Origin of the sequence: Sulfurospirillum tamanense, assembly GCF_016937535.1 — a bacterium.
Taxonomy (GTDB): domain Bacteria; phylum Campylobacterota; class Campylobacteria; order Campylobacterales; family Campylobacteraceae; genus Sulfurospirillum_B; species Sulfurospirillum_B tamanense.
In genome coordinates, this window is the sequence record NZ_JAFHKK010000005.1 from 1 (window position 1) to 103,935 (window position 103,935).

Sequence of the window (103,935 nt, forward strand, 5' to 3'; positions counted from 1 at the left end):
GCATTGTTGTTTGGTTTTTGGGGTCCACCTCTTAAATCATGCAAAAAAATCGCATTTCCAAACATCTCTTTAATTAATAGGGCATTTTCACTATCAATTTGCTCAATAATGGCATCAATCAATGGTGCAAGGTTCTTGCATGTAACAATCTTTTGATAATAGTTACATGTAAGACTAAGATGCTCTGATAGCGTCTCTTTATCGCTTCCTCGTGTGTGTGCGAAAAATCTCTCATCTATGCCAAAATCAGATAAAAGCATAATTGTTGCCCTCGCAAGATAAAACATCTTCGACATTTTCAATTTCAATTTTATGATTTGTAAATACCAAGTTTGCATACTCATAAAAATGATGTTGTTCGTTAAGGCGAATAGGTGAGATTTCTTTAAAATAGTACGATAACTCTCCACGTGGTGGAGATTTTACTATTTGTAGTTTATCTTCTTCAAAAAGTGAAGATACTTTTTGCTCTTTGATAAAGGGGAAAAGCTCAACTAGCTTCACTTCATCTATCTTTGCAGGATGGTCGTTTTTACCAAGATAAGGGATAAAAACTGACTTGCCGCCCAAGAAGTACTCACTGATTTTCTGAAAGACTTCGCTTTCATCATCAAGTATCAATATCTGCCAAGAAGGATTTTCAAGCCACTGCTCACGAACAATAAGATTACCACCTTGCTCAAGGCTGGCATAACCAACACTATTGTTAAACGTTTGAATCTTCTTGCTGAAATAGCCATTTGGCGCAAGCGGCGTTATAGCCACTTTGAGCTCTTTTAGTTTTTCATAAAACTCGGGATAGCCCTCGTCATAGCCCAACTGGCCTTTTTTTAAAGTGCGATTCTTTTCAAAAAGTTGCGTATAGCCACCAAGCCCAATGACAGAACCCAAAAGCCCAAGAAGTGCTGGCTTATGAATGTTATTGTAAGTAAAATACGCATAAGCATTCACATCAGGCTTCCTAAAACAAGCGGTTTTACCGCTTAGTTCAAACCTAAGCGCACGCATGATTTACAATTTCTCTTGGGTAAAAATATTAAATTTATCCAAAGATGTTTTCAAGCTAAGTTTGAAAGGATTAAAATAAACTTCAACACTTGCAAACTTGCCTTCGATAAGTTTTTCAAGCTCGCCAAGGTCAATCTCTCTTTTTTGACTATCAAACTTCACATAGTCACTCAAGTCTGGCAAGTAACATTTATCGTCTTTACATGTAAGAAACAAAGCGAACTCATTTTCGCATCCAAATTTTGAGTTAGTGCTGTAGGCGGTAGCACTGACCAATGCAACTTTTTTAAACTCTGCATAATCTGCTTCAGTATAGCCTTGAAACTCTGCACCTAAAAGGGTTTTGTATTCGTCATAATTTTTAGGGTTAATAGAGAAACCATAAAAATAATGTGTTTCATCAACGGTGATTTTTGTACCAAGTGTTGATTGTTTTGCTTCTTTGCCTTTTTCTTCTGCTTTAGAGTCTGTAAAAGGGGATAATATGTCCTGAATTTCAATATTGGTATCGTCAAATTTGTTAAATCCTTGCCCAAATTGCACAGCACCAGTGATAGAAATATTTTGCCCTTCTACTGCAAATGTTGCACCAAAATTCTTAACGTCTACTGCCTTAAAAAGGTTGTTCATCACCTCTTTAGTTTCAGTTTTTTTATCAATATCACTAAAAAGAAGCTTATATCTTTCTCCTAATTGATTTGGAACAATTGAACCCTTTTCCTCTTTCCAACTCTTAATAAAAAGTACTTTTTTACCCTCATTTTCCCACATTTTTTTCATAGGATACTTAAGTGCTTTATCGCTTCCAAAAATATCACCATTACTGGTTGATTTTGGTCTTCCCGTAAAATCCGCATTCCAATTTGCCATTTTTGCTTTGATTCCGATTACTCCGTAAACTCTTGTCATCTTAATTCTCCTCTTTTTTCATGTAAAATAAATTTTGAGATAAAACTCCAACTAAAAAACTATCCCCATTAAATATTTCATCTTTTTCATAAGCCGTTATGAGCGCAAGCGCATTGTTAAACTTTGTTTGATTGAGTCCAATTTCATGTTTGTATTTAAAAAATGTAAATTTGATTTCATCTTTTAATTTTTTAACTGACTTTGCTCTCAAAAAAGGTTCTAGCATATCAGCATCTTTTTTACCTGATTTACTTTTTGTGAGTAAATATTTTGCCACTTGCCCACAAAGATAGAAAAACTCCTCACTACTCAAATCACTATAATCTGACGTTTCAAGTTTGGCAATTACCTTTTTTTGTATTCCCGAAATATCCATGACAACTTCTCCTTTATGTTGTAGTAATGAAAATTTTAAATTTAAACTCTCTTTTGCCCTATATTCTCTATTTTGCCTTAAATGTTCAATGACAAAATCAGTTCCATATTTTTTAATGACCTGATAAAACTCTTTTTCATCGTATTTTTTAAAGTAATTTACCATGGCGTATTTTGTCTCAAATATAAGCTGTTGAAGCTTCTTGGAAACAAAATCAGAAACCTTTAAATCATCTCGAAAATAGTTGCTTTTTAGTTGCCTACTATAAAAAACTTCATCAACCATAGTTTCAAGCTGCCAAAGTTCTGTTAATCTTGCATCTTCTTTATCCTTAATATGAAGATGATTTTTCACCACTATTTCATCGTCCAACTCTTCTATCTTGACAGGCAAATAGTCAAAATCGTTAATGATTGCCTTCCCATTATCTGAGAATTTGTTGACAAACATTTTTTCTAACAAATCGGTCTTATATGGTTGCAAGGCAAGCCAATCAAAAAACAATTTGACTTCCAAGGCCATTTCAGGCGAAATCATAAAAGGAGTTGATAGCTTGCGTGTTTTTTGTTCTAAAAATGGTTTTTTGCTATTGAGACCCATATTGTAGTTAGATAGCCCAAAAACTTTTTTATCTATCTCTATAGAATATTTATTATCATTGTAAATTTTTAGGGCGAAGTAGACAGCACTCTCGCTCTTGTATATTTCTTCACTTTTTTCAAAGTAGATTCTTATGTACTCTTTTGGATTATAACTTTTTGCAAACTCCTTAATTTGAGGCAAAAAGCACTCAAGTTGCTTCATTTTTTTTACGATGTCTTTTTTTCGACTTAAAGGTTGTATGTAATAACAAAAACTTTCAAGAATTTTTTTCTCATTTTTTGAATCAAACTCTTTAAAGCTTAAAACTTTTTTGAAAAGCTTTGCTCTAAGATGAGAAAATTCAACTTCTAAAAAGCTTTCTATTTTCATAAAAAGCGTTAAATAATTATTGTTATGAATAGTCTTCTTGGGAGCATCATAGGATTTTGAGGTATCGATGACATTACTGTAATAATCTCTCACTTTGAGCCATTCATAGATTTTTGGCTGGCTTATTCCTGATACATCTTTAAAATCATGCTCCGTAATAGATTTGCCTTCCACTTTTACCTTGCGACTCGATTTTATAAAATACTCAATACTTTCATCATTATTTATTTTGATATATAGCCCATCTTTAAGTTGATAACTATCCAAAATAAGCTTATCGCCTTTTGCTTCATACTCTTTTCTAAAAACATTCACAATGTCATAAATCATCGCATCCCTCCCGCAAGCATAAACCCACCCCCATAACTATTCTTCTCTCCCAGCCCGCACATCAACGCCACGAAGGCTAGCTTTTGGCTTCCTTCGTCTTCGTTGGGGACGATGCGGAATTTATTGCCGAAAAAGCGGATGGGTTTGCCTGTTTTGGTGATGGCGATATTTTGAGGTTTTTGGTTTTTGAGTTCGATGAGTTGGATGAAATTATCCTTTACATGTAAAGGTTCGCCGTAGAAGCTTTGGTATTTTTTCTCTAGGTTGTCGTGGAGTTGGCGTTGGAGCCCTACGATGTCGCCGCTTTCGTTGAGTGTCCAGTATTTGCCATTGCCCACCGAGACGATGACGGGCGTGGCACTGTAGAGTTCGCTGATGAAAAAGGGCGTGAGCCTCTTTTTGTGGGTTTCAACTGCTAAAAAATACTCATTGCCCGTGTTTTGCCTCAAAGCGACACTTAGCTTGTCAATGAACCCCTCGTCCAAAGAGCGCACTGTGAAGGTATAGAGGTTTCCTTGGATGTAGACTTTTGCGGGTTCGATGGGCAGTAGGCCGCCAAAAACATAGTGTTTGTAGCCCTCTTGTGCATGTTTTTCCCCAAGTTCTCCTTGGTGCATGCTAAAACTCACGTACTTTGAAAGTGCTTCAAAACTCTGGGCAAACGCCACCTCTTTCTTCAAATATGCCTTGCATTTCAGTTCAAATCCTTGCATTTTCACACTCCTGTTGGTTTGTCATAATGATAACACAACTCAGATAGAATGCATACTCTTGGGCTAACTCACTCCATCTGGCACATTACTCCTTACTTTATTTCGTCCCGCTTCTTTGGCTTCGTAAAGCAAATCGTCAGCTTCTTTATAAAGAGCGTCGAGGCTTGAAATTTCATTGGCTTTTTTGATCACAGCACCAAAAGACGCTGTGATGTAGGGGCTTGCTTTATTGCCTTCATGTTTGATGCGGAGTTCTTCGATTGCCATTCTCATTTTCTCCAAAAAGTCTTTAGATTGAGAAATATCCAAACCACGGTAAAAAACACCAAACTCCTCGCCACCCAAGCGGTACAAGGTATCATCAGAGCGCCCCAAGCACCCAGCAACCGCCTCGACAATCTTCTTTAAAGCTTTGTCGCCCGCTTGGTGCCCGTACGTGTCGTTATAGGGCTTGAAATAATCCACATCAAAAATCGCAAACGTAACAACCGTTTTGTCACGCTTCGCGCTGTTGATCATTCTTGGGACGCTTTCATTGAAAAAGCGTCGGTTAAAGGCGCCTGTCAACTCATCTTTAATAGACATCTCTTCGAGCAATTTTTCACTGGTGATGTTTTGACGAATGGCCGTGTAGCCTATCTTGTTGCCCTGCAAATCAAAAATAGACGAAATAGACGCGCGCACCCAATAATAAGTGCCATTTTTTGATCTATTGTGTACCTCACCCGACCAGTAATCCTTCTCGATCAAGTCTCTCCACATCTGCTCGTAAAATTCTTTTGGGGTGTTTGGGTCTTTGATGAGATTGTGTTTTTTACCTATCAACTCTTCTTTGCTGTAGCCTGAAATTTCACAAAATTTGGTCGAAGCTTCTGTGATTACTCCCCTTAAATCTGTGCTAGAAACGATAATATGCTTATCTACCAAATCAATGTAGCGTGTAAGTTTTTGTTCGACAATTTTTCGCCCCTCAATCTCACTGTTGAGCGCCCTGTTGGATTTTACGACAAGAAACACAACCACACCAAAAACACTCGAAAGCCCAATCGCCCACCACAACACTAGCGCATAATCACTCCCACGTTCATAGCTGACTGAAACCCAACGGTTAAAAATCTCCTGATGCTCATTTGATGATGTCATCGCAATAGCTTTATCTAAAATCGCCGCCAAAATCGGCTCATCGTCGCGCACACCCACGCTCAAAGACAAAAACTCATCCAATTTTGTACCAATCTTAAGCTGCCCAAAATACTTTTGCTGAATCTGATACCCCGCCACTGGAAGCGAGTTTACAAAGCCAAACAGCTCTCCTTTACGCACAAGTTCAAATCCTCTATCAAGACTCTCTACCTCTATAAATTTAATCTTTGGGTAGTTTGCTTTTAACATTTCATTGATAGCATACCCGCCAACAATCCCGACTTTTTTGCCTGAAACTTGATGCAGTGCGTCCACAAAAATTTCATTAATGCTCGTCACAAGCACCAATGGCGCACTCAGGTAAGGCTGGGTAAAACGCAGAAAATCCCGACGCTCTGGCGTGTCAACAATAAAAGGAATGATGTCGCATTTTTTCTCTCTAGCAAACGCCAGTGTCTCAGCCCAGCTTGATGTTTCTACAAGCCTAGAAGAGATATCAAGCTGTCGCCCAAACACTGCCATGTAATCAGCACTCATACCCACGTGCTTGCCCTGTTCATTTTTTTCAAAAGGCATCCAATCAGGCTGAATACACACGTTGAGTGTTCGTTTTTTTGCCAAATAAGCAAGCTCTTCTTGGGTAAGGATTGGTGCATTTGACTCCACCATTTCCTTAAACGTAGTAAACACATACTCATCCACAGGCACATTGTTGTCAATCAATCCATGCTCAGCATAGGTTTTGAGAGTATATTCCAACCGTCCTTTATCGAGGGTGCCAAGAGGCGTAATCTTTTGTCCAATCATTTGCTCCGTAGCATCTGCTTCAAAACGCAAGTGTTCTAGAGATTTATGCGGGGCATATTTTTTATGGATAAGACGAACAATCTCTTCTTTATGCTTAAGCGCGTATTCCCAACCTTTTAAAGAAGCACGCCTAAAGCGCTCCACGCGATCAGGGTGGTTCTTTGCCTCAAAAGCATTTGTAAAAAGCATATCACCATACATCGCAAACCCATAATTAGAGGGATTTAAGATGTTGACATCTACACCTTCTTCTAAAAAATAAAACGGCTCATTAGTAGCGTATGCACTAAGCGCGTCCACCTTGCCTTCTTTTAAAAGCGCAACACTATTTAGAGATTTTTCACGGATGAGTTGTGGCCTGACATCCAAATGCTTTAGCATCGCCAAAACTCCAAACCCGTCTGTATCTCTAGGGTAAAAAACAAGTTTTTTGTTTTCAAGCTTATAAGGCGAGTCGATGCCACTGCTTTTTAGCGTTAGCACTACACTGGGAGAGTGTTGAAAAATAGGAGAGACAATAACCACAGGCTCGCCCTTAGCCCGGTAAAGGAACAAAATAGAGTCCGACACACCGTATTGGGCTTCACCTGCGATGACTTGGTCGATGTTGTTAGACAAAGTATCGCGCGCCCGAATCGTTACATGTAAACCTTCTTCCTCGTAAAACCCTTTTTCAAGAGCGGCATAGTAGCCCGCAAATTGAAATTGATGAAGCCATTTAAGCTGAAGCGTAACAGCTTCTTGGGCGCTTAACCACGAAACAATAACCAAGAAAAAAGCAGTAATTCGTACCATAGGAATCCATATAAATCATTTGGCCTATTGTATAGTTTTTAGAATAAAAGTTGCAACAAAAAAGAACAGCGGAGTGTTTGTTTATACTTTACGAGGGGAAAAAGAAGATGGTGGCGAGAGGGGGACTCGAACCCCCGACCTCCGGCTTATGAGATTTAAAATCGGGGCTTTTATTATCTTTGATATTTCTTTACTAAAAGCTACAAAATGCCTATTTTAAGGGACTTTAGCAAAGAGTTTTATTTAAAAACTTTGAGTCTATTATATCTTTTTCTACCAAATACTGATAAAATAGTGCGGTAAATAGTGCGGTAAAGGATGGCTACAGTAAATGAGAAATGATTTAATCAAAACAAAATTCCCAGGCGTATACTACATAATAGATCCGACTTCAAAAGTTAAAACTTACTTTGCGAGAATAAAAATCATTGGTCTTGTAAACACTGATCAAATTGTGGGCTATTCAAACGATGAAATCAGAACCAACCCTTCTATTGCCTACCAAAAACGTAACGAACTTATTGCTTCGCTCAAGTCAGGCAAACCTCTTAATAAAAAAATAACCCTGCAGGCACTGTTTGATGAGTATATTAAACATGCTACACTAACACAGAGAAAATCAACCCTAGATACGAAAGTTTACTATTTTAAAAAACATTTTTTAAAACTTTCAAAAAAAAATATTACCGATATTAAAACGAGTGATTTACAAAATCTTATCAGCAGTTTGCTACAAAAAGGATATGCTCCGCAAACTGCAAAACACCAACGGAACCTAATTAAAGCAATCTTGAATTATGCTATTAAAAAAAGGTATATCGAGATTAACCCAGCCCAAAATATTGAAATTCCAAAATTCAACAACGAACGAAAATTTTTCATTGAGGACGAAAAAGCCAAAATGTTATACGAAGAGATTTTAGATATTCCTAATAATTCTTATCGACTAATGTTTTTGTTTCTTCTGCGCGGAAGACGGAAGGGTGAAATATTGAGTCTCGAATGGCAAGACATTGATTTTTACCAAAAAAGCTATACGATAAGAGACGAAAATAATAAAATATCAGAGTCTCAAAAATACCTTTTAGATGATGAACTGTTGGAGCATTTCACTTTTTTGGAGAGAGGTCAAAAAGGCCTTGTTTTTCCCTCCCCCATTACTGGAAAAAAAATGACCGATTTTCCCCGTTCGGTTTGGAGAGAAATGAAAAACAAGCTCGGGCTCAAAATGCGACTACATGACTTTAGGCACTTACTTGGCTTTACGCTTGTGAACAACAATATTCCACTTGAAATTATCTCCAAAACACTCGGGCACAAAAGCATAAAAACCACACAACGGTATAGCAACATGAAAGAAGAAATGGCAAAACTTGGGAGTGATACTTTCTTGGATTTGTTGAAAAAATAGGTAATTTAATGATTTTATGTTATCATTAGCTGATAACCAAAGGAAGTGTGTGTTATGCATAGTCTAGAAAACCTTCTCAGCTTAGACGGCGAAATTTTTCCGATGGATAATGGCTATTGGGTAAAGTTTGAAGCAAAAGAAGTCAAGCCTTCTGAAGCCATACCTCATGGCGTTAGATATTCATTAACGTTGCATGATAAAACAAATCAGCGCATTCTGGGTTATGACAATGCTCACAGCTACAAACCAAGAAATGCAAAATATGGCGCAAAGAAAGAAACATGGGATCACATTCATAAAAGAATGGATACTTTTCCTTATGAGTTTGATTCTGCCGGTCAGCTTATGGAGGATTTTTGGAAGGCAGTAGAGTACTGCATGTATCGGTAAAACAAGGAGTTTGAGATGAAAGCAAAGATTTTACGTGTCGGAATTATGTCTAAAGAGGAGTACAAAAAGCGCACCATTGCTATTGCAAAAGGGGAATATACCCTCAAAAAGAATGAGCCAAAAGTATGGTTCGAGTCCGTCAAGAGCATGGGACAGATACTGAGTTTTGAAAATCAAGAGCTTTTAAAATTAATCATAGCCAACAAACCTCAATCCTTAACAGAGCTTGAACAAATGAGTGGGCGTAAAAAATCAAATCTTTCAAGAACACTCAAAACACTTGAAAGATACGGCATTGTAGAGCTTGAGAAAGAGAACAAAGGCATTGTTCCTAAAGTCAAAGCAACGGATTTTCATGTTGAGTTTGGCATAAGAAGCGTGGCATAGTAAACCAAACAAGCCTTTAGTAATTTTCACATATATATAGCAAAATCAAGGACTTTCAATGAAAAGCATAGATAAGCAGAGCATAGAAAACGCCTATCGTTTGTTTGATTGTGGTGATATTGAAAAGATGGAAGTGGGGACACTCAAAGGGCTTCAACAAATCCATCTTTATCTTTTTGATGGACTTTATGATTTTGCAGGTCAGATTAGAGAGCTTAACATCTCCAAGGGGAACTTTCGGTTTGCAAACAGCCTATACCTCAAAGAGGTTTTAGCCAAAATCGAAACAATGAGTGAAAACAGTTTTAATGAAATCATCGCCAAATACGTGGAGGTGAATATTGCCCATCCTTTCTTAGAGGGCAATGGCAGAAGCATGAGAATATGGCTTGATATGCTCTTAAAAAAGCGACTGCAAAAAGTTGTGAATTGGCAGTTTGTAGGCAAAGAAATTTACCTCCAAGCCATGGAGAGAAGCCCTATTAATGACCTAGAACTTAGAACACTCCTTGGCGACAACCTAACAGACGATATTCACAATAGAGAAATCATCTTCAAAGGAATAGAGCAGTCATACTATTATGAAGGGTATGAGGTTTATTAAAAAATACGCTTTACATGTAAAGCGTATCTGTGGCAATATGCGCCGTGAAAGAAGAAAGAAAATTGATGCAGAAGAATGTGATGGGCAATAAACATATTGGCGGTGATTTTAAAGAGTTTTTAAAAGAAGACGGTATCTTTGAAGAGACAAACGATATAGCCATAAAAAGAGTTATTGCCTATCAACTGGAGCAAGAGATGAAGGCTCAAAAAATAACAAAAACAAAAATGGCACAAATAAAGACTGAGGCCAGTTTATTAAAAAATACTTAATTTATACAAAAATAATGAATTGTTGTAAACTTCTGTATAAATTAAGAATTAAAAAAGGTTTCTAAAGTGTTATCAAACCTATTCGCCAACCTTGATGCCAAAAAGTCGATTATTGCACAGGCAAGACCAATGCCCATCGAAACGGTGCAAAGCTTGGCAAAAGACTTTCATCTTAGATACACGTATCACTCCAATGCCATAGAGGGCAATACCTTAACGCTCAATGAAACAAAGGTGGTTTTAGAGGGTATCACGATTGGTGGCAAGACCGTGGTTGAACATCTTGAAGCCATTAACCACCAAGAAGCAATACACTTCATCGAGAGCTTGGCCAATGAAAACCAAGTATTGTGTGAGAAAGATATTAAACTCATCCATGGTTTGATTCTAAAAGGAATTGATGCCAAAAATGCAGGACAATACAGAACAGTCAATGTTAAAATATCAGGCGCATCCCATACGCCTCCTTCGTTCTTTTCATTGGACAACCTAATGACTGAACTGGTTGAAAACTACCACAAAGCTCATGCCATGCACCCTATTGAAAAGATTGCAAGATTACATGTTGGTTTTGCCTATATTCATCCTTTTGTGGACGGCAATGGAAGAACAGCACGGCTATTGATGAATCTTGAACTAATGAAGTCTGGGTATTTGCCCATCATCATTGAAGCAACACAAAGAGCAACGTATTATGATGCACTTGATGCAATCGCCGCCAAGCAAAGCTATGAGTCTTTTATCAAACTCATAGCCGAACTTGAAATGAAGACCCTTGATGAGAGAATTGAGTTTTTGAAAAACACAAAAAAAGACAAAAGGAGTAAAAATGTACGACAATGACTTGCGAACTGGAACTGACTACGAATATGAACATGCTCTTGATGCGCTCCTCCAAAAAGGTTATGGCAAGAAAACAATCAAGGTGAAATACGCCCCCGACACGGAAGAGCTTGCCGACATGGGAACGGTCTATATTGTTACCGATGATGTAGCTTTTATTCATGCACTAGATAGAATGAAAGATTACAAAAATATGGTTAGGTTCCTTGATGACCACAAGGACATGTATGTTGAGCTAGTAAAAACCCCTGACACATTCGACATGGAGTTTGATGTTTCTCACACGATGGTCGAAGCGGTACAAAACAGTGAAATGGTGAAGAAAAGTTGATTGGCAAGGCATTGTCCAGTTAGCAAAAACTAACTGGACAAATCAAGACGAAGGTGCAGATAAACTGCTGATATCATTATAGTTAAAATAAAGGGGAGATGCTAATGTACGCAGTAACTTTTGATTTAAATACCGCCTACCCTGCAAGCCCAACAAATGCCTACGATGATATTAAAAAGTTTATGAGTGTCAATGGTTTTTCATGGCAACAAGGAAGTGTGTATTTTGGAGACAATTCCATTAATGCAGTGACATGCGTTTTAGTTATTCAAAAACTTGCAAAAACACATCCGTGGTTTGCCTCCTGCGTCAAAGATGTACGTATGCTAAAAATTGAAGAGTTAAACGATTTACTCCCCGCTATTTCCTAGCCTTCCTTTTTACAAATTTAACATATATATAGCAAAAATACGCCCAATACACCATCGAGTGGTACGAAAATATACCACTCAAGAAGCACTCCAATGTTGTTGAATGGTAGGAAAATATACCATTCGAACCAAAAAAGCAAAGAGCGGGGCTTCTAGGGGAGGATTCAGAATCTGGCCTTGACGTTCTTTACATGTAAAGGGTTACAAACCTCCCAATGGGGCACGACCGTTGAACTTTGAGCCGTGGAGGTCTTCGACTCCCGCACCCTATCGCTACGGTGCATTGCCCCCAAGGGGGCGCACCTAAACCCTGCGGGGCTATCTTTTCCTCCCTGCTCCTTTTTTGATTTTTGAGGATGGCGACGTATCATTCGCCAAACTCGTCGAATGATAGGCTTGAGATTCGGACAATACGTTTTCCGTCTCTCGCTTGATGAACGCCATGCGTTCTTCGTGCGCCGTAAGTTGGGTTTTTTCCTCTTCTCGCAAGTTCAGATTCGAAAACGAATCTCGCCAACTGGGACGGCGTATGATTCGACTTTCTGCTTTCACCTCCATTCTATCATTCGCCTCGCGCTCAACCTGAAGTCGTATGATTCGCTCCTGATACGCTCGATACGCCTTTTTCCACGCCAAAGATACGGCTGTTTTCAGTCTTGAGCCAACATGGCCAAGGCTGTGATTTGCCCGTCGCACTCCATGATGATTTCCATTTCGGGCGCCCAAGTGAGCGTCCGCGCCACTGTGCAAAAGCATCTCAGGCCGCTTCTTTGCGCTGGATTTGCCAAAGCGAACCACATCGAGGAAGGGCATTCGCTGCAAGCTCCGCCCTCCACCGTATAATCCATCTGCGCCGTGAGCGCTTTGAATATAGGACTCACGTATTCTAGTTGCGTTTTTTCGGTGTTCATTGATTGCCTCCTTTTTTTGCAAATAATTGATTGTCGAACGTTTGATTTTTCGTTGCCCCACATTTGCAAGCAACTCTTCTTTGTTGGACGTGAAAAGTTGAAAATTGTGGGTAGCTCGACTCGTTTGTACGTACAAACTATTGAGATTCGCCATCTGCGAATCCGCCAAGACAAGCACATTCCGCGCAGTCATGCCCTGGCTCTTGAAATCCGTCACTGCATAGCCTCTTTCAAAAAAATTGTGCTTCCCAATATCAAAACTCTTTTCATTGCCACTGTCGCTCCGCACAGTCACCATGCCATTCTCAATTTTCAAGATGGTGGCCACTTCGCCGTTTTCCACCTTGAAGCCGTCTTTCCGACTGTCCACATTTTTTGAAAAAATGATTCTATCATTCGCCGCATAGTCCCGTTGCACCTCCTTGAATGTTTGAATTTCATTGTGTCTTTGATAGACATTGATATCCAAAACGGCGCGTCCAGAACGTACACGTATGGTTCTGTCATCCACCTGCCCCACCACCTCGTACAATGTGCCGCGCTTTGCGCCCTCAATTTGCAAGAGCATTCCCATTTCGTACGAACGCGCATATTGCGAGGCTGTGCCGTTGAGATTCACGCTCTCCTTTGTGGTGATTGTGTACCCTTGGCCAAGGTGCGTATTTTTGTCGCGAATCGCCTCGTTGAGCTTTTGCCTTTGGTCATTTTTGGAGGAAATGACAAGAGGCTCTCTGTCTCGCGCCTTTTTCTCGTTTTTGTGGGTCTCTTTGAGCCGCCAGTACTCTTTTGAAATAGCTTCTATGGATTCCTCCGCGCCAAGCTCGTGCAACGCATCGGCTTGCTCGAGTATGTGCAACGCCTCCTTCGCTTGCGCAACCGTGAGGTGGCGCACAGCATCTTTCATGTGCGTGGTTTCCTGCCGCATGATTTGTGACATGGTGACGGTCTGAACGTCGGTATTTTCCAGAACGCCCTGAAACGCACCACCCGCCGCCACAGATTGAAATTGGGTATCATCGCCGATGAAAACAATGCGTGAATTCGTCTTTTCAGCATGTTCTTGCAGCTGATGCCATTGCGCCGACCCTACCATTCCTGCCTCATCGAGGATGAGAATACGCAAGGGACTCTCGGGCGTTCTTGGATTTTTCCCTTCCTCGATGAGGAATTTTTTTATGGTGGAAGATTGAACCCCACTATCTGCCTCCAACCCTTCTGCAGCCTTCGCCATGAAGGCAATGCCACGAAATTCGACGTTCAAGTTTTCCGCTTCGGCGATTTTTCGGATGTTTTCCACCGAAAAAGTTTTTCCCGACCCAGCAAGGCCGCGAATGGCAATGAAGCGGTCTTGCGTCGTCAAAACAGCTTCGATGAACTCTTTCTGACCTTCCGTCATGCGGAAGCCCTTTTGCGCCTCGGTGAGACGGATGTGTTTTTGCACCACCTCCGCATCAAGCAGTGGTTTTTGGGTTCCGATTCCGTTTTCCACTTGGCCCAAAATTTCCGCTTCCTTGCGGATCATCTCGTGCGTCGAATATATTCCAGTTTCAAGGGGGCAAATAGTGGTATTTTCCGACAAGACACCACGGTAGTTTTCCATGGTCAAGCCGTGATGCAAGCCGTGTTTCATACACTCCAGCAATAGTTTTTTTTCGCTGAAAACGGACTCATTTGCACTGATGGACGACGCCGCCCTGCTGATGTGCTCTTGAAGCAAATGTGGGGCAACTTCGGAATCTTTCGCTTTTTGAGCACGATTTTCAAAAAATGCGCCATCAAGCCCCGCTTGCACCATGCGCTCTTTCGTCTCTTCCTGCCATTTTTCAAGATCAAGTTTCGTTTTCGCGTTTTTCGTTTTCGCGTTGATGACATCAAGAGCTTTTGAATGATTCGAAATTTCTCGCCCGATTTCTTTTTCATATTCCGCGAGCTTCGCGCGCAATTCGAGGCTACGGCCACTGAATTCTTCAATCTGTTCACGAGAGTATCCTGCCAGTTCAAAAAATCCTGTTTTCGCATTCACTTCAAGGTCATATCCAAGCCCCCGCACCTCCTTTGCGAGCTCGTTTCGAAACATCTGGCCCAAGAGCATTTTTGCCCGATAGATTTCGGCGTTCTGCATCGTCCCAGTGCGAATTTTCCCGCTTTCATCGCGATAGGAAACGGTGTTGAGCAGGAAATTGTGACAGTGTTCCAAGGGGTCAACAATGCCCGTATCCGTTGCCCTCGTGTTGTCGTGGGCAAACGTGGCCCACGCAACACCCAGAGGCTCCACCTCTATGATACGTTCCCCATCCCACACTTTTGCCTTTGCAAATTCCTTTTCTACGAGCTCCATGGCCCGCTGATTCGCCCGCAGGTGGGCCTCTCGAAGCTCTTGGGCTTTTTCCGCATGGCCGTAGTGCAACAAGCCTTGCACTTCAAGGGAAAAGGACTTCGGCGGGAAGGTGGAAATGTCGATTCCCGCCCTTCTTTCGGGGTCTCCCGCATTGCGCACAAGTGGTTGGCCGCTTTGCGCGTGAAAGCCATTCAGGGCGGCCTCAAAGGTCTCTTTCGTGACCTCCTGACCCGACGCAAGCCCATGAGCTTCGAGGCCTTTTCCATGAAAATGGCCTACTTCGGAATTCTGCTGATAGTAGTTTTCTTTTCGGTAGTAGCCTAGTGCTTTGGAGGCAGATAGGGGTACGCTCATGGTCACCATTTCGTGTCCTTTCTTCGGTTGGGCCACACCCGACCGAAGCAAACCAGTGACAACTGGGTCGGGTGTGAGAGTGAAATTCAAAAAAGCAAAAAAAGGTGGGTGAGACATGCATCCCAAGCTTCTGTGGCTTTGGGGGTGCATATCCATACCCACAGCTATGCGCCTACGTGTCTCAGATTGCGATGGGTATGCCCATGTGCTTGCGCCAAAATAGAGTCAAGCAGGGGCTTGGGTTGCCCTGCATGGAAAAACCCAAGAAACAGCCCCTGCTCTTGCGAGAGGTCCATACGCCACGCGTCACGCAAGGCTTCCACATATTGAAATTCCACGTCGTGTCCATCGCAGAGGGACAGGGCTTCGAGCATGTGCGAGTCATCTACGTGTAGAAAAAACTCGCTTCCATCCACATAGACGCACTGCAAGCCATTTTCCATTTCCGCAAGCACTGTCACGTTGTGCATTCGGCGCACGAATTCATTTTTCACGACACACCTCCACAAGCAACTCTCTCAAGCTCAAATTTCCGAACGGTTGAGCCTTCGTCAAATGCTCATTGAACTCACTTTTTCCGAGAATTTGAGACTCGATATTTCCGAGGCGCAAATTCAACTTTTCCAACTCCGCTGACCCCTCGGCGGATAATCCGCCGAGGGCAAAACCCAACATAAAACCCAAGATACCTATGATAGAACTTTTCATTTTTTCTCCTTTTTTCAATTCGACATCGGCCGACTGTACTGCCCGCCGCGATTGTCGATTTCTCGACCTATGATGCCCTGCGCATCGCCTCCTGATTCTTCGCCTACACCTAGCATTTTCAGCAGGATTTCAGCCCCATTGAAGGTGATATAGAAGCTCAAAACAACCCCTATGATGGCGATGGCTACACTGAAAAAACCTTTCACGAAAAAGAGCCCAAAGTCCGCAAAATTGTATGTCGCACTTGCGACTCCCTGCGACATCGTGATATTGAAAAAATTCGCAAACTGCTCATCGACGAGCAGGTCGGTGATAGCACCGAAGAGGTCGAGAAAGACAACACAGAGCACTACGGAAATGGCGAGGGTCAATGGACGGCTCCAAATCACAAGGCCCTTCACAAGGAACTTCCGAATCGCGTCTTCCTCGGAGTTCGACAACATCCAAACGACCATGTATGGGGAAATGAAGAGGTACACCACCATCGAAAGCAACCAATACGTCAAAACGAGGAACGTGGCCACGACAAGCGTGATGAGCGGGAGGTATTTCACGAGGTATGAGTAGAGAAATATTGTGACGCCATGCGCCACGGCTTGTTTTGCGCCCGCGACCAAGTTCCCGAAAAATGGTATTTTTTCAAGCGTCGAAGTGGCGGAGCCGACGGTGGCGGAAATTGTGGAAGACACAGTACCCGCTGCGGGTAGCATCAAGTAGGGCAAGGTCTCGATGACACCGGCAATCACAGAATCTGCAACGACTCCTTTTTCCATGCCCTCGTTTTTGCGGATTTCTTCGCGAGTTTTTTCTATTTGTGATTGAGATTTCACATTGCGGTCGTATAGCCCTATATTTTCGGAAAACATATTCCCTGCGGCAATGAGTGGGAGCGAGAAAAACCCGAAACTTTCTATATTTCGAATTTGCGAATCCGCAAGACTCGAGAGTTGCGTCTGCACTCTCCTGTCGTTCGCCGCCTCGCCGTAGTTCCCAAGAATTCGGTCGTTTTCCTCTTTTTGAGCCGTGAGGGTCTTCGACGTGGTTTCCGAGAAATCGCACAATTCGAGACTCAGGAGTGCTCGACGATATTCAGGGCGCAAGGGAGAAATGGTGCTCATTCCCTGCTGAACTCGGTATTTCCCACCCTCTTCTCGAAAAAAAATGTCTCCCACTGCCTTTTCGCAGGTTGCAAGGAGGCTCCCATATGCCTTGATTTTTTTCTCGGTTGCGAGTTGTTCGATGGCTATTTTTTCGACCTCCTCCTTGGAGAGCATGCCACTGTTTTTTCGCTGAACATTCACATATGTTTGCCCGAAAGCTTCCGTGATGGCAGTGGCGAATTCAACGGATTTTCGGATGGCGGCGCCGTATAGGGCCTGAAAATTTGTCCTCGAAATTTGGGCCTCGCCCACCGAGATAGTGCCCGAAATCACGTAGAAGGAATAGATGATAGCCATGGAATATACCCCCTTTCCCCAATAGTCTGCGGGGTCATGCTTCCCGCTGATGGTGGTGGTGATTTTTCGATTGAGCATGAAAAAAACAGCGAACGGAAGCACAAGAAAGAGAACCCATGAGTTGATTTCGTTGAGTTTTTCATCGACATTTGCGAACATTGAAATATAAAAGAGTAATATTTTATCATCGAAGGTTTCGACTGAGAAAGCGGGGGTATATGCCCCTTTGAGCCGAACGCGATTTTCGAGAATGGACCTCGAAAAATCCACCACCTCGTCATCGAAAGTGAGCACCGCAACGAGGAACTGGGCGAAATCCACATCGCGGTCAGTTCGATATATTTTTCGATATTCCGAGGCGCGGTCTTTTTGCGTGGGAAGGCTCGCAAGAGCGGTTTGTATTTCCTCGGCCGTGGGCGTGGTTTGCGCCTTGACCGCATGGTGAATATATTTGTACTCACCGACCTGCTCCATGGTGTCACGAATGTAGAAATTCAATGCTATTTCGCCCGATGAATAGTCCATTTTTGCGACCTTTGCGACGTATCCATCCTTCGTGTCGAAGCTCAAGGGAAGCTTTTGCGGGTCGGGGGCTGAGCGCAGGAATTTGAGGACTCCTTCTTCTTCTTCATCCTTCTCTATTTGCGTGCTTTGAGTCTGTTCTTGTATTGGTTGCGCCTGTTTTGTGACGACAGTTTGTGTGGGCATGGTGAATGCATGCGTAGAGGTGCTTAGAAGGGCCCAGAAGGCCCAAAGAAGGAAAATGAATACCTTTGGGCACATGATGCTGTTTTTCGCTGTTTTGCCCGCTCTTTCAGTGGAGCACAAAGCAGAGTCCGCAGGAAAGCTTTGTGCCCGCAAACGAAGTGCGAGAGGGGATTCGTTCACAGAACTACCTCCCGCAAAAGCTCGACGGTCCGAAAATCAGCCCAGTTTTGCCCAAAAAACACACGGTATCCCTTTCCCTCACCCTCGGGAATCCGCTGTACTTCAGTGATGATGAGAATTCCATTTGCGGTTGGAACTTCTTTTCCTGAGAACTCCTCATTGAGCTTGGCTTTTTCTTCCGAGAGCGCCTCATGTTCGAGGAAGTCCTGAAAATTTTCCATGGTCATGGGCTGATTGTGGAGCAGATTTGCAAAAATTCGCTTTCGGTGGAGCCTTTCGGATTTTCGTGGAAAAAGGCCATCCTTTCGAAGCCATTGATAGAATGTCTCGAACTTCTCTTCTTTTGTTTTTTCCGATATGTTGTTCATTTCTTCTTCCTCTTCTTCTTCTTTATCGTATTGTTATGTTTATCTTTATTGTGTCAACTTTCTTTACAGGGTGTGTCAACTTTCTTTACACCCTGCGACACTTATCTTTACGGGGTGTCAACTTTCTTTACACCGCGTCGCATCAACTCGAAATTGACAAATTCGTCGTACCATTTTTGTGTGGTGCGCAGGAATTGAGTTTCCGAATTGACCTCCACTAGGTTTTTCGAAATCAGGTTTTGAATGATTTTGATGGTTGTCTGCCGAGAGAGCCCGAAAAATGCACCTATTTTTTGTCGCGAAGCGTAGCACCACCCTATGGCGATGGACGACGGATTGTGCGAGAGGTGATATATTGCGTCGGCGACGCAATACTCATTATTTGTGAGCTTGAATTTGAGCCGAGGATCATGCTGTATGGTCGTGAAACCTAGTTGTATTTTGCTTTTTTCGGACATACGTATCCCTTTGTATATTTTCATTTTTTGATTTTGGAGGGATTTTTTTTGGTACAATTGCAGACCAACACCCTCAACGGTGTTCTCTCGCTCCTCTCATGCAGTTCAAGCCTCGGAAACTTTCTCTGCTGAGGGGAGTTCTATCGCATCGCCCTGACTTCGACTTTTTGTCCTTCCGCCCACGTTACGAGTTCGCTTTGTTGATACCATACCCGACCGCCTATCTTTGAATATGGCAGAACCCTTTTTGAGCGAAGCCCCGCTTGGGTGCTTTGTCGGAGAGGTGGAATGATTTCCCTGTCCCCGACGGTCAACCCCCTTTCCTCTAGCTCGATTGAAGATATTTTTCTGTCTTTTTCCGAAAAGCTCATCTTTTCTCCTTTTTTTGTTTGGATGCCGAAATCATGACATGTTTTTCGATTTTTAACCTGAAAGAAGTGGCGTGGAACCCCTTGATTTAGGGCTTTTCGTTATATATTTCTTATATAAAAGTTATATAACAGTTATATAATCTGAAGTTATGATTTCCCAAAATTTAGGGCTTTTGATTTTTTGGAAAAAAGCGTTTTGATTGATTTTTTTGAGGAAAAATTATTGAAAAAAGAGTGTTTTTTGGGAGAAATACAGATGTTTTTTGAGTGATTTTGGTTATTTTGGAGAACAAAACTTAAGAAATTAAATTAGTTTTGTTGGATTTTAAGGGAAAAAAGTGAGATTTGAAAAAAGAAATATTCAAAGTGGAACTTAGGCTGTTGTGATTTAATAAGTGCGGTAAATAGTGCGGTAAGGCTTTTTTGAGAAATTTTTTTATCTTCAAAAAAGTGGTTTAAACGTCGATTTGAAGGGGTTTTGAAGATGGTGGCGAGGGGGGGACTCGAACCCCCGACCTCCGGCTTATGAGACCAGCGCTCTAACCAGCTGAGCTACCTAGCCACCTAAAAAGAGGTGGCATTATATACCGCCACCCCTTACATTTTGATTAAAAAAGCTTTAACAAGTCCCGAACAATCCCTTTTGCTTCGTCTGGGACATGTTTTTCAATCTCTTTGTCTAGTTTCTTCTGAATATACTGGGATGCTTTGATGCTCACACGTGGGTTTTGCATCTTTCCTTCGATGACGCCACTGAGGTCTTTCTTTTGCACCAAGATGTCAAAGGGCACGCGCAGTTGGTCATTTTCTCGCCCAAGGGTTCCTTGCGAGACGCTCAACTGGCTTTGCTCTGCCCTCATGAGTAGGTCAAAAACAATGCTCTTGGGAGAAATTTTTCCCACAAGCGTCGTGTTTTCATACAACTCTCGCGTCAGGTTAAACCCCGTAGCCACTTGCACCAAGCGCGTTAACTCACTCTCCACCAAACGCCCCTGGGGAAACGCGACTTGAAACGCTCCTGTATCGCTAGTAACATTGTACGCAAGGGTTGCATCGCCCACGGACTCAAACACGTAAGGCACGTCAAGCAAAATACTCAAGCGCTCAAATACCATCCCCGCTAACGCCGCATCTAGCTGGTTGTTCTCAAACACAAAGCTACTTTTGCCTCCTAACACTTCTGTCACACCCGTGGCACGCGGACCATTTTCACTCACACCCGCTTCTCCTTGCATCGCAAAAGGACCGTGTAGGGCTTGTTTTGTGAGGGGCTTTAGGGCAAGTAATTCTTTTACATGTAATTGATACGCCGTGTTTAGCACTCCCGTTTTAAGATCGGCTTTGCCTTGCGTGGTCTGCAAAGTCGCCACAGAACTGACAATCTCACTCACAAAATCCACGTTTTCTCCCGCTAAAGTAGCGTCCATTGTGACTGCATAGGTCATCTTAGGAGGGAGCTCCATGCCCAAAAGCTCCAAAATCTCGGCATGGTTTGGAACGCCCTTGTCGAGCCTGAGCGCCACGGTTCCCTTTCGGGTTGCTTGGGCCACTTCTGTCAATTTCGCCTTTACATGTAAAGCCCCTTGGCTATAACGCGGCTTTGCTAAGCGCGCCAAGATTTCTTCCAAGGACACATTCTCCATACTCACATCCAAAGCATCATTCTCATAAAACGCACTTGTTAATCCGCCCAAAGAGGCCGTTGAAACCTCAGCACGCAACGCTTCTTTGGTGCCTTGCAGCGTGGCTTTTAGTGCAAAATCTCCTGCCAAAGGCATTCCCGCAAGAGGTTCTAACACCGCTAAATTTGGCGTGATTACTTCCACTAATGCACTCCATGCTTGCGTTTTTGTATTGGCCAAAATCTTAGGAAACCGCACCTCAGAAAGAGAGCTTAAAATCGCGCCTTTAGCTTCAAAGGCTTCACCCTTAAGCACTCCATGAAGCTCACCCACATAGGTCACTTTTGGCGGTAACTGCACACCATAATACTCCTGCACGAGCGCCTCATTGACCACGCCATTTAAAAGGGTTACTTTAGCCACGAGCGCACCTTCTTCTGCGGTGTGTGCTTCTACGCTCACCCTACCCTCAGCAAAACGCGGCTGCCCCAAAAGTTCCAGTATTTGCCCCACATCAAGGTCTTTGGCTTCTATTTGTGCTGCGCTTAACATTTTCTCTTTAAGAGTTACTTCGTAGGCAATGTCTGACCCAAAGGCCGCGCCCGTCCCCTGGACAACAAAATCATGCACAAACCCCTTAGCCTCGCCCATTACTGTCAATTTTTCTTGAATCACCATCACCGGCGTCTCAAGCCCTTGGGCTTGAATATCATATTCCATCGCGAACCGTTGGTCAAAAAGATTAAACGTTCCTTGCACTTCCAAGGTTGCACTCCCGTCCACTTCCAGCACCGCTTTAAGCGAAGAAAAACGCAGTGAAAACTCCCGAATGTCTACTTTCTTTCCAAGGCTTTGGGACGCTTTTTTTTCAAGATACGGACGTACAAGATTGTTGCCAACTTGCGTAAAAAGCACCCCATACACCACGCCCATGAGCACCAGCACCGTACCTATTATAATGGCGACTACACGCATAACTTCTCCTTTAACTTAACAAGTAAACTCATATTACATGAGCCACATAGACTAAAGTATTCTGATATTTTTGCAAAAACTGTTGACTTAAGCCGTAAAATGTCGTATAATTTCATCACTCAAATTTTATGAGTGCTAAAAATTCAAAATCACTACCATAAGGAAGGACAAACATGAACTTTCAACCCCTAGGTCATCGCGTTTTGGTTGAGCGTATCGAAGAACCAACCACCACCGCATCGGGCATCATTATACCCGACAACGCAAAAGAGAAGCCTTTGAGCGGCGTTGTACGTGCCATTAGTAAGAAAGTGGAAGACAAAGGTCTTGTGTCTGTAGAAGACAAAGTGGTTTTCGGAAAATACTCTGGCACCGAAATCTCCATCGGCGGCAAAGAATACCTTGTTCTTGAAACAAAAGACGTTCTTGGCGTCATCAAATAACCCCCTACTTACAATCAACTAAGGAGAATACCAATGGCAAAAGAAATTCACTATTCCGACACTGCGCGTAATGAACTCTATGAGGGCGTACGAAAACTTAACGATGCCGTTAAAGTCACTATGGGGCCGCGCGGCCGTAACGTGCTTATTCAAAAAAGCTTCGGCGCACCTAGCATCACTAAAGACGGTGTTTCTGTAGCAAAAGAAATCGAACTTAAAAATGCTATCGAAAACATGGGTGCCCAACTGGTTAAAGAAGTAGCCAGCAAAACCGCTGATGAAGCAGGCGATGGTACCACCACAGCGACTGTTCTAGCCCACGCCATCTTTAAAGAAGGCCTACGCAACATCACTGCAGGCGCAAACCCTATCGAAGTAAAACGCGGTATGGACAAAGCAGCCGAAGCGATTATCGCAGAACTCAAGGCAATCGCTCGTGAAGTAAAAGACAAAAAAGAGATCGCACAAGTGGCTACCATCTCTGCAAACTCTGATAGCAAAATCGGCGCTCTCATTGCTGATGCAATGGAAAAAGTAGGCAAAGACGGCGTCATCACCGTAGAAGAAGCTAAAGGTATCCAAGACGAACTTGACGTGGTTGAGGGTATGCAGTTTGACCGCGGTTACCTTTCTCCTTACTTTGTCACCAACCCTGAAAAGATGCAAGCAGTGCTTGATCACCCTTACATCTTGTTGTTTGACAAAAAAGTTTCCAACCTTAAAGATTTGCTTCCTATCTTAGAGCAAATCCAAAAAACAGGAAAACCCCTCCTTATCATCGCTGAAGACATCGAGGGCGAAGCGTTGGCCACATTGGTAGTCAACAAACTCCGTGGTGTACTTAACATCAGTGCGGTTAAAGCACCTGGTTTTGGCGATCGCCGCAAAGCGATGCTTGAAGACCTCGCCATTCTCACTGGCGGTCAAGTCATTAGCGAAGAGCTCGGACGCACCCTTGAGAGCGCGACTTTAGCTGACCTTGGACAAGCTGCAAGCGTTGTGATCGACAAAGACAACACCACCATCGTTGATGGTGCAGGTGCCAAAGAAGCTATCACGGCACGCGTGAGTCAAATCAAAGCCCAAATGGCCGACACTACCAGTGATTATGACAAAGAAAAAATGCAAGAACGCCTTGCAAAACTTAGTGGCGGCATCGCGGTCATCAAAGTCGGCGCTTCTACTGAAATCGAAATGAAAGAGAAAAAAGACCGTGTCGATGACGCGCTTTCTGCAACCAAAGCAGCGGTTGAAGAGGGTATTGTGATTGGTGGCGGCGCAGCATTGCTTCGCGCTAAAGCAAAACTTAACCTCGACCTTTGTGGCGATGAAGCCATTGGCGCAGAAATCGTAGGTCGCGCCCTTAGCGCACCCCTTCGTCAAATCGCCATCAATGCAGGGTTTGACGCGGGTGTCGTCGTCAATGCTGTTGAGACCAATACCAACGAAAACTTTGGTTTTAATGCGGCCAATGGCGAATACGTTGATATGTTTGAAGCAGGTATCATCGACCCTGTTAAAGTAGAGCGTGTTGCTCTTCAAAATGCTATTTCTGTAGCAAGCCTTCTTCTTACCACGGAAGCAACGGTAAGTGAAATCAAGGAAGATAAACCAGCTCCTGCAATGCCTGACATGGGCGGCATGGGTGGAATGGGCGGCATGGGTGGAATGATGTAACACCCTCGAGGCTCCTTTTCTGGAGCCTCATCCCTTCTTTACATGTAAACCTCTCTTTTTCTTTCTCACTACTTTTTCAAGGAATTTCCATGCTAGCCACTTTAGATATATTTCAATGGATTGGATTTTTTGGGATGGCATGCGTGGTGTATGCGTACTTTCTCATTCAGGCCGAAAAAGTCCATAAAAGCGACAAACTCTACCAATGGCTCAACCTCATTGGCGCCATTTTGCTCATCATTTCACTTTTAGTGCATTTTAACTTGGGGTCATTTTTAATTGAAGTGTTTTGGATTGGAATTACCGTCTATGGAATGGTTAAAAGCAAGAAGAAAAAACGGGCAAACCCTTAAAGGTTTGCCCAAAAAAGCTAGTCTATCTCGATACCGTATTCATCAATCATGATGTCCACAGCTACATTGTGACGCTTGGCAAGGACTTTGGTGAATTCATTGTTTTTGACAAACTCGATAAATTCAGCGATTTTGTCTTCGAGCTCTTTTACTTGGTCTGCAGTCATGTTGTCAGGCTCGTACGTGATTTTCATGTCTACCACTTTATGATTCTTCATAATACCCTCCAGAATTTTTGTCATTTTACATCATCCATCTAATATTTACGTGACACTAGGCCAAGGTTTTATACAAAGACTCAATCTCTTCCACAACACTTGGGTCTTCAAGGGTTGACGTATCCTGCGTAATGGCTTCCCCTTTAGCAATAGAGCGCAAAATACGGCGCATAATCTTACCACTGCGCGTTTTAGGAAGCCCAGGCACCACCAAAATATCATCAATCTTCGCAATCGGCCCAATCTCTTTGATGATAATCGTATTAAGGGATTTAAGAAGGCTTGTTTTGTCTTCCTCATTTTTAACAACCACATAAGCAAACACGCCTTCACCCTTAATGGGGTCAGGTCTTCCCACTACTGCCATTTCTGCTATGTTTGGATGATCGCCAATGGCCGCCTCAATCTCCGCCGTACCCATACGATGGCCCGAAACATTGATAACATCGTCGGTTCGACCGGTGATGATGATGTACCCATCTTCATCGTACATCGCCCCATCGCCCGTAAAATAGACAGGCTTTCCATCCTTTTTGCAATCTCCAAAATAGGATTTTTCAAAGCGTGCAGGGTCCCCCCAAATGTTGCGAATCATCGAAGGCCAAGGCTTTGTGATGCACAAAAAACCTTTTTCGCCCACAGGTGTAGGATTGCCCTCTTCGTCCATGATTTCAGCCATGATGCCAGGAAGGGGGAAGGTTGCAGAGCCTGGTTTAATGGGTGTGGCTCCAGGAAGCGGGGTAATCATGTGCCCACCTGTTTCCGTCTGCCACCACGTATCGACGATAGGACAACGCCCACCACCAATTTCATTGTAATACCACATCCACGCATCAGGATTGATGGGCTCGCCCACCGTGCCCAACACCTTAAGGCTACTCAAATCATACTTTGATGGCTCATCAGGCCCAAGTTTATGAAGCAAGCGAATCGCCGTAGGTGCGGTATAAAACTGGTTAATGCGTAGCTCTTCAATCATATTCCACCAACGCCCGATGTTAGGGTGTTGTGGCACGCCCTCGTACATTACCGTCGTTGCACCCATCGCCAAAGGCCCGTACACAAGGTAGGTATGCCCTGTGATCCACCCCACGTCCGCCGTACACCAAAAGGTGTCGTTCTCTTTAACATCAAACACGTGCTCCATGGTGTATTGTGCCCACAAGATATACCCCGCGCTATTGTGTTGCACCCCTTTGGGCTTGCCTGTACTTCCTGAAGTATAAAGTAAAAAAAGCGGGTCTTCGGCGTCCATCACTTCAGGTTCACAGTGTTGGGATTCGAGGTTAATAAGATCATTGTAAACAAAATCGCGCCCCTCAACCATGTCAATGTGCTCAAAGTTGCGTTTTACCACAAGAACTTGTTTACAGATTTCTTCTGCGCCTTCCTCTAGGGCTTTATCAACCATGGGTTTAAGCAAATAAGGCGTACCGCGTCGGTAAGCACCATCAGCCGTGATAACAAGCTTGGCTTCTGCATCAATAATGCGGTCTTTGAGTGCTTCAGCCGAAAAGCCTCCAAATACCACCGAGTGAATGGCACCAATCTTTGCACACGCGAGCATAGCAAAAGCCGCTTCAGGAATCATGGGCATGTACAACACGACACGATCACCCTTTTTGATACCAAATTTATTTTTGAGTAAATTGGCAAAGCGGTTAACGCGGTAATAAAGCAACAAGTAGGGGATGATGCGCCTAGAGCCGTCTTCCCCTTCCCAAATAATAGCAGCTTTATTTTTTCGGGTTTTGAGGTGTCGCCCAATGCACTGATGGGTAACGTTGAGTTTGCCGCCTGAAAACCATTTATAAAAAGGCGCATTGCTTTCATCAAGCACCGTATTAAAGGGTTCAAACCAGTCGAGTTTTTCTTGGGCTAGCTTGCCCCAATACCCCTCATAGTCCTCATCTGCCTGCAAGCGCAGTTCTTTATACTCACACATATTTTTAATGCGCGCCTCTTTCGCAAAAGCGCGATTGGGTTCAAATATTTGCGACATTAGCACTCCTTTGGTAAATTTGCCTAATGATGTCCCTAAAGGCATCACCTCTGCTTATCCCAAAACAGAAGTGATGCCTTTACATGTAAAGCCTAGTGGCTCACCGCTCCCTCTGCCCCGATTCCTGTTTGAGATCGTACAAATTGGTCTTCGTATGCCTCTTTTTCTTTCGCCGCCGCTTCACTGGTATCAAGTTTCGAAAAAAGCCAAATCCCAAAAAATGCCACACTCACCGAAAAAAGTGCGGGGTATTGGTAGGGGAAAATAGCCTTTGAAGCATCTCCGTGAATCATCTCTCCCCACACGATTGGACCCAAAACCACCAACAGCACTGCTGTTGCAAGCCCCAAACTTCCTCCAGTAACCGCACCTCGCGTCGTAAGCCCTTTCCAGTACATCGAAAGAAATAAAATAGGAAAGTTCGCACTAGCAGCAATGGCAAAAGCAAGCCCCACCATGAAAGCAATGTTTTGATTTTCAAACGCAATGCCTAGCACAATCGCCAACATACCGATGCCTACTGTCGCATACTTGGAAATGCGGATCTCTCGCATTTGGTTTACTTCACCTTTGGCCCAGACACTCGCGTACAAGTCATGGCTAATAGCCGAAGCCCCCGCTAGCGTGAGGCCAGAAACCACCGCCAAAATCGTTGCAAAAGCCACTGCGGAAATAAAACCTAGAAACAGATCCCCACCAACGGCGTGGCTTAAGTGAATGGCTGCCATGTTGTTGCCTCCAAACAAGTCACCACTCACACTGTCCATGTACGCAGGATTGCCTAACAGCAACACAATCGCCCCAAAGCCTATGATGAAAGTTAAAATATAAAAATACCCAATAAACCCTGTCGCGTAAAAAACCGATTTTCGCGCTTCTTTGGCGTCTTGTACTGTAAAAAATCGCATTAAAATGTGCGGCAAGCCTGCCGTGCCAAACATCAGTGCAATACCAAGAGAGATGGCCGACACAGGGTCGCTTACTAAACCACCTGGCTGCATGATGCTCACGTCATTTTTCACCTCAACAGCGCGGGCAAACAATCCCTCTATACTAAAATCCACATGGCTCATCACTACAAAAGCCATGAAACTCGCCCCTGAGAGCAACAACACAGCTTTGATAATCTGCACCCATGTGGTTGCAAGCATCCCGCCAAAGGTCACGTACATTACCATCAAAAATCCCACCAACACCACCGCAAGCTCATAGGGAACCCCAAACAACACTTGGATGAGTTTGCCCGAACCTACCATTTGTGCAATCAAATACAAAATAACCGTAGCAATGGAACCAAAAGCCGCAAGGGTGCGGATGGGCATTTGGCGTAAGCGGTACGAAGCCACGTCGGCAAAGGTGTATTTGCCAAGGTTGCGCAACTGTTCTGCGACCAAAAACAAAATCACCGGCCACCCCACCAAAAACCCAATGGAGTAAATCAATCCGTCGTAGCCCTTGAGGTACACTAGCCCAGAAATACCCAAAAACGACGCAGCCGACATATAATCCCCCGCGATAGCAAGGCCATTTTGAAACCCTGTAATGCCTCCACCTGCGGTGTAAAAATCTTTGGCCGTTTTGGTGCGTTTTGCGGCCCAATAGGTAATGCCAAGCGTGCCAAGCACAAACGCCATAAACATTACAACCGCCGAGATATTGGCTCCTTTTCCTGCCATTTCATCAGCCCCAAAAGCACACAACGCCACAGCGCCCAAAAGCAATGGTGTTCTCACGCTTCGCCCCTTGCTTCTTCTTTGATTTCACGCGTAAGGGCATCAAACTCGCCGTTGGCCCTTTGCACGTAAACGCCCGTAAGTGCAAACGCCAACAAAATCAACCCTACTCCCACAGGAATGCCAAGAGTCATCACTCCTGCCCCTAAACGTATGCCAAAAATTTCAGGATAAAAAGCAACGATAAGAATAAACGCATAATAAAAACCTAGCATCACAGCAGCAAGACTCCATGCTAAACGGGAGCGTTTTTGAACAAGTAATTGAAACTTCGGGTTGGCCCTAACACGTGCGTAAATCTCTTGATTCACGAGCTCTCCTTAAATCATTCATAGGAAAAACTGTACCAAACAGACGTAGCAAAACCGTAGCATTCCAATAGGGTGAGAATATTTTACACAGTATTGAGCAAATTGGTGGGTATATGGGTAACAAATATATTAATTTTGGCGATAATAACGACTCACCTTGTATCCAATACCTTTAATATTAACTATAAAATCTTCTTTTAATAATTTTCTAAATCTACTAATCTCAGCACGAATGGTTGCATTATCCACGGGCTCATCGTTCCACACATAACTGCGAAAACGCTCAAAATCCACAATCGTATCGATATTTTCGCACAAGAGCGTGAGGATTTGGCGCTGTTTTTTGGTGAGATTTACGGGAGTTTTGTGGAAGTATAACTGCTCCTCTTCTTTTAAATACCCGTATCCTTCACTCAAAATCACATGATTGGGATTTTTAGCTTGGACTTCTCGCTTGATTTTATCAATCCGAAGCCCTAGCTCTTTGAGGTGAAAAGGTTTCTTCAAATAATCCGCCGCACCCAACGCAAAGGCTTGGGAAATTTTTTCAATATCAATCATCGCACTGATGAAGATCACAGGGGTAACCACGCCAAGCGACTGAATGCGCTCAGCAAGCTCAAGTCCACTCAAACTCGGAACGTTAATATCAAAAATCAGTAAATCAAACCGTTGCTCACCCAAATATTCCAAGGCAGACTCCCCATCATTTGCCCCCACCACATGGTGCCCCAAATCACGCAAATACTCTTCAAGAGTGCGGCAAAGCATCATCTCATCTTCCAATAACAATATTTTCATGCAACCTCTTTTTTAAAGCGGTATTCAAATGCTGTTTTTCCCGCCTCTGAATGCACACAAATCTCAACCCTATGGGTATCGCAAATCTCTTTGACGATGTTAAGTCCCAAACCAAACCCGCCCCTAGCCTTGTCTTCGCGGTAATACCGCTCAAAAAGCCGTTCTGGCTGGGTGATGGTATTGCCCTCATTTGCAATGCGCAAAAGCACATAAGGTTCTTCTTCGTAGAGTTCTACTAGGATTTGCGTACCAACCCTGGCGTATTTAATAGCATTGGAAAGATTGTTATCAATAATCCGCTGCAACTCTACTTCATTGAACTTTACATGTAAACCCTGTGAAGCTTTACATCTAAAGAACACATCATTCCCCTCAGCAACATCTTGAAAATAAGCCAAGCGCTCTTGCAAAAAATCTCCAAAATTTAGCATTTTTTGAGGGTATTGGGCGTGGTGTTTTTTGACTACATAACCCAAATCTTCGTAAATATTCTCCAACACTTTTGCCGCCGCCTCAATTTTAGTCAGATAGGGCGTTTTAGGGAGTTTGAGGTTGTGCAGTTCGATGTTCATCATCATGATGGTCAGTGGCGTATTAATCTCATGAATGGCGTTATTAACAAAGCGGTCTTGCTGTTTTAAAAGCTCCTGCGTGTAAGCAATGGAGCGCTGCAAAGCACTGGTTTTTTCTTCAACGATTTTTTCAAGGTTTGTGTTTAGGGCAATTAAATCTCGGTTTTTTTCCCTGATTTTTGCAATCATTGTGTTGGCATGCATGGAAATCTCTTTAAACTCCACAAAAGTAACCGCCCTCTCATCTACAAATCGGTAGCTTTTTGGCGCTTCTTTAAAAGCCGCATCAATCGCTCGAATATCCTTTGTGATGCGCTGGGTCAAATAGCGGTATTTGAGCAAACCCGCCACATACAAAAAAAGTGTCAATGCTCCAATCTTAAGCACAAAGGCCATGATTTTTTGATGGGATTCTTCTTTTTTGGCCTCCACAACCCTAGGGAGTTCGTCCAAATAGACCCCGCTTGCCACGCGCCACCCCAAAAGCACATCAGTACGCACAAAGAGCAGACCCTGTAGCTCTTGCACTGAAAATTCGTGCATTCCCTCTGTTTGCAACCCTTTCATTTGTGCCAAAAACGCCTCTTTTTTTTCCGTGCTAGCAACAGCAGTATGGGCGGCAAAAAAATGCTCTGAATTGTACAAAAACTCCCCCGTATCGCTCACCACAAAAGCAAAAGTATGGCGTCCCGCAACAACGTTTTTCATAAATTCACGCATGGCACTTGTAAGCTCATGAGGCTCGTAAGTTTTTTTAAAAAATTCCAAGACGCGCACGAGCTTGTATGCCTCGTCTACACTTCGTTCTTTTTGAACCCTAACATAATGCTCTTTGGCCTCTTGAATCTGTTTTTCCATCTCTTTGCTTTCATTAAAAATCACTACAAATGCCGAGGTTACGGCAAAAATAGCGGCGAAGATCATGACAATAAGAGTGGTTTGATGAATGCTGGGTTCTTTCAAGTATCTTAACAACGCTTGCCCTTGGTGAAAGAAGTGGGTTGATTGTAACACAACTTGGGCTAAAGCAGGTTGACAAAGCAAGGGGCCTGCGTTAAAATTCGACACCAACACACAAGGAAACCGATGAACCGATTACCCGCCGAGTGGGAACCCCACGAAGCCCTACTTTTAGCCCTTCCCCACGAAAATACCGACTGGAACCCTTACCTTGAAGAAATCACAGAAGCTTACGAGGAATTTTTACAAGCCATCACCCGTTTTGAGCCGGTTGTTCTGCTGTGCAAAGATGCTAAAAAAGCTAAAAAACGCTTGGGCCATTTGCCCAATCTAGAGCTTGTACAAGCCCGTTTTAACGACACATGGATTCGGGACTTTGGGCCCATTGACGTGGAAGAGTCAGGTCTCATGCGCGCTTATGATTTTACCTTTAATGCCTGGGGAGACAAATTTGGAAGCTCCCTAGACAATGCCATCACTGAATTTTTGCACACCCAGCGGGTCTTGAGCGGTACATGTAAAAAAATTGACCTTATTTTGGAGGGCGGGAGCATCGAGAGTAACGGCGAGGGCGTGTTGCTAACCACCACTACCTGCCTTTTAAACCCCAACCGAAACTGGGCACTCTCCAAAGAAGCTTTGGGCGAAAAACTTTCTCAACTCTTTGGAGTTGAGAAAATCCTCTGGCTAGAGCACGGGCACCTCGAAGGGGACGACACTGACGCGCACATCGACACCCTCGCCCGCTTTATCACGCCTGATACCATCGCGTACGTTACATGTAAAGACCAAAGTGACACTCATTTTGGGCCTTTAAAAAAGATGGAGGAAGAGCTCAAACGCACCCATTTTTCCCTACTTCCCCTCCCGCTTCCCACGCCTATCCTGTACGATGACCACCGCCTACCCGCTACATACGCCAACTTCGTCTTTGTCAACGGCGGACTCATTGTGCCCACCTACAACCAACCCAGTGATGCCATCGCCTTAAAGGCTTTGCAACAAGCCCTGCCGCACCTTGAAGTGGTGGGCGTAGACGCAAGGGTTTTCATCCGCCAACACGGTAGCCTTCACTGCGCGTGCATGCAACGTTTCGCACGATGACCCTAGCCCGCAAAGCCACCCTTGTTAGTACCGCCACTGCGACGCTTCTTGTGTTTATCAAGCTTGCCGTAGGGTTTGTTAGCGGGTCTGTGGCCGTTTTGGCCTCTGCGATTGATTCGGTGCTTGACCTCATTGTCTCGGCGTTTAACTACTTCGCTATTCGCAAATCCGAAGCTCCGCCTGATGAGCTTTTTAACTACGGGCGCGGGAAAATCGAAGCCTTAGCCGCGGTAATTGAAGGAACCATCATCGCCATTTCGGGCGTGTTTATTTTCTACTCTGCCATCAAAAAAGCCTACGAAGGCACGGTGATGACCCATGTAGACACCTCCGTGCTTGTCATGCTCGCCTCCCTTTGCATCACCGTTGCGTTGGTGCTTTTTTTGCGTCATGTGGCACGCAAAACAGGGAGCCTTGTCATCAAATCCGACGCGCTTCATTACCAAACCGATGTTTTTAGCAACGGAGCGATTCTGTTTTCTCTAGGCGTGGTCTATTTCACCGAATTTGAACTAATTGATTCTATCGTGGGTGTGGGTATCGCTTTGTATATCATCCACTCTGCTTACGGACTCGTGAAAGAAGGGGTGTACATTTTGCTTGACGCAGCACTAGAAGAGGAAGTGGTAGGGCGCATTGTGCACATCATCGAAGAAGAAAAAGATGTGAGCAGTTTTCATAACCTCAAAACCCGCCGTTCTGCTCACACCAACTACGTGGATGTGCACCTTGTTTTTAACGCCAAAATGTCTCTCTTGCAAGCCCATAGTGCGACAGATAACATCGAGGCAAAAATCCGTGCCATCAAAGAAGACGAGGTGTGGGATATGAATATCCACCTCGACCCTTATGATGACTCCAAGGAAGAAGAAGCACTCCGTGACGCGCCACTAGCTCAACAGTAGCGCTACACGGTAAACAATGAAAGAAGCACTCCACGCCACGGCAGTGGTAAAGAGGATGAGGTATCCCAAATAGCGGTAGCTTCCTGATTCTTTAGTAAAGACTACCGTAGCCGCAAGGCACGGCAAGTAAAACATAACAAAGGTGATGAACGACAAGGCCACAGGAAAGGGAATGCTTGCTTGCAAGACACCCATGAGTCCCTCGCTCTCTTCATCTACCTCTTCCCCAAGAGCATAGAGCACTCCCATGGTAGAGATAATCACCTCTTTAGCAGCCAAGCCTGTCTCAAGGGCTACGGTCAGTCTCCAATCAAACCCCAAAGGGGCAAACAAAAACTCTGTAGCCTGACCAATGCGCCCCAAATAACTTTGAGATAACAAAGTGGATTGTAGCTCATTAGCAAGGGTTGCTTGCTCTTCTTCGCTTAGGGCTTGTTCTATTTTAAGTTCATACGCACTCTCTAGGTCTTCGTTTTTAGGGTAACTGCTCGCAAACCACACCAACACAGACGCCACCAAGATAAACGTTCCTGCTTTTTTAAGGTACACAAGGGATTTGCCCATCACCGTGTGCCATACCAACTTTGCGGAAGGTAAACGGTATTTTGGCATCTCCATGACAAAAGGTTCATCTTTGCCTTTAAACACAAAGGCTTTGAGGACTTTTGCAGCCACAAGGCCTAAAAGTGCGCCCGCAATGTAAATCGCAAACAGCACATTACCTGCCTTTTCAGGGCCAAAAAACGCCCCCGCAAAGAGCACATACACGGGCAACTTTGCCCCACAACTCATAAACCCAATGATAAACAATGTAATCAAACGGTCTTTATCGTTTTTGAGGGTGCGCGCAGCCATGTACGCAGGCACCGAACACCCAAACCCCGTGACAAGCGGGATAAACGACTTGCCATGCAACCCAAAACGGTGAAAAAAGCCATCAAGCAAAAAGGCTACACGCGCCATGTAACCCGTGGTTTCCAAAAGTGCGATACCTAAAAACAAAATCATAATATTGGGCAAAAACATTACCACCGCCCCCACGCCCGCGATGGCACCATCAGCAACCAGTGAACCTAGCTCCCCATCACCAAAAATCACCCGCGCTTGGTCGCCAAAGTACCCAAACAGTGCATCAATCATATCCATGGGCACAGCACCTAGCGTAAAGGTAAGTTGAAACAATCCCCACATAAAAAAGAGGAAAATAGGAATCCCAAAAAGCTTGTGAATGAGTACCTCATCAATCTTTTCTGTCGTTGTCTTTTGTTTCTTTGGCGCTCTCTCACACACCTCTGTAACAGCACCTTTAGCATATGCATAACGCTCTTCTGAGAAAATCTCTACAAGGTTTTTGGTGTCATAATGCACATACAAGTGCTCTAGTGCCTCTTGAAGCACGGGCAGCACCTCAATCCAAACGGGCTCATTGCGCACCTCTTGATACAGGGTTTTATTTTCTTGAAGCAACTTCACCGCCATGTCGCGCGCGGAGAGTTTGGCATGGGTAAACCCTTTTTCTTTAAACAAAGCAACCAAACGCGCTATTTCTTCCTCTACAGGCTCCGAATAACTCATTTTTGGGGATTGGTGTAAGGTTTTAATGGCAGTCAAACACGTCTCTATAAGCGCTTCTATCCCTTCCTTTGTGAAGGCAGAAACAGGCATACAAGGAATGCCAAGGATGCCGCTAAGCTGCTCATGATCGATGGAAATTCCCTCTTTTTTGGCCTCATCGCTCATGTTTAGCGCGACGACCATTTTATGGTTAAGCTCCATGAGTTCCGTGGTTAAAAGCAAGTTGCGCTCAAGGTTAGTGGAATCTACCACGTTTAAAATCAAGTCATAAGACTCTTCTTCTAAAAAGCGTTTGGTTACCCGCTCTTCAAGGGTATAATCCCCTAGCGCGTAACTTCCGGGCAAGTCGATGATGCGTATCTCATCCTCTCCGCGTGTCAACACCACTTCGGCTTTTTCAACCGTTACACCCGAAAAGTTGCCCACCCGAAGGTTGGCATTGCTGATGGAGTTAATGAGCATACTTTTGCCCACATTGGGTTGCCCCACTAAGGCGATGGTTAGAGTGGACATACGGGACTCACTTGGATGGTTTTTGCCTCTTCGCGGCGCAGGGCAATCATCGTTCCGCCCACTTCTATTTCGATGGTCGCCTTAGTCGCACTCGCCGCTTTGACACAAAGCTCACTGCCTCGACGCATACCAAAAGAAAAAAACCGTTGTTTTAGCTCTTCTTTTGCATCAATGCACGTAATCACTACGACCGAACCCACAGGAAGGGAATCTAGTGTCTTCATTTAAACCTTTCTTTGTGATTGATAATTAATTTCAGGATTTTATCTCTTGAGCACTAAAACCCTCCTGAAAATAGTCTACAACACCTTTACATGTAAAGACATTGGAACATTTTTCTAAGCTACCCTTTGTTACAATCACGCAAAAACAGGGAGTCTGCACATGAAACTTGCCCTCATCCAACACGCCGTACGTGAAACCAAAGACGCCACCATCCAAAAAACCCTTGAACTCATCCACGATGCTAGCGCCAAAGGCGCCCAACTTGCGTTGTTGCAAGAGTTGCACCAAGGGCCTTATTTTTGCATTACCGAAGACCCCAGTCATTTTGACCTTGCCAATGACTTTGACAACGACGTGGTGTTTTGGGCAAAAATCGCCAAGCAATACGGCGTAGTGCTCGTCACCTCACTCTTTGAAAAACGCGCCCCTGGCCTTTACCACAACACCGCCGTCGTCTTTGAAAAAGATGGCTCAGTTGCAGGTAAATACCGTAAAATGCACATCCCCGATGATCCAGGTTTTTACGAAAAGTTTTACTTTACTCCGGGGGATTTGGGCTATGAACCTATTCAAACCAGTGTGGGAAAACTGGGCGTGCTGGTGTGTTGGGACCAGTGGTACCCCGAAGCCGCGCGCCTCATGGCACTCAAAGGGGCGGACATTCTCATCTACCCCACCGCCATTGGGTGGTTTGATGAAGACGCAGAGGATGAAAAAACCCGCCAAAAAGAGGCGTGGATGGGCGTACAACGCGGTCATGCCATCGCCAACGGTTTACCTCTTGTGGCCATCAACCGCGTAGGTAAAGAAAAAGATGAAACAGAAGTGTTGGATGGCATTCGTTTTTGGGGGCACTCCTTCGTAGCAGGACCCCAAGGAGAACTCTTACATGTAAGCGATGAAAGCAGCGAAGAAGCGGTAATTGTCGAGGTGGATGTAAAACGGTGTGAAGAAGTCAGGCGCATGTGGCCGTTTTTGCGCGACCGCCGTATCGAAACCTACAACGGCCTCACCAAACGTTTTTTAGACGCGTGAGTCCTTTTCAAAAAACCACATCAGGGCAAACATGAGCCCTGATGTTTTGGCGATATGTTCGTTAAATAAAAACTCTTTAGCCTCACTCCTAGGAACGTAAATCACTTCAATCTCTTCAAGCTCAATCCCGCCGCCTTGGTGCAACCGCATGGACTCGTCTAGTTCGGCGTAGTACAACGTCTGTTGACCGCCCGCCAAACCCACCGCCGTGTAAAAAGAGGTGATTTTATGCAGGTTTTGAGGTGCAACGCCATAGCCTGTTTCTTCTTCGATTTCCTCTAAAGCAATCTGTGCCAAAGACTTCTCTTTGTCCACTAATCCTGCGCACAGTTCGTAGGTAAAGCCGTCATTGTTTTTGAGGTAAATAGCAGGACGAAACTGTTTGACAAAGACAAAGGCATCAAACTCTTTATGGTAGAGCAAGATTGCCACGCTGTTGTGCGCATCCACCATATCCCACCGTTTTTCTCGCCCATTTTGTACGTAGTGCATGCTTTTGGGCTGGATGTACAGCGACTCTACGCACGCTTCTATTTTGACGATGGTAATATCAACCAAGCAAAATCCACTGGGCTAGGCCCAAAAAGCTAAAAAACCCCACCACATCTGTCACCGTTGTAAGCAATACTGTGCTTCCCACAGCAGGGTCAATGTCGAGGCGTTTTAGTGTAAGAGGAATAAGGGCACCAAATAATCCCGCACACAAAAGATTAATCACCATCGACAAGCCAATTACCACGCCCAGCATAGCTTCGTGAAACCAAAGAAAGGCAATGGCGCCCATCACTAAGGCAAAAATCACTCCATTTATCCCTGCGATAGAAACCTCTTTTACGATAGTGCTTTTAGCGTTTTGAAAATCAATATCCCCCAGAGCTAACTGGCGTACAGTAACAGTCAGGGTTTGGGTGCCTGCATTACCCCCCATAGATGCCACAATAGGCATAAGCACCGCCAGGGCCACATACGCCTGAATCGTTTCATCAAAAATACCAATAACTAAGGAAGCCACAATGGCGGTAAAAAGATTGAGAAAAAGCCACATTGCACGACTTTTCCCTGCCTCAAAAAGAGTGTTTTCCTCTTCCGCTTCATCGTTAACCCCAGCGAGGTTATAAATCTGCTCTGTTGCATTTTCTTGGATGATGTCATGAATATCATCTGCAGTAATGCGGCCAACCAACCTTCCTTGATAGTCGATTACAGGAACCACAGAGAGGTCATAGTTTTCAACCGTTTCGATGACCGAGTCAATGGTGTCATCGTCTCTAGCAAAAATAGGCTGATACTCATCTTCTGGTGCTTTTTCGACAAGGGCTTTAAAGGTAAGTGAAAAATCACTTGTAATCAAATCTTCCAAGGGAATAGAAAACCGAAGGGTTTCATAATCATCCACCACAAACAAGCGGTAAATGTTTTCAATCTCCCCCTCTTCTTTCATCTGCTTTAAGCGCGCGATAGCATCGGAAATTTTTTCCTCAACCTTGGCCACAAAAACCTCGGTTTGCATGTACGCGCCTGCCTCTTCGTCATCATAACGGCGCAAACGCTTAATGTCTTCTTGATACTCATCATCCAAGCTGTCGAAAAGTTCTTGGGCTTTTTCTTCATTGATGTCTTCAATATTTTGAAGCAAGTCTGTCGCATCGTCACTTTCAAGTTCTTCGATGGCGTCTTTAAGCTGTTCGGGAGAAATTTCCTCAATCACATCCTTTAAGATATGATCTGGCAATTCAATGGCCACATCTCCTAAGCTTTCGCTGGAAAGCTGTTTTACGTAGTCGATAAAAAGATCAACATCGCTTTTATGCACATGACGGAGGTGGCGCGCGAGTTCGGCAGGGGAGAGCTCTTGGTCTAAATCATCCTGTAAGTAACTCTCAATGATTTCCTGAGAGTGCTTTAAATCTTTTAACTTTGCCAAAAGTGTCCTTTAGTTAGCGACCGCTACCGTTTCTGCATCCATTATAATAGGTGTTTCTAACTGCACCATATACTCAAAAGGCTCTTCTCGTGGCGGAATGGAAGGCTCGGCTAAGGCTAGCTCAAAACGCGGCTTAAAGGTTTCAACGTGAGCCAAAAAGGCTTTGCGTTTTTCCCCTTGAAGCTTATCTTTTTCAATTTTTACCACACTGTTAGGGTTAATAGCCCGATTGTCTTTATAAAGGCCAAAATGCAAGTGAGGGCCTGTGCTAATCCCTGTACTTCCCACATAGCCAATGAGCTGTCCTTTGGAAACCACTGAGCCCCGACGTATGCCCTTACGGTAACCATTCATGTGTGCGTACAGGGTTTTATACCCGTGGCCGTGGTCAATCTCGACTGTTTTGCCATAACCACCTTTGGTACCTACAAACGTCACCCGGCCCTCGCCCGCTGCCACAATGGGCGTGCCTGTGGGCGCAGCATAATCCACGCCCAAGTGAGCGCGATAACGTTTCAAAATAGGATGCCAACGCTTATAGCTGAAAGAGGAGGAAATGCGCGTATAACGCACCGGCACAGTCAGTAAAAACCCTTCAATCTCTTTGCCTGCTGCATCATAATAACGGTTGTCGTCGTACAAAAATACAAAGTGCTCTTTGCCTCGTACCTCTACCATGGCCGCTTCGATTTTTGGATTGCCATAGCGTTGCCCTAAGCGTGTGCGTTGGGAATAAAAAATTACCAAGCGATCACCTTTAACCAAACGGCGAAAATTAACACTGTTTTTAAAAGAGTTGACAAATTCATTGGCAAGAGCATAGCTGTTGGTCGCATTAATGATGTCTTGATAAGGCGAAAGGGTAATTTCTAAAGTGACTTTAAGAGACTCTTCTTGGTAGCTCACAGGGGTTGTGCGCAACTCATAGGCTCCCGTGGATTTATCTTTAACAATATGCAGTTGTAGTTCTTCACCAATAGGAATGAGAACTTGCTCAATAACTTCATTGTCATCCAACAAAAGCTGGTACCGCACGCCTGAGACAATCTCAGCAGCAAGCTCTTGGTCTTCTCGGTCAAGGTTGTAGTAAATAGACAGTGGCAACTGGTGTTTTTCTAGAAAGGTTAAAAACGTTTCGCCTCGCTCCCAACGGTGCTCTTGCATGTACGCCCCTTGTGCCCCTAGCACCATCATCAAAACACACACCAACCATCGCATCATTAATTCCACCTTTTTGCATGAGTCTCACGTCTTTTAACACCCAACCAAATCAAGCAAAGACGCAAGGCATGGGTTTTGAAAAACGTCACGGAAACTTGGATTATACTTGATGGTTGCTTACAAAATCCTAGCAACCCCTCAGGGCTTTTTGAGTTCTGGTAAAGTATAATCGAGCCAACAAAAGCAAAAGGAGTTCCATTGTTTCGCATCTTTGCCGTTTTTTTAACATTTCTTTCCCTTTCATGGGCGCAGGGTTTTTTAGCCCCTTACACTACGACACTAAAAGAAGTCCGCGGCGGCACTGCGACCGTTGCTGACTCTCAGGACCTTGTAATCGGCTCTAGCGGCATTGTCCTTCATCAATTTGACGAGGGGAAATCTTCTATCATTGCACGCGCTAGCGTCACAGGCAAAGCCAATGGTCTTGCAACACTGCAATTTGAGGTGTTTGACCTCTTAGAACAATCTGCTTTTCCTTTGCCTGGACTTACCCCAAAGCAAGGTGATACGGTTATTTTAAACTACCTTTATGACCGTGCGCTTATTGTTGCACCCAACAGCATTGTCTTTAATGAAATCACAGGCCACTTCACAGACATTCAGTGGGTGCATCCTGACCTCGTGGGAGCGTATCTTGCTAGCGAATACACTCCAAGTCCTGATCGCGACACCTTTAGAAAGCTTTGCCAGGCCCACAGTACAGGGATTATCTTTTTTGCACTAAATTTCAAAGGCTACTTTGCAGACTGTCAAAGTTTCAAAGTGTTAAAAACCCTTGATTCTGGTCGCATTAGTAGCTATCAACTCCCCTTTTATACTCGCATAACAGGCATTGAAAGCGCCTTTTGGAAATTTGGCTCAAGTCAAATAACCGACTACAACGCCCACTATGGCAACTTACTGGTCAAGTAACCATGGATGCTTTACATGTAAAGTGGTTTGAGGAACTTTTAGGGGTGGAAAACGTTTACGCCGACAAGGCCCATTTGCTTGCTTACTCTTACGATGCGACCCGCACGACGTATGAGCCTGATTTGGTCCTTTTCCCACGCCACGAAGCAGACGTACAAGCCATTTTACGCTACTGCAACACCCACCGCATCATCATCACCCCACGCGGGGCGGGTAGCGGATTTACAGGTGGTGCGCTTCCCTCAAACGGGGGCATCATCCTGGCCCTTGAAAAACACATGAACAAGATTTTAGAAATCGACATGGAAAACATGGTCGCTGTAGTAGAACCCGGTGTCATCAACATGGACTTACAGCGTGCCGTGGAAGCCAAAGGGCTCTTTTATCCGCCAGACCCTGCAAGCGAAGAGTACTCCACCCTAGGGGGCAATGTGGCCGAAAACGCAGGAGGTATGCGCGCGGCAAAATACGGCATCACCAAAGACTACGTCATGGCCTTGCGTGCCGTGTTACCCAACGGCGAAGCCATAGGTGCTGGCAAACGCACCATCAAAGACGTAGCAGGCTACAACGTAGCGGGTATCTTAATCGCTAGCGAAGGCACCTTGGGCATCATCACTCAAATCACCCTCAAACTCATCGCCAAACCCAAGCTGAAGCAAACTGCTATGGGTATTTTTCCTAGCGTCAAAGACGCCATGAACGCCGTGTATAAAACCATGGCAGCAGGCGTCACACCCGTAGCGATGGAGTTTTTAGACAACCTCACCATTCGCGCCGTGGAACAAAAATACGCCAAAGGCTTGCCTGTAGACGCCGGGGCTATTCTCATCACCGATGTGGATGGAAACTTAGACGAAGAAATCACCACCCAACTCGTTACCATTGAAGCCATGTTTTTAGCTAATGGCTGCACCTCCTTCAAGCGCGCAAACACGGCCGAAGAAGCCAAAGAGTTGTGGTTTGCCAGACGCAACGCGAGCCCTTCCATCACCGTGTACGGCAGCAAAAAACTCAACGAAGACATCACCGTGCCGCGTAGCAAACTGCCCGAACTCTTAGATGTCATCAATGCTATCGCCCAAAAATATGAGGTAAAAGTGCCCTGTTTTGGCCATACAGGCGATGGCAACGTGCACACCAACGTCATGGTGGATGGCACTAATCCCGAAGAGCTTGAAAAAGGCCACAAGGCCATCAAAGAGATTTTTCAAGCGACTGTCGATTTAGGTGGCACCTTGAGTGGCGAGCATGGCATAGGACTAAGCAAAGCCCCTTACATGACCATGGCGTTTACCGAGGGTGAAATGGAACTCTTTCGCTCCATCAAACGCGCCTTTGACCCTAACAACATCCTTAACCCTTTTAAAATGGGTCTCTAATGCGCTTTCTTCATTACGTGGAATTGCTTAAAAAAATCAAAGACAAGCAACTCATGCACTACGCTTCATCGCTGAGCTTTCACACCATGCTTTCGCTGATTCCTGTGCTTTTGATTTCCATGTCTATTTTTACGCAACTGCCAAGTTTTGAAGTCTATTATGAGAAAATGACTGCGTTTATTTTCTCGTCCCTTTTACCCTCCCACCAGGAAGTCATCTCGGGCTACATTGAAACGTTTTTGAGCAACACCGTAGGTATGGGCGTATTGGGTTTTGTGGTGGTACTTTTTACTTCGATGATGTTTTTTTTAGAATACGAGTACATTATTAACACGCTTTTAAATGCCAAAAGGCGTAGTTTTTGGCAGTCACTCTCTTCTTATTGGACGCTCATTACCCTAGCACCCTTGGGGCTTGGAGTCTCTTTTTATATTTCCGGGGTCTTACACCGTATGCTTCAAAGCTCAGACTTTACCAAGTGGATTAATATTTTGGCCATTTTTCCTTACCTCATCGTTTGGGCACTCTTTTTTGCCACCTACATGATCTCTTCTGGCAAACACCTCTCGCCACGCCTTGTGGCCCTAGCTTCGTTCATTGCCTCGCTCATTTGGTATTTGTGCAAAAACCTTTTTGTCTATTATGTGGCATATAATACGTCTTATTTGAGTATTTATGGCTCGTTTAGCGTTGTGGTGTTTTTCTTTGTTTGGATTTATCTTTCGTGGATTATCTTTTTGTATGGCGTCAAATTGTGTGCTTTTTTAGAGGAGCAAAAAGGGCACTCCACCCAAGAGAACAATCCCCACCGCCAAGAAGCGCCAGCGGATAGCCAGTACGCTTAATCCCAAATACCCCACCAACGCCCAAAGGGGAGTAGGCACCTCTGCTCCCTCCATCCGCCACGCCAAAAAAGGTTCTAACACGCCATCTAGCGCCCCGCCCAACCCCATTACATGTAAAGCCGCACTTAGGGGGTAAAACCCAATAAATACAATACTCAAAGGAATGGAGCCTACCTGCTGCCATGAAGTCAAAGGAAACCAATAATGCACCGGAATATTCATAGCTAAAAAGACCCACACGTTTAACAACACCGCGTGCATGGGCGCGCTAAAACGGTCTTTAAAATGGTGCAAATACAGAAAAATGTAAAACACTCCAAAGACCGAAAACCAAAACCCAATGTGCAACACCAAATGAGGGAAAAGCACCAAGATGACCCCCACAGTTAATGCCAGTGTCCCAAAAGAGAGCAGTTTTATGTGACGCATCAACAAGAAAAACCCAAAACACGCCATGACAAAAGCGCGCAAAAAAGAGGGTACAAAATCAATGAGCCACAAATACCCAAAAGCCAACCCAAGCATAACCACACCCAAGTCAAACGTGGCGTTACGGTAGGGAAAATAGCGGTTTTGAAAAAAACGGTACAAAGGACGAAGCAGTCCATACCCTAACGCCAAAAGCACCCCAAGGTGAAACCCGCTAATAGCCACCAAGTGCGAAACGCCCCAAAATAATACATCCTCACGCAGGTCTTTGGGTACAGGAGTGGCTAGAAAAAGCGCACTAAATAAGGCTTGCATTTTGGGGCTTTCGTGTTGGGCGTGGATTTTATACGAAAGCTGTTTTGCCACACCCTCGTCACTTTGGCGCAGGGCTTGCAAGGAAAAAGAAGGGGTAAAAAAGCGCTTGGAGAGGAAGTCTGAAAAACCCAAATTTTCAGTGATGGCGTAAACACTCACCTTTTCACCTGGCCTTACATGTAAGGTTTCTTTCCACGCCACCGTATATAGAGTGAAGTCTTTGGTTTTTACATGTAAGACGTGGTAGGGCTTGCCGTTTTTACTCAAACGGGCGTCACTTAGGAGTAGTTCTCCCTCTACATACGCCCGCCCTTCTTGTGTGAAACTTTGGTACTGGGCGTAAATCACACTTACATGTAAAGCAAACAGCAACGCCAAAACGCCAAAACAAACCGCTACCTCTTTTGCATTAGCAAACAGACGTAACGGTGCAAGGGTCAAATAGGCGTCACTTCGATCTTGGCTTCTTTGGCGCCCTCGTAGATGATTTCTACAGGCACCCCGCCACGGTCCACAAAGCGCGTGCAGGCTTTTTGGAACATAAGATTAGCGATACCCACGGGGCCGTTACGGTTTTTGCCGACAATGACTTCAGACTCCTCTTCAGGCTTTTCAAAAAAAGTGCTTCTGTACTCTTTGCCTTCTGCTCTTGCGCGCTGTTCTTTCTCTTTTTCTTCACGCATGCGGTACACGTCATCACGGTAAACAAACAAAATCATGTCCGCATCTTGTTCGATGGCGCCAGATTCGCGAAGGTCACTAAGCATCGGGCGTTTATCGTGACGGCTTTCCACCCCACGGTTAAGCTGTGAAAGGGCAAGTACAGGCATTTTAAGTTCGCGTGCTAAAAGTTTGAGTCCGCGACTCATTTCACTCACTTCCAAGTGGCGGTCTTTATTGCCCGTGCCTCCCATGAGTTGCAAATAATCGATGATGCACAGGCTAATCTCGGGGTGCTTGGACTTGAGCTTGCGCAGTTTGGAGCGCACATGGTGAATGTCAGCATTGCCATTATCATCCACAAAAAGCTTACGATTTTCCATGACATTACACGCATCGCTCAGGCGCGTCCACTCATCATCGTTCAGGTTGCCCACTTTGATTTTTTGGAGCGGAATGGAGGTTTTAGCACTCAGCATCCGCAGCATCAGTTGCTCAGCGGGCATCTCTAGAGAAAAAATCGCCACCCCTTTGTTTAAATCCAACGCCTTTTGCGCAAGATTCAAACAAAAGGCCGTTTTTCCCATCGCAGGACGCGCCGCAACGATAATAAGGTCACCCTCCCCAAAGCCTGTAGTGAGGTGGTTTAGCTCTTTAAAACCCGTATCAAGCCCCACTACGCCTTGGTTGCCCCGCAGTTTCATCTCTTTGATGTGCGCCACCGTAGCACGCACCATTTCAGGGGACTCACGAAACTCCCTGTCGGTGGCTTCTTGGGTGATTTGGTAAAGCTTTTGCTGAATCACATCCACCACATCCTTGGCAGGCATGTCCCGCTCTACGGCAATTTCGGTGATGTCTGAGGTTAGTCGCACTAGCTCGCGCTTGATGGATTTTTCTTTGACTTCGGTCACATAAGGGGCGATGGAAGGCAAGGGATTGGTGGAGATGACTTCAAGCATCACCTCTTCATCAAAGCGGTTTTCTTGGGCCAGTTTTTTGCGCACAAACTCTTCGTCAATGGGCAAATCCCCGCACTCACACGCTTCCATCGCTTCAAACATGTACCGATGTGCGGGCAAGTAAAAATCACTGGCCTTAAGGCGGCTTGCTACCTCTTCAAATTGGGTAGGATTAAAAAAAATAGAGCTCAAAATGGAGCGTTCGATGTTAATATTATGCAGGTTTTCCACTATTTTTCCCCTTCTTTGGCCGCTTTTTCCACTTCTTCTAAAAAGCGTGCCACCAGTTCGTCTTCTTTGAGTTTTGCCACCACTTCCCCTTTGCGCATCACAAGCCCCTGCCCTTTGCCAAAGGCAATGGCCACATCCGCGTGCTTGGCTTCACCTATGGCGTTGACCACGCATCCCATGACGGAGATATCAAGGGGCGTTTTGATGTGCTTGGTGCGCCGTTCCACTTCTTCCACGGCTTTGACAAGGTTGGATTCTAGCCGTCCGCAGGTGGGACAGGAGATGATATTGACTCCTGATTTGACCACGCCACTGTCTTTTAAGATGGCCTTACCCACGCGCACTTCTTCTTCCAGTTCGCCCGTCATGGAAACCCGAATCGTGTCGCCGATGCCCTCAAGCAACAACGTCCCTAGGGCGATGGAAGACTTGATGGTGGAGTGAAACAAGGTACCCGCTTCTGTGACACCAAGGTGAAAAGGGTACGGCGTAAGGGGACGCAGTAGACGGTACGCTTCCACCGTGCGCACCACGTCGCTGGCTTTGAGGGAAACTTTGATGTCCGTAAACCCCAAATCCTCCAAAAACTTGATGTTATAAAGCGCTGACTCGACCATGCCCTTAGCAGTGGGGCCGTAGCGTTGGTCAAACTCTTTTTCCAGTGAACCCGAATTCACCCCGATACGAATGGGCAAGTTTCGCACTTGGCAAGCTTTGACCACTTCGGCCACACGACTTTTTTCGCCAATATTGCCCGGGTTAATGCGAATACCATCCACCACTTCCGCGGCAATGAGTGCCAAACGGTAGTTAAAGTGAATGTCCGCCACCAACGGCAACGAACTCTGCGCTTTAATGGCCGCCAACGCCCGCGCATCTTCGTAATCAGGCACCGCCACACGGACGATGTCGCATCCTGCAAAATGGAGCCGTTTTATCTGTTCCAGTGTGCCTTCCACGTCGCGGGTGCGGGTAAAGGTCATGGATTGCACAGGAATAGGCGCGTCGCCACCGATGGGAATACCGCCTAAAACTATCTGTTTTGTGGGATAACGTTGCAGCATTAATTTCTCTTTTACGCGGTCATATTAGCTCTATGAGCGGATTTTTGAGGCCATGAAACGCTCAGGATGAGCGTTGGCCGAGAACCCTCGGAGATTTGTCAGGACGACAAATCGAGAATGAGCGAATAGGGCTAATACGACCGCGTTTTTTTAAGACATCTTAACACGCTTTTGCTTAGGCTCAGGAAAACGACACGGGGTCCATGTCGACTTCCACCAAGCGTCCTTTACATGTAAGGCCCGCTTGCACTAAAGCGCGTGGGGAGTCTGAGCGCAGTAACACGTGATAGCGGTATTTGCCCGCGATTTTTCCAATGTCGGAGGGGCCGTGTCCCACCACTTCTACGCGCTCTTTATACGCCGTAAGTTTGCCTAGCACTTCTTCCACGACTTTCTTACATGTAAGCTCATTGGCGTGAGAAACAAGCAAGCGCAGCAACCGTTTAAAAGGCGGATAAAGGCCTTCGCGGTGGGGTTTTTCTTCTTTTAAAAACCGTTCAAAATCGTCCATGTACGCGTGGAAAAATTCAGGATTCAGGGTTTGGAGGATGACTTCTCCTTCGCCTTTTCGCCCACTGCGCCCTGCGATTTGAAGGGCTAAGGCTAAGGCTTTTTCCCGCGCGCGAAAATCCCCTTGAGCCAGTTGCGAATCTAACCCCAAGATGACCGAAAGGCCGATGTCGTGATAATCATGCCCTTTACTGAGCATCTGCGTGCCCACTAGCACGTCTATCTCGCGGTTATTAAAGCGTTTTAGGAGAGACTTTAACTGCTTTTCCGTGCGCACTTCGTCGCGGTCAAATTGTTCAAAAACAATCTGTGGCAAGGTTTCGCGCAAGGTTTCTGTGACCTCAGAAGTGCCGATGCGACTCGCTTCCATGGTTTCACTTTCGCATTTTGGGCAGGTTTTAGGGATGGGGCTAGCAAAGTTGCAATAGTGGCACACAAGGGCGTTTTTGTGTTTGTGTAAGCTCATAGACACCGCGCAAAAAGGACACTCAAACCGCTCCCCGCACCCTTTACATGTAAGGTGTTTAAAATGGGCGCGCGTGGGGACAAAAACGATGGCTTGGCGTTTTTTTTCTACCACTTGCGCGAGTTTAGCGATGATAGTAGGGGTGAGTTCATGGTGCCCAGATTCGTACACGATGCTACGCGAACTTTGAAAGTAGGTCCCACGAAGGCGCATGGTGGGGAGTTTGTCGTAGCTTGTGAGGCTTGGAGTAGCAGACCCCAACACCACCCGCGCGCCCACGTACGTGCCAAGCATCAAGGCGACATCTTTGGCGTTGTAGCGGGGTCTTGAGGAGGATTTATAGCTCTCATCATGCTCTTCGTCCACCACGATGAGTCCCACTTCGCGCAAGGGCAAAAAGAGCGCCGAGCGCGGGCCCGCGACGATGCGCACTTCCCCTGTGTGAATGCGTGCGAGGATGTTTTGCTTTTGGACTTTGGAGAGTTTGGAGTGCCAAATGGCCACGCGCACCCCAAAGTGCCGCTCTAAGCGCTCTTTCATTTGGGGGGTGAGGCCGATTTCTGGCATGAGAAAGATGGCGCTTTTTCCTTCACACAACACCTCTTGCATCAAAGCGAGGTAAATCTCCGTCTTTCCGCTTCCGGTGTCGCCAAAGAGCAAGGCTTTGTCGTGTTGGAGTAAAAAGGCTTTGGCTTTTTGTTGAGCGAGCGAGAGGGCTAACGAAGCGTTACATGTAAAGGGAATGGGAGGTGTTTTTTCTTTAGGGTAAGGCACCATGAGTGCCAACGCTTCGCCCAAAGAAGACCCATAATACTCGCTAATAAACTTCGCGCACTGCATCTGCCACGAGGCAAACACGTCGCCCAAATCTTGGCTAATCTCTTTACATGTAAAGCTTGGCTTCTCGCACGCCTCCACCACCACCGCCTCTTTTTCGCGCCCTTGTAAGGGAACACGCACGCGCGTACCGATGGCTAACGCTTGGGATGAAGCGTAAGTTAAACACGGCTGCGCAGAGCCTAGAAGTGCAAGAGTGTAGTAGTGTGTCACTGGGTCAGTGCGTTGCACAACTCTCCTGCGGGGGTGCAGGCAAATTGGCCCGTGCCTTGGGTGTAAGTGAGTGTCACAATAGAGGTGTTGTCAATGCGAAAAGTGTAAGTGTTTTGCGCTGTTTTTAACCAAGCGGCGGTATTGCCCGTGCTTGAGAGAATGGGGTTTTCTAGGATGTTTTCAGGGTTTCCCCCACTGCGCCAAAAGAGGTTCTGGCCTGCTGTGCCATAACTGGCATTCACATCATCCAAATTAGGCGGGTAGCCAACAGTGCCTTGCATGAGTCGCAATGACCGCTGCAAGGCAATGCCGCTACGAATGGCTGAGACTTGACTCGCCCCTTTGGTAATGGCCGCGTCCGTGCGCGTTGCCGCCAAACGCGGGATGGCCACCGCCGCGAGGATACCAAGAATGACAATAACAAAGACCATTTCAATCATGGTAAAAGCGGGTCGGATCAAGAGTTTATTTACCATCTAGGTTAAACTATCGTTTTACTTTTGTTCCACCAAAAGATTGAGTTCCAATTAAGTTTGCAATATTTCTCAAACCCACAACCTCGTTACAAACCTTTCCATTAGTGTCACTTTCTGCAACAGTAATATTACCATCAAGAGTAAAATCCATTGTTAAACATTGAGTATTGTTGCCATCCGTACGATACTCTAAAGTGTTCGAATCAACCTGATAAACATTTGCAACATTCGTCATAGCCCGAACGGATGCTTGAGTAAACTGCGGTCCAGTTGTATTCGAATCAGCCCAGCTTCCCTGCGCTGTATAATACGCACCTAAATCATTCATCAACGTCGCAATATCCGCCGCTGCTCTTGTTACCTCAGCATCATCACGCGTTGCTGCCAATCTTGGGATGGCAACGGCTGCCAAGATGCCTAAAATAACGATCACGAAGATCAACTCTATCATAGTAAAACCACGTTTCATGGGAACTCCTTTTTGTTTCACGCTTTTGTTTAAAACCGTGTGAATTATAAGGCAGGGGGTATTAACCCTCCCTTAATACCTGCTCAATCTTTGGTACCAACGCTTGCATTTGACACTCTTGGGCGTAAAAATCATAGCTTTTTTGCACAAAAGCACTCAAAAGCTCTTTGGTATCTAGCCCTTTTTTCTTCCCTAAAAACAGCTCCATATCACGTAAAAACGCCTCCGCAAAAGCATCTTCGAGGGTAATCGTATAATCTTTAGAAGCAACACTAATCGTTACTTTTTTCATCGTCCCAGTACTGCCTCAATCTTCCCAAAGATGTCATCTGATTCTATCTCTTTTGCACGAAGCTCTTCTTGCAGGCGGTTAATCTGCACGTCTTTAGCCTCGTTTTGGGCTTTGACAGTGATGATTTCGTTGCGCAGGGTGTCGTTTTGTGCTTTTAGCTCTTCAAACCGCGCTAGCAAGTCTTGAATCTTTTCCGAAAGAACGTTGGCCACGCGGGGCTCTTCAAACATCATAGGCTCCTTGTTTGGATATAATGCGCATTGTAGCAAATTTAACCCCAAAAGATAAAGGAGACCCGTGGCGCTTTTTGACCTCCAAAGCCCTTTTGAGCCCGCCGGCGACCAACCCCAAGCTATCGATAAACTCACCGCCTCCATTCTTAACAAAAACCCTTATCAAACCCTTGTCGGTGTCACAGGCAGTGGCAAGACGTTCACTATGGCCAACATCATCAAAACCCTCAAACGCCCCACGCTCATCATGACCCACAACAAAACCCTCGCGGCGCAACTTTACAGCGAATTTAAGGGCTTTTTTCCCAACAACCATGTGGAGTATTTTATCTCGTACTACGACTATTATCAGCCCGAAGCCTACATCCCCAGACAAGATTTATTCATCGAAAAAGACAGCTCCATCAACGCCGAACTAGAACGTTTGCGGCTTTCTGCTACCGCTTCGTTACTTAGCTACGATGATGTCATCTGCATCGCTTCGGTGTCTGCTAACTACGGCTTAGGAGACCCAAGCGAGTACAAAAGTATGGTACAAATCTTAGAACTAGGTCAAAGCATCAACCAAAAAGCGTTGTTATTGCGCCTTGTGGAGATGGGCTACACCCGCAACGACACCGTCTTTGACCGCGGGCATTTTCGTGTCAACGGGGACGTGGTACACATCTACCCTGCGTATAGCCAAGACGAAGCTTTTCGGGTAGAGTTTTTTGGGGATGAGATAGAGCGCATCGCTTACTACGAAGCCCTCACCAACACGCCCTTGCGCGAAACAGATAAAGTCATTCTCTATGCCGCCAATCAATTCATCGTCGGCCAAACTAGGCTCGCCCAAGCGGTCAAGCAAATCGAAGAAGAGCTCGCCCTGCGCTTAGCCGAACTTGAAGCCCAAAACAAGCTGGTCGAATACCAACGCCTTAAACAACGGGTCGAGTTTGATTTGGAGATGATTCAAGCCACGGGTGCGTGCAAGGGCATCGAAAACTACGCCAGACACCTCACGGGCAAACAGCCTGGCGAAACGCCTTTTTCGCTCTTTGATTACTTTGAAGCCATGAACAAAGAGTATCTTGTCATCGTGGACGAGTCGCACGTGAGCTTGCCCCAGTTTCGAGGGATGTTTGCAGGAGACCGCAGCCGCAAAGAAGTCCTCGTGGAGTACGGGTTTCGCCTACCTAGTGCGCTAGATAACCGCCCGTTGATGTTTGATGAGTTTATCCACAAAGCCCCTGCGTATCTGTTTGTTTCCGCCACGCCCGCTCCTTTGGAGCTCGAACTCTCACAAGGCAATGTCGCGCACCAAATCATCCGCCCCACAGGGCTTTTAGACCCCACTATTGAAATCTGCGAAAGTTCCAATCAAGTAGAAGTCCTTCACGACCGTGCCAAAGCCGTCATCGCCAAAAACGAGCGCGTACTCGTGACGGTGCTCACTAAAAAAATGGCTGAAGAATTAAGCCGTTACTACCTCGAACTGGGCCTCAAAGTCAAGTACATGCACTCAGACATCGACGCCATTGAGCGCAACCAAATCATCCGTGGGCTTCGCCAAGGGGATTTTGACATGCTCATTGGCATCAACCTTTTGCGCGAAGGACTTGACCTCCCTGAAGTCTCTCTCATCGCCGTACTGGACGCCGACAAAGAAGGGTTTTTGCGCAGTGAAACGAGTTTGGTGCAAACCATGGGCCGTGCCGCGCGCAATGTCAACGGCCACGTCATTCTCTTTGCTTCCAAAATCACAGGCTCCATGCAACGGGCCATCGACCTCACCACACAACGCCGCGACAAACAGCGTGCCTTCAACGAAAAACACGGTATCTCACCCAAGAGCACCCTGCGCAAACTAGACGAAAACTTGCGCGTCGAAGACCAAGGCGAGCTGGCCTCACGCCACAAAAACATCGACAAGCTCCCCGCCAGTGAACGGCAAAAAATCATCAAAGAACTCAGCGCCAAAATGCACGCGGCTGCCAAAGAGTTGGAGTTTGAAAAAGCCGCCGCGTTGCGGGATGAGATTATGAAACTGCGCAAATTATAGGCTTACATGTAACCTTTTTATTATCCTTTTTTGGATATAATCAGCCACTTTTTACAGGTAGATTTTTCGCATAAAAGGGGAAACCATGGCTGTTTCACTTAACGACCCATCCTTGTACATCAACCGAGAACTTTCGTGGTTGCGCTTTAACACGCGTGTGCTTCGCGAATCCGAAAAAACCTCTCTACCCCTTTTGGAACGGCTTAAGTTTTTAGCCATTTATGCTACCAACTTGGACGAATTTTACATGATTCGCATTGCAGGTCTTAAACAACTCTTTGCTGCTGGCATTGTCGCCACTGGTGCGGATGAGCAAGCTCCCTTGGACCAATTACGCGAAATCAGGCGTTATTTGGCTGAAGAAAAAGAGATTTTAGAGAGCAGCTACCACAGCATCGTCAAAGGACTCGAGGGAGAAAATTTACTCATTCGATTTTACGAAGAGTTGGATGAAAGCTACAAAATCAAAGCAGATGAATTCTTTTTCTCCAATATCCTGCCCGTCATCGTGCCCATTGCTGTGGATGCAACACACCCTTTTCCACACCTTAACAACCTTAGCTTTTCCGTAGCGGTTAAACTCCAAGACAAAGACCGTCCCGAGACAAATAAATACGGCATGATCCGCATCCCGCGCGTTTTGCCCCGCTTTTACCAAGTGGCCGACAACGTCTACGTGCCCATCGAATCCATCGTGCACCAACATGCCGAAGAGATTTTCCCAGGCTACCAACTCATCTCTTCCGCACCTTTTCGCGTCACACGCAACGCGGACATGGTCATCGAAGAAGAAGAAGCGGATGATTTTATGATGATTTTAGAACAAGGGTTAAAAATGCGCCGCAAAGGGGCGTTTGTACGCTTGCAGATTGAAAAAGACGCCGATCCTGACATCATCGAATTTCTCAATTCTCACATGAAAATCTTCCCCAAAGACATCTACAGCTATGGCATGCCCTTAAACCTTCCTGCCTTGTTTCAGATTGTGGGCAACAAAGACTTTTCGCACCTCAACACCCCACCAAACTCCCCCAAAACACTGCCACCTTTTAGCAGTAGTGAGCCGGTGTTTAACGTCATTGAGCGGGGAGATGTGTTGCTTGCTCACCCCTATGAAAGCTTTGACCCCATCACCCGCATGATTAAAGAAGCGGCCAAAGACCCCAAGGTTATCTCTATCCGCATGACCCTTTACCGCGTGGAAAAAAACTCGCAAATCATCCAATCCCTCATCGACGCGGCCAGTGAAGGGAAACAAGTTACTGTAATGGTCGAACTCAAAGCGCGCTTTGATGAGGAAAACAACCTCCACTGGGCCAAAGAGCTTGAAAGTGCGGGGGCGCATGTGATTTACGGTATCACAGGCTTTAAAGTCCACGCCAAAGTCACTCAAATCATTCGCCAGATTGATGGAAAACTCAGGTTCTACATGCATTTTGGCACAGGCAATTACAACGCTAGTACCGCCAAAATCTACACAGATGTGAGTTTCTTTACATGTAAAGAAGAGTTCGCCAAAGACTCCACGGCATTTTTTCACATCCTCTCTGGTTTTTCCAAAAACCGCAAGCTTGACACCCTCTCCATGTCACCCATGCAAATCAAAAACCGCATCATCGCCATGATAAACCACGAAGCCACCTTGGGAAGCGAAGGCCATATCATCGCCAAAATGAACTCTTTGGTTGACCCTGATGTTATTAAGGCTCTTTATAACGCTTCGGCCCAAGGAACAAAAATTCAACTCATTGTGCGTGGCATTTGCTGTTTGCGCCCAGGGGTTGAGGGAGTGAGTGAAACCATTGAAGTCAAGTCCATCATCGGCAAATACCTCGAACATGCGCGCATCTTTTTCTTTAAAAATGCGCCGGTGCAAACCTACATCTCTAGTGCTGATTGGATGCCACGAAACCTTGAACGTCGCCTAGAGCTCATGACTCCCATCATGGAGCCCGCCTTGCGCCAAAAGATTTATGAGGTGTTACAACTCCAACTTAACGACAATGCTCTTAGTTGGTATTTGGGAGCAGACGGAGAGTACAGCAAACCCGAACTTGCTGAAGATGCCAAAGTGATTGACAACCATCAGATTTTGGAAGATTACATCAACCGCATCTATAAAACTGTCAAGAAAGATGCCAGCTCTTCTAAGATTGACCAACTCACCAGAAAGCTATTTAAGGAGAGTTAATGCGCTTGCCTTTTGAGGGTATTTCACCTGCTGTGCATCCAAGTGTTTTTGTGGCACCAAGTGCAGACATCATTGGTGATGTGACCATCGGAGAAGATAGCTCTGTGTGGTTTAACTGTGTATTGCGGGGTGATGTGCACCGCATTGTCATTGGCAAACGGTGCAGCATCCAAGACCTCTCCATGCTCCATGTTACCCACTTTACCTTGCCAGACAAAAGCGACGGAAGCCCTACAATCCTAGGAGACGACATCACCGTTGGGCACCGTGTCATGCTACACGGTTGCACCATCGAAGATGGGTGTCTCATTGGCATGAGTGCGACTATTTTAGACAATGCGCGCATTGGCAAAGAATCCATTGTGGGCGCGGGAGCATTGGTAACCAAAAACCAAGTGTTTCCACCCCGCTCCCTCATCCTTGGCACTCCTGCTAAATGGGTGCGCGAGCTTACCGATGAGGAAGTCGCGGGGCTTTACGCTTCAGCACACCGTTATGTGGCTTTCAAAAACCGCTATAAGATGGATTAGGTTTTTTTGGGTTTGATTTTGCGTTTTTTGGGATTGGGTTTACTAAAATAGATCAAATCTTCTGCGGTGCACACCTCTGGGGGCAACTGTTCCAAAGAGGTTAAAAAAATCTCTGCAGCACTCTTGGCGTCTGCTAAGGCACGGTGCCGCCCCTCTTCCTTAATACCAAGCATCCCTTTAAGAAAATCCAATCCATACCGCTCAGACTCGATGGTTTTTTGCGCAAGATCAATGGTACAAAGCTTGCGGTTAAGCATCGGTCCAAACCCTTGTTGTTCAAAAGAGGTGGAAAGAAAATAGTAATCAAACCCGACGTTATGGGCTACAAACACCGCGTCGCCCAAAAAAAGTCGAAAAGCCTCCAGCACACTTCCCAAAGAAGGCGCGTCACTTACATCTTCCAAAGAGATGCCCGTCAGGGTTTCAATGGCAGGAGGAATCTCTTTGGTGTGCACCAAAGATTCAAAACGCCCCACTTCTACTTGCCCCTCTAACATCACGGCACCCACTTCAATCACTTGACCCTTGGCAGGGTCACTCGCGTTGCATTCAATGTCTACTACACAATACCGTTGGGCCTCATAGGGGGTTAAGCGTGTGCTCAGTGTGACGTGGGTTTCGCTGGTGTGAATCAGCGGCAACCCCAAAAGGCGCAACTGGTCCAAATCTCCCGCATCGCACATCTCCAATGCTTCAATAGTGCAGAGCCTAAAAGCGACTTCGCATAAAGACAAGCTCTCTTTAGCTAACTGCATTGCCACACGGTCAAATCGCCTCACGCGTTGGCTTCTTGTAAAAATTTAGCCATCTTTTCGTAAGATTTTTTTCCCTTGGTTTCTTCCACGCCACTGCTTACATCGTACCCATAAAAACCAAATGGGCGCAATGCTTTTAAGTGCTCGGGCTCCAGTCCTCCTGCGAGAATCATTTTGGAGCAATCCATGCCCTCAAACCAGTTTTCCTCAATGCGCTTTCCCTTGCCCCCATACCCTTCCACAAAAGCATCTACTAGGCGGTATTGGCCACAAAAACGCGTCAAATCTTCTTTACATGTAACGCGTACTACAGGCAAGTAAGGCACATCAAGTGCCGCGTAAAACACTTCTGAGGCATCCCAATGAATCTGCGCCAAAGTAAGCTTGGCTTCTTTACATGTAAGGTTCACCGTATCTGCTTCCGTGTTTACAAAAAGGCCAACTTTTTCCACAAAAGGAGGAAGTTTGGCAATAATCTGCGCCGCTATTTCAGGGGCGATAAACCGAGAAGAAGGCGGATAAAACACAAACCCAAGAGCGTCTGCACCAAGGGAAATGGCCGCAAGTGCATCTTCAAGATTAGTAATGCCACAAATTTTAACGCGCGGCATGTTAGACTTTAAGTGAAGCAATCGCGTGGGCATAATCCTCTGAACCAAAGACATAATTACCCGCCACCACAATGTCCACACCCGCTTCATCCAAATCACGCACATTCAATCCATTTACGCCACCATCTACCTCAATGAGCACTTTAGCCTCACGGGCGTCAATCATCGCGCGAAGGCGTTTGGCTTTTTCCAAGACACTGGGGATAAACTGCTGCCCTCCAAACCCTGGATTAACACTCATTAAAAGCACCATGTCAATTTCATCAAGCAAAAATTCGATGGCTTCTGGAGGCGTATGCGGGTTAAGGGTGAGTGCTGGAGAAATCCCATAGCTTCGGATTTTTTGAATCAAGCGATGAGGGTGCTTTTCCTCTTCAATATGAAAAGAGATGAATTTAGGCTTCAAGGGCGCAAACAAGTCTACAAAAAAGGTGTTGTTTTGCACCATGAGATGAATATCCAAGGGCTTTGTTGCCGCTTTTGCCACGGCCGAAACCACCACTGGCCCGATGGTCAAATTAGGTACAAAATGGCCATCCATTACGTCTACATGTACAAGGTCACATCCCCCCTCACAAATAGCTTTTATCTCTTCATCTAATCTTCCAAAATCTGCTGAAAGAATACTGGGTGCTACGTACATACTGCTCCTTATTTGGTTAAAAATAGCGTTAAAGGTTTTCCCTCGACGCGAAAATCCACTTGTGCGCCTCGTTTTTCTTTTTTGTGTTGAAAAATTTCTGCAACATTCACAAACGTGCGTGGCATAGTGATGTCAATTTTACACTGTTTTTTCAGCAACAGTTGCACAAATTTTCCCCCAATGATATTAACAAACTCACCAAGAGCATCCATCAACTCTTCGCGAGGGGCATTGGCGCTATCTTCAAGTAAAATTTGGCACGCTTTTCGCGCACTCTCTTCCTCAAAAATCACCACTAAAAGCCCGCTTAAATCCCCAAAAAAAGCCAATGCCACCCCCATCATAGAGTTGGTTTTTTCTAAAGTTAGGGGTTGAATCTTAAGGGCTTCTTTTTTGACTTCACACTGCATCATTACCTCGATGGTATGCATCGCTGTTTGCGTGATGGCCGGCAAAACCTCCACAAGTTGCTTGGTGATGTGTTGGGTTTTTTTGGTCGTAACAGCACCACCACCACCCTCTCCAAGCAAAGACTCATCTTCAAAAAAACTTTTCATTGAATCGTACAGCAACACACCTGCATCTTCTAGCTCTTCGCGCAACGAATCAGCAATACTGCGGCGTGTCAACCCGCACACAGCGATGGTTGCCCCATGTTCTGCGCCTGCAGTAGAAAGGCGTGAGAGAAAATTTACCCCATGAACATTAATAGAGGAGACATTGTGGGCATTAAACAAGAAAAACAAAAAGCCCACTCGAAGAGAGTTTTCATGGTAACGCATGTCAAACTTCTCTGCCAACGTCGAATCGACAAAACTATTCAAACCATACACAATCACGTTGCCTTTGATGTGTACTTGCAGGTGCCTTTCCGATGAACCAATGTAGGAGTTTGACACAGCCACTTCGTGCAAGGGTTTTTGCTCAGCAAAATCTTCTTTTGATTTAGCAACACTTGGCTTGTAGCCTCGTTCGTATAATTCTAAAACCAATTGGTTTTTTTGGTCAACATTATCATTGTACACAATGATTTTTTTGGTGTCGATATTTTCGCCCAAAGGAATCCCTGTAAACAGCGCCGCAATAGCATCGCTCTCAAACAAAGAAAAAGAGACTTTGTGTTGATACATCTCCAAGATGGTGTTGTATTTTTTAAGGTTATAATCACAAAATCCTATAAGGGAACCTGTTTTTTCCTGCACTTGCTCCAATAATCCTACAATGGTCGTCAAACCGCGCTTGTTAAAAAAAACAACTTTTTTCAAAGAAATCAGCGCCGCTTCACAGCCTTTTTCGACCAAAAATTGAATATCTTGGGGCTCAATAATGACCTTAGCATTTTCCCCATCCAAAAACCCTTGTGGCGTAAAGATTGCCAGACCATTTTTAAGTGTAGGTCTCATGATTCAAGCTTTGAAATGCAGGTGTAAAAATCTGCAATCTGCTTCTCTTTGGCGTCGGTAGAAAATTCAAAAAAATCATTTAAACCGCACTTTACAAATACTTCACGGCTCAATTCGTATTGTAGCAACAGTTGCAAAAATACCACGCGGTTATCGTCAGTTTTTGAGGTTTTTAGGTCTTTTAAAAATTGAATAATTTCTTCTGAAAGTTCCCACTTTTTGGCAATCATGCACGCTAAATCAAAAAATCCAAACCCTGTCATTCGCATTAAAATTGCCTCATAACTTAAGGCTTTTTGCGCTTGCAGTAAACGCAGGGTTTGCACATCGTGCTTAAAAATAGCCTCACATGCAGCAATGGCAGCAGGGATAATGGAAGCAACTTTGGAAATTTCCGGGTTCTTGCAATCAAGTTGGGCCATAACCCCTTCCCATTTGACAATGAGTTGCGCTTGAAGCTCTTGAAAGGTGCGTGAATCCAACGCAAAAACTTCCCAATTTTTTGGCATTAGCAAACGCGTGTAGTAACTGTAAAGAATTTGACGGGCACGAAAGAGCCCCAACACACCAAAAATCTGGCGCGCTTCTTTAATTTCTGAACGAAACCCAAAAATAGGTTTATTAACGATTTCGCGCAAATAAACCAAAAGGGCGTCATCTTGCGCCGCACAATCAGCGGCCTTAACCAAATCACCCTCTGAAAGCGCCTTAGAGCACGCTTTGACAATTTTGGGAATGGCAGGAACTTGCGCAACATAATGATCAAGTGCAGCAGATGAAATCATAAGCGACCCGCCTTTTTTAAAGGATGGCTCATGATAACACCCCTTTCATAAAAAGTCTCTAAATTTCGCCGAAACCTTTTACATGTAAAGAAAATTGTGGTACAATACGCGCCTTACTTGTACGAGGGGTTTTAAGTCAACCTTTTGCTTCCTTTTTGTACAATACCCAAAATTTTACCAAGGACTCTCACATGGCAAGAAAATGTGCAATCACTGGCAAAGGCCCTATCGTTGGCAACAACGTTAGCCACGCCAACAATAAAACCAAGCGTCGCTTTCTTCCTAACCTCCGCACGATTCGTGTGATGTTAGAAGATGGTACAACACGCAAAATCAAAGTCGCAGCCTCCACGCTTCGCACCATGAAGAAAAACGCGTAACCCGCGTCTTCATGAGGAATCGCCCCCGTGCCGTCCGCGCCCAAGTTTGCGCATAAGCTGAAAAAATTCCTCAACTGGTCTGAAAAGGCCACACCTGAGATAAGTCTCAACACCGAACTTTACGAACAACTCCGCCCCTTTCGCGTCCCAATCATTTCTGTCGTTTTAGCGATGATGTTTGGGACACTGGGCTATGTCTTCATCGATGACATGTCCCTTTCTGACGCCGTTTACCAATCAGGCATTACCTTTACCACTGTTGGATTTGGCGAAATCGCTCCCATTTCTGAACTGGGTCGTCTTTTTACAGTGACGCTCATTATCATCGGATTTGGTGTGTTCTCTTTTTCCATCGGTGTTTTAGTTCAAGTCCTCAACAAGGGCGACCTCGTTCGCATCCTCAAGGAGCGCAGTATGCTGTACCGCATTGCACGACTCAAAAACCATTTTGTCATCTGCTACCACAATGAATTCACCATTCAACTTGCCAAGCAATTTCGCGAAAATCATGTGCCTTTTGTGGTCATCGACCCTAGCGACTCCTTCGCAAAAACGGCTCACCAATTCAAATATCCCTACTTTTTACAAGAAGAGCCCCATACGGAAATCGCTCTTTTGAAGTCTCACTTTTCTAGTGCAAAAGGAATGATTACGCTTAGTGAAAACATTGCAGATAACATCGCTCAAATTGCTTCAGCAAGACTCTATGAAAAAGAGCTAGGCCTTAGGCGACCCTATTTTATTATGGCCAATGCAAACAATGAGATTGATACTGAAAAACTTAAAAAACTTGGCGCCGATGCGGTGGTTTCACCCACCAAGCTTGTAGCCCAACGCCTTAGTGCTATGAGTATTCGACCCGACATGGAAAATATGATTGAGACCTTTTTGTATCAGAAGAAAGCCGCCATTGACATGGAGGAAATCATCGTACCTGATCACTCTTGGATGCGCTTCAAAAAAATCAAAGAAGCGCATTTACGGGATATTACCAATGTAAGTATTGTTGGTATTCGTGATGCAAAAGGGAAGTTTTCGCCTATGCCAAAAGGCGACACGCTCATTGGCACGGGCAGTAAGTTACTTGTCGTGGGAACAGCGGAAAGCATCCATGCCACCAAACGGATTATCCGAAAAAAAGAAAAACCTGAGGAATTAAAATATGTTTAACATCTTCCCTCTTAAGGGTTCCCTTGAACACGTGAAAGGATTTTATTGCGATGGTGTCAGTGTGGGACTCAAGCCAAATGGTGCTAATGACGTCGCTTTTATTCGCTCTGATGTTTTGTGTGATGTAGAAGCTGTTTTTACCACCAATCAATTTCAAGCAGCACCCATTGTACATTTTAAACGTTATCCTGAAAATTTTCAAACCAATTTTCTGCTTATCAACGCCAAGAATGCCAATGCCATGACGGGCAGAAAAGGCATAGAAGACATCGATACTCTTTTTGCCTCATTGCGTGCAACCTATCCTGCACTTCAAAACCCTATTATGAGCTCCACTGGCGTCATTGGCTACCGCCTCAATCAAGAAAAAATAGCCCAATCTTTTTCCAAATTTGATTTTGAAGCTAAAAACTCTGACGGAGCAGCACGGGCTATCATGACCACGGATAGTTTCAAAAAAGAGCTTTGCCTTCGCGTTGAACCTGAAAATGGAACCCCTTTTCACCTTGGTGCCATTTGTAAGGGGGCGGGGATGATTAACCCAGCCATGGCAACCATGCTCTGTTTTATTGTTACCGATGCCGCACTTCCCAAAGCCGATGCTAAAGAAGCGCTCTCCTACGCCGTTGAGCACTCTTTTAATGCAGCAAGCGTCGATGGCGACACTTCAACCAACGACACGGTACTGCTCCTTAGTAACGGGCAAAGTGGCGGGTACGACAAAGAGGCTTTTAAAGAAGCTTTGGCTCTACTTACCAAACACCTTGCTCTTGAAATTGTCCGTGACGGAGAAGGGGCGACTAAGCTTGTTGCTTTTGAGATTACAGGGGCTGCCACCAGCGAGGAAGCTAAAAAAGTCGCCAAAGCCCTTAGTAACTCTTTGCTTGTTAAAACTGCTTTATTTGGCGAAGACCCTAACTGGGGACGTATTGCTTCCACCATAGGTGCAAGTGGCGTTACATGTAACGATGAAACCCTTGAGATTAAATATGATGATGTTCTTGTTTTTAACAACACCCAACGCGAACTAGACAAGGAACGAGAAATGAAAGCTGCGGCCATCATGAAACAACCAAGCTACACTATACATTGTGATTTAGGTATAGGCTCTGGGACGTTTACGGCTTATGGGTGCGACTTGGGCCATCAGTACGTTACTATTAATGCCGATTACCGCTCGTAACCAACAAGTCCAACTTGGCTAAATAGAGGCACTTTTAACCCCTTTCTTAGTGAGGGGTGGCTATACTTTTGCAAAACAACCAAGGAGGTAGCAATGCTACACGAATACCGTGATATTATCTCAAAAATAAAAGTAGAAAATGCCCATTTTGCAAAAATTTTTGAACGCCACAATGAACTTGATCAGAAGATTCTTGATGTTGAAGAGGGGCGTGAACACATGGAACATTTTGAGCTTGAAACCCTCAAAAAAGAGAAGCTTCGTCTTAAAGATGAAGCCTACCAGATGATCTTGGCTTACAAAGAAGAAAAAAGCCTTTAATCTTCCAGGCTCAAGCCTGGAACCCCTTGCGTTATCTCCCCGCCTTTCACCTTTTCTTTACAAAACTCGACAATTTTCCCATGAAACCTAGCATAAAGTTCCACACGAGAGAGAGTTCTTTCGTATAGCTTTGCCACCTCCGCCTCTTCAAGTCCTTCTATGAGCCACTCTTGAAGCATTTCATAACTCTCAAAAGTATAGCCATAGTAACGCAACAATCTATTTGTATAGCTGTCCACTACCATGGCCTCTTTATAGCATGCGTAACACAAAATTGAATCAGCACTCTCCGGCCCGATGCCTTTTTGGGCAAGTAGCCACTCTCTACTCACCTCTTTAGCAAAAACTTCGAAGGTTTCAAACTCTTCTAAAATCCCCCTGGAGAGTCGTATTAAGGTCTTTGCTTTGGCATTAAAACAACCACTGGGACGAATGTAGTCTTTGAGTTTTTCTTCATTCATTTGCGCCAAAGTCTTTACATGTAACGCGTTTGCTTTACGCAGCAGCGCTAGGCTTTCTTCCACCCGCTCCCATTTGGCTTGCTGGGTTAACACCACCCCCACAACAACCTCAAATGTGCCACTGTTGGGCCACCAAAAGGGATCGCGAGATGTAGCGGCAAACCCTGCATTTTTCAACGCCCCCAAAAGCTCTATGCTACGCCTCATGCCACGCCTGCGTAATAATAGGTGTGTCATCATAAAGTTTGATTTTGTAAGCCTCTTGACACCCCATGCTTGCAAAATCCATGACAACCATTTGTAAAATTCCCTTGCAGCGATTAGGCACTTCAAAAGAGGCGGGAAGGCCTGTCAAAAAACGCTTTAAGGGCGCTGCGGCATCCATCCCGATCACATTGTCTCGACACCCCGTTAGACCAATATCGCTCAAATAGGCCGTCCCTTGCTCCACCATCAAATCATCTGTTCCAACGTGCGTATGCGTTCCAATAATAGCAGATACCTTTCCTTTCAGCAAGGCAAACAATGCCCGTTTTTCACTGGTTGCCTCTGCATGAAAGTCGATCAACACACCGTCGTGAGGCTCTAAGGTCTCCAAGGTTTCAAGGGTGCTAATAAAAGGATTGTCGCACATGGGCATCGTGTAATGGCCCATCACATTTATGACAGCGAGGGTGTAATTTTGGCTTCGCAAGTATCCAACCCCGCATCCAGGAACCCCCTTTGGGTAGTTTACTGGTCGTAAAATAGGATGGGTTTCAAGCAACGGCAAAATCTCTTTTTTATCCCAACTGTGATTTCCTCCACTCATCATATCCACGCCTGCATTAAAAAGCTCATGGGCATTTTTAATACTTAGCCCGAATCCATGGCTAGCATTTTCCGTGTTAGCGATGACATAATCAAGCCTGTGTCTTTCTTTTAATGCCCTTAGGTGCATTTGAATCAATTTGCGCCCAGGTCGTCCTACCACATCGCCAATAAACCCTACTCTCACCCTCTACCCCTTTTTCAAAAAAACTGAAGCGTACGCATTGTAAAACTGTTTTGCCGTGCGTCCGCTTCGTGACGCGCGAGAGGCGGCAAATTGTTTAGCAGCAAGATGGAGTGGGGTTTTGTCACCTTGGTAGTCTTTAAAATAGTGCTCAACAATATCTAAATACTCTTGTTGTGTTCCTTGGTAAAAAGAGAGCCACAAGCCAAACCTATCTGAGAGAGAAATTTTCTCTTCAACCGCATCCGAATAATGCAACTCCCTTTCTAAAACCCTTGTTCCTACGTTATCGCGCACATGTTCTGCGACCAAATGGCGTCGGTTCGATGTCGCGCAGACCATTACATTACAAGGAGGAGATTCGATGGAACCTTCCAAAACTGGTTTTAATCCTTTATAGCTAGTGTCACCCTCTTCAAAAGAAAAATCATCACAAAAAACAACAAACCAATAAGGAAGCTCCCGCAATTCATCCACCACTTCAGGCAAATCCTTTAAATCCTCTTTTGAAAATTCAATCAAGCGCAATCCTTGGTCGGCGTATTGACACAGCAGGGCTTTTACCAAAGAAGACTTTCCCGTTCCTCTTGCGCCCCAAAGCAGTACATGGTTGAAGGGCCTCTTTGCTAAAAATTGCTCCACGTTAACCAAAAATACCTCTTTTTGGCGCTCCATGCCCACCAAATCTTCCAGCCTTACTGCATCAATCTCTCTAACAGGTCGTAAAGTTTGCTTTTTGGGGCGCCAAATGGCCGCTTGGGTTTTTTCCCAAGAGATAAGAGTGCTCATCTTTTCTCCTTTTTACGCAAATACTCAAGAAGAGTTGCAAGAATATCATCGTCATCTTTGCTTGGGGATTTTAAGACCTCTTTTTTTCCATCTTCAAAAGCTACTGTGATGTTTTGCTGGTAATTTGCAATGCTGGAAACTTGGCTCGCCATACCTAAAATTTTCACCACAATCAACTCCAAAAACTGCTTCGTTGGCACATCAACACTTCCAAAACGGTCGCACATCTCTTCTTCAATCTCATACACTTCTTGAATACTTTTACAGTGGCTCAACCGTCGGTAAAGCTCCAACCTCACTCGGTCTTCGCCCACACACTCAGGACTAATGTAAGCGCTAATAGAAAGCTTTAGATCAATCTCTTTTTTTTCACTTTTTTCATGGTGCATCAACTCCCCAATGGCATCTTCAAGCATTTTGAGGTACAAAGCATAACCAATGTTTTTAATGTGCCCGCTTTGGGCTTCACCCACCAAATTTCCCCCACCCCTAATCTCTAAATCATGATACGCTAACACCGACCCGCTCCCCAAAGAAGCGTTTGATTCTAGGGCAACTAGACGCTTTTTGGCTTGGTCGGTTAGGGCTTCTTTATTTTGCACTAAAAAATAACAAAACCCTTGCCGCGCACCACGCCCAACGCGACCCCGAAGTTGATGCAAATCCGCAATCCCAAAGTGGTCGGAAGATTCAATCATAATGGTGTTTACATTGGGCAGGTGAATGCCTGATTCGATAATGGAAGTAGAAAGCAACACATCATAAGCCCCCTCCTCAAACCGTAGCATCTCCTTTTCAGTAAACGCTGCGCTCACTTGAGAATGAAGCACTAAAATGCGAAGGGAGGGGAGGACTTGGCGCAACTCTCTTGCTTTGGATTCGATGCTAGCGATGCGATTGTGTACATAAAAAATCTGCCCGCCTCGGCGAATTTCTCGGAGCAATACCTCTTTTACCAACACCTCATCATACTCTTTCACAAAGGTACGCACATCTTCCCGCTCTTTGGGTGGAGTGAGGATTTGCGAATACTGTCGAATGGAACTTAGCGCCATGTTAAGGCTACGGGGAATTGGGGTGGCGCTCATGGAGAGCACATGGATATTAGCGCGCATATTTTTAAGGGCTTCTTTTTGTTTAACACCAAATTTATGCTCTTCGTCGATGACAAGCAACGCTTGATTTTTCATCGGTGCACCCAAAAGCGCATGGGTACCAATGCACACATCAATGCTTCCCTCCGCAAGCCCTCTTAAAAGACTCGTGCGCTCTTTGGTGGTAGTAAAACGGTCAAGTTTTGCTAAGCGCACACCAAACCCACTAAGTCGCTCTTTAATGCTCTTAAAATGCTGAGAAGAGAGCAAGGTTGTGGGGGCAATAAATGCAACTTGATAACCGCCTTTAACGGTAGCCAAAATAGCATTCATGGCTACTTCTGTTTTTCCAAACCCCACATCCCCACTCAATAACCTATCCATTACCTTACCAGAACCAAGGTCTTCAAAAATCTCTTCAATGCTTCGCTCTTGGTCTGGAGTATATTCAAAACCCGCTTGAGCACGAAACAAGGCCATCTCTTCATGGTCACATCGTACACTAAAACCCTTTACTAGTTCTCGCTTTGCCGCAATATCGATAATCTCTTTGGCAATTTCAAAGAGTTTTTCTCTTGTTTTGGCCTTTAACTTCTGAAAGCTGCCTTTCCCCAGTTTATCCAAGGTCGCTAGCCCGCCACCATCACTAATATAGCGATCAATAACATGCAAGTTTTCCACAGGTAGGAGCAGTTTATCTTCGCCCTGATAAACAAGTGTGACAAAATCGCGCGTGGCGCCTAGCACAGTGGTGTTGGTCAGGCCTTTGAAAATCCCCACCCCGTAAGATTCATGCACCACGTAATCCCCAATGCGCAGTTCGTCCAAAATCATAGAAGGGCGTTTGGGGCGTTTTTTAGAAAGAGGTTTGTTTAAGGAGAGAATAATCTCTTCTTTACTCATAATATTAACAACTAATGGGCTTTCTTGAAAACGCCCTAGTTCTTCTATATTAACCTGCTTAAGCAACGCTTCATTACGCGCCAAGAGCGTAATGCGCTTGTTTTGATGAAGTTCCAAAAAAGGCTTAGGAGCACTCACCTCAATGTCTTGATACTGTTTTGGTTCAGGCAAAAGAGGAAGTGCTAAAAGCCGTGCCGCATCAATTGTCTCATCAAAAAGTGCAATTTCTGCAATTTCACCGTCCATTTTTTGGGCAAAACACGCATCAAAATGGCTCAGGTAATCCATGCGAAGCTCACCAAGACCCCAAAATCCCATTGAGAGCATATCTTTAACAAAGGCATCACTTGGGGTGTTTTCTATAGTATGCAAGACGCGCTCAAACCCTTGTGCGTCTAGTCCAAATAACGCGGGTAAGATTGTCACCGATTCGTGTTCGGTTTTGTCGCTCTTTTGAGTCTCGCAAGCAAAAAAACGAATGCTTTCAATCTCATCACCAAACAAACTAATGCGCACAGGCTCCACAGCATCGATAGAAAAAATATCGATGATATCCCCGCGAAAAGAGACCTCCCCGTGGGACTCTACCACATCCACAAAGGTGTATCCCCAGTGCAATAACTCTTCTTTAAAGGCTGCAAGGGAGACTCTTTCTCCAAAGCAGAGGGTGCGACGCTTGAGGAGTTTTGGAGCGGGAAGGGGATGCAACAAGGTACGCAAAGGGGAGATAAGGACTTTTTTAGGCGAAGCCTCGTTGGCAAAATGGTTAAGTGCTGCCAAAAGGGCATAAAGTTCCGCGCTGTAAGAGCGCAAGTCTTCTGAGTTACGGGCTCTAAAATCAGGTAGAGCAAAAGGCTTTTTTCCCGCTAGTGCTACAGCGTCTTTGAGCCTTGCAACCTCTTTATCGTTTTTGGCAACAAGGATTTGTGCCTTGCCGCCGTGTTTATAATATTCATAACATGCCGCTTGCAAGAGAAATTACACCTCATCTGGAGTGGTTAAAGGGGTTTCATTCTTTTGGGTCAACGCGGGGCGCTCTTCAATGCGAATATTGCTCTGGCCTTGGAAATAGGCCTTTGATTCAATCATCAACTCTTTTGAGAGCACGTTCCCAATAAACCTTCCCCCTGCAAGCACTTCCACATAAGAACAGTCTGCGCTGCCTTCAAATTCACCATTAACTACCAATTTTTCTGCTTTAAGCTCGCCCTTTACGCGTCCTTTTTTTCCTACCACCACTACACTACTGGAGTGAATATTGCCCTCCAACTCTCCATCTACATGTAAACGTGATTCAAGGGTAAACTCCCCACGTATAGTAGCACCAACAGCTATGAGGGTGGTCTCTGAGGATGAGACGGATCGGTTATCATCTTTAGTAAAGATTGCCATGAGACACGATTCTCCTTTTCAAAAATTTCATCAAAACTTGCACTGTTCCAGTCTAAGAAATGTTGTGGGTCCAAAGGACGTGAAATAAACCTTACTTCGTAATGCAAATGAGGCCCCGTAGAGAGTCCGCTGTTGCCAGTATATCCAATTAGCTGACCTTTTCGAACAAATTCACCTGACTTTACCACCATTGTTTTTTCAAGATGGGCGTAAGATGTTTTGAAACCATAGTTATGTTGGACAATAACCAAATAGCCAAAACCACTCTCTTTATGATAGCCTGCAAACTCTACCACGCCATCAGCTGGAGCAACAATGGGTGTGCCAATGGGTGCGCGTAAATCAATCCCGCGGTGAAATTCTCGGGTTTTTAAAATAGGGTGTGTGCGCCATCCAAATTTTCCCGTAAGACCTGTGTTTTCAATCACCCAGCCATTGGGGATGGAGCGAAAAAGGTGTTGTTGTTGCGTGCTAGTCACTGTCAAATTTTCAAGGCGCTCATCAATGCTCGTAGCCTCTGGCGTTTTCAATCCAATAAGCTCCTCAATGCCACTTACTTTGTCATTAATAGCTTCAAACTGCTTGGTCTTGGCATCAATTTGGCGCTGTAATTTTGCATTATGCTCGCCCAGTTGATACTCTTTTTGAATAAGTTCTTCCTTTTTTTCTTCAAGAGAACTAAGTTCTCCATAAAGCATTGAAATTAACCATCCCCCAAAAACAATCACCCCAATCACTGCAAGGGTAAAGTACAACACAAATTTCTTAACCAGCTGGTGCAATAAAAACTGTTTTGAGCCATTAATATCTGTGATCGTAATCACAAATTTATTACGCATTCATCTCCTCCAAAAACCGCTCTACAACCGCAAACGAACCAAAAACAACATACTTTTCTTGCGGATCAAAATCCCATCGAAATGCACCAAACGGAATATTTAATTGCTTTGATGCCTCTACCACCAAAGCCTCGCCCGTTTGTCTTCCCTTTTGAGAAAGCGGCATTAACCAAAGTTCTTTAATTTTTGGTTTTAAAATCTCTAAAATAGCAGCAATATCTTTGTCTAAATAACTGTTGTAGATAAAAATATAATGGGAGTTTTCCAAAGCACCCAAAAGAGCAGATGCCGCCATGGGATTATGTCCGCAATCTAGCACGATATTAGGTGCAATTTTTTCATACCTAGCACGCAAATCTAAAGGTGGAAGTAAAGAGATTTCTGGAAAAACTCCCATCAAGCGCGCGCAAGCATAGGCACTTTTTAGGTTGTCTGTAAAAAACTCAGGAAGGGTGTGGGCTTTTAAATACGCCTTCATCTCCGTCTCTGTTTTGAGCGAAACCATATCCTCTGGAAATACCAATGGTATCTCTTTTTCTTTTGCCAGTGTTTTGGCAATCTTTAACACACGAACATCTTGCTTTGGCGCTATTACTGTCATAGCACTCATGCTACGAAGTTTTGTGCTGGCTATTTCCTCTAGTGTTTCGCCCAAAAAAGCTTGGTGGTCCATCCCAATGGGCGTGATAATGCTTAGGGTTTTAGGAAAAACATTTGTCGCATCCCATTCGCCTCCAAGCCCTGCTTCCAAAACAGCAACCTCGCAAGAAGCAAAAGCCAGCATGGCCAAAAATGTAGTGTATTCAAAATAAGAAAGTTCATGTGCCATATCAGGAGGAAGTAGCAAAGAGAGCTTTACATGTAAAGCTTCTAGCTCCTCGTCCTCCACAAGCTTTCCGTCTCTCCATATACGCTCATTAAAACGCATAAGATGCGGAGACGTATAATGGCCCACTTTTTTGCCTTGTTGTTTTAGCATAAGAGCCAAAAAACGTCCCGTACTCCCCTTGCCATTGGTGCCGACAATATGCACAACAGAAGGGACATGCAAAGCCTCTTTCAAAAAATCGTAGGCGCGAGGCATACGAGTAATGTCAATACGTTCTGAGTAAAGTGGCTTTTGTGCGAGGGTTTGCTCTAGGGTCATTGGGGTGAGGGCTTTACTTGATTTCGTCCTGCCTCTTTGGCTTGGTAGAGCATTTTATCGGCTGCTTCGATGACTTCTTCTTTAGTGCGATGGGCTTTGCGTTCACTAATGCCACAACTTGTCGTCACTGCAATGCGCTCTTTTTTATAAATAAATTTAAAGTTTTCAATCACTTTGCGCACTTTGTCTGCAAAAATGACTGCTTGCTCCAATCCAATACCTGGTAAAATGATTAAAAACTCTTCTCCGCCATAGCGCCCCACAAAGTCCACTTGGCGGCTATATTTGCGTAAAATCTTGCCCACGGTTGAAAGAATAACATCGCCCGCTTCATGCCCAAAAGTGTCGTTAATGTTTTTAAAATGGTCCAAATCTAAAAAACAAATACAATAATCTATTTTATAGCGAATGTACGCTTCCTCCACGCGATCAATCTCTGTTTGCAAGGCGCGCTTGGTTGCTACATGAGTCAAATAGTCTTGCTTGGCCTCTTGTTTGGCTTCCGCCAAAGCATGCTCTAGCCCTTTAACACGCGTATGAAGTTTGTGAATGGTCTGCTGGTTGGTTACCATTTTTTGGTGCAAGGTACTGGTTTCAGATTCTAAAGAAGAGGCGATTAAAATAAGTTTTGCTTGGATAGACTCAAAGGTATCTTTAGAAAAATTGATCCCCTCTAAATCTTTTTTTATCCCCCGAACCTCTCTTGTGCTGTGTTCACTACTGTCGATAAGATGAAGGATTTTTGTATTAATATCATCAAGAAGCTTGTCTAGGGCGCTGATTTTTTCTTGAATCTCTTTTTTATCTAATTCAATGCGCTTTTTAATAAATTGACGTATGTCGTTTTGAATCGCTACCGAGCCCAATACTTCAGGAGAGTTGCGCAGCTCATAACTAATGGTTGCCAAATCGTCATTCATACTCGAAGCAATGGAAGGGGTCAGGGTTGCAATAATTAAAGGAGCGAGGGTTTTATACACCGCTGAATCGTCGTTTTCTTTACGCAAAAGCTTATAGATGTCATTAACCATTGACTCCAAATCATCCTTGTTGATCGGGCCAAATCCATCTAATTTTTTCATAAAACTGTCATCGTATTCATTAATAAAATCAAACCACTTGTCTTTGATTAATTCTACAGATTGGTGGTTTTGTGTTACATCCAAGCGCTCAAGAGACGCGCTTGCAAGTGTGCGTGCGCGCCTATTTGGCAACAAACTCATAGCCTGAAGCACGCGCTTGCTCATCAATACTAAAGATTGAATCAGTCTTGCACTTTCAGTGGGATTGAGGCGATTAAGTTTGGCAGTGAAAAAACTCAATAACTCATCCACGTTGGCTACTTTGTGCCGTTTAGCCTCTTGTTGAAAATCTGTATCCAAACGCGCTAAAAATTTTTCAACTTTTTGGCAATCTTCCATCACAACCCCACGGTTTTTAGCCACCTGACAAAAAACCTTTGTGTAATTATCGGGCGTTAGTGTAAGGTGCTCTTCCCGAAGTTTTTCTAAACTCTCTTTGATAATTTCATTGATCGTGCTTGCCATGGCGCATTCCTCGGATTGATATCGCAGCTATATACTCATCAAGGGCGTCCACAGATGCATTTTTAATGGCTTCAAAGCGGCGCGCATCACTAATAACACTATTGGCTTCAATAGTAAAATCGTACTCTCCTGAAGCACGAACAGTTTCTCTCTCCCCGGTTTCAAACACCGTCACAATCGTCAAACTTACACGTGCTTTATAGGCTGTAACATACCCGTCTTGATCATACATTGTGGCGGAAAATCCCACGGAACCAAGCGTGCCGTACAGTTGGGTTTGCGCCTGTTCCTTTGAAACCACATTACGGCCAAGGCGACCAATCATGGCTTCTTTAAGTGCGTCTTTAATCAACACACTGTTTTTGGGATCTTGCACATTAATAGTAACATCGATAAACACATTTTCACCCAAAACCGACTGGGTCACTTGAGCAGCAGGCCTGTACCCGCACCCTGCAAACAATGCCACCACAAGAATCAACCCAAAAAAACGCATCTATTTCACCACCAAATTCACAAGCTTGCCAGGCACGTAAATCTCTTTAATAAGTGTTGTCTCTTTTAACCACTTGTGTGCCACCTCTTTCCCTGCAAGCAAAATGGCTTCCCTGGAGGCGTCCAAAGGAACTTGAATCTCTCCGCGCCTTTTTCCATTAACAGTCACAGCAATGGTTAGGTTTTCTTCCTCAAAGACCCTCTCATCTATGGTTATCTCGCCCATGTTCTTACATGTAAAAAGGTTTTGGCTAAGCTCCCATGCCACATGGGGAGTGATAGGTTCCAAAATAGACAAAATAACCCAATAGCCCTCCATCCACACTACGGGGTTAGTTTGAACATTGAGGGCGTTAAGAGCCTCCATACACGCAGCAATGAGGGTATTAAACGCATAGCCGCTTTGGTAGACTTCGTTGGATTTTTTGAGTGCTTCATAGACTTTTTTACGCGCGTATTTTTCTTCTTTGCTCAAAGCTTCGTGGGCAATTTCAGGCAATGTGCTGCAAGAGTTGGCGTTGGTGCTGCGCTCCACAAGACGGCGGATAAACTTATACGCCCCTTCCACTGCGCTATCATTCCACTCCAACTCTTTTTGGGGAGGTGCAGCAAAGAGCATAAAAAGGCGTGCTGTATCTGCTCCATATTTTGCCACAATAGCATCAGGGTCAACAGTGTTGCCCTTGGATTTACTCATCTTAGCGCCATCTTTGAGCACCATCCCTTGGGTAAGGAGATTAGTAAAAGGTTCATTGCAATTTACATAGCCCAAATCCCGCAAGACTTTGGTGAAAAATCGGGCGTACAGTAAGTGTAAAATCGCATGTTCAATCCCGCCAATATACTGATCTACTTGCATCCAGTACCCAGCACTTTCTTTATCAAAAGGCACCTCATCCCAGAAAGAAGGGTCACTGGTGTAGCGCAAAAAATACCAACTGGACTGAAAGAAAGTGTCCATGGTGTCAGTTTCACGCAAGGCAGGTTTAGCGCATACTGGGCAAGTTGTATGCTTCCAGGTGGGGTGCTGCTCTAGCGGATTACCCTCACCCGTAATGGAAACATCCTCTGGCAAGGTCACAGGCAAACGCGTTTCAGGCACCACACCACACGTATCGCAATGTACTATTGGAATGGGTGCACCCCAATACCGCTGGCGGCTAATACCCCAATCGCGCAATTTATAATTAATCACCCGCTTGCCAAGCCCTTTGGCTTCAAAATCTTCGATAATCTTTGCCATAGCTTCCTTGGATGCCAAGCCCGTATAAGGGCCAGAATCCACCAACGTGCCATAAGCTGTCATCGCAACAGAAACATCATACTCGCCCGATAAAGGCGCAATGCTCTGACATATAGGCAAACCATACTGTGTGGCAAATTCATGGTCACGCTCATCGTGTGCAGGTACCGCCATGACTGCACCGCCACCGTATTCGATCAAGACAAAATTAGCAACCCACACAGGAACAGCTTCGCCCGTCAACGGGTGAATGACATCAATGCCAAGAGGAAACCCTTCTTTTTTAGCGCTTTGTTTATCGCGGGAGCTTAAACGTCGCATCGCCTCAATAGCAGCTATTGTTGCAGGGTCCAGAGCGTTACATGTAAGCAAGCGCGTCACGATGGGATGCTCTGGCGCCAGTGCTGAATAAGTCACACCATAGAGAGTATCAGGACGCGTAGTAAACACTTCATATCCCTCAAACCCTTCCCCAAGTATTGCTTTTGAAGCGCTTGAAAGTGCGAATGTAAAAGAGAGTCCCTCACTTCGACCAATCCAATTTTCCTGCATCGTCAGCACTTGAGAAGGCCATCCCGCCTTTAGCGTCTCCAAATCTTCCAAGAGTTCTTGGGCGTATTGGGTAATCTTAAGATAATACCCTGGCATTTGGCGTTGAATGACGGGTGTCCCACAACGCCAACACCCGCCCTCTTCTACTTGCTCATTAGCCAACACGGTATGGCAAGGTTCACACCAGTTGACAGTCGCATTTTTGCGGTACACCAATCCTTTTTCATACATTTGCGTAAAAATAAACTGTTCATGTTTGGTATATAGCGCGTCACTGGTTGCAAATTCACGTGTCTTGGAAAAAGAAAGTCCCAATGCACTTAATTCTTTGCGCATGTAAGCAATGTTTTCATAGGTCCATTTTTTAGGATGCGTTTTGTGCTTAATAGCTGCATTCTCTGCAGGCATTCCAAAAGAGTCCCATCCAATGGGATGCAAAACATTAAAACCTTTTTTGCGACAATGACGCGCAATGGCATCCCCGATGGTGTAGTTGCGCACATGCCCCATATGAATGCGTCCACTGGGATAAGGAAACATGCTCAAAATATATTTTTTAGGTAAAGTTTGGTCAGCTAAAGGCTCGAACGCCTCCGTTTCCTCCCAAATCTTTTGCCATTTTGCTTCCAGTGCGGAGGGTACATACTCCATCAATCATTCTCCTTGGTTAAAATTCATCACGTGTTTTTGCTGACTCAATCAACACAAGCGCCAACGAAAACACATTAGCAATCACGGCACCAATGGCCAATGAAATAGCGATGGTTAGGTTTCCTGAAACTTGCATAATAATAAATGCAGGAATCAGGTGCAAGTCTGCTACCAAAGAGCTGGCAAACAGTTCTGCTGAGAGAATGTTGCGCACCCCAATTTTAAGCAACGTGGAAGCAAGATTAATACTTGCGGCCACAAAAAGGGCGATTTCATTATTATCGTACAAAAATCCCGCTGTGGTCGTGAGACTCATCAGCGCAAAAAAGATATAGGTTACCTTTCCCCAATCCATCGCACTCTCCTTTTAGTAGAGCTCTTCTTGAGCTCTAGATACGCTTTTAAAGCAAAGTTTATCCAATATTGTTACACAATACCTTTTTCATACTGGGCTCGCATCTTTTCTTTTTCAAGCCGTCGTTTTTCTGCCTCGGCTTCTTTTGCTTTGTAGCCTTTTACATCAAATCGCAACCACTGAAGGGTTGGGGAGGCCACAAACACGGAGCTATACGTTCCCACCAAAATACCTACAAGCAAGGTGAATCCAAACCCATGAATAATCTCTCCCCCAAATGAAAAGAGGGTCAACACAACGAAAAATGTTGTCAAAGAGGTCAACAAGCTACGCGAGAGGGTTTGTGACACTGAATAATCAATCACAATCTGCAAATTAAGGGTCTTAGATTCTCGCACACTCTCGCGAATACGGTCAAAAATAATGATGGTATCATTAAGTGAATAACCCAAAATCGTCAGCAGTGCTGCTAAAATATCGAGGTTAATATCCACGCGAAATAAAACCAAAGCCCCCACAACAATGGAAATGTCGTGCACAAGGGCGATGATAGCAGCAATAGCAAAACGCCACTCAAACCGATAGGCAATGTAGATTAAAATAGCAATAATCGAGACCAAAAATGCCATCAAACCTTTTTCACGAAGCTCTGCCCCAACCTTTGGGCCCACCATATCTACGCGGCGAATTTCAAAATTCCCAGTGCCTTCAAGCTGGCTTCTCGCTAAATCGCCAACGTCTTCATCCACATTTTGACTAGAACCTGAAAAACGAATGACGACTTCTTCTTCTGAGCCAAACCGTGTAACCGAAGCGTCTTTAAACAAAGGCGTTTGGACAATTTTTTGGCGAATATTGTCTAAGGCAACAGGAGCATCGTACTTCACTTGAATAAGCGTGCCGCCAGAAAAATCAATCCCATAATTAAGGCCTCTTGTCCCCAAAAGAAACAACGAAGCCAACACTAAAAATAGAGAAAATGCAAGAAAAAATGGGCTCTTGCTCATAAAGCCGTAGGTTTTATCCTTTGAAAAAATCTGCATACTACCCTCGCTTCATGCCAAACCACAACGCCATGTTTTTACTGCGTTCAATGCGGTTCATTAATAAATCATACACACCATGTGTTCCTAAAATCGCTGTTAACATGGAGGCCAAAATCCCAATACTAATAGTCACAGCGAATCCCTTAATAGGTCCCGTGCCATACGAATACAATACCACAGCAGCGATGAGTGTCGTAATGTTGGCATCCAAGATAGCGCTCAATGCGTTGGCATACCCTTGCTCTACTGCTTTTTTAATGCTAACCCCTGAACGCAAAAGCTCACGGATGCGCTCATTAATAATCACATTAGCGTCCACCGCCATCCCCACAGTCAACACAATCCCCGCCATTCCAGGCAAAGTGAGTGTCGCACCAAAAAGTGCCATTACTGAAATAATAATAAATAGATTGGAGATAAGGGCCACATTAGCAATCACGCCCACAAGGCCGTAGTAAATTACCATAAAAATCACCACTGCCACAAAGCCCAAAATGAGTGCTGTCAAGCTTGCTTTAACGCTATCAGCACCCAAAGAAGGCCCGATGCTGCGTTTTTCCAAAAGTTTCACAGGCGCCAAGAGCGCGCCACTGCGAAGCGCAATGGCTAAATCGTGGGCTTCTTGTATGCTAAACGCGCCACTGATTTGTCCACTTCCTCCCCCAATGCGCTCACGAATCACAGGGGCGGAATAGACTTTATCATCCAACACAATAGCAAGATAATTGCCCACATTTTTACCCGTAAAATCGCCAAAAATCTTCGCCCCTTGGCTATTGAGGGAAAAGTTAATCACAGGTTGATTGTTTTGGTCAAAAGCCACTCTAGCATCGGTAAGCATACTGCCATCAAGGATGGGAATGGCTTGTACGAGGTGTTTTTGTTGCGCATTGCGCGCATCAGGAAAGATGACATTGCCATAAGAAGCGGCTTCTGCGGCTGTCATGGTATAAACTTGATCTTGCCGTTTACTATCTACGGCCATGAGTTGAAGATGGGCGGCCTTAGCAATGAGCTCTCTGGCGCGCTGCTCATCCTCGGCAGTTTTTATACCTGGAAGCTCCACCAAAATACTCTCTTCCCCTTGCCTTGCGACCGTCGGTTCCGCTAAGCCAAATTGGTCCAAACGGTTTCGGATGGTTTCAACTGCTTGATTAATGGCGTACTGAGCGGTGTTTAGCTTTTCTTCTTCACTAAGACTTACCACGTAATTTAGCCCAGTTTTTTCCACCACCAAACCTGAGATTTCTGCCAACATAGTGTCCAGCTTGGCCTCTTCATCAGGATCAAGCAAAGTGACACTGACGCGGTCTTGACGTACACGCAAATTATCCACAAGAATGCCACTATCGTCAGTAAAAAATTTGATATTTGAAGCGATAGATTTGATTTTAGAATGCAGTGCTTCGTCGGTTTCTACCCCAAGAAGCATATGAAGCCCCCCTTGAAGGTCAAGGCCTAGGGTGATTTTTGCCCCTTTTTCGGTTTGCAAGAAAGTGGGCAACGCAAAACCGATACCCAAAAGAATGGCTAGTGCAAAAATCACTAGCCGGTATGTCACACCGCTTTTAGGCATCGAGTTTTTTCGCGATATATTCACGCGATACTTTGACGATAATCTCGTCATTAAGTTTGACTTTGATAAAATCCTCCTCGGGCTTGTACACTTCGCAGATAATGCCTCCGTTGGTGATAACCTTGTCGCCTTTTTCCAGTGAGCTTACCATTGCTTTGTGTTCTTTTGCCTGCTTTTGCTGCGGCCTAATCACAAGAAAGTAAAAAATTGCAAAGAGCACCACGAGGGGAAGAAGTGAAGCAAAAATATTTCCATCGCCTGACATACGAATCCTTTAGGTATAAAATTTTAAGGGAGTATTTTAACACTTCTATTATAATAAACGCCTTTTTCTGCGCGCTTCTTCTTTCAGCTTTCCTCTATCTTGAGCACTTTGACTTTACTTTTTGGGCTTTACATGTAAGCCTCGCCTTACTAGGTCTTGCACTGCTATTTTCGCAAGACTCAAGAGGTTTGTTTTGGACGGGGTTTTTTCTGGGAATAGCTTGGTTTTACTGGATTGCACTCAGCTTTACATACTACGGGTTTGGCTATTTGATACCCCTTGGCGTGCTAGGGATTGGGCTGTGTTATGGTTTTTTATTTTGGATATGTGGCAAATTTCATGAAAGCCCCTGGGTAAAAGCTTCCCTTTTTTTTGGCTTGGGTTTTATTGCCCCTTTTGGGTTTAATTGGCTTGACTGGCGTTTGCTTTTTATCAATACCCCCTTTAATCTCAGCTATTTTGCCTTAGGGCTTATTATGGCTGGTGTTGTGTGGTTTCTTACATGTAAAGGAAAAAAACGCGTTTTTAGCCTTTTGTTTTTTCTTTTTGCCCTTGAAGGAACAAGGCCTGCGCCCTTTGTGCTTCCTTTTGAGATTGTGCTGGCAAATAGCACCATCCCCCAGTCTCAAAAGTGGGATAAAAACTACCAAGAAGCACAAATAAACGCAGTTTTCGAAGACATTCACCGTGCCATCCAGACCAACGCGCGTGCTATTGTTTTTCCTGAGAGTGCTTTGCCCCTTTACCTCAACCTCCATCCTGAACGCATCAAAGAACTTCAAACTCTCTCGTTTTCAATTGGTATTTTTATAGGGGCGTTAAGTGCGGAAAAAGAAGGAGTCTATAACTCCACTTATTTTTTCGACCAAGGTGTTTTACGGGTTGCCCACAAGGTAATTTTGGTTCCTTTTGGTGAATCCATCCCGTTTCCCAGGATGATAAAAGAGGCAATCAATCACTTTTTTTACGGGGGGGCGAGTGACTTTTTGGTTGCCAAAAGACCCAGTGATTTTTTAGTAGAAGGGGTGGCGTTGCGTAATGCTATCTGCTTTGAAGCCACCAAGCCCCAACTGTTTGCGGGTAATCCGCGCTTCATGGTTGCTTCAAGCAACAACGCATGGTTTACGCCCTCTATTCAACCCACCTTACAGCGTTTGCTCTTAAAGCTTTACGCTTCAGTGCACAACACCACCATTTATCACAGTGCCAATGGCTCGCCCAGTGAGGTTGTCTACCCCAAACCAAGCGGGCCATTGGCTGCGATAGAAACCTTACTTCAAGAGCGCCTTAAAGCTTTCTAGTGCGTCGAGGTTTTCCCACGGGTAATCACTCTGCCCAACTTGGCCACGCGCGGCGACATCTGCGTACAAAAAAGTCTCTTTACTGGGTTTATCGAGGTTGAATTTTTGTGTAATCCAACGTGGTGTAAGGCTGTACTCTTTTGCTACAAACAAGGAGAGCGCATCATCATCAATTCCCTTAGCGCATGTGCCCATGGAATCTACAGAAATCGACACAGGTTTAGCCACCCCAATAGCATAACTTAGCTGCACAATGCACTTTTTGGCCAACCCTGCTGCAACAATATTTTTAGCAATCCAACGGGCCGCGTAGAGGCCGCTTCTGTCTACTTTTGTGTAGTCTTTACTCGATTGCGCACCACCACCAATGGGCGAATACCCGCCAAAGCTATCGACAATCAATTTGCGCCCCGTCAGTCCCGAATCGTGCAAAGGGCTGTGGTTAACATAACGCCCTGTGGGATTGATATGGATAATGGTGTCGTTGGGGTCGTACAAGTGTGGCGGAAGCCCTGTATCATCAATGAGCCCCTTGATGAGTGCGCGCACCTCTTTAATATCCATCCCCTCAACCGAAGGGGCAGAGACGACAATCGTGTGGATTTTTTGCGGCAAACACTCTTCAAAATTTTGTTTTGTGCCATAATCCATCGTTACTTGGGTTTTAATATCCACCCCGAGTTTGTGGTTGTGGGCTAGAGCATAATGGTAGACCTTGTCGCACAACATGCGCGCGTAAGTAATGGCCGAGGGCATAAAATCAGCGGTTTCACACGTAGCAAACCCAAACATAATCCCTTGATCCCCTGCGCCAATTTCGCCGTCTTTTTGGTCTACACCTTGGTTAATGTCAGGAGATTGTTGGTTTAATAACACTTGAACGTTAACATCGTCAGGATGCAAGCACTGTTCTTTCGTGAAAGCGGATTTGCCATCATAGCCAATCTTGACTAGCGCCTCTTTGACAATTTGTTCATAATCAGGATGTGATGTGGTGTTAACTTCGCCACCTACAACCACGTGTTTGCCAGCAACAAATACTTCTGAAGCAACACGAGCATTGGGGTTGGCAATCAACAGCGCATCTACGATGCTATCAGAAATGATATCTGCACACTTATCAGGGTGCCCAGGGCTAACTACTTCTGAGGTAAAAAGGTAATGGGAGCGTGTTTCCATATTTTGTTTTCCATTTCTTTGTTTTCCAGAAAAACGAAGTTTTTCATTGTTTTCCATCCTTTTGTTTTCCATTTTTGAACACTTTTCGCATAAGAAATCAAAAAGCTACAAAGTAGAGGTTAAAAGTTCAGAATTTAAGGCCAAATGACCCACCGTTGTTTCACCTGTCCCTTTTAGTGGACGAAGCAGAGATTTTAACTCCTTTTTACTTAGGGTTTTCTAACAAATTTGCCTTACTCTACCAAAGGTGCAAAAAGTAATTCCATAAAGGAATACTCACAAAACTTGCCACGATGCCAAGGCCCAATGCATTAATCGCCAAATGGCGGTTCAGTCCTCCTTCGATGGCAAACACTGTCGCCATCGTCATGGTGGGCATCGCCACCTCCAAAAGGGTCACTTTAACCCAAGTTTGGCTCATGTCGACAAAAGGATACACCACCCCAAAAACAAGCAAGGGAATAACCGCGAGCTTTAACCCAAGCACCATCGCACTGTGGTGAAAGTTTTGAAACATGGTTCTAAACTCCAGCTTCATGCCCACCACAATAGTCACCAAAGGAATTAAAGTCAATTCCAGTTTTTCAAGCACACTAAGAAGGGGAGCTGGAATCGCCATGTCGCGCACGATAATCGCTACCATAATCGCCAGTAACGGCGGGGAAAAGACAATTTTTTTAGCCAACGCTTTGGGGCGTTCCCCATGCCCCCCGCCCCATGAAATCAGCACCACTCCTACGGTCAAAAGCCCAATAAATGTCACCAATTGGTCGTACATCAAGCCGTAAATCACCTCCTCGGAAGAGTACAGTGCCTCAATATACGAAAGACCCACAAAAGAGGTGTTGCCAAATGAACAAACCAACATCAACGTTGCAAGGTCTTTGCGCCCCAGCCCCATGAGTTTTCCTGCCACAAAACTCACCACCAAAGAAAGCCCCAACGCCCCATAGGCAATCCACAGCATTCCTGAAATGGATGCGTCAAATTCCAGTTTATTAATCTGCACGATAGCGATGGCAGGGAGTGAAAAGAACATGACAAACTCAACCAGCTCTTTGGAAATATCCCGCTTTACGCGCTTAAACCCATATCCCAACGCCACAAACAACATAATAGGTGCTATCTGCCACATTACTGCCACCATTTTTACACCCCTACTCCACACGGATTATTTTTTTCACGCGCCACATAGTCTAGATACTTATCTCGCGGCATCAACTGCGCGCCAAGGCTCATCAAATGGGGGTTTGGCACTTGCGCATCCACAAACACTAGCCCCCGATTAAAGACATTAAATAAAGCCCATAACGCCACTTTAGACGCATTGGGACGCAAAGAAACCATGGATTCAGCACAAAAAATCCCCCCCACACACACCCCATACACCCCGCCAACCAATTCACCCTTTTCACGCACTGCTACACAGTGGGCCATCCCCTTTACATGTAAGGCTTCGTAGGCCTCTTGCATCGCAGGGGTAATCCACGTAGAAGGCCGCGAAGCACACAGGGCAACCACCGCGCCAAAGGCTTCATCAAAATGTACCGTATAGCGTCTGGTAAAGCGTCGCATGCTTTTAGGGAAGTAGAAGGTTTCAGGAAAAATCACACAACGAGGATCTGGCGACCACCACAACACAGGATTTCCTTCGTTAAACCACGGAAAAATCCCCGAGCGATAGGCCGTGCGTAAGCGTGAGACACTCAACTCTCCACCCCACGCCAACAACCCTTCTTTAGGTCCGGAAGATGGATCGGGAAAAGCCTCCCCTTCTTTCAAAAAGGGGAGAGAATTAAGCACGGGTATAGCGAAATTGCAAGGTATTTTTAGAAAAATCCAACTGTACCACGCCCCCGTCTTTGAGCGCGCCAAAAAGGATTTCATCGGTCAAAGGCGCTTTGACTTCTTCTTGGATAACCCGTCGCATCACGCGCGCGCCTAGCTCTTGGCTGTAGCCTTTTTGGGCCAAATAGGCTTTGGCTTTTTCCGAAGCGGTGATGATGATTTTTTTGGCGACGAGTTGCCCTTCAAGCTCTTTGAGCATTTTTTCTACCACGCGCAACATGTGGCTAGGTTGCAAAGCTTCAAAATGGACAATTGCGTCGAGTCGGTTACGAAACTCGGGAGCAAAAAACGCCTTAATCGCGCCATCGGCCTTAAAAGAAGCGGTTTTGGTAAAGCCCATTTGCGCCCCTTCTTTGGTGCCAAGGTTGGATGTCATAATGACAATCACATTGCGAAAGTCGGTCTTTGCGCCGTTGTTGTCCGTCAAGACGGCGGAGTCAAACACTTGAAGCAAAATGTTCAGCAAATCAGGATGGGCTTTTTCGATTTCATCGAGCAACAACACGGTATAGGGATGCTTACGGATGGCTTCGGTGAGCTGTCCGCCCTCTTCAAACCCCACGTACCCAGGAGGCGCGCCAATCAAGCGGCTCACGGTGTGTTTTTCCATGTATTCGCTCATGTCATACCGCTCAAAATGCACGCCAAGCGCACGGCTAAGTTGCTTCGCCACTTCTGTTTTTCCCACGCCCGTGGGTCCTGCAAATAAAAACGCACCAATAGGTGCTTCAGGATTGCCAAGCCCTGCACGAGAACGTTTAATAGCACTGGTAAGCACGTCAATGGCCGCGTCTTGTCCAAACACTGTTGCCCTTAATGTTTCACCCAAAGTTTGAAGCACGGTGGTGTCGTTAAGGTTTACATGTAAGGAGGGAATATTGGCGATTTTCGCCAAAGTTGTTTCCACATCGCTCAAGCGTACTTGCGTGCGTTTTCGAGGACTCAAATGAAAGGAAGCCCCCACTTCGTCCATCAAATCAATCGCCGCGTCAGGTAAAAAACGGTCGTTAATATGGCGCTTGGCAAGTTCCACGGTCGCTTTGAGAACTTTGGGCGGAAAATGGACCCCATGGTGGGCTTCATAACGTTCACTCAGTCCCAACAAAATCTTGTACGAATCTTCCATGGAAGGCTCTGGCACGTCGATTTTGGCAAACCTACGGCTAAGGGCTTTGTCTTTGTCGAAAAAATTGCGGTATTCACCATAGGTCGTAGCCCCAATGCAGCGCAGTTTTCCCGAAGCTAGGGCGGGTTTAAGCAAGTTGGATAAATCCATCGCCCCGCCACTGGTGGCTCCAGCTCCCACGATGGTGTGAATTTCATCGATAAATAAAATAGCTCCTGAGATTTTAGAGAGCTCTTTAAGGACTTCTTTGAGGCGTTTTTCAAAATCTCCACGGTATTTTGCCCCCGATAAAAGCGCACCCACGTCCAACGCAAACACGCGCGCGTGTTCTAAGATGGCGGGCACTTTTTGCGCCGCAATCGCCAAGGCCAACCCTTCCACGATGGCGGTTTTTCCAACCCCTGGTTCGCCCACTAGTAGCGGGTTGTTTTTCTTGCGGCGACACAGCACTTGCTGCATGCGCGTCACTTCCTCTTCGCGCCCAATGAGCGGGTCAATGCCCCCCTCCTTCGCAAGTTCTACCAAATCAACCGTGTACAATTCCAAGGCTTTAGCCTCACCTCGCTCCTCGCTACGCGCAGTGATGGCTTCTAGCACCATGAGCTTCGTTACCCCTTGTTGCGCCAACAAATAGACGCTGTAGGCTTGCTCTTCCTCAAAAAGTGCCACAAGCATGTCTTCGACACTGGCTTCGTTTTTTTGCGCGCCTTTCACATGAGAGAGCATTCGCTCGATAGTTCGGCTCAGCGCCACGGTCTCAAAAGGTTCGTGAGGCACATCGTGCGGCAAGGTGCTAAAATGGGATTCAAGGTGGTGCAAGGCTTTTTGACGCAACACGTCCACATTGGCATTGCACGCCTCCAAAAGCGCCACCGTAGCGTCTACATGTAAAAGAGCATAGAAGATATGCTCTAGGGAAATGTACTCATGGCGACGGTCTTTGGCAAATTCAAGCGCACTACCTAGGGCTGAATTTAAAGCGGGATTTAACATCATCTTATTCTTCCTCCATGACAGCACGCAAAGGAAACGCGTTGCTTTTGGCTAATCGATGCACTTGCACCACTTTTGTTTCGGCGATTTCTCGTGTATATACCCCGCACACACCACGCCCTTTTTCATGGATAGCAAGCATCACTTCAAGGGCTTTTTCGTGGCTGTGATGAAACAGCTCCACCAACACGCGCACCACAAAGTCCATGCTCGTAAAATCATCATTTAAAAGTAACACCTTATAGAGTCGTGGTGGTGTTACTTCTACCCAAAGGTCCGTGTCGAGCTCTTCTTTAAAAGCCATTAGCGTTCCAAAATCTTATTCAAATCTTCTTCAATCACCGCCGTGTCAATCTTCCCGATGTAATACAAATTCTCAGGTTTTTTCTCCCACACATCGGTGATGTGTTGGTATTCACCCCCTTTGAGCATTACCTTAAAAGGCACTTGCAGTGCGGACCTATACTCAATGTCATCGGTGACACTTTGGGCAATGCGCGCGTTGTCTTTGCCATTGCTAATGAAATAATAGGCATTGTACTGCCCTGAAAAATTTTCCCGCACATAGTCATCACTCACCTCTTCAAGGTGTGTCAACGCAATGATGACAAACTCCCCATTACGGCGCAATTGCAAGTCGGTAAGGTGCGGGGCTTCTTCTTTGCACGGCTGGCAAAAGGTGCCAAAAATATCCACCATCACAACCTTCTCTTCTTCACCCTCTACCACAAAACCTTTTTCGGTGCGTACAAGGGTTTTTGCCCCACCGTGGACATTTTGGAGCACAATTTTTTCACCCGCTGTATAAGGCTTTAAACGCGGTGCGGGGCCATCTTCTGGCTTGTCTGTCATGCACCCACTTAAGCCTAGTGCAAGCAGGGTTCCTACGAGTATGGTCTTCCAATTCATTTTTGCATCCTTACATGTAACGTGGGCGTATTGTACAAAATTTCAGTAAACGCACTTTAACATTTACAGATTGGGCTTTTATTTAATACCGCTGCTTCATCGCCGTTTGGGCTTCGCGGTCAGCATCTTTGCGTTTTAGGGTTTCGCGCTTGTCGTGTAAGTTTTTGCCCTTGGCAAGAGCAATTTGCACTTTCACCAGATTTTTAGCACTCAAGTACAAACTCAGCGCCACAATCGTCAATCCATCTCGCGCCACTTTGCCAATGAGCTTGTCGATTTCTTTGCGGTGGAGGAGTAGTTTTCGGTCGCGCTTTTCATCGGGTCGGTAGTGAGGATTGGCTGTTTGCGGAAAAGAAATATGTGACCCCACCAACATCGCTTCGCCTTTAATGATGCGCACATACGAATCTTTCAAATTCACCTTGCCCATGCGAATGGACTTCACTTCGCTCCCTTGCAAGGAAATCCCCGCTTCAAAGGTTTCGAGTATTTCATAATCATGCCACGCTTTTTTATTGCGTGCAATCGTCTTACCCATGGTCTTGTATCCTAAATAAAGTACTCCCACTCCCACTCATCTTCCATGCACCTTGCACATAAGGCGCAAGGGCGGGGTAAAGGGCAAGGGCGGGTGCTAACAAATCATTTAACGCGTGCGCTTCCCTCTCGCGCAACAGCGCTTCACTTTTACATGTAAGCAACTCATTTGCTTTATAGGGGTCAATAGTCTGTAAAAAATCTTTGCGAAAGGCCTTATACACTTCTGGGGTCGCGCAAAAAACAGGTGGCGTGAACCACTCTAAAAATGGCACGTTTTCCTCAAAGGGTTCAATCACTTCCCCAATGCCACGCACGTTTGCACTCGCAACATCGTAGACAAAAAAGGGCACATCTGCCCCCACCTTGGCCCCCAAAGTTGCCAACGCTTCCACGCTTAACCCCAAATTTAAAAGCCCATTGCACGCGCGCAAAAACGCCCCTGCATCCGAACTTCCACCCCCAAGCCCTGCCCCTTGCGGGATTACTTTCTTTACATGTAAAGCATGTTGGGCAAAAAAATCTTCCAGTTGTGTTTTAAAGCCCGCTGCTTCAAGCACACGGTAGGCTTTGGTTAAGGTATTTTCTTCAAATTTGCACACTGCGCCCATGCCCTCAAGTTCAAACCCCGCACGAGGCGTTGGCTTTAGCATAAAGGTGAGGGTGTCATGCAAAGCATCCACGCGCACAAAACGGGAAGCCAGTTCATGGTACGCCCCGCGCGTGCCTGTGATTTTTAAAAAAATATTGATTTTAGCCGGTGCAGCAAAGGTCATTGTTTCACTTTTAACCGTTTAGATAGGGCGCCAAGATCAGGTGCCTCTGCACTTTTACTGGCGACAATATTGCTGTCTTTGACCGCCTCTGCTAGTTCGCTACGCAAAATGAGTACCTCTTTGGGGGCTTCAATACCAAGCTTGACCACCCCTTTTGAAATGCCCATCACGCGCACCACAACCCCATCCCCAAGGCAAATCCCTTCGCCCTCTTTTCGTGAGAGTACTAGCATCGCTCCATCCTGTTGAGTTGGTACACCACGCCCTCAGGAGCGATGTCAATAATTGAAAAAAATGTCTCAAAAACCACCAAGTAGCGTCCCTCTTCTTGGTGCACAAACCCCTCTTTTGTCAATACTTTTCCATCCAAAAAATCCGCCTCGCCCGGGTTGTACGTATTGAAAGGGAGGTCAATAACCTCCAAAGGGTCAAGGTTGCGCTCATTTTCATAGGAAAATACCCCTTCACTGAGGCGCTCAAGGGCACTCAGTGCGCCTTCAAAGCCGAGTTTAGCGCTAATCATTTGCCCAATGGAGCGCACATACGCTCCTTCGCTTACGCACACTTCAAAAGTCATAAATGGATGGCAATACTGCACCAGTGTCGCCTCATAAATCTCCATCTCCACGGGTGCCAAAACCACTTCTTTGTCTTCTCTGGCTAAGGCATAGGCGCGTTTTCCGTCGATCTTTTTGGCACTAAATTTGGGAGGAACATACACGTGTTTTCCCACAAGATTTTGAAAAATGAGAGCAAGAGAATCAGGATGAAAAGGCAGCATTGTTTCAACCGATTCGATGCGCTCACTGTCCAAGCTCTCACTTTTTGCCCCCACCCACAAGGTAGCACGGTAGCGCTTGGGTGTTTTATTTAAAAACTGAAACAACTTGGTGTAATTTCCAAAGGCAATAATCAAACACCCGCTCGCAAAAGGGTCAAGGGTCCCTGAAAAGCCCGCTTTTTTGACGCCATACTTTCGTTTTAGACGGCTTAAAAAATGGTTGCTTGAGAGGTTTGGGGGCTTATGCGCCACAAACAAACGGTGCATTATATCTTCTCCACAAAAGAGGCTAAAATATCTCGCTTAGACCCGCCAAAATTAATTTTAAGTTTAAACTCACGCCCCACTTTACTAATCTCCACAATGCGCCCCATTCCAAAAATTTTATGCTTTACTAAATCACCTTTTTTAAAGGAAGTGGTTTTCTCCAGCACCAAACTTCCCTCACACACTCCCGATTCTTTTAGAAATCGACTTTTGGAAAGCTCCGTACGACGCCCTTTGTAAAAACGACTTCCCGAATAACTCAAGGTTAACTCTTTGCCTGCTCTTGTGATGGCCACATACCCTAAACGCCGCTCTTCTTCGATGTCACTTCCATCGCCCACAAGAGGAAAAAATCCCTCTTCCATGCCCATCACAAACACATGGTCAAATTCCAACCCTTTGCTTGCATGCACACTCATAATCATGATTGATTCTGTGTCAATTTGGTCTTGGTCGCTTTGCAAGGCCAATTCGTTTAAAAAATCATCCACCGAAAGATCAGGGTTTTGCTTGATTTGGTCGCGAAACAAGCCGTAAAATTCATCAATGTTCGACACGCGTTCTAGTGCATCGGGCAATTCGCTGTAGTATTTTTTTACCCCAAAGGTCTCTTCAAGCGCATCAATAATCTCATACGTCGCTCCGTTTGCTACTTCGCGCAATTTTTCAAGTTGCTCTACAAAAAGCACCAATGCCTCACCAGCCTTTTTACTACTAACGCTCTCTAAAGCATACTTAGAAATATAATCATACATCGACATGCGCGCTTCATGGGCACCGCCCAAGAGTTTGTCAACCGTAACCTTCCCTAGGCCACGCTTAGGACGGTTGATGATACGACGCAAGGAAAAATCATCATGAGGATTGGCCACTAAGCGCAAATAGCTAATCAAGTCTTTGATTTCAGCTCGCTCGTAGAACTTCACACCGCCTACCATCTTGTACGACACACCTTCGCGGTTTAACCCTTCCTCCAAAGAACGGCTTAAAGCATTAATCCGGTAGAGCACTGCAATTTCTTTTGGATTTACTCCCCCATCAATTAACTCACGAATTTTTGTTGCGATTGTGCGGGCTTCTTGGGTTTCATCACTTGATTCCAAAAACACAATGGCCTTGCCATCACCCTTTGTACTCTCAAGCACTTTGCCCATGCGGCCGCGGTTGTGGTCAATGAGTTCATTGGCTGCGGCGAGAATTTGATTAGTAGAACGGTAGTTTTTTTCCAACTTCACCACTTTGGTGTCAGTAAAATTTTCGGCAAATTCTAAGATATTACGGATATTCGCCCCTCTCCATCCGTAGATACTCTGATCATCATCCCCTACCACACAAATGTTCTCATGGGTCGAACACAATTTACGAATCAAGCGGTATTGCAAATCGTTGGTATCTTGGTATTCATCAATCATAATATACTGATATCGCTCGCTCGTTTGCGCACACAGCTGGGGGTTTTCCTCCAAAATACGATACGTCAACACCAATAAATCGTCAAAATCCACCAGATTGTTTTGTGCCAAATAAGCTTCGTATTGTTCAAACAATTTTGCAATTTGCTTGTAGTTTTTTTGCTCCGCTTGGGCCCATGCCTCGCTAGGAGAAATAAGGGAATTTTTATAGCGTGAAATCTCACTAGCCACAAGAGAGACAGGCAATTCGCTACCAAAATTTTTCAAGATACGTTTTTTGTCATCGGTGTCAATTACCACAAAGCTGTTTCTTCGCCCCAGTTTATCCATGTGAAATTTTAAAAACAACAAGCCAAACTTATGAAACGTGCACAACAAAGGCGGGTACACCAAAGAGGTTTGGGTTCTAGACAACATCTCCATAGCACGCTCACGCATCTGTGTTGCCGCTTTGTTGGTGAACGTCAATGTCAACGTAGAAGCAGGATCAACGCCTACTTCTCCAATCAAATAAGCCAATCGCGATGTAATGGTTTTTGTTTTTCCACTACCTGCTCCTGCTAAAATTAAGACAGGACGACGCACCTCTTCTACTGCTTCACGTTGCGCTTCATTAAGCTCGTCTAGGATCGCTTGCATGTTTCTCTTTCGGTTTGGGGTTTATCGCAAAAGTGAGACCTTTGCGCCTTAATGGTGCATTTTTAATCCTTAGAGTATAGCAAAATAAAGTTTAGGCCTCACTTTCTGCTAAAATACCATTGATTTAATGGCCTAAAATGGGTATACATTATTATCAATCTTGGTTATAATAATTTTTTCTTAGATTGTAAAAATTTTGAGACACAAGGGGTATCATGTTAAAAGATTTTTCAAAAATAGAAACCTTTTTTGCTGTTGTCAAAGAAAAAAGTTTCTCTAAAGCGGCACAAGCACTAGGAATTAGCCAACCTGCTGTAACACAACAAATCAAAAACATTGAAGCACATCTTGGCGCGCCTATCGTAGAGCGTAAAAAGAATGGTACAAAACTTACCAAAGAGGGCAAGGAGCTTTACCGTATTGCCAAACGGCTTGAAAAACATATCCAAAAGGCAGAGAAAAGCCTAGCGGATGCTTTGGAGAAGCCTTAAGAATTTTTAAATAATTTTTTGTTTTCAGGATTGGAAAGTAACGCCACCATTGACTTTTCGATCCCGCCTTTTTCCAGGGCTTCTTTTTCCTCTTCGCTCTCCCTTGGGATAGAAAGATTAATCAAAATGGGCGTCTCTTCAATCACTACTTGCAAAATGGCACTCAAAGGCACCTGCACCACTGAGCCCATATTTTCTTTTCCAAACCCTGCTTCAAAAACTAACATGGTTTCATCCACTCTCGCACTTTCGTAGGTGTATCCTGCCAACACAAACATGGTAATGGGCTTAAAATGTTGGGTAATGTGCACGGGCAAAGGCGGATCAAAATCCACCTCAGCAATGTTGGCCAAAATTGAAAAATTCACCCCCTCTTGAAAGAGCAACTCTAGGGTTTCGTGTACATGTACACGCATAAGCCGTACAAAAATTTCATTCTCAAGAAATTCTTGAAGCATTCACACCTCCTTTAAACTCTTGCACAAGCGCTTCCACTTCTTCTAGGCCAATTTGCCAAAACGCTTCATCATCAATATCAAACCCAAAAAGTGCTACAAGCTCTTTAGGACTCTTACTTCCCCCAGCACTTAAAAATGCATTATAACGGGAAACAAAGTCTTTACATGTACCCCGCTTGTAGAGCCCGTACAATGCCAACACAAGCAGTTGCCCGTAGCTGTACGCATAACAATAAAAAGGCGAGTGGATAAAATGGGGGATGTAGCTCCACCACATCTCATACTGCTTGGTCAGCGTAACGCTTGTGCCAAACATCCGTGCGCTCTCTTCTTTCCAATAGTGATTAAAAGTTTCCAAGGAGAGCTCCCCTTCATGTGCGTGCACACGGCGCTCAAAAGTAGTGAAGTTTATTTGGCGGTATAACGTAGCAAAAATATCTTCGATTTTTCCTGCCAAAAGCTGCTGCCTTTGTTCGCCCTCAAGCCCCTCTTTAATGGCATCAAACACCAGCATTTCTGCAAACACTGACGCGGTTTCAGCAGTTGTTAAAGGCGTATCACCATTGAGATACCCCACACCATTAGAGAGGTATTGGTGAATGGCATGTCCCATTTCGTGCGCCAGAGTAAATACATCGCGTCGCCTGTCGGTGTGGTTTAAAAGTACGTAAGGGTGGGCACTCGGGGTAGCTGGATGGGAAAATGCCCCACCGCGTTTGCCTTTTTGAGGGTACACATCCACCCAACCTTGCGCAAAAGCATCTTGGGTAATCTGGGCAAAACGTGGCGAAAAGCGTTCAAACGCATGCAACACAATTTTGCATGAATCTTCGTAAGTATAAGTCTCCTCTTCACTCCCAAGAGGCGCATAGCGGTCATAGTCATACAAGGTTTCAAAGCCCAATAAATGCCGTTTGGCCTCATAATACTCTTGCACCAAATCAAAGCGTGACTCAGCTGCGCTCACAAGCGCGTCCACGCTTTTTTGGGAAATTTTATTGTCTTTATGGCGGGGCTCTTCGGGGGTTTTGTACCCTCTTAATTCACACTCCGTGGCATGGTCTTGCTTGATCATGTTAAAAATATACGCCAAAAGAGGCTGGTGCGGTTTTAATCCCTTGCTCAGTGCTGTTGCGGCCTTTTGACGCACGTCGCGGCTAGGGTCGTGGAGCAAGCTGAGCACTTTTTCTTCAGAGAGTTTTTTCCCATCAAAAACAAATTGCAACCGACTAAAATGCTCATCAAACAAGCGTGAAAATGCTGACGCTGACGTGTTAGATTTTTTGAGTAAAATACGCTCTTCTTTTTGACTTAGCTGGTGTGGCTTAGCTTCTTGCAAGGATTCCAAATAATACTGATACGGTTTTGCATGTTCAATAAATTGGTTTTGGGTCGCCTTTGGGAGGCGGTTAAACTCTAGCTCAAAAAAGAGGATTTTTTCGTGCACCAAAGTGGTGGCTTGTTGGTATTTGGCTAAAAATCCGCCCTCATTGGCGTCTTTGGCAAAACGTAAAAACGCATAGGTCATCACACGACCAAGCAATTCCAAAATACCCTCATACGCTTGAAGAGATTCTAAAAAATCTGAAGCACGAATGTTTTTAAGGTTTCCTTTTAGCATGGACTCAAAACTCTGCGCGCGTTGGGAGGCTTCTTTTAGCGCGTCGTCCAATTGCGCTTCATTGGTAAATAGGGCGTCTAGGCACCACTGGGTATGACTCATCACTTTCCTTTATGTAAACGCTATTGCCTGCATGGGGTACTCTTGCCATTCAAGCAAAGCGTTCATTATAGCAAATTTCTGGGCATTTTTTAAATCTTGTGGCTTTAAGGCGGTCTCGCAAATTCTTCCCTCCTGAAGCCACCGCGCACGGGCTGTTCCCTTTAAAAGAGGGGTCTTTGGTGTGCACCATTTATCCCCAATCAACAAAGCGATGTTGGCGATGCTTGTGTCGGTTAAATACCCCTTACATGTAAAGAGAACCTCATCAGTGCCCGCAGCTTCTTTGGCTGCATCTATCCATCCCCTTTGAACATATTTATACCCATATGCATGGGATGTCTCGACGAGTTTAAAAGTACGAAATTCCCGAGGAACCAAAGGGGAGTATTCCACGCAAAGCACTTCTTTTGCATAGGTAATTTTACACCGGCAGGCAGGCAGGGGTGGGGTGATTAACGAAGCCAAATCCAACCGCGTCTCCACTCCAAAAAGCACTCTAGAGGTGGCCCAAAAACGGGCATTGTGAAAGCCTACATGTAAAGGCTTGTGCTCGCGAATTAGCAGGGTTTCAAAGCAAGGGGACATAGATTTTATCGACCATCTCTTGGTGCTCTTTGTGCGCGTCACTGAGCAAGGTGATACCCCCGCCACTTTTATACACAAACCCTTTTTCTTCTTTTTCAACAAACCGAATCATCACCGCCGAATCCACCGTTTCTCCATCATAAATCCCAAAAATACCCGTAAAATACCCCCGCGCATACCCCTCTACTTCTTGAATGATTTCTACCGTTTTTTTCTTGGGCGTTCCTGTAATGGAGCCCGCTGGAAGCAAGGTGCAAAATAACGACCCAAGGGTTTCGTGCCAATGCTCAGGCAATGCGCCGCAAATGTGCGAACTCGCCTGCAAAAGTCGCTTGCCTCCCGCTTGTATCTCTTCAAGGTAGCGAAACCGTTTTACATGTACGCGGGATGCCACCCTTGAGAGGTCATTGCGCAGCAAATCCACTACCATGACATGCTCGGCTTTTTCTTTTTCATCTTCTAGCAATTGCCTCCTTGCCTCTGGCACGCTCGCGTCTATCGTCCCTTTCATGGGGAATGTGTGGATTGTGTTGTCTGCTATTTTCACAAAACGCTCAGGGGAAAAGCAGACGAACTGGTCTTTTAATAAACACCGAAAGGGAGCATGGGAAGCATAAAAAAGGTGTTCAAGTTCCAACGGTGTTTCAAGAACACTCTTACATGTAAGGTTCAGTAAATACGTATTTCCACTGCGAATCTCTTCTTGAACGCGCGCGTGCATCAACGCGTATGCTTCAAAAGAAGGGGGTTTTTTTACAAGCGCAGCTGGCAGATTGAGCACAGTTGGAGCAGGAGGGAAAAATCCGCGCCCCTCAAGCGTGTACCACACCGCACCGCTTGGCGTGTTAAGAGGCTCGATATGCCACAGGCTTTGGTCGAAACTGACCATGAAAAAACAAGGGGTTTTTAGGGCGCCGTAAGCATTAAGGGCGTGTTCAAAAGAGGAATGTTGCGCGTTACATGTAAGCACTTAAATCCCCTTTGTGTGTTTGGCAGATTTTAACATAAGCGCGCTTACATTTTATTAACACATCTTTGCTATAATCCCACTCATCCTAGCCTAAAGCGACTGCGCATGTTTGAAAAATTTGTCCGTTTTTTTATCGAAAATTCACGTCTTAATTACACCTTATTTGCCCTCATTTGTGTGGTGGGTGTGTGGTCTTACAACAAAACACCCAAGGAGATTTTTCCCTCTTTTGAGTTAGATGTTGTGCGCATTAGCGGCGCGTATTCGGGCACCAGTATTGACATTTTAGACAACGTTGTCGTGCGCGAGATAGAAGACGAGGTTAAAAGCATCGAAGGGGTCAAAGAGATGACCACTGTCGTATCACCGGGTCGCTTTTCTATCGTTTTAGAACTTCAAAAAGGTACAAACAAGTACGAAACATCCGACAAAGTCAAAGATGCCATCGATTCAGTAAAGAACAATTTTCCTAGCGACATGAATGACCCGCGCGTCAGCATCGCGGCAACCAATCAGCGGGTCGCAAGGGTCTCGCTCTCTTCTGAGACACTTTCACGGGGCGACATCGTCGAAGCAGCCAAAGAGATTAAATCAAAACTCCTTACCATTCCTGATATTTCAGAAATCAGTATTTACGGTGATTCTGATTTGTACTTTAACATACGCCTCAATGAGGCTAAAATTCACAGCTATGGGCTCACTAAAGAAGGGGTGATTAGTGCACTGTCTAATATTTCGTACATTTTCCCCATTGGCAAAATCGAAGACCCTTCGCGCCACGCTTTTCTCTCCACCTACAATGGCCAAAAAACAGCCCAACTGATGCAAAATACCCTTATTGCTGTTGAAGGGAAGCGTCTTTTTCTCTCCGATATTGCTTACGTAGAACGGCGCCACGAAGACGCATCTACCCTCGCCTCTTTTAATGGCAACACTTCCATTACACTCTCTCTTGACCAACTAGACACGGGCGATGCCTTACAAATTGTCGGTGAACTCAAAAAACGTCTTGTTAGCCTACAGCGTGATTATAAAGACCTCATCTTTACCTTGCACGATGACCGAAGCGACCGTGTTCGCGACCGCCTTAATATCGTTATTTCCAACATCCTTCTTGCTATTTTTCTAGTAGGAAGCATGATTGCCGTGCTTATCAATCGCCGCGTTGCGCTCATTGTTACCATTGGTATTCCTACTTCTTTTGTTATGGCAGCTGTTTATTTTTATCTTTTTGGCTACACCATCAACATGATTTCCCTTACGGGTGTACTCATCGCACTGGGGATTGTGGTGGATGATGCCATTGTTGTGGCCGAGGCCATTCAGCAACGTATCGAGGCCGGTGTGCCGCCTCGCATTGCGGCAGTCGAAGGGGTTAAAGAGGTGGCAACTCCCATCTTTTTTGCTTCTCTTACCACGCTATTTGCCTTTATTCCTGCCTTGATGATTTCAGGAACACTTGGGATGATTATCCAACTCATTCCCATTGCCCTTTCTTCACTCTTGGTGGCTTCATTGATTGAATCTTACCTCTTTTTACCCATTCATGCTGCAGATGTTCTCTCGCCTAAGGCTAAGGTGCTCTCTTGGGAAAAGGCCAATCGTCTCTACCAAAGCCTAATCCATTTTGTCATGCGATGGCGCAAAAGCTTTATCGGGCTCTTTTTTGTGGTGGTTCCTGTGCTGATTTACCTTCAAATTACCGATGCAAAGTTTCAAATGTTTCCCCGCTTTGATGCTAGCACCACCTCTATCAACATCAAAGCTAACGTCAACACAAAAATCGAAGACTCTTTTGCCATTGTGCAACAGATTGAGCGTGATCTTATGAAAAAGAAAGCGGACTTTCACATTTCAAGTATTGCAAGTGTAGCGGGTTCGCGGCTGGATTCTGACCGAAACCGCGAGAACTATCCTTATGTGATGAGCATGACCATTGAGCTTGACAAGCTCAAGCCCATGAATGTTATCGACAAATACATTACCCCTTATTTGAGTTTTTATTATGACCCAGAGGGCCGAACAAGGGAACTTTCCTCGGGCCAAATCTCAAAACAAATTCGTCAATTTATCGAAAATCAAAATTACAAAGAGCGCTTTAACCTTGAAGAAATTGCCGTAGCAGAAAGCCGCGTAGGGCCCATTCGCTCGGACGTTAAAATCGGTATTATTTCCAATAACAACGCATTGGTGCTCGAGGCCATTGATACCCTCAAAAAAGCAATTTTAGAAGTGGGTGGCGTGACAGATTTGGCCGATTCCATTAGTCTTGGTGCAGATGAAATCAAACTCAAAGTTACCCCCTACGGAGAACAATTGGGCGTAACTGAGGGGCTTATCGGTAAAACCCTCTCAAACCTCTATCTTTCGCGCAAGGTGGCTACCGCCCTTGATGATGACCATTTGTTAGAAATCAAAATCGAAAGTGCCACCAAAGATGATTTTTCACTCTTAGAAAAAAGTAACATCACGTTGCCTGATGGCAGAACTGTACGGCTAAAAGATGTCGTAGAATTTCACGTTAATAAATCTTTTGAAAAGGTCATTAAAGATTTCGGTGAACGCACCTTTTTTGTCTATGTGACTCTTGATCGTAGCCAGATTTTAGCCACACAGATGCTTGAACGCATTAAGCCCGTTACGGACAAACTCGCCCAAACAGAAGGAATGACTCTTCGGTTTTTTGGCGAAAAACAGCGCAATGACGAGTTGCGTCAAGACATGACCGCAGCCACCTTGCTCGCTCTTACGCTCATCATGCTCTCCATGCTTTTTATGTTTAACTCTTTTAAAGACACCTTTATCGTCATGTCAGTTATCCCTTTTTCACTGCTTGGCGTTCTAGGCGGGCACACCATTATGGGTATGACCCTTTCCATGACTTCTCTCATTGGCGCCCTTGGTCTTGCGGGCGTTGTCATTAATAATGGTATCATTATGATGACCTATATTCGTCAGAGCAAGAACATGGAGGAGTTATTTGACCAAGCCACCAAACGCTTGCGTCCTATTTTGCTTACATCCATTACCACACTCATTGGCCTAGCAAGCCTTATCTTTTTTCCCACAGGACAGGCGGTTATCTTTCAACCTCTTGCTGTGGCGCTTGGGTTTGGGCTTGCATGGGGAACGGTATTAAACTTGCTGTATGTCCCTGCCTTGTATGCATTATTGCATCGCCGCCGCTTTGCAAGTTATACAGGAGAAGAGACACATCAAACAAAGGAGAATTCATGAAACTTGTATTAACCACTTTGGCGTTGGGCTCTATATTGGTTTTTTCAGGATGTACACCTGCTACCCACAGTGCTCAAAGCGTAGGACAAATCGAACAAGTCCACTACGGACGTGTTGTTAGTGTGCGTGGCGTTACTGTAAGCGATTCGGGTGCTGGCACCCTAGGAGGTGCTGTTCTTGGCGGGCTTGCAGGAAGTGCTATTGGGAGCGGGCGGGGCAACACCCTTGCTATCGTTGGTGGCGCACTAGCAGGAGGTGCTGTGGGCAATCAAATGAACCAATCTGCAGGCCAAGAACTGACCATTTTACTTGAAAGTGGCGAAGAAATCGTTACTGTCGTAAACAATAAAAATACTGCCTTTTCCTTCCGCACAGGCGATGAAGTGGCTTTGCGCATTCGCAACGGCCAAATCACTGCTATTAACGTACGCTAAAGGGTTTCAAAATCCACTTCCACCTCATCAATAAGATGGGGTGGAAGGTGGGTTTTTGCATACTCAAGATACAGCCCTGATGTGTAAAAAAACTTCACCAGCTCTTTATCTAATTCATTATCTTTGGCCATAAAATAAAGAATTCTCATGGCTGAGGAAAGAGAATTGGCTTTTTTGTAAGGCCTATCCGCAGCTGTTAATGCCTCAAAAATATCCGCTATCGCCAGCATGCGTGCCTCAAAGCTTATTTCATCGCCCTTGAGTCCCTGAGGATAACCTTTTCCACTAATTTTTTCATGATGATTGGCTGAAATCTGCGGCACTTCTTTGTATTTTTTAGGAAAAGGAAGTTTTGTAAGAATATCCAATGTAATGCTTGCGTGGTCATTAATAATGTCACGTTCCTCTTGTGTAAGGGTTCCCCTTTGCACACTTAAATGCTTTGCTTCATCCTCACTTAGTATTTTGTAAGGCACCCCCGCAATCACAAAAGGCTCTCTTGCTAAACGCCAAATAGCCTCCATCTGATGGCTAGAAACACACTCCATCCCAAGATTGGCACCTTTTAGTAACCCCAGTATTTGCATGCATTCTTGCACTTTGATTTCTCTTTCAGATAAAGAAATCTCCCCTTTAAGATAGGCAATTTCACAACGAAGCTCCAACGCCTTAAGACGCTCCTCCACAAGAGCAATACGATCAAAAATACCCTCCAGCTTTGTCTGCTTGTCAAGAACATACTCAGGAGTAGCCAGTTTTCCAATATCATGCATCAATGCAGCAAAATGAAGCTGTTTTAAACCCTGGTGGTCATAGGCTTTAGAAGGAAAAGTTTTTTCGTCTTGATGTACCTTTTTGGCAAACATCATAGTCATCTCTACCATGCGCTCAATGTGCCCTGCCGTGTAAGGAGACTTCATTTTGATGGTATAAATAATACTTTTTAGAAACCCTTCAAGCAACGCCTCCAAATCACCAATCAACATGGTATTTGTCAGCGCAACAGCAGCTTGCGACGCCAAAGAAAGTCCAATGTCTGCATCTTCTGCGCTAAATACACCCTCTTCTTTCTCTTGGTTTTTATTTAACAATTGCAACACACCGATAATTTCATTCTCATGATTTCTTAAAGGAAGCACCAACATAGAGCGGGAGCGGTAACCTGTATTGGCATCAAAACGCTTCGTACCCTCAAAATTAAACCCTTCGGCTTCGTACACATCAGGAATGGAAATAGGCTCGCCCCTTAGGGCACAAGTTACAGCAACCATTGTAGTATTTGGCGTGCCATCTTCTTGATACAAAGGCAAGGAAGACCACGCAATAGGCTCACCTAACCCTCCCATGCGAATCCCTAAAGAGTCTGTTTGAACAACTTTAAAATGCAACGCCTCTTCCTGCAAAAGATACAGCGTTCCCCCATCAGCATGGGTGATTTTTTTGGCTTGGGCAACAATCATTTCCAAAAGAGACTCAATCTGATTTTGCGCCGAAAGTGCCGCGCCGATACTATTGAGAATTCTTATTTTATCGGTCACTTCTTCTTTTGGAATCAATGCACCCGAAGCATACTTTAGCACTTCTCCGCCTTTTAAAATAGCCGTAACACAAGAAAGACGCTCAAGCTCTTGGGAGATTTCTTGGGCATAGGCGGGCTTAAGGTGATAAACGTAACACAAAAGATTGGCGCGCTTAAGGCGCCTGAAGCCTTGCGCTAATGCGTGCGGGGAAAAATGCTTGCTGAGCTGAGCCACCCCACCAAGATTACTGGGAAACGAAACATCCACAATGAATGCCTTTACATGTAAAGCCTTGTTAAGGTACTCCCAAAGCCCCTCGTGGTCTGCTGTGTCACCCGTGAAAAAAATCCCGCTCCCCTCTTTGGTCACCTCATACCCACAACAAGGAACGGTATGATTGGCCAAAATAGGTGTAAGAATGTAGCCATCTATTTCGTAAGCAACATTGGGTACAATCGGTACAAATTCTACAGCAGGCAGATCAACCTTAAGTAGTTTTAACGAACTAAAATCAGGCCAAATTTCCCCATTAAAAAGGTGCTCTTTGATAGCATCCAATGTTTTTTGAAGGCCATAAAAACGCAAAGGTTTTGTCCGTTTGGCAAAAAAATTATCGACGATAAACGCCCCATCAATAAGGTGGTCTAAGTGAGAATGGGTAAAGAAAATATGGTCTACATGTAAAGCTTCTTCTCCCAAGGCTTCCAAAATGTTTCCCGCATCAATGACGATGTGTTTTGAGACTTGCAAGCACGTGGTCGCAATGCCTCCCTTGCTTCGCCCCCCATGGGCTCCCAAAATGCGTAAACCGTCCATATTATCCCTTTGTTTTATGCTCAAAGATGCCATCAAACTCCCCTTGCGGAGGGTTTTCCATCAAATGTTCGCATCGGTCTATATACAGCGCGCACACCGTTGGGTTTGCCGAGCATGCAAGGAGTGTTTCAAACCCCGCTTTAGCCTGCGCAAACGCCCCTTGGCGGTACTGCGCCATCGCCGCATGGTATAACTCCAGCTCTTCTTCAAGCTCTTTGGGTGTACATGTAAACAAATACTCCCCCTCTAGCCCCTCTTTAAAATCATGCACTTGCCAGATTTCCACTGCCTCTTTCTTCCCTTTTACGCGCACCTTATCCAGCAAACGCAAGTAGTACGCTTTCTCCAAACGCTCCTTGGTAAACTGCGAAATCTGGCACGTGCTTCCATAATACTTACACAATGACTCAATCCGCGCGCCCAAGTTAATGGCATCCCCAATGGCCGTGTAATCACTTCTTGAGCTTGAGCCCATTTCCCCCACAATCGCAGGGCCAGAATTCAACCCAATGCCAATAGCCACAGGCTCCACACCCATGTTTTTAGCCATGGTTACACACGCCTCAAAACGGGGGTCTTGTTTCATTTTTGCATTAAGCTCCTTAAGAGCGTGCAGCTGCTCTAGTGCAGAACCAACCGCCACATCCGCATGGTCTGGGACGCTGTTTGGCGCGTTCCAGTAGGCCATGATGGCATCCCCCATGAATTTATCTACCGTGCCCTTACGTTTGATGATGATGTCTGTCATGGGATCCATGAGTTCATTCATAAACGCAATCAGGACTTTAGGGCTTGGCATGGATTCGGAAATATTGGTGAAGTTGCGCACATCCGAGAAAAAAACGGTGATCTCCCTCTCATGGGCGGCAAACACATCTCCTTTGTTTTTAATGAGGTCTTCCATGACAGCCGAAGAAACCTTGGCGGCAAATTTCTTCTTAATCTGCTCTTTTTGACGGCTTTCAAGAAAAAAGTTAAGCCCAAACCCCACCAGCAAAAGAACACTAAAAGCACTCAAAGGCAAAATAGTAGCAAGCAAAACACCCTTGAAGGCTAGCAACCAAAAGTGCGTTCCAAGCAGAGCAAAAATTACACCCCCAAACCCCAAGAACGCCACCCAAACAAAGGGTTGAATTAGCAGTGCGAACCCCACAACAAGCACGCCCACAAAGGTTAAAATATCTACCCCTTGCGCCCAAGAGGGCTTGGAAAAGAAACTGCCATTTAAGAGGTTGTCAATAGCATTGGCGTGCACTTCCACGCCCGGATACACACTATCAAAGGGAGTAGAGCGCAAGTCCAACAACCCCGCCGCAGAGGTTCCCACTAAAACAATCGCCCCCTCAATGCCTTGTGCTTTTCCCTCAACCACATCAAGGGCGCTAATGTAACGGTAGGTAAAAGAAGGGCCATGGTACCCCACCATCATCCGCCCAAGCGCGTCTGTGGTAATCGCCCTTTCTCCAAGCCCAACCCCCACAATCCCCTGCGGATTGTACTGCACCTCAAGGCGCTTTAACCCCAAAGCCAAGCGCACCATCTCTAGGCTAAGTGCGGGGTAAAGTACGCCTTGGTATTCCATCACCAAAGGAATGCTCCGCACGACCCCATCCTCATCAGGAACGGTATTAAAATACCCTGTGGTATAGGCTGCTTCTTCAAGGATGGGAAGGTTTAAAATGGCACGATGGGGGCGAAAAAGCGTTACATGTAAGGGTTTTTGACGCTCAACAATCAGTGCTGTGTGCTTGGGTACATCGTGGGGCTCTATGCCATCTTTTTGCATGGCAAACACGTAGCCAGGCACGGTGGGCGTAGCGCTGATGACATCGGCTAGCATCCCATCATAATCTGGCGCATTTTCGTACTCTACGCCCAGCTGCGAGAGCACACGGGCGGGCGAACTAGCATCAGGCTCGGCAAAAACAATGTCCAGCCCCACAATGCCCGCACCCATCGCCGCGAGGTTATTTAGCAGGTGTGCGACGACATTGCGACTCCATGGCCACTGCCCCAGCGCCTTTAGGCTACGCTCATCAATGTCCACAATCACAATGCGCTCATCGTGCGCCACAGGACCACGGGCTTGAAGCATGGTGTCGTTGACTTTTAACTCAAAAGGCTCCAACACTCCTACGCGCCAAAAGAAAAAAAATCCCGCCCCAATGCAAAGGGTTACAAACCCATGAAGCAGGATTTTTTGCATAGACTAAAAGCCCCACACCACGCTAGCGGTTGTGGTAACTTTGTCATAATCAAAAGGGGCGTGGTTGGAGCTGTTTTCTACATAGCTTGCATTAAGACCAACGGAGAGGGTTTTTGAAACCGCGTAACTTAACCGCACGCCAAACTCGTCTCTGGTGTCTTTACGCTTGGTGAGAAAAGTCGCATCCGTATCGCTATAACGTGTTTGCGTTTGCAAGTAGCTCAAGGTTCCTTGAACACCGTAGGGCAAGACGCGTGAGAGTTCTACTCCGTAGCGCCATTTTGCCGCTTCCACATCCGTTCTTGGGCTATGGCGTTCGTCGTCTTTGGTGTACCCAGCCCGCAATGCAACCATCCACGGATTTTCTGGCACAAACACCTTGCGCAACACCCCATCAAAAATATGGGAAGTGCTATCTTGGAGCTTATTTTGGCTGTACGAAGAACGGCGCAAGGTGTAGCTTCCCTCGCCTTGCAACGTAGGGTCAAAAAGGTAGCTTCCCTTTACCCCAAGGCTTGGAGCGCTCATGTACCCTTTGCCATCTATATACACTTTATCAAACCCGACAGGAAACGCTACGCTATAGCGTCCTTCTTTAAAGGTAGGTGCCGTGCTTAGAGAAAAAAGCGCGAGGTTGTTTTCTGTCGTGTGGCGGTGAAGCTTACTGTAAAATACCCCACTTTGCTCCATGCTCCACCCTCCGCGAAGCCCCATGTCGTAGCTGTGATTGAGCACTGCCGTGGCAAAAGCAAAGCTATCGCTTTTTTTGGCACCCCCCTCAAGGAGAAGCCCACCAAAGGCAGGGATAATAAACTCTCTCTTGCCAATGTCGTTATTAATGTTAGTATCGTATCCCACACCCAAAACAACAGCCCCACTCACACGGTGTTTTTCCATCGCTCCATCGACGCGCGCTTTAAAGGCAAGCACTACTTCGCGGATGTTACTCGGCAAGGTCGCTCCAAGGACACGCTCCAGCTCCGCACTCGCCAACTCTAGCTGTCCAGTTTCAAAGTAAACCCGCGCCATTTCAAGGCGAGTTCTTGCATGAGAGGGGTCAAGCATCAAGACCCGCTCAAAGGCGGCTAGGGCCTCATCGTACCGCTTGGTTTCAAGGGCGCTGTGGCCCAAGAGAAAATTATATTCAGGACTCTGAGGGGTTTGCACAACCAAAAGGCCAAAAGCATGGTAAGCCTCTTCGTAGGCTTTAGCATCGTAAAACCCTTTAGCCTCTTCCACGTTAGCACCATAAAGCACCCCACACACGCACAACGCCACTAAGCTAAGTTTTGTTTTCATGGGCGCACCGCCTTAAAGACGCCAATAGCTGTTTTATCTTGGGCTCCAGCCTTAAAAGAGCCGCCCAGTGCCTCAGCATTAGGACCATAAAAAGACCCTTGGAGCTCAGACAATGCATCATCAGCAAAGGCATTGTTGATTTTTATTGGCCCTGAGCCAGAAAAAGCCCCGGTTGCCAAGTCCACCGTTCCGCTTATTGCATCCAGTTTCCACACTTCTGGCGTAGTTTCATTGGTTTGAAATTGGATATAGCTAGAGGAATCAAGAAGTGTTCCAGAACCAAAGTTAAAAACTAAAGAAACAGTGTTGTTTGTCGTGGCATTAATCCCCGCGTATGTATCTGTGTCGCTATCGTAAACATAGCCGATGCTTTTTCCTGTGTAAGTGTAAGGATTTGAATTTAAGTTTAAGCTGCCTATGTTTGTCGTAGGGCTTGGTCCCGCCACCCAAAAACCCAACACGGGTTCCGTGATAGCGTCCCCTCCTCCGTCCTCATGCACTATCTGCCAATACCCCCAGGAAACATAGTCATTGGTCACGGTGTTTTCGGACTGTAGCCATCCATTAGCATGGGCGTTAAATCCAAGGATGCTAAAACGGTTAAGGTTAAAATACGACATTGTAGTGGAAACACTGCTTCGTTCTAAATCAATAGGTGGCTCGGACTCGACATCAATAATCGAACCATTATTTAGACCATGGTCATTCATCAAAAGGCTCATAGCAGCATCGTGCTTAAAAGAGGTTACTCCTCCGCTCACCTGCACATAGGTTGCAAATCCACTCAAGGTTTGATTAGGGGCGGGTTGATTAGCCGCAAGAGGCGCTGTCCAATAATCAGGCTGTGCATACGCTGTGGTGATTTTCTGACAATTGGGCGATGTACCCACATAGCCCGCACCACAACGACTAGAAGCGCCAATTTGACGCTTAATTTTAGCTAGAGCATTATTCTCCAGGGTTCCATCTAGTGCGCTTTGTGCCAAAGGTGGCAAAGGTGGCGGTCCATCACCAAAAGATGGGCCTTCGTTGCCGCCAGTAGGCGTATCGCCCTCGCCTTGCTCCGCAGGAGCATCATCCACCTCT

The 103,935-nt window shown here is 45.3% G+C and carries 98 protein-coding genes and 1 tRNA gene; 28 read left to right on the forward strand and 71 right to left on the reverse strand.

The window, feature by feature from the left end:
* The 6 genes from JWV37_RS03470 to JWV37_RS03495 all read right to left on the reverse strand — a co-directional run.
* A partial coding sequence (locus tag JWV37_RS03470) for a hypothetical protein (RefSeq protein WP_205458335.1) occupies positions 1-260 on the reverse strand: 260 nt, incomplete at its 3' end.
* Positions 247-1,008, reverse strand: coding sequence for a type I-B CRISPR-associated protein Cas5b (gene cas5b, locus JWV37_RS03475; protein ID WP_205458337.1), 762 nt, complete (start codon positions 1,006-1,008; stop codon positions 247-249). The genes cas5b and JWV37_RS03470, both read right to left, overlap by 14 nt.
* Positions 1,009-1,011: 3 nt before the next feature.
* Complete coding sequence (locus JWV37_RS03480; RefSeq protein ID WP_205458339.1) at positions 1,012-1,917, reverse strand: type I CRISPR-associated protein Cas7; 906 nt, start codon at positions 1,915-1,917, stop codon at positions 1,012-1,014.
* Position 1,918: 1 nt separating this feature from the next.
* Positions 1,919-3,595: a hypothetical protein gene (locus JWV37_RS03485; protein ID WP_205458341.1), complete on the reverse strand. Its 1,677-nt coding sequence runs from the start codon at positions 3,593-3,595 to the stop codon at positions 1,919-1,921.
* Positions 3,592-4,308 carry a CRISPR-associated endoribonuclease Cas6 gene (gene cas6, locus JWV37_RS03490; RefSeq protein WP_205458343.1) on the reverse strand — a complete coding sequence of 239 codons (717 nt, stop codon included), beginning with the start codon at positions 4,306-4,308 and terminating at the stop codon, positions 3,592-3,594. Before cas6 ends, JWV37_RS03485 begins: the two co-directional genes overlap by 4 nt.
* Positions 4,309-4,371: 63 nt before the next feature.
* Positions 4,372-7,053 carry an ABC transporter substrate-binding protein gene (locus JWV37_RS03495; RefSeq protein ID WP_205458344.1) on the reverse strand — a complete coding sequence of 894 codons (2,682 nt, stop codon included), beginning with the start codon at positions 7,051-7,053 and terminating at the stop codon, positions 4,372-4,374.
* 331 nt (positions 7,054-7,384) lie between these two features.
* On the opposite strand from JWV37_RS03495, the gene JWV37_RS03500 reads away from it, so the two are divergent.
* The 8 genes from JWV37_RS03500 to JWV37_RS03535 all read left to right on the forward strand — a co-directional run bounded on the left by JWV37_RS03500 (position 7,385) and on the right by JWV37_RS03535 (position 11,662).
* Positions 7,385-8,464, forward strand: coding sequence for a tyrosine-type recombinase/integrase (locus JWV37_RS03500; RefSeq protein ID WP_205458346.1), 1,080 nt, complete (start codon positions 7,385-7,387; stop codon positions 8,462-8,464).
* Positions 8,465-8,518: 54 nt separating this feature from the next.
* Positions 8,519-8,854 (forward strand): toxin-antitoxin system TumE family protein, encoded by a 336-nt coding sequence (locus tag JWV37_RS03505; RefSeq protein ID WP_205458348.1) that lies wholly within the window; start codon positions 8,519-8,521, stop codon positions 8,852-8,854.
* Positions 8,855-8,869: 15 nt separating this feature from the next.
* Complete coding sequence (locus tag JWV37_RS03510; RefSeq protein WP_205458351.1) at positions 8,870-9,241, forward strand: HVO_A0114 family putative DNA-binding protein; 372 nt, start codon at positions 8,870-8,872, stop codon at positions 9,239-9,241.
* 58 nt (positions 9,242-9,299) lie between these two features.
* Positions 9,300-9,845: a protein adenylyltransferase Fic gene (gene fic, locus JWV37_RS03515; protein ID WP_205458353.1), complete on the forward strand. Its 546-nt coding sequence runs from the start codon at positions 9,300-9,302 to the stop codon at positions 9,843-9,845.
* A gap of 44 nt (positions 9,846-9,889) precedes the next feature.
* Positions 9,890-10,117 carry a hypothetical protein gene (locus tag JWV37_RS03520; RefSeq protein WP_205458355.1) on the forward strand — a complete coding sequence of 76 codons (228 nt, stop codon included), beginning with the start codon at positions 9,890-9,892 and terminating at the stop codon, positions 10,115-10,117.
* Positions 10,118-10,183: 66 nt separating this feature from the next.
* A complete protein-coding gene (locus tag JWV37_RS03525; RefSeq protein WP_205458357.1) occupies positions 10,184-10,960 on the forward strand; it encodes a Fic family protein in 777 nt (258 codons plus the stop codon).
* Complete coding sequence (locus tag JWV37_RS03530; protein WP_205458359.1) at positions 10,947-11,291, forward strand: hypothetical protein; 345 nt, start codon at positions 10,947-10,949, stop codon at positions 11,289-11,291. Before JWV37_RS03525 ends, JWV37_RS03530 begins: the two co-directional genes overlap by 14 nt.
* Before the next feature lie 104 nt (positions 11,292-11,395).
* A complete protein-coding gene (locus JWV37_RS03535) occupies positions 11,396-11,662 on the forward strand; it encodes a virulence factor (RefSeq protein ID WP_205458361.1) in 267 nt (88 codons plus the stop codon).
* Between the two features lie 318 nt (positions 11,663-11,980).
* Here the strand turns inward: JWV37_RS03535 and mobF are convergent, their stop codons facing one another.
* The 8 genes from mobF to JWV37_RS03575 form a co-directional block, all read right to left on the reverse strand.
* Positions 11,981-15,274, reverse strand: a complete 3,294-nt coding sequence (gene mobF / locus JWV37_RS03540) for a MobF family relaxase (RefSeq protein WP_205458363.1) — start codon at positions 15,272-15,274, stop codon at positions 11,981-11,983.
* Positions 15,275-15,429: 155 nt separating this feature from the next.
* A complete protein-coding gene (locus JWV37_RS03545) occupies positions 15,430-15,759 on the reverse strand; it encodes a hypothetical protein (RefSeq protein ID WP_205458365.1) in 330 nt (109 codons plus the stop codon).
* Positions 15,749-15,973, reverse strand: a complete 225-nt coding sequence (locus tag JWV37_RS03550; RefSeq protein ID WP_205458369.1) for a hypothetical protein — start codon at positions 15,971-15,973, stop codon at positions 15,749-15,751. The genes JWV37_RS03545 and JWV37_RS03550 overlap by 11 nt, the downstream gene beginning before the upstream one ends.
* A gap of 14 nt (positions 15,974-15,987) precedes the next feature.
* The gene (locus tag JWV37_RS03555; RefSeq protein ID WP_205458372.1) at positions 15,988-18,318 is read right to left on the reverse strand and encodes a hypothetical protein; all 2,331 of its coding nucleotides are present in this window, start codon (positions 18,316-18,318) and stop codon (positions 15,988-15,990) included.
* On the reverse strand, positions 18,315-18,686 hold the full coding sequence (locus tag JWV37_RS03560; protein ID WP_205458374.1) for a hypothetical protein: 372 nt from the start codon (positions 18,684-18,686) through the stop codon (positions 18,315-18,317). Before JWV37_RS03560 ends, JWV37_RS03555 begins: the two co-directional genes overlap by 4 nt.
* 107 nt (positions 18,687-18,793) lie before the next feature.
* Positions 18,794-19,144, reverse strand: coding sequence for a helix-turn-helix domain-containing protein (locus JWV37_RS03565; protein ID WP_205458376.1), 351 nt, complete (start codon positions 19,142-19,144; stop codon positions 18,794-18,796).
* 856 nt (positions 19,145-20,000) lie between these two features.
* A tRNA-Met gene (locus JWV37_RS03570) sits at positions 20,001-20,077 on the reverse strand.
* A gap of 46 nt (positions 20,078-20,123) precedes the next feature.
* On the reverse strand, positions 20,124-22,112 hold the full coding sequence (locus tag JWV37_RS03575) for an AsmA family protein (protein ID WP_205458378.1): 1,989 nt from the start codon (positions 22,110-22,112) through the stop codon (positions 20,124-20,126).
* Positions 22,113-22,285: 173 nt separating this feature from the next.
* Here JWV37_RS03575 and groES point away from each other — a divergent pair, with 173 nt between their 5' ends.
* From groES to JWV37_RS03590, 3 genes are all read left to right on the forward strand, one after another.
* Positions 22,286-22,555 carry a co-chaperone GroES gene (gene groES, locus JWV37_RS03580; RefSeq protein WP_205458381.1) on the forward strand — a complete coding sequence of 90 codons (270 nt, stop codon included), beginning with the start codon at positions 22,286-22,288 and terminating at the stop codon, positions 22,553-22,555.
* 33 nt (positions 22,556-22,588) lie between these two features.
* Positions 22,589-24,232 (forward strand): chaperonin GroEL, encoded by a 1,644-nt coding sequence (gene groL / locus JWV37_RS03585; protein WP_205458384.1) that lies wholly within the window; start codon positions 22,589-22,591, stop codon positions 24,230-24,232.
* Between the two features lie 89 nt (positions 24,233-24,321).
* Entirely contained in the window at positions 24,322-24,585 is a 264-nt protein-coding gene (locus tag JWV37_RS03590) for a CBU_0592 family membrane protein (RefSeq protein ID WP_205458386.1), read from the forward strand.
* 17 nt (positions 24,586-24,602) lie between these two features.
* Here the strand turns inward: JWV37_RS03590 and JWV37_RS03595 are convergent, their stop codons facing one another.
* The 6 genes from JWV37_RS03595 to JWV37_RS03620 form a co-directional block, all read right to left on the reverse strand.
* The gene (locus JWV37_RS03595) at positions 24,603-24,803 is read right to left on the reverse strand and encodes a hypothetical protein (RefSeq protein ID WP_205458388.1); all 201 of its coding nucleotides are present in this window, start codon (positions 24,801-24,803) and stop codon (positions 24,603-24,605) included.
* A 55-nt stretch (positions 24,804-24,858) separates the two neighbouring features.
* Positions 24,859-26,805 (reverse strand): acetate--CoA ligase, encoded by a 1,947-nt coding sequence (gene acs, locus JWV37_RS03600; protein WP_205458390.1) that lies wholly within the window; start codon positions 26,803-26,805, stop codon positions 24,859-24,861.
* Positions 26,806-26,897: 92 nt separating this feature from the next.
* Entirely contained in the window at positions 26,898-28,481 is a 1,584-nt protein-coding gene (locus JWV37_RS03605; RefSeq protein WP_205458471.1) for a cation acetate symporter, read from the reverse strand.
* Between the two features lie 53 nt (positions 28,482-28,534).
* Positions 28,535-28,849: a DUF485 domain-containing protein gene (locus tag JWV37_RS03610; RefSeq protein ID WP_205458392.1), complete on the reverse strand. Its 315-nt coding sequence runs from the start codon at positions 28,847-28,849 to the stop codon at positions 28,535-28,537.
* A gap of 129 nt (positions 28,850-28,978) precedes the next feature.
* Entirely contained in the window at positions 28,979-29,650 is a 672-nt protein-coding gene (locus tag JWV37_RS03615; protein ID WP_205458394.1) for a response regulator transcription factor, read from the reverse strand.
* On the reverse strand, positions 29,647-31,185 hold the full coding sequence (locus tag JWV37_RS03620; RefSeq protein ID WP_205458395.1) for a sensor histidine kinase: 1,539 nt from the start codon (positions 31,183-31,185) through the stop codon (positions 29,647-29,649). Before JWV37_RS03620 ends, JWV37_RS03615 begins: the two co-directional genes overlap by 4 nt.
* A 123-nt stretch (positions 31,186-31,308) precedes the next feature.
* Between JWV37_RS03620 and JWV37_RS03625 the strand changes: the two genes are divergently transcribed.
* Both JWV37_RS03625 and JWV37_RS03630 read left to right on the forward strand, forming a co-directional pair.
* On the forward strand, positions 31,309-32,286 hold the full coding sequence (locus JWV37_RS03625; protein WP_205458397.1) for an agmatine deiminase family protein: 978 nt from the start codon (positions 31,309-31,311) through the stop codon (positions 32,284-32,286).
* Entirely contained in the window at positions 32,283-33,191 is a 909-nt protein-coding gene (locus tag JWV37_RS03630; RefSeq protein WP_205458472.1) for a cation diffusion facilitator family transporter, read from the forward strand. The genes JWV37_RS03625 and JWV37_RS03630 overlap by 4 nt, the downstream gene beginning before the upstream one ends.
* On the opposite strand, the gene feoB is transcribed toward JWV37_RS03630, so the two are convergent.
* Both feoB and JWV37_RS03640 read right to left on the reverse strand, forming a co-directional pair.
* Positions 33,177-35,279, reverse strand: a complete 2,103-nt coding sequence (gene feoB, locus JWV37_RS03635; RefSeq protein ID WP_205458399.1) for a ferrous iron transport protein B — start codon at positions 35,277-35,279, stop codon at positions 33,177-33,179. The two genes, JWV37_RS03630 and feoB, sit on opposite strands and share 15 nt — an antisense overlap.
* Positions 35,267-35,503, reverse strand: coding sequence for a FeoA family protein (locus tag JWV37_RS03640; protein ID WP_205458401.1), 237 nt, complete (start codon positions 35,501-35,503; stop codon positions 35,267-35,269). The genes feoB and JWV37_RS03640 overlap by 13 nt, the downstream gene beginning before the upstream one ends.
* Positions 35,504-35,663: 160 nt before the next feature.
* On the opposite strand from JWV37_RS03640, the gene JWV37_RS03645 reads away from it, so the two are divergent.
* Entirely contained in the window at positions 35,664-36,539 is an 876-nt protein-coding gene (locus tag JWV37_RS03645; protein ID WP_205458403.1) for a carbon-nitrogen hydrolase, read from the forward strand.
* Here JWV37_RS03645 and JWV37_RS03650 read toward each other — a convergent pair.
* The 3 genes from JWV37_RS03650 to JWV37_RS03660 are packed head-to-tail and all read right to left on the reverse strand — an operon-like array spanning position 36,528 to position 39,684.
* Positions 36,528-37,097: an NUDIX domain-containing protein gene (locus JWV37_RS03650; protein ID WP_275898340.1), complete on the reverse strand. Its 570-nt coding sequence runs from the start codon at positions 37,095-37,097 to the stop codon at positions 36,528-36,530. The genes JWV37_RS03645 and JWV37_RS03650 overlap by 12 nt on opposite strands.
* The gene (mgtE, locus tag JWV37_RS03655) at positions 37,090-38,463 is read right to left on the reverse strand and encodes a magnesium transporter (RefSeq protein WP_205458404.1); all 1,374 of its coding nucleotides are present in this window, start codon (positions 38,461-38,463) and stop codon (positions 37,090-37,092) included. The genes JWV37_RS03650 and mgtE overlap by 8 nt, the downstream gene beginning before the upstream one ends.
* Positions 38,464-38,472: 9 nt before the next feature.
* The gene (locus JWV37_RS03660) at positions 38,473-39,684 is read right to left on the reverse strand and encodes a peptidoglycan DD-metalloendopeptidase family protein (RefSeq protein WP_205458406.1); all 1,212 of its coding nucleotides are present in this window, start codon (positions 39,682-39,684) and stop codon (positions 38,473-38,475) included.
* Positions 39,685-39,882: 198 nt separating this feature from the next.
* Here JWV37_RS03660 and JWV37_RS03665 point away from each other — a divergent pair, with 198 nt between their 5' ends.
* Genes JWV37_RS03665 through JWV37_RS03675 form a run of 3 tightly spaced genes read left to right on the forward strand, consistent with a single transcriptional unit; the run spans position 39,883 to position 42,823 of the window.
* Positions 39,883-40,596, forward strand: coding sequence for a plasminogen-binding N-terminal domain-containing protein (locus JWV37_RS03665; RefSeq protein WP_205458408.1), 714 nt, complete (start codon positions 39,883-39,885; stop codon positions 40,594-40,596).
* 2 nt (positions 40,597-40,598) lie between these two features.
* Complete coding sequence (locus JWV37_RS03670; protein WP_205458474.1) at positions 40,599-41,978, forward strand: FAD-linked oxidase C-terminal domain-containing protein; 1,380 nt, start codon at positions 40,599-40,601, stop codon at positions 41,976-41,978.
* The gene (locus tag JWV37_RS03675) at positions 41,978-42,823 is read left to right on the forward strand and encodes a YihY family inner membrane protein (RefSeq protein ID WP_205458410.1); all 846 of its coding nucleotides are present in this window, start codon (positions 41,978-41,980) and stop codon (positions 42,821-42,823) included. Before JWV37_RS03670 ends, JWV37_RS03675 begins: the two co-directional genes overlap by 1 nt.
* Here JWV37_RS03675 and JWV37_RS03680 read toward each other — a convergent pair.
* The 8 genes from JWV37_RS03680 to JWV37_RS03715 form a co-directional block, all read right to left on the reverse strand.
* Positions 42,743-44,008: a ComEC/Rec2 family competence protein gene (locus JWV37_RS03680; RefSeq protein WP_205458412.1), complete on the reverse strand. Its 1,266-nt coding sequence runs from the start codon at positions 44,006-44,008 to the stop codon at positions 42,743-42,745. The two genes, JWV37_RS03675 and JWV37_RS03680, sit on opposite strands and share 81 nt — an antisense overlap.
* On the reverse strand, positions 44,005-45,420 hold the full coding sequence (locus JWV37_RS03685; RefSeq protein WP_205458414.1) for a replicative DNA helicase: 1,416 nt from the start codon (positions 45,418-45,420) through the stop codon (positions 44,005-44,007). Before JWV37_RS03685 ends, JWV37_RS03680 begins: the two co-directional genes overlap by 4 nt.
* The gene (gene ispG / locus JWV37_RS03690) at positions 45,420-46,484 is read right to left on the reverse strand and encodes a flavodoxin-dependent (E)-4-hydroxy-3-methylbut-2-enyl-diphosphate synthase (RefSeq protein WP_205458416.1); all 1,065 of its coding nucleotides are present in this window, start codon (positions 46,482-46,484) and stop codon (positions 45,420-45,422) included. Before ispG ends, JWV37_RS03685 begins: the two co-directional genes overlap by 1 nt.
* Positions 46,485-46,665: 181 nt before the next feature.
* Positions 46,666-48,528 carry a primosomal protein N' gene (locus JWV37_RS03695; RefSeq protein ID WP_369407647.1) on the reverse strand — a complete coding sequence of 621 codons (1,863 nt, stop codon included), beginning with the start codon at positions 48,526-48,528 and terminating at the stop codon, positions 46,666-46,668.
* The gene (locus JWV37_RS03700) at positions 48,507-48,968 is read right to left on the reverse strand and encodes a type II secretion system protein (protein WP_205458476.1); all 462 of its coding nucleotides are present in this window, start codon (positions 48,966-48,968) and stop codon (positions 48,507-48,509) included. The genes JWV37_RS03695 and JWV37_RS03700 overlap by 22 nt, the downstream gene beginning before the upstream one ends.
* Before the next feature lie 28 nt (positions 48,969-48,996).
* Positions 48,997-49,455 (reverse strand): type II secretion system protein, encoded by a 459-nt coding sequence (locus JWV37_RS03705; RefSeq protein WP_205458418.1) that lies wholly within the window; start codon positions 49,453-49,455, stop codon positions 48,997-48,999.
* Positions 49,456-49,516: 61 nt separating this feature from the next.
* The gene (locus tag JWV37_RS03710; protein ID WP_205458420.1) at positions 49,517-49,747 is read right to left on the reverse strand and encodes a hypothetical protein; all 231 of its coding nucleotides are present in this window, start codon (positions 49,745-49,747) and stop codon (positions 49,517-49,519) included.
* Complete coding sequence (locus JWV37_RS03715) at positions 49,744-49,977, reverse strand: hypothetical protein (protein WP_205458422.1); 234 nt, start codon at positions 49,975-49,977, stop codon at positions 49,744-49,746. Before JWV37_RS03715 ends, JWV37_RS03710 begins: the two co-directional genes overlap by 4 nt.
* 67 nt (positions 49,978-50,044) lie before the next feature.
* On the opposite strand from JWV37_RS03715, the gene uvrB reads away from it, so the two are divergent.
* The 3 genes from uvrB (at position 50,045) to JWV37_RS03730 (ending at position 54,742) form a co-directional block, all read left to right on the forward strand.
* Positions 50,045-52,021 (forward strand): excinuclease ABC subunit UvrB, encoded by a 1,977-nt coding sequence (uvrB, locus tag JWV37_RS03720; protein ID WP_205458424.1) that lies wholly within the window; start codon positions 50,045-50,047, stop codon positions 52,019-52,021.
* A gap of 85 nt (positions 52,022-52,106) precedes the next feature.
* Positions 52,107-54,212: an RNA degradosome polyphosphate kinase gene (locus JWV37_RS03725; RefSeq protein ID WP_205458426.1), complete on the forward strand. Its 2,106-nt coding sequence runs from the start codon at positions 52,107-52,109 to the stop codon at positions 54,210-54,212.
* Complete coding sequence (locus JWV37_RS03730; protein ID WP_205458428.1) at positions 54,212-54,742, forward strand: gamma carbonic anhydrase family protein; 531 nt, start codon at positions 54,212-54,214, stop codon at positions 54,740-54,742. The genes JWV37_RS03725 and JWV37_RS03730 overlap by 1 nt, the downstream gene beginning before the upstream one ends.
* On the opposite strand, the gene JWV37_RS03735 is transcribed toward JWV37_RS03730, so the two are convergent.
* From JWV37_RS03735 to JWV37_RS03755, 5 genes are read right to left on the reverse strand one after another with little or no spacing between them, the layout of a single operon-like run.
* Positions 54,739-55,521 carry a 3'-5' exonuclease gene (locus JWV37_RS03735; RefSeq protein ID WP_369407648.1) on the reverse strand — a complete coding sequence of 261 codons (783 nt, stop codon included), beginning with the start codon at positions 55,519-55,521 and terminating at the stop codon, positions 54,739-54,741. The genes JWV37_RS03730 and JWV37_RS03735 overlap by 4 nt on opposite strands.
* The gene (locus JWV37_RS03740) at positions 55,518-56,108 is read right to left on the reverse strand and encodes a phosphoribosylanthranilate isomerase (protein WP_205458429.1); all 591 of its coding nucleotides are present in this window, start codon (positions 56,106-56,108) and stop codon (positions 55,518-55,520) included. The genes JWV37_RS03735 and JWV37_RS03740 overlap by 4 nt, the downstream gene beginning before the upstream one ends.
* A 1-nt stretch (position 56,109) precedes the next feature.
* A complete protein-coding gene (rpe, locus tag JWV37_RS03745; RefSeq protein WP_205458430.1) occupies positions 56,110-56,751 on the reverse strand; it encodes a ribulose-phosphate 3-epimerase in 642 nt (213 codons plus the stop codon).
* Positions 56,752-56,759: 8 nt separating this feature from the next.
* Complete coding sequence (locus JWV37_RS03750) at positions 56,760-58,154, reverse strand: chemotaxis protein CheX (protein WP_205458431.1); 1,395 nt, start codon at positions 58,152-58,154, stop codon at positions 56,760-56,762.
* Positions 58,151-58,939, reverse strand: coding sequence for an HDOD domain-containing protein (locus JWV37_RS03755; RefSeq protein WP_205458432.1), 789 nt, complete (start codon positions 58,937-58,939; stop codon positions 58,151-58,153). Before JWV37_RS03755 ends, JWV37_RS03750 begins: the two co-directional genes overlap by 4 nt.
* Before the next feature lie 191 nt (positions 58,940-59,130).
* Between JWV37_RS03755 and rpmB the strand changes: the two genes are divergently transcribed.
* The 4 genes from rpmB (at position 59,131) to JWV37_RS03775 (ending at position 61,993) form a co-directional block, all read left to right on the forward strand.
* Positions 59,131-59,319: a 50S ribosomal protein L28 gene (gene rpmB, locus JWV37_RS03760; protein WP_205458433.1), complete on the forward strand. Its 189-nt coding sequence runs from the start codon at positions 59,131-59,133 to the stop codon at positions 59,317-59,319.
* 27 nt (positions 59,320-59,346) lie between these two features.
* The gene (locus JWV37_RS03765; RefSeq protein WP_205458434.1) at positions 59,347-60,489 is read left to right on the forward strand and encodes a potassium channel family protein; all 1,143 of its coding nucleotides are present in this window, start codon (positions 59,347-59,349) and stop codon (positions 60,487-60,489) included.
* On the forward strand, positions 60,482-61,672 hold the full coding sequence (gene argJ / locus JWV37_RS03770; protein ID WP_205458435.1) for a bifunctional glutamate N-acetyltransferase/amino-acid acetyltransferase ArgJ: 1,191 nt from the start codon (positions 60,482-60,484) through the stop codon (positions 61,670-61,672). The genes JWV37_RS03765 and argJ overlap by 8 nt, the downstream gene beginning before the upstream one ends.
* 93 nt (positions 61,673-61,765) lie before the next feature.
* Positions 61,766-61,993 carry an HP1242/YdcH family protein gene (locus JWV37_RS03775; RefSeq protein WP_205458436.1) on the forward strand — a complete coding sequence of 76 codons (228 nt, stop codon included), beginning with the start codon at positions 61,766-61,768 and terminating at the stop codon, positions 61,991-61,993.
* Here JWV37_RS03775 and JWV37_RS03780 read toward each other — a convergent pair.
* The 14 genes from JWV37_RS03780 to yajC form a co-directional block, all read right to left on the reverse strand.
* Positions 61,990-62,661 carry a 3-methyladenine DNA glycosylase gene (locus JWV37_RS03780; protein WP_205458437.1) on the reverse strand — a complete coding sequence of 224 codons (672 nt, stop codon included), beginning with the start codon at positions 62,659-62,661 and terminating at the stop codon, positions 61,990-61,992. The genes JWV37_RS03775 and JWV37_RS03780 overlap by 4 nt on opposite strands.
* Positions 62,651-63,451: a TIGR00282 family metallophosphoesterase gene (locus JWV37_RS03785; protein ID WP_205458438.1), complete on the reverse strand. Its 801-nt coding sequence runs from the start codon at positions 63,449-63,451 to the stop codon at positions 62,651-62,653. The genes JWV37_RS03780 and JWV37_RS03785 overlap by 11 nt, the downstream gene beginning before the upstream one ends.
* A 3-nt stretch (positions 63,452-63,454) precedes the next feature.
* On the reverse strand, positions 63,455-64,237 hold the full coding sequence (locus JWV37_RS03790; protein WP_205458439.1) for an ATP-binding protein: 783 nt from the start codon (positions 64,235-64,237) through the stop codon (positions 63,455-63,457).
* Positions 64,234-67,206 carry a transcription-repair coupling factor gene (mfd, locus tag JWV37_RS03795; RefSeq protein ID WP_205458440.1) on the reverse strand — a complete coding sequence of 991 codons (2,973 nt, stop codon included), beginning with the start codon at positions 67,204-67,206 and terminating at the stop codon, positions 64,234-64,236. Before mfd ends, JWV37_RS03790 begins: the two co-directional genes overlap by 4 nt.
* Before the next feature lie 6 nt (positions 67,207-67,212).
* Positions 67,213-67,626: a bactofilin family protein gene (locus JWV37_RS03800; protein ID WP_205458441.1), complete on the reverse strand. Its 414-nt coding sequence runs from the start codon at positions 67,624-67,626 to the stop codon at positions 67,213-67,215.
* Complete coding sequence (locus JWV37_RS03805; RefSeq protein WP_205458442.1) at positions 67,566-68,465, reverse strand: M23 family metallopeptidase; 900 nt, start codon at positions 68,463-68,465, stop codon at positions 67,566-67,568. The genes JWV37_RS03800 and JWV37_RS03805 overlap by 61 nt, the downstream gene beginning before the upstream one ends.
* The gene (locus JWV37_RS03810; RefSeq protein WP_205458443.1) at positions 68,458-69,612 is read right to left on the reverse strand and encodes a folylpolyglutamate synthase family protein; all 1,155 of its coding nucleotides are present in this window, start codon (positions 69,610-69,612) and stop codon (positions 68,458-68,460) included. Before JWV37_RS03810 ends, JWV37_RS03805 begins: the two co-directional genes overlap by 8 nt.
* Positions 69,609-71,159 carry a GGDEF domain-containing protein gene (locus JWV37_RS03815; protein ID WP_205458444.1) on the reverse strand — a complete coding sequence of 517 codons (1,551 nt, stop codon included), beginning with the start codon at positions 71,157-71,159 and terminating at the stop codon, positions 69,609-69,611. Before JWV37_RS03815 ends, JWV37_RS03810 begins: the two co-directional genes overlap by 4 nt.
* Positions 71,140-71,655 (reverse strand): LPS assembly lipoprotein LptE, encoded by a 516-nt coding sequence (gene lptE, locus JWV37_RS03820; protein WP_205458445.1) that lies wholly within the window; start codon positions 71,653-71,655, stop codon positions 71,140-71,142. Before lptE ends, JWV37_RS03815 begins: the two co-directional genes overlap by 20 nt.
* Positions 71,656-74,100, reverse strand: coding sequence for a leucine--tRNA ligase (gene leuS / locus JWV37_RS03825; protein ID WP_205458478.1), 2,445 nt, complete (start codon positions 74,098-74,100; stop codon positions 71,656-71,658). It abuts the gene before it with no gap.
* Positions 74,101-74,116: 16 nt separating this feature from the next.
* Positions 74,117-74,455 carry a DUF6394 family protein gene (locus JWV37_RS03830; RefSeq protein WP_205458446.1) on the reverse strand — a complete coding sequence of 113 codons (339 nt, stop codon included), beginning with the start codon at positions 74,453-74,455 and terminating at the stop codon, positions 74,117-74,119.
* Positions 74,456-74,526: 71 nt separating this feature from the next.
* Positions 74,527-75,498, reverse strand: coding sequence for a protein translocase subunit SecF (secF, locus tag JWV37_RS03835; RefSeq protein ID WP_205458447.1), 972 nt, complete (start codon positions 75,496-75,498; stop codon positions 74,527-74,529).
* A gap of 1 nt (position 75,499) precedes the next feature.
* A complete protein-coding gene (gene secD, locus JWV37_RS03840) occupies positions 75,500-77,077 on the reverse strand; it encodes a protein translocase subunit SecD (RefSeq protein ID WP_205458448.1) in 1,578 nt (525 codons plus the stop codon).
* Positions 77,070-77,342 (reverse strand): preprotein translocase subunit YajC, encoded by a 273-nt coding sequence (gene yajC, locus JWV37_RS03845; protein WP_205458449.1) that lies wholly within the window; start codon positions 77,340-77,342, stop codon positions 77,070-77,072. The genes secD and yajC overlap by 8 nt, the downstream gene beginning before the upstream one ends.
* Here yajC and JWV37_RS03850 point away from each other — a divergent pair.
* Positions 77,312-78,643 carry an apolipoprotein N-acyltransferase gene (locus JWV37_RS03850; RefSeq protein WP_205458450.1) on the forward strand — a complete coding sequence of 444 codons (1,332 nt, stop codon included), beginning with the start codon at positions 77,312-77,314 and terminating at the stop codon, positions 78,641-78,643. The two genes, yajC and JWV37_RS03850, sit on opposite strands and share 31 nt — an antisense overlap.
* Here the strand turns inward: JWV37_RS03850 and metK are convergent.
* The 11 genes from metK to JWV37_RS03905 form a co-directional block, all read right to left on the reverse strand.
* Complete coding sequence (gene metK / locus JWV37_RS03855; RefSeq protein ID WP_240332010.1) at positions 78,614-79,822, reverse strand: methionine adenosyltransferase; 1,209 nt, start codon at positions 79,820-79,822, stop codon at positions 78,614-78,616. The two genes, JWV37_RS03850 and metK, sit on opposite strands and share 30 nt — an antisense overlap.
* A gap of 238 nt (positions 79,823-80,060) precedes the next feature.
* Positions 80,061-80,969 carry an AEC family transporter gene (locus tag JWV37_RS03860; protein ID WP_205458451.1) on the reverse strand — a complete coding sequence of 303 codons (909 nt, stop codon included), beginning with the start codon at positions 80,967-80,969 and terminating at the stop codon, positions 80,061-80,063.
* 2 nt (positions 80,970-80,971) lie between these two features.
* Positions 80,972-81,625 (reverse strand): leucyl/phenylalanyl-tRNA--protein transferase, encoded by a 654-nt coding sequence (aat, locus tag JWV37_RS03865; protein ID WP_205458452.1) that lies wholly within the window; start codon positions 81,623-81,625, stop codon positions 80,972-80,974.
* A complete protein-coding gene (gene clpA, locus JWV37_RS03870; RefSeq protein ID WP_369407649.1) occupies positions 81,618-83,792 on the reverse strand; it encodes an ATP-dependent Clp protease ATP-binding subunit ClpA in 2,175 nt (724 codons plus the stop codon). The genes aat and clpA overlap by 8 nt, the downstream gene beginning before the upstream one ends.
* A gap of 1 nt (position 83,793) precedes the next feature.
* Positions 83,794-84,093: an ATP-dependent Clp protease adapter ClpS gene (gene clpS, locus JWV37_RS03875; protein WP_205458453.1), complete on the reverse strand. Its 300-nt coding sequence runs from the start codon at positions 84,091-84,093 to the stop codon at positions 83,794-83,796.
* Complete coding sequence (locus tag JWV37_RS03880) at positions 84,093-84,698, reverse strand: thioredoxin domain-containing protein (RefSeq protein ID WP_205458454.1); 606 nt, start codon at positions 84,696-84,698, stop codon at positions 84,093-84,095. Before JWV37_RS03880 ends, clpS begins: the two co-directional genes overlap by 1 nt.
* An 82-nt stretch (positions 84,699-84,780) precedes the next feature.
* Positions 84,781-85,236, reverse strand: coding sequence for an SsrA-binding protein SmpB (gene smpB / locus JWV37_RS03885; protein WP_205458455.1), 456 nt, complete (start codon positions 85,234-85,236; stop codon positions 84,781-84,783).
* A complete protein-coding gene (locus JWV37_RS03890) occupies positions 85,229-86,011 on the reverse strand; it encodes a 4-(cytidine 5'-diphospho)-2-C-methyl-D-erythritol kinase (protein WP_205458456.1) in 783 nt (260 codons plus the stop codon). Before JWV37_RS03890 ends, smpB begins: the two co-directional genes overlap by 8 nt.
* Positions 86,008-86,244, reverse strand: a complete 237-nt coding sequence (locus tag JWV37_RS03895; RefSeq protein WP_205458457.1) for a carbon storage regulator — start codon at positions 86,242-86,244, stop codon at positions 86,008-86,010. The genes JWV37_RS03890 and JWV37_RS03895 overlap by 4 nt, the downstream gene beginning before the upstream one ends.
* Entirely contained in the window at positions 86,238-87,059 is an 822-nt protein-coding gene (locus JWV37_RS03900; protein WP_205458458.1) for a pseudouridine synthase family protein, read from the reverse strand. Before JWV37_RS03900 ends, JWV37_RS03895 begins: the two co-directional genes overlap by 7 nt.
* On the reverse strand, positions 87,059-89,110 hold the full coding sequence (locus JWV37_RS03905) for an ATP-dependent helicase (RefSeq protein WP_205458459.1): 2,052 nt from the start codon (positions 89,108-89,110) through the stop codon (positions 87,059-87,061). The genes JWV37_RS03900 and JWV37_RS03905 overlap by 1 nt, the downstream gene beginning before the upstream one ends.
* A gap of 215 nt (positions 89,111-89,325) precedes the next feature.
* Between JWV37_RS03905 and JWV37_RS03910 the strand changes: the two genes are divergently transcribed.
* Positions 89,326-89,601 carry a LysR family transcriptional regulator gene (locus tag JWV37_RS03910; RefSeq protein ID WP_205458460.1) on the forward strand — a complete coding sequence of 92 codons (276 nt, stop codon included), beginning with the start codon at positions 89,326-89,328 and terminating at the stop codon, positions 89,599-89,601.
* Here JWV37_RS03910 and JWV37_RS03915 read toward each other — a convergent pair.
* The 4 genes from JWV37_RS03915 to JWV37_RS03930 are packed head-to-tail and all read right to left on the reverse strand — an operon-like array spanning position 89,598 to position 93,337.
* Positions 89,598-90,059 carry a hypothetical protein gene (locus tag JWV37_RS03915; protein WP_205458461.1) on the reverse strand — a complete coding sequence of 154 codons (462 nt, stop codon included), beginning with the start codon at positions 90,057-90,059 and terminating at the stop codon, positions 89,598-89,600. The two genes, JWV37_RS03910 and JWV37_RS03915, sit on opposite strands and share 4 nt — an antisense overlap.
* Entirely contained in the window at positions 90,040-91,782 is a 1,743-nt protein-coding gene (locus JWV37_RS03920) for a M3 family oligoendopeptidase (protein ID WP_205458462.1), read from the reverse strand. The genes JWV37_RS03915 and JWV37_RS03920 overlap by 20 nt, the downstream gene beginning before the upstream one ends.
* A gap of 9 nt (positions 91,783-91,791) precedes the next feature.
* On the reverse strand, positions 91,792-92,367 hold the full coding sequence (locus JWV37_RS03925) for an aminotransferase class IV (protein WP_205458463.1): 576 nt from the start codon (positions 92,365-92,367) through the stop codon (positions 91,792-91,794).
* Positions 92,351-93,337: an aminodeoxychorismate synthase component I gene (locus tag JWV37_RS03930; protein WP_205458464.1), complete on the reverse strand. Its 987-nt coding sequence runs from the start codon at positions 93,335-93,337 to the stop codon at positions 92,351-92,353. Before JWV37_RS03930 ends, JWV37_RS03925 begins: the two co-directional genes overlap by 17 nt.
* Positions 93,338-93,442: 105 nt before the next feature.
* Here JWV37_RS03930 and JWV37_RS03935 point away from each other — a divergent pair, with 105 nt between their 5' ends.
* Both JWV37_RS03935 and JWV37_RS03940 read left to right on the forward strand, forming a co-directional pair.
* Entirely contained in the window at positions 93,443-96,574 is a 3,132-nt protein-coding gene (locus JWV37_RS03935) for an efflux RND transporter permease subunit (protein WP_205458465.1), read from the forward strand.
* On the forward strand, positions 96,571-97,008 hold the full coding sequence (locus JWV37_RS03940; protein WP_205458466.1) for a glycine zipper 2TM domain-containing protein: 438 nt from the start codon (positions 96,571-96,573) through the stop codon (positions 97,006-97,008). The genes JWV37_RS03935 and JWV37_RS03940 overlap by 4 nt, the downstream gene beginning before the upstream one ends.
* Here the strand turns inward: JWV37_RS03940 and JWV37_RS03945 are convergent.
* From JWV37_RS03945 to JWV37_RS03960, 4 genes are all read right to left on the reverse strand, one after another.
* Complete coding sequence (locus JWV37_RS03945; RefSeq protein WP_205458467.1) at positions 97,005-99,344, reverse strand: HD domain-containing phosphohydrolase; 2,340 nt, start codon at positions 99,342-99,344, stop codon at positions 97,005-97,007. The two genes, JWV37_RS03940 and JWV37_RS03945, sit on opposite strands and share 4 nt — an antisense overlap.
* Before the next feature lies 1 nt (position 99,345).
* A complete protein-coding gene (locus tag JWV37_RS03950; RefSeq protein WP_205458468.1) occupies positions 99,346-101,550 on the reverse strand; it encodes a CHASE2 domain-containing protein in 2,205 nt (734 codons plus the stop codon).
* Positions 101,551-101,553: 3 nt separating this feature from the next.
* Entirely contained in the window at positions 101,554-102,849 is a 1,296-nt protein-coding gene (locus JWV37_RS03955) for a tetratricopeptide repeat protein (protein ID WP_205458469.1), read from the reverse strand.
* Positions 102,846-103,935, reverse strand: a 1,090-nt coding sequence (locus JWV37_RS03960; protein WP_205458470.1) for a transferrin-binding protein-like solute binding protein, incomplete at its 5' end; no start/stop codon positions are given. The genes JWV37_RS03955 and JWV37_RS03960, both read right to left, overlap by 4 nt.

Bases quoted from the DNA above. Each gene is read 5' to 3' on its own strand.
- JWV37_RS03740 (WP_205458429.1), bottom strand. From the start codon at position 56,108: ATGCCGCGCGTTAAAATTTGTGGCATTACTAATCTTGAAGATGCACTT.
- JWV37_RS03830 (WP_205458446.1), bottom strand. From the start codon at position 74,455: ATGGATTGGGGAAAGGTAACCTATATCTTTTTTGCGCTGATGAGTCTC.
- JWV37_RS03805 (WP_205458442.1), bottom strand. From the start codon at position 68,465: ATGCGTAATAAATTTGTGATTACGATCACAGATATTAATGGCTCAAAA.
- JWV37_RS03590 (WP_205458386.1), top strand. From the start codon at position 24,322: ATGCTAGCCACTTTAGATATATTTCAATGGATTGGATTTTTTGGGATG.
- ispG (WP_205458416.1), bottom strand. From the start codon at position 46,484: ATGCTGCAACGTTATCCCACAAAACAGATAGTTTTAGGCGGTATTCCC.
- metK (WP_240332010.1), bottom strand. From the start codon at position 79,822: ATGGAAACACGCTCCCATTACCTTTTTACCTCAGAAGTAGTTAGCCCT.
- JWV37_RS03705 (WP_205458418.1), bottom strand. From the start codon at position 49,455: ATGAAACGTGGTTTTACTATGATAGAGTTGATCTTCGTGATCGTTATT.
- JWV37_RS03640 (WP_205458401.1), bottom strand. From the start codon at position 35,503: ATGAAGACACTAGATTCCCTTCCTGTGGGTTCGGTCGTAGTGATTACG.
- JWV37_RS03615 (WP_205458394.1), bottom strand. From the start codon at position 29,650: ATGAAAATATTGTTATTGGAAGATGAGATGATGCTTTGCCGCACTCTT.
- yajC (WP_205458449.1), bottom strand. From the start codon at position 77,342: ATGTCAGGCGATGGAAATATTTTTGCTTCACTTCTTCCCCTCGTGGTG.
- cas5b (WP_205458337.1), bottom strand. From the start codon at position 1,008: ATGCGTGCGCTTAGGTTTGAACTAAGCGGTAAAACCGCTTGTTTTAGG.
- JWV37_RS03550 (WP_205458369.1), bottom strand. From the start codon at position 15,973: ATGAAAAGTTCTATCATAGGTATCTTGGGTTTTATGTTGGGTTTTGCC.
- JWV37_RS03810 (WP_205458443.1), bottom strand. From the start codon at position 69,612: ATGACCCTAGAGCAAACCCTCGCACAAAAGCCACTTTACTCAGAACGT.
- secF (WP_205458447.1), bottom strand. From the start codon at position 75,498: ATGCAGATTTTTTCAAAGGATAAAACCTACGGCTTTATGAGCAAGAGC.
- clpS (WP_205458453.1), bottom strand. From the start codon at position 84,093: ATGGCTTTTAAAGAAGAGCTCGACACGGACCTTTGGGTAGAAGTAACA.
- JWV37_RS03895 (WP_205458457.1), bottom strand. From the start codon at position 86,244: ATGCTAGTACTCTCACGAAAAGAGGGCGAAGGGATTTGCCTTGGGGAT.
- JWV37_RS03670 (WP_205458474.1), top strand. From the start codon at position 40,599: ATGGATGCTTTACATGTAAAGTGGTTTGAGGAACTTTTAGGGGTGGAA.
- JWV37_RS03605 (WP_205458471.1), bottom strand. From the start codon at position 28,481: ATGGCAGGAAAAGGAGCCAATATCTCGGCGGTTGTAATGTTTATGGCG.
- JWV37_RS03565 (WP_205458376.1), bottom strand. From the start codon at position 19,144: ATGTCCGAAAAAAGCAAAATACAACTAGGTTTCACGACCATACAGCAT.
- JWV37_RS03775 (WP_205458436.1), top strand. From the start codon at position 61,766: ATGCTACACGAATACCGTGATATTATCTCAAAAATAAAAGTAGAAAAT.
- JWV37_RS03535 (WP_205458361.1), top strand. From the start codon at position 11,396: ATGTACGCAGTAACTTTTGATTTAAATACCGCCTACCCTGCAAGCCCA.
- JWV37_RS03560 (WP_205458374.1), bottom strand. From the start codon at position 18,686: ATGAACAACATATCGGAAAAAACAAAAGAAGAGAAGTTCGAGACATTC.
- JWV37_RS03890 (WP_205458456.1), bottom strand. From the start codon at position 86,011: ATGACCTTTGCTGCACCGGCTAAAATCAATATTTTTTTAAAAATCACA.
- secD (WP_205458448.1), bottom strand. From the start codon at position 77,077: ATGCCTAAAAGCGGTGTGACATACCGGCTAGTGATTTTTGCACTAGCC.
- JWV37_RS03945 (WP_205458467.1), bottom strand. From the start codon at position 99,344: ATGGACGGTTTACGCATTTTGGGAGCCCATGGGGGGCGAAGCAAGGGA.
- JWV37_RS03730 (WP_205458428.1), top strand. From the start codon at position 54,212: ATGCGCTTGCCTTTTGAGGGTATTTCACCTGCTGTGCATCCAAGTGTT.
- JWV37_RS03750 (WP_205458431.1), bottom strand. From the start codon at position 58,154: ATGAGACCTACACTTAAAAATGGTCTGGCAATCTTTACGCCACAAGGG.
- JWV37_RS03710 (WP_205458420.1), bottom strand. From the start codon at position 49,747: ATGAAAAAAGTAACGATTAGTGTTGCTTCTAAAGATTATACGATTACC.
- feoB (WP_205458399.1), bottom strand. From the start codon at position 35,279: ATGTCCACTCTAACCATCGCCTTAGTGGGGCAACCCAATGTGGGCAAA.
- JWV37_RS03575 (WP_205458378.1), bottom strand. From the start codon at position 22,112: ATGCGTGTAGTCGCCATTATAATAGGTACGGTGCTGGTGCTCATGGGC.
- JWV37_RS03495 (WP_205458344.1), bottom strand. From the start codon at position 7,053: ATGGTACGAATTACTGCTTTTTTCTTGGTTATTGTTTCGTGGTTAAGC.
- rpmB (WP_205458433.1), top strand. From the start codon at position 59,131: ATGGCAAGAAAATGTGCAATCACTGGCAAAGGCCCTATCGTTGGCAAC.
- JWV37_RS03715 (WP_205458422.1), bottom strand. From the start codon at position 49,977: ATGTTTGAAGAGCCCCGCGTGGCCAACGTTCTTTCGGAAAAGATTCAA.
- rpe (WP_205458430.1), bottom strand. From the start codon at position 56,751: ATGTACGTAGCACCCAGTATTCTTTCAGCAGATTTTGGAAGATTAGAT.
- JWV37_RS03755 (WP_205458432.1), bottom strand. From the start codon at position 58,939: ATGATTTCATCTGCTGCACTTGATCATTATGTTGCGCAAGTTCCTGCC.
- JWV37_RS03900 (WP_205458458.1), bottom strand. From the start codon at position 87,059: ATGCACCGTTTGTTTGTGGCGCATAAGCCCCCAAACCTCTCAAGCAAC.
- JWV37_RS03595 (WP_205458388.1), bottom strand. From the start codon at position 24,803: ATGAAGAATCATAAAGTGGTAGACATGAAAATCACGTACGAGCCTGAC.
- lptE (WP_205458445.1), bottom strand. From the start codon at position 71,655: ATGCGTTTTTTTGGGTTGATTCTTGTGGTGGCATTGTTTGCAGGGTGC.
- JWV37_RS03660 (WP_205458406.1), bottom strand. From the start codon at position 39,684: ATGATGCGATGGTTGGTGTGTGTTTTGATGATGGTGCTAGGGGCACAA.
- JWV37_RS03955 (WP_205458469.1), bottom strand. From the start codon at position 102,849: ATGAAAACAAAACTTAGCTTAGTGGCGTTGTGCGTGTGTGGGGTGCTT.
- JWV37_RS03485 (WP_205458341.1), bottom strand. From the start codon at position 3,595: ATGATTTATGACATTGTGAATGTTTTTAGAAAAGAGTATGAAGCAAAA.
- JWV37_RS03725 (WP_205458426.1), top strand. From the start codon at position 52,107: ATGGCTGTTTCACTTAACGACCCATCCTTGTACATCAACCGAGAACTT.
- JWV37_RS03630 (WP_205458472.1), top strand. From the start codon at position 32,283: ATGACCCTAGCCCGCAAAGCCACCCTTGTTAGTACCGCCACTGCGACG.
- JWV37_RS03950 (WP_205458468.1), bottom strand. From the start codon at position 101,550: ATGCAAAAAATCCTGCTTCATGGGTTTGTAACCCTTTGCATTGGGGCG.
- JWV37_RS03940 (WP_205458466.1), top strand. From the start codon at position 96,571: ATGAAACTTGTATTAACCACTTTGGCGTTGGGCTCTATATTGGTTTTT.
- JWV37_RS03480 (WP_205458339.1), bottom strand. From the start codon at position 1,917: ATGACAAGAGTTTACGGAGTAATCGGAATCAAAGCAAAAATGGCAAAT.
- smpB (WP_205458455.1), bottom strand. From the start codon at position 85,236: ATGGGTAAGACGATTGCACGCAATAAAAAAGCGTGGCATGATTATGAA.
- JWV37_RS03935 (WP_205458465.1), top strand. From the start codon at position 93,443: ATGTTTGAAAAATTTGTCCGTTTTTTTATCGAAAATTCACGTCTTAAT.
- groL (WP_205458384.1), top strand. From the start codon at position 22,589: ATGGCAAAAGAAATTCACTATTCCGACACTGCGCGTAATGAACTCTAT.
- JWV37_RS03500 (WP_205458346.1), top strand. From the start codon at position 7,385: ATGAGAAATGATTTAATCAAAACAAAATTCCCAGGCGTATACTACATA.
- clpA (WP_369407649.1), bottom strand. From the start codon at position 83,792: ATGATGTTAAATCCCGCTTTAAATTCAGCCCTAGGTAGTGCGCTTGAA.
- JWV37_RS03780 (WP_205458437.1), bottom strand. From the start codon at position 62,661: ATGAGGCGTAGCATAGAGCTTTTGGGGGCGTTGAAAAATGCAGGGTTT.
- JWV37_RS03625 (WP_205458397.1), top strand. From the start codon at position 31,309: ATGAACCGATTACCCGCCGAGTGGGAACCCCACGAAGCCCTACTTTTA.
- JWV37_RS03675 (WP_205458410.1), top strand. From the start codon at position 41,978: ATGCGCTTTCTTCATTACGTGGAATTGCTTAAAAAAATCAAAGACAAG.
- leuS (WP_205458478.1), bottom strand. From the start codon at position 74,100: ATGGAGTATGTACCCTCCGCACTGGAAGCAAAATGGCAAAAGATTTGG.
- JWV37_RS03915 (WP_205458461.1), bottom strand. From the start codon at position 90,059: ATGCTTCAAGAATTTCTTGAGAATGAAATTTTTGTACGGCTTATGCGT.
- JWV37_RS03925 (WP_205458463.1), bottom strand. From the start codon at position 92,367: ATGTCCCCTTGCTTTGAAACCCTGCTAATTCGCGAGCACAAGCCTTTA.
- acs (WP_205458390.1), bottom strand. From the start codon at position 26,805: ATGTCGCAAATATTTGAACCCAATCGCGCTTTTGCGAAAGAGGCGCGC.
- JWV37_RS03860 (WP_205458451.1), bottom strand. From the start codon at position 80,969: ATGGTGGCAGTAATGTGGCAGATAGCACCTATTATGTTGTTTGTGGCG.
- JWV37_RS03815 (WP_205458444.1), bottom strand. From the start codon at position 71,159: ATGGCAAGCACGATCAATGAAATTATCAAAGAGAGTTTAGAAAAACTT.
- fic (WP_205458353.1), top strand. From the start codon at position 9,300: ATGAAAAGCATAGATAAGCAGAGCATAGAAAACGCCTATCGTTTGTTT.
- JWV37_RS03530 (WP_205458359.1), top strand. From the start codon at position 10,947: ATGTACGACAATGACTTGCGAACTGGAACTGACTACGAATATGAACAT.
- JWV37_RS03790 (WP_205458439.1), bottom strand. From the start codon at position 64,237: ATGAGCACTCTTATCTCTTGGGAAAAAACCCAAGCGGCCATTTGGCGC.
- groES (WP_205458381.1), top strand. From the start codon at position 22,286: ATGAACTTTCAACCCCTAGGTCATCGCGTTTTGGTTGAGCGTATCGAA.
- JWV37_RS03920 (WP_205458462.1), bottom strand. From the start codon at position 91,782: ATGAGTCATACCCAGTGGTGCCTAGACGCCCTATTTACCAATGAAGCG.
- JWV37_RS03800 (WP_205458441.1), bottom strand. From the start codon at position 67,626: ATGGCAATCTTTACTAAAGATGATAACCGATCCGTCTCATCCTCAGAG.
- JWV37_RS03505 (WP_205458348.1), top strand. From the start codon at position 8,519: ATGCATAGTCTAGAAAACCTTCTCAGCTTAGACGGCGAAATTTTTCCG.
- JWV37_RS03880 (WP_205458454.1), bottom strand. From the start codon at position 84,698: ATGAATTGGAAGACCATACTCGTAGGAACCCTGCTTGCACTAGGCTTA.
- argJ (WP_205458435.1), top strand. From the start codon at position 60,482: ATGTTTAACATCTTCCCTCTTAAGGGTTCCCTTGAACACGTGAAAGGA.
- JWV37_RS03905 (WP_205458459.1), bottom strand. From the start codon at position 89,110: ATGCAAGCGATCCTAGACGAGCTTAATGAAGCGCAACGTGAAGCAGTA.
- cas6 (WP_205458343.1), bottom strand. From the start codon at position 4,308: ATGCAAGGATTTGAACTGAAATGCAAGGCATATTTGAAGAAAGAGGTG.
- JWV37_RS03910 (WP_205458460.1), top strand. From the start codon at position 89,326: ATGTTAAAAGATTTTTCAAAAATAGAAACCTTTTTTGCTGTTGTCAAA.
- mobF (WP_205458363.1), bottom strand. From the start codon at position 15,274: ATGGTGACCATGAGCGTACCCCTATCTGCCTCCAAAGCACTAGGCTAC.
- JWV37_RS03645 (WP_205458403.1), top strand. From the start codon at position 35,664: ATGAAACTTGCCCTCATCCAACACGCCGTACGTGAAACCAAAGACGCC.
- JWV37_RS03510 (WP_205458351.1), top strand. From the start codon at position 8,870: ATGAAAGCAAAGATTTTACGTGTCGGAATTATGTCTAAAGAGGAGTAC.